A 111,821-nucleotide genomic window follows, 5' to 3' on the forward strand; every position below is an offset into this window, starting at 1 on the left:
TCTGTCATTGTGCGGACTGCCGCAAGGAGAGCGGCTCGGCTTTCGTCACGTTCGCCGTGTGGCGCCGCGAAGCATTCGACCATTCCGGTCCGGCTGCGACATATCAAGGCCGCAGCTTCTGCCCGGTATGCGGGGGGCGCCTGTTCTGCCTGACGGACGAGGAAGCAGAACTCCGGCTCGGCTCTCTCGACGACGCGCCAATGGAGATCGCGCCGCTTTACGAGATCTGGATCAAACGCCGCGAAAGCTGGCTGCATCCGCTGCAGAGGACTGACCAATATCAGGAAGACGCCGGCTAAAGCGGATTTTCATTACCAAGATTTAATTGCACATTTTCGTCATTCCATGCGAATGCGCCTCTAACGCTAATTTCCGGTTCATCTTCGCTATGACTATCTGGATGGTGAATGGAAACAGGCGCTCTCATTTTGATTTGAGGATTTTATGGACGATTCCCCATCTGGGATTGGCGCGAAGGGTGCAGCAGCCAATGCGGATCTTGCCGCAGTCCTCGCTGTATCCGGCAAGCAAGGCAAGGGCCGTCGTTGGCGCGGGCGCCTTATCGCTGCCGTCGTGTTGGTCGCCGTCGCCGGTGCAGGCGTTTATTTCTATGCCGGTCGCAGCGGCAATGCATACAGCTATACGACACAGCCGGTAAAGCGCGGCGATCTGACGGTCCTGGTAACGGCGACCGGCTCGGTGCAGCCGACGCAACAGGTTGACATATCGAGCGAACTTTCCGGCACCGTGCGCGAGGTCAATGTCGATTACAACAGCGAAGTCAAATCCGGCGAGGTGCTGGCGGTTCTCGATACGAACAAGCTGGAAGCCGATGTGAAGAGCTCGCGCGCGAAGCTCGATTCGGCCAAGGCGAACGTGTTGAAGGCCCATGCCGACCTGCTGTCGGCGCAGGTCTCGCTGGAGCGTTTGAAGAGCCTGGTCAGAGGCAGCGTCTCGACACAGCAGAGCCTTGACGATGCGACCTACAAATACGAGTCCGCCGCAGCCACGAAGCAGATCAACGAGGCGGAGGTGCTTTCGGCCGAGGCGGATCTGCGGCTCGCTGAGGTCAACCTTGCCAAGGCCAGGATCGTTTCGCCGGTCGACGGCGTCATTCTGACCCGCTCGGTGGATCCGGGCGCGACCGTCGCTGCCTCGCTTTCGGCCCCGATTCTCTTCACGATCGCCGGCGATCTCCGGAAGATGGAACTGCAGGTCGATGTGGACGAGGCCGATGTCGGCCAGATCGCCGTCGGGCAGCAGGCGACCTTCACGGTCGACGCCTATGCGAACAAGAGCTTTCCCGCCGAAATCGAGCAGATCCGCTTTGCTTCAGAGACCACCAACAATGTCGTCACGTACAAGGCCGTGCTCTCGGTCGACAATGCCGATCTCCTGCTGCGCCCCGGCATGACAGCAACGGCGGATATCACCGTGGAGGCCGTTAAGGATACGCTGATGGTACCGAACGCGGCGCTGCGCTATGCGCCGCCGGAGGCCGAATCGCGCGGCGGACGCGGCATCTTCGGTCTGTTCCGTCCGCCGCGCATGGGGCCGCGTTCGGGCGGCAACGGCGCTGAAGCGCTCACGGGCGCGAAACGCCGGGTCTGGGTGCTGCGCGAGGGCCGCCAGGTGCCGCTCGTCATCCAGGTTGGATCGTCGGACGGTCAGTTCACGCAGGTCACGACCGGTGAACTCAAGGAAGGCGATGCGCTTGTGACCGACGCGATGGCGCGGGCGCGATAGGCGGGCGGAAAGATGACCAGTCCACCGCTTCTCGAATTCAGGCAGGTGTCGAAGATCTACGGCCGCGGCGAGGCGGCGATCCGCGCGCTCGACCATGTCGATCTGCAGATCAATACCCATGAATTCGTCGCGATCATGGGGCCGTCGGGTTCTGGCAAGTCGACGGCAATGAATATCCTCGGCTGCCTCGATGTGCCGAGTGCCGGCGATTACGTCTTCCAAGGTATTTCCACGACCGGTTTCGGCCGTAACCAGCTGACGCTGCTGAGACGCCATATGCTGGGATTCGTGTTCCAGGGGTTCAATCTTCTTGCGCGGACATCGGCGGTGGAGAATGTCGAGCTGCCGCTGATCTATCGAGGTATTGCGGCGGGCGAGCGCCACAGGCGTGCCAAAGAGGCGCTGGGTTTGGTCGGGCTGGCGGGACGCGAACACCACAAGACACAGGAGCTTTCCGGCGGCCAGCAGCAGCGCGTGGCGATTGCCCGCGCGATCGTCACTGAACCGGCGCTGCTTCTCGCCGACGAGCCGACCGGCAATCTCGACACGAAAACCAGCGCCGAGATCATGGATCTGATGACGCGGCTGAACCGGGAGCAGGGGATCACCATCGTCATGGTTACGCATGAACCGGACATTGCGGCTCATGCTGAGCGCATACTTCGTTTCGTCGATGGAAAGCTCGAGGCAGAGATCGCGCATCAGGGCGAGGTGGACCATGTTCCTTGAAACGCTGAAACTCGCACTGCGCGCCATCAGCCGCAACATGCTGCGTTCATTCCTCACTGTGCTTGGCGTTGTCATAGGTGTCGCCGCGGTCATTGCATTGGTGACCATCGGCAACGGCACGACCGAGCAGGTCTCGTCCGAACTCTCGCGACTCGGAACCAACATGCTCTTCGTGCGGCCCGGCCAGTTCGGTCCGGGGCGCGCAAGCTCCGAGGCGAGGCGGTTTACCGTCAAGGATGTCGACGCGATACGGGATCAAGTAGGTGGCCTTCGCGCTGTCGCGCCGCTCAACCAGACGACGGCGACGGCGATCTATGGTGGCCAGAGCCACTCGACCACCGTCATGGGCACGACGAACGACTATTTCATCGCGCAGGACTGGGACATTGCGCTCGGCCGTACCTTCGAGGCGGCGGAAGAGCGCGGACGCGCCCGCTGCATTCTCGGCGAAACGGTGCGGTCGCAGCTTTTCGGTGCGGCCAACCCGACAGGGCAGCAGATTCGCGTGGGCAAAGTGTCCTGCAGCGTCATCGGCGTACTGGCGAAACGCGGGCAATCGGGCATGGGTACCGATCAGGACGATGTTGTGATCATGCCGGTGAAGGTCTATCAGCGCCGCATCGGCGGCCGGGCCAATGCCAATGTCCAGATGATCGTCGTTTCAGCCCGCGATGGCGTCGCGACCTCCAAGGTTCAGACCGAGACTGAGAACCTGCTGCGCGAGCGCCGCAAGATCATTCCGGGCCGCGAAGACGATTTCAACGTCAACGACATGACGCAGATCGCTGAAGCGATGACGGGTACGACGACATTGCTCACGGGCCTGCTCGGCGCCGTTGCCGCGATCAGCCTTCTGGTCGGCGGGATCGGCATCATGAACATCATGCTGGTGTCGGTCACCGAGCGCACGCGGGAGATCGGAATCCGGCTTGCGATCGGCGCGCTTGAAACCCAGGTCCTCATGCAGTTCCTCGTCGAGGCCGTCGCGCTGTCACTCTTCGGCGGCATCACCGGCATCGTGCTTGGAATGGGCATCGGCTTTACCGCTGTCACCTTGTTGAAGGTTCCTTTTGTCGTTAGCCCTCTGATGATCGCCATTGCTTTCGTCTTCTCGGCGGCGATCGGCATGATCTTCGGCTATTTCCCGGCCCGCCGCGCGGCGCAGTTGAACCCGATCGAAGCCTTGCGCCATGAATGAAAAAGGCCGGGCGATCACCCGGCCTCGTAAAGCTCAATTCTTGTCGAGCAATTAGAATTTCGGCAGTTCTGGGCGGTTTGCCAGTGCCTTTTCGATAACTGCCACGACGCGCTGGCGCTGTTCGCTTGCAAGAGGCAGACGAGGGGCGCGGACGCGGTCGTTCGACTGGATGGCGTAGACTTCCGCAAGCTTGATGTTCTGGACAAGGAAGGTCGAGACATCGAGGTCGAGGAGGGGACGGAACCAGCGGTAGATGGCGCGCGCTTCGTCGAGGCGACCCGCCTGAACGAGCTTGTAGATCGCGACCGTTTCCTTCGGGAAGGCAACGACGAGTCCGGCGACCCAGCCATGCGCGCCCATCAGCAGGCTTTCAAGCGCCAGGTTGTCGACGCCGGTGAACACGTCGAAGCGTTCGCCGAATGCGTTGAAGACGTCGGTCACGCGGCGAATATCGTCGGTCGATTCCTTCATCGCGACAACCAGGTCGTTCTTCGCCAATTCTTCGAACATCGGGATCGTGACGTCGACGCCATAGGCGACCGGATTGTTATAGACCATGACCGGCAGTCCGCCCGCCGTGGCAATTGCCTGGACATGCGCCAGCGTCTCGTCCGGAGCGGATTTGTACGGCACGCCCGGCAGGATCATGAAACCGCTGGCGCCGGTCTTTGCCGCAGCCTTGGCGGCAGCAGCGCCGCGCTTCGTCGAGCTTTCGCAGACCGTCATCAGCACCGGCTTCGAACCTGCGGTCGAGCGCGCGACCTTCAGGATCTCCAGCTTCTCTTCCGGTTCGAGCGTCATGTTTTCGCCGAGCGAGCCGCAGACGATGATGCCGTCGACACCTGCGTCGGCCTGCAGGCCGAAGCAGCGTTCCATTTCGGCAAGATCCAGCTCGCCGTTCTCAGTGAATTTCGTCGTTACTGCAGGAAATACGCCGCGCCACATGTTCGTCTCCTTAGCTCTGATATATCACAACAACTTGCCATCCGATTTGCGCCATGTCAATATCTGATATATCAGAGTGAAATATGGACCACCGAATGCAGAATTCACAGAGCCATCTGGCCTATCTCGCACTTGAACACGCCATTGTGACGCTGGTGTTGAAGCCGGGCGCGCTGGTGACCGAAAAGCAGCTGATCGATATTGCCGGTCATGGCCGCACGCCGGTGCGTGAAGCGATCCAGAAACTCGCTTGGCAGGGGCTTATCATCGTCAGGCCGCGGGTCGGGCTGCAGGTGGCGGAGATCAAGCCGGACGATCATGCCAATGTCATGCAGGTGCGCAGGGAACTGGAGCCCATTGCTGCGTCGCTGGTCGCGAAGCATGCAACGGACGAGCAACGCGCGGCGCTGATAGATTGCGCTCGCACGATGACCAGTTGCGCCGTCAATGGCGATCTTGCCGCCTTCTTCGCTGCCGACAAGGCATTCGATGAGATTATTGAGGAGGCTTGCCCGAATACGTTCATCACCGCGGCGCTCGGGCCTGTGCAGACACATTCACGCCGTCTCTGGTATTCGACTGCCACGCCGGATCGGATGGACCGCTCGATCGCGCTCCACGTCACCGTCATTCGCGCCATCCAGCAGGGCAAGGTGGAAGAGTCGCGGCAGGCAATGGCGGTCTTGATCGACTATCTCAGCTACAAGCCATAACCACTTCTCCTCAGCGGGGAGACGTGCCAAGCAAAGTGAGGCGATAAGGGGGATGAGCGTCGATAGGAGCTAACGTCTGAGCGACAAACGAAAATGGCATTTGCCGCATCGCCGCCTCATCCGACCCTTCGGGCCACCTTCTCCCGAGCGAGGAGAAGGGGTAACTCAACCCACGAAGGCGCGTTCGATGACGAACTCGGCCGGCTTGCTGTTGGCGCCTTCTTCAAAGCCTGCCTTTTCGAGCAGTTCCTTGGTGTCCTTCAGCATGGCGGAAGAACCGCAAATCATGCCGCGGTCGATTGCCAGGTCGAGCGGCGGAACGCCAAGATCGGTAAAGAGCTTGCCGGAGGCAATCAGATCGGTGATGCGGCCGCGATAGGCGAAGTCGTCGCGGGTTACGGTCGCATAATGGCGCAGCTTGCTGCCGACGATCTCGCTCAGCAGTTCGTCGTTCCGAATTTCTTCCACCAGGTCGAAGCCGTATTTCAGCTCCGCGACCTCGCGCGTCGTATGGGTGAGGATCACTTCCTCGTACTTCTCATAGGTTTCCGGATCGCGAATCAGGCTTGCGAAGGGCGCAACACCCGTTCCGGTCGAGAACATGTAGAGCCGCTTGCCCGGCGTCAGCGCATCGAGCACCAGCGTGCCGGTCGGCTTCTTGCGCATCAGAACCTGGTCGCCCGGCTTGATGGCCTGGAGATGCGAGGTGAGCGGGCCGTCCGGCACTTTGATCGAGAAGAATTCGAGTTCTTCGGCCCAGGCAGGGCTTGCGATCGAGTAGGCACGGAAAACCGGCTTGCCGTCTACCATGAGGCCGATCATCGCAAATTCACCGGAACGGAAACGGAAGCCCTGCGGCCGGGTCATCGTGAAGCGGAAGAGCCGGTCCGTATAGTGCGTGACGCGCAGCACCGTTTCGGCATACACATTTGCCGGAACGGCGGAGGAGAAATCTTCGGTCTTTGCTGGAGCGTTCATTCGGTATCGGATCCCGTATTCGTCGCATGATCGGTCTGATGCGAGGCAGATATTACAAATACGCCGAAAATTAAAGGCAATCCATTCTCTGACAGGCAGCAGCCACGAAATATGCATGTCATTCGCATGATTCAATGCCCTGCGTATACTTGTCGCTTTTGCGCTGGCGAAGCAGGGCAAAGGATGCATATTAGGCCAAAACGCCGCGAGCAGGTTTAAGTGGCGGCAGGCAGCACGGGGAAACATGAAGATTTTCAATTACAAGCGTGTTCCTTATGCAGAGATACGCGCCTTTTCCGTCCATATTTTGACGGCGTCCGGCTCCTTCCTCGCATTTCTTGGTGTGGTCGCTGCCGCCGAGCACCGATTCATCGACATGTTCTGGTGGTTGGGCCTTGCCCTGCTCGTTGACGGCATCGACGGCCCCATTGCCCGCAAGGTGCGGGTGAAGGAGGTTTTGCCCAACTGGTCGGGCGACACGCTCGACAATATCATCGACTACGTGACCTACGTGCTTCTGCCTGCTTTCGCGCTTTATCAGAGCGGCATGATCGGCGAGCCCTGGTCCTTTGCCGCGGCCGGCATGATCGTCGTGTCAAGCGCCATCTATTATGCCGACATGGGCATGAAGACCGATGAGTATTTTTTCTCCGGCTTTCCCGTCGTCTGGAATATGATCGTCTTCACGCTCTTCGTCATCGATGCGAGCGCCGTGACCGCCTTGAGTGTGGTGATCGCCTCGGTGATCCTCACCTTCCTGCCGATTAATTTCTTGCATCCGGTGCGCGTCAAACGTCTGCGGCCGATCAATCTCGGCGTTTTCTTTCTCTGGTCGGCGCTCGGCATGTATTCGCTGCTCATGCATTTCAATATGCCGCAGTGGGCGATCATTCTTTTCGTGATCAGCGGTATCTATCTCTATTGCATCGGTGCCGTGCTGCAGTTCTTCCCGGCGCTGGCGCGCGGCGAATAGGAGAAAAAGATGACAAAGACGCAGGCGATCGCTTTCAGCCGCAATGGCGGTCCTGAGGTTCTTGACTATGTCGATGTCGATCTGCCGCCGCCATCCGCCGGCGAGGTGCAGATCAGGCACGCCGCGATCGGCCTCAATTTCATCGACGTGTATTTCCGCGATGGAACCTACAAGGTGCCGCATCTGCCCTTCACCCCCGGGAAGGAAGCGGCGGGCACCGTGACGGTGGTCGGACCCGGCGTCACCGATTTCACCGTTGGCGACCGAGTTGCCTATGCCGGCGCCGACGGCGCCTACAGCGTGGAGCGGAATGTCGAAACCAAGCATCTCGTCAAGGTGCCGGACGGGATCAGCCTGGAAACGGCAGCCGCGATGATGCTGAAGGGCATGACCGCCGAATATCTGCTGAACCGGACGTTCAAGGTCGGTCCCGAGACGGTTCTACTTTTCCATGCCGCCGCAGGCGGCGTCGGGTTGATCGCAGGGCAATGGGCCAAGGCGCTGGGCGCAACGGTAATCGGCACCGCGGGCTCGGAAGACAAGGCGAAGCTCGCGCTCGAGCATGGCTACGATCACGTCATCAACTACCGGACGGAAAACTTTCGCGACCATGTCCGGGAGATCACCGGCGGCAAGGGCGTGGACGTCGTCTATGACTCGATCGGCCGCGATACCTTCCCGCAATCGCTCGATTGCCTGAAGCCGCGCGGCATGTTCGTCTCCTTCGGCCAATCCTCTGGTCCGATTGAGAATTTCACGATGGCGATGCTGGCGCAGCGGGGCTCGCTTTATGCGACGAGGCCGTCGCTCTTCACTTACATCGCCACGCGCGACGAACTGACCGCCTGTGCAAACGCGCTATTTGATATTGTGCTAAGCAGCAAAGTGCGTATCAATATCAACCAAACATATCCGTTGCGTGAGGTGGGACGGGCTCACGCGGACCTGGAAACAAGAAGAACTACGGGAACTACGCTGCTGATCCCATAAACGATCCGGAACGGACAGGTCGGCAGGGAGAAATGAGGGGAACGTGTCGTCATTGAATGCGCTGCCGTCCGGTGCGTTACTGTCGGTCCAGAAACTGACGAAGCTCTTCGGTAGCTTTACCGCCTGCAATGAAATCGATCTCGATATCGCTCCGGGCGAAATACACGCACTTCTCGGAGAGAACGGCGCGGGCAAATCCACGTTGGTGAAAATGCTGTTCGGCGTTTTGGAGCCGACGGCCGGCGATATCCGCTGGGAAGGCAAACCGGTTGCGATCGGCTCGCCGGGAGAAGCCAGAAACCTCGGCATCGGCATGGTCTTCCAGCACTTTTCGCTCTTCGAAGCGCTGACGGTCGCCGAAAACATCGCGCTTTCCCTCGATGACAAAATTCCGATCGGCCGGATCGCCGAAGAGGCGAGGGCATTGTCGCGCGCCTACGGGCTGCCGCTCGATCCGCACTCCCACGTGGCCGACCTTTCCGTCGGCGAGCGCCAGCGCATCGAAATCGTCCGCGCTTTGCTGCAAAATCCCAAGCTGATCATCCTCGACGAGCCGACCTCGGTGCTGACGCCGCAGGAGGCCGACAAGCTTTTCGAAACGCTGTTCAAGCTGAAGGCGGAGGGTCGCTCCGTCCTCTATATCAGCCATCGCCTGGAGGAAGTGCAGCGCATCTGCGACCGCGCCACCGTGCTTCGCCACGGCAGGGTTACCGGGGCCTGCGATCCGAAGCAGGAGACGCCTGGTTCCCTCGCCAGAATGATGGTCGGCTCCCATGTGCCGGGCGTAACCCATCCCGATCGCGCCAATGTGGGGGACGTTCAGCTTGCGGTGACGAGCCTTTCGGTCGCTCCCCGCACACCCTTCGCCACGCCGCTCAGGGATGTGTCGCTTGCCGTCCGCTCCGGCGAAATCCTGGCGATTGCCGGTATTGCCGGGAACGGGCAGGGCGAGCTTTTCGATGCCTTGTCCGGCGAATATCCGGTGGCGCAGGCGGAGGCGATCGTCATCCGCAGGAAGCCCGTCGGCTCGCAGGGCATCACCGCCCGCCGCCTGCTCGGCGCAGGCTTCGTCCCGGAAGAGCGCCACGGCCACGCCGCGGTTTCAGCAATGAAACTTTCGGACAATCTGGTGCTCGCGCGCAGCCAGTCGGACCGCAAGGCGTTCCTCGGCGGCGGCTTCCTCAAGGTCATCCGGCGCGGAGCGGTGAAAAGTGCGGCAAGACGCATTTCTGAAAGCATGGACGTCCGCAAGAGCGGCGAGGATCCCGCTGCGGGGGCGCTGTCGGGCGGCAATCTCCAGAAGTTCATCGTCGGCCGGGAGCTCGACCGCCAGCCGGCGGTCCTCGTCGTCAATCAGCCGACCTGGGGCGTCGATGCGGGGGCTGCAAGCCATATTCGCCAGGCGCTCGTCGATCTCGCACGCGCCGGCTCTGCCGTCGTCGTCATCAGTCAGGACCTCGACGAGATATTCGAGGTGGCGACCGACATCGCTGTCATCTCCGAAGGCCGTCTTTCGCCGCCGTTCCCGGCCGGCGAACTGACCCGCGAGCAGATCGGCCTCCTGATGGGTCGTCTGCATGAAAGCAGGCCCGCCGCGGAGGCCGCCGATGCGCATTGAACTCGAAAAGCGGCCGCAGGTCTCGAAACTGTTCGGATTCGTTTCGCCACTCCTGGCACTGGCGCTGACGCTGATTGCAGGCAGCGTCATGTTCGCCCTGCTTGGCAAGGATCCCATGGAGGCGCTGAATGCCTTCTTCGTCGAGCCCTTGCTGGAGGTCTGGTCGCTGCACGAACTGGCGATCAAGGCCGCCCCGCTGATCCTGATTGCTGTCGGCCTCTCGGTCTGCTATCGCTCGAACAACTGGAATATCGGTGCCGAGGGCCAATTCACCATCGGTGCGATCACAGGCTCCATCCTGCCGATCGTTTTTTACGACTGGCACTCGCCGCTCGTGCTGCCGCTGATGCTCATCATGGGGGCCATCGGCGGAGCGCTCTTTGCCGCCATTCCGGCACTCCTGAAGGCACATTTCAATACCAATGAAATCCTGACCTCGCTGATGCTGGTTTATATCGCCCAGCTCTTCCTCGATTGGCTGGTCCGCGGCGCCTGGCGCGATCCGAAAGGCTTCAATTTCCCGGTTTCGCGTGACTTTGCGCCGGAAGCGATCCTTCCGCCTATCTGGGAAGAGTCGGGACGCGCGCACTGGGCATTCATCTTCGCGATTCTGGCTGCGATCCTCGTCTGGTTCATGATGCGCTTTACGCTGAAGGGCTTCGAGATCGTCGTCCTTGGTCAATCGGAGCGGGCAGGGCGCTTTGCCGGCTTCTCCTCGAAGCGGATGATCTGGTTCAGCTTTCTGTTTTCCGGGGCGCTTGCCGGTCTTGCCGGGATTTCCGAAGTCTCGGGTTCGATCGGTCATCTGCAGCCGGCCATATCGCCGGGCTACGGCTTCACGGCGATCATCGTCGCTTTTCTCGGACGCCTCAATCCCCTTGGCATCATCGCCTCCGGCCTGGTGCTGGCGCTCACCTATCTCGGCGGCGAGGCGGCGCAGCTCTCGATCGGCGTCTCCGACAAGGTGACGCGCGTCTTCCAAGGCCTGCTGCTGTTCTTTGTGCTCTCCTGCGACACGCTGATCTTCTACAGGATCAGGATCGTCTGGTCGCGCGTGCAGGCAATCGCCGGAAAGGCGGCGCAATGATTTTCGAAGCCATCCTGCTGACGGTCATCACGGCCGCGACGCCTCTTGTCGTCGCAGCGCTCGGGGAACTGGTGACCGAGCGTGCCGGCGTCTTGAACCTCGGCGTCGAGGGCATGATGATCATGGGCGCCGTCGGTGCCTTCGCGGCTTCCCAGGCCACCGGTTCGCCTTATGTCGGACTGCTGGCCGGCATTGCGACCGGAGCCGTATTCTCGCTTCTCTTCGGCTTCCTGACGCTGACGCTGGTGACTAATCAGGTTGCGACCGGTCTTGCGCTGACGATCCTGGGGCTCGGCGCCTCCGGCATGCTCGGCGAGAGCCATGTCGGCGTTCCGGGCATCAAGGTGCCTCAAATCTATATTCCCTACCTTTCGGATATCCCCTTCATCGGACCGGTGCTTTTCCATCAGGACCTGGTCTTCTACCTGTCGATCGCGCTCGTCATCGGCATCAACTGGTTCCTCTTCAAAAGCCGCAGGGGCCTGAAGCTGCGGGCGATCGGTGACAATCACGGTTCGGCGCACGCGCTCGGCATCGATGTCATTCGCGCGCGCTATCTCGCCGTCATGTTCGGCGGGGCCTGTGCCGGGCTTGCCGGCGCGCAACTTTCGCTCGTCTATACGCCGCAATGGGTGGAAAACATGTCGGCGGGGCGCGGCTGGATCGCGCTCGCGCTCGTCGTCTTTGCGTCCTGGCGGCCGTGGCGCGTGCTTGCGGGAGGCTATCTCTTCGGCGCGGTCTCGATCGGGCAGCTCCACGCACAGGCCTTCGGGATCGGTATTCCGTCGCAGTTTCTTTCCATGCTGCCTTACGCCGCAACTATTGTCGTTCTTATCATCATTTCTCATAATCGGCGCACAACGTTGATCAACACGCCGGCATCGCTTGGCAAGGCTTTCGTGCCTGACCGGTGACGCACAACAACAAACGGGTTTCAAACTTGCAACCAACAGGGGCTAAAATGAAGAAACTAGCACTCGCACTTGCGGCAACCGCTGCGCTGGTCATCAGCGTCGGCTCGGCCGCACAAGCCGCAGACAAGACCAAGGTCTGCTTCATCTATGTCGGGACCCGCACCGATGGCGGCTGGACCCAGGCACATGAAAACGGCCGTCTGCAGGTCGAAAAGGAATTCGGCGACAAGGTCGAAACGCCTTATCTCGAAAGCGTTCCGGAAGGCCCGGATGCAGAGCGCGCGATCGAGCGCATGGCCCGTTCCGGCTGCTCGCTGATCTTCACCACCTCGTTCGGCTTCATGGATGCCACCGTCAAGGTTGCCCAGAAGTTCCCGAAAGTGAAATTCGAGCATGCAACCGGCTTCAAGGCTGCGGAAAACGTCGCGACCTACAATTCGCGCTTCTATGAGGGCCGTTACATTCAGGGTCAGATCGCCGCCAAAATGTCTAAGAAGGGCCTGGCCGGCTACATCGCCTCCTTCCCGATTCCGGAAGTGGTGATGGGGATCAACGCGTTCGAACTCGGCGCGAAGTCCGTCAATCCCGACTTCAAGCTGAAGGTCGTATGGGCCAACACCTGGTTCGACCCTGGCAAGGAAGCCGACGCCGCCAAGGCGCTGATCGACCAGGGCGTCGACATCCTGACACAGCACACCGACACCACCGCTCCGATGCAGGTGGCTGCCGAACGCGGCATCATGGCCTTCGGCCAGGCATCGGACATGATCAAGGCCGGTCCGAAGACGCAGCTGACGGCAATCGTCGACACATGGGGCGCATATTACACCAAGCGCACCAAGGCCCTGCTCGATGGCACCTGGAAATCTGAACAGATCTGGGACGGCCTGAAGGACGGCATTCTGACAATGGCGCCCTACACGAACATGCCGGACGATGTGAAGAAGATGGCCGAAGAGACCGAGGCGAAGATCAAGTCCGGCGAGTTGCACCCCTTCACCGGCCCGATCAACAAGCAGGACGGTACGCCCTGGCTGAAGGCTGGCGAGAAGCCTGATGATGGCACGCTGCTCGGCATGAACTTCTACATCCACGGCGTCGATGACAAGCTGCCGCAATAGCGAAACTGCGAAAGGCGCTCCATCCCCGGAGCGCTTTTTTCGCGAGCCGTTCCAAAATAGTAATTTACAAAAGTAATACTATATGATTTTTTCTCTCCTGCGCCGCGAGGAGCGGCATTTGGGAGAGACAATCATGAAATTGAAGAATGCACTTTTGAGTGCCACGATTTTGGCTGCCTGCATGTTCGGTTCCGCGTCTGCGGCTGAACTTGTCGTGGGCTTTTCGCAGATCGGCTCGGAGTCCGGCTGGCGTGCCGCCGAGACGACGGTGACGAAGCAGGAAGCCGAGAAGCGCGGCGTCGATCTGAAATTTTCGGACGCCCAGCAGAAGCAGGAAAACCAGATCAAGGCGATCCGCTCCTTCGTTGCACAGGGCGTCAACGCGATTTTCCTCGCGCCCGTCGTCGAAACCGGCTGGGACGACGTCTTGAAGGAAGCCAAGGAAGCAGAAATCCCGGTCATCCTGCTCGACCGCACCATCAAGGCTCCCGAAGACCTTTATCTGACGGCCGTAACCTCCGATCAGATACATGAAGGCAAGGTCGCGGGCGACTGGCTCGTCAAGAATGCCGGCGACAAGAAGTGCAACATCGTCGAGCTTCAGGGCACCACCGGCTCCTCGCCGGCGATTGCCCGCAAGAAGGGCTTCGAGGAGGCGCTTGCCGGTCACGACAACTTCAAGATCGTCCGCAGCCAGACTGGCGACTTCACCCGCGCCAAGGGCAAGGAAGTCATGGAAAGCTTCCTGAAGGCTGAAAACGGCGGCAAGGACATCTGCGCGCTTTATGCCCACAACGACGACATGGCCGTCGGCGGCATTCAGGCGATCAAGGAAGCGGGCCTGAAGCCCGGCAAGGATATTCTCGTCGTCTCGATCGATGCCGTTCCGGATATCTTCCAGGCGATGGCGGCAGGCGAAGCCAACGCCACGGTCGAGCTTACGCCGAACATGGCCGGTCCGGCATTCGACGTGCTCGACGCCTACCTGAAGGATAAGAAGGAGCCGCCGAAGTGGATCCAGACGGAATCGAAGCTCTACACGCCGGCTGACGATCCGATGAAGGTCTACGAAGCCAAGAAGGGCCTCGGTTACTAATTGACACTGGAGCCGCACCGGTCCGTCATGGGCTGGTGCGGCGCTGCCCGCGCGGGCGCGGACGTCATGTCCTGCAATTGCAAGGGCGTCAGGGTCAATATCAGGAAAATACCGAGCCATGATTCACGATATCGAGAACATTCTCGTCGCGTCCGGAATATCAAAATTCTTCCCCGGCGCCGTGGCGCTGGACAAGGTCGACTTCACGCTTCGCAAAGGCGAAGTCCACGCGCTGCTTGGCGAAAACGGAGCCGGCAAATCAACCCTCATCAAATGTCTGACCGGCGCCTATCGCCGCGATGAGGGAAGGCTTGCGCTTGAGGGCAGCGAGATCGATCCCGCCGATACGCTGGCTGCCCAGAAGCTCGGCATCGGAACCGTCTATCAGGAGGTGAACCTCCTGCCGAATCTTAGCGTCGCCGAAAACCTTTTCCTCGGCCGTCAGCCGCGGCGTTTCGGCATGGTCGATATGCGCGCGATGAACCGGATGGCGCGCGAGCTGCTGGCGCAATATGGCCTCGACATCGATGTGACGGCACAGCTCGACCGATTCTCGGTCGCCGTGCAGCAGGTGATCGCGATTGCCCGCGCCGTCGATCTTTCCGGCAAGGTTCTGATCCTCGACGAGCCGACCGCGAGCCTTGATACGCATGAAGTCGCGATGCTCTTCGGTGTCATCAATGACTTGAAGAGGCGTGGCTTAGGCATTGTCTTCATTACACACTTTCTTGAACAGGTTTACGAAATTAGCGACCGCATCACGGTGCTTCGCAATGGCAGGCTTGTCGGCACCCGGGAAGTGGCCGAACTGCCGCGGCAGGCGCTGATACCGATGATGCTCGGCCGCGAATTGGCGCAAACCGAGGAAGCCGCAAAGGAGCGGGCGCTCGCTGCCGGCAGCGTCAAGTACCGGTTCGAAGGATTTGGCAAGCGCGGCAAGGTGAAGCCGTTTGATCTCGACATCCGTATCGGCGAAGTCGTCGGCATTGCCGGCCTACTCGGTTCCGGACGCACGGAGACCGCTGAACTTCTCTTCGGCATAGAACATGCCGACAGCGGCAGGGCGGAGATCGATGGTAAGGCGGTGACGCTATCGAGCCCGCGCGCTGCGATCAGGCACGGCTTCGGATTCTGCCCGGAGGACCGCAAGACTGACGGGATTATCGGCGATCTGTCGATCCGCGAGAATATCGCGCTGGCGCTTCAGGCGCGCCGCGGCTGGGCACGACCGCTGTCGCGCGGAGAACAGAACGCCTTGGCGGATCAGTACATCAAGGCGCTCGACATCCGAACCACGGATCGCGAGAAGCCGATCCGGCTGCTTTCGGGCGGCAATCAGCAAAAGGCGATCCTTGCCCGTTGGCTTGCCACCAATCCTGATTTTCTGATCCTCGACGAGCCAACCCGCGGCATCGATGTCGGCGCCCATGCGGAGATCATCCGGCTGGTCGAGGAGCTTTGCGCAAAGGGCATGTCGCTGATTGTGATTTCATCGGAATTGGAAGAGCTTGTCGCCTATAGTTCACGCGTCATCGTCCTTCGCGACCGCGAGCACATTGCCGAGCTTGCTGGAGACCGCTTGACGGCATCCCACATCATCGACGCGATCGTCGCGGCCGAACAGAAAATGGAGGATGCATGAGTTCCTCGCTGAAGGCGCTTGCCATACGCCTGGCGCCGCAATTGATTGCGCTGGCCGTCATTCTTTTGTTGAATTTCATCATGTTCCCGCAGTTTTTTAATGTCGTCGTGCAGAACGACCGCCTCTACGGCAGTCTGGTCGACGTACTGAACCGCGGGGCCCCCGTTGCCTTGCTCGCCATCGGCATGACGCTGGTGATTGCGACGAAGGGCATCGATCTTTCCGTCGGCGCCGTCATTGCGATCTGCGGCGCGGCCGCCGCATCGTCGACCGTTTCCGGCAATTCGCTCGCCTATACGCTGATCGCGACACTCTCTGTCGGCCTGCTCTGCGGAGTATGGAACGGCTTTCTGGTGGCAATCCTGAATATCCAGCCGATCATCGCCACGCTTGTGCTGATGGTCGCCGGACGCGGTATCGCCCAGCTGATCACCGAAGGCGTAATCATGACCTTCAACGATCCGGGGCTGATCTTCTTCGGCAGCGGCTCCTTCGGCTTTCTGCCGATGCCCGTGGTAATCTGGCTGATTGCCGGTGCGCTGGTGATCCTGCTTGTCAGGCGGACCGCACTCGGCATGCTGATCGAAGCCGTCGGCATCAATCGACGCGCCAGCACGCTTTCGGGCGTTCGCACGCCTGTCCTCTTGATGGCGGTCTATATGCTGAGCGCGCTATGCGCGGCGATCGCGGGCATCATCGTGGCCGCCGACATCAAGGGTGCGGATGCCAACAATGCCGGTCTGTGGCTGGAGCTCGATGCAATCCTCGCGGTTGTCGTCGGCGGCAATTCGCTGCTCGGCGGACGTTTCAGCATCCTTGGTTCGCTAATCGGTGCGATGATCATCCAGGCGGTCAATACCGGCATCCTGCTCTCCGGTTTCCCCCCGGAATTCAACCTCATCATCAAGGCGGTGATCGTCCTGATCATTCTCATCATCCAGTCGCCGGCGCTGCAATCCGCCGCGGTCTTCTTCAGCCGCAAGCCGGAAGTCAGAGCGGAGCTGTCGAAATGAACTCGAAATACCTGCCGCTCCTGGCAACCATCGTCATCTTCGTCCTTTCCTATGCGGCCTGCGCGCTGCAGTACCCGAACATGCTCTCGACTCGCGTCGCCGGCAATCTGCTCACCGACAATGCGTTCCTCGGCATTGCCGCGGTCGGCATGACCTTCGTCATCATCGCGGGCGGCATCGATCTTTCGATCGGCTCGGTCATCGCCTTCACCGGCGTGTTCCTTGCCGTCGTGCTGCGGGACACTTCGACCCATCCGCTGGCGGCCTTCGCGCTGGTTCTCGCCATCACCACTGCCTTCGGCGGACTGATGGGTGCGGTGATCCACTATCTGAAGATGCCGGCCTTCATCGTGACGCTCGCCGGTATGTTCCTGGCGCGCGGCATGTCCTATGTGCTTTCGATCGACAGCATTCCCATCGACCACGACTACTATTCGATGCTGACCAGCATCTATTACCGTTTGCCGGGCGGCGGGCGCCTGACTTTGGTCGGCGGCGTCATGCTGTTGGTTTTCATCGCAGGCATTTTCATCGCCCACCGCACCCGTTTCGGAGCCAATGTCTACGCACTCGGCGGCGGCGTCCAGACGGCGGAATTGATGGGAGTGCCGGTCGGCCCGACGACCATCCGGATCTACGCGCTCTCCGGCTTTTTGGCGGGCCTATCCGGAATCGTTTTTTCGCTCTATACGTCTGCCGGATATTCCCTGGCTGCGGTTGGCGTCGAGCTTGACGCCATCGCGGCGGTGGTCATTGGGGGAACTCTTCTGACCGGGGGAGCAGGATTCGTGGCGGGAACCTTCATCGGTCTCCTGATACAGGGGCTCATTCAGACATACATCACCTTCGATGGGACGCTCTCGAGCTGGTGGACGAAAATCCTGATCGGCCTTTTGCTCTTTGCGTTTATCCTGATGCAAAAGGCCATCCTGTTCTTGTCCAGTTTGAACAAGAGGTACGCCTGACGGAGGACTTGTTGCGCAACCGATTGCTTGAGACACGAAGGACCGGCCGCAAGACCCGCACGAGCCACGCGCAGGTCGTGGACGAGCTCGGCAAGGCCATTGTCGCCGGAACCTATCCGGTCGGCTCGATTTTGCCCGGCGACGTCGAGCTTGCGCAACGCTTCAAGGTCTCCCGCACCGTCCTTCGGGAAACGATGAAGACGCTTGCGGCCAAAGGCATGGTCGTTGCCAAGGCGCGCGTCGGCACACGTGTAACGGAGAAGAACCTCTGGAACATGTTCGACAGCGAGATCATCTCCTGGCATTTCGACCATGGTGTCACCGAGGAATTCCTGCTGCAACTCTATGACATCCGACTTGCCGTGGAGCCTTTCGCCGCGGGCCTTGTGGCAGAACGGGCAAACGCCGATGACATCGCGACGCTGCGCGCATTGGCGCTCGATATGGCCGAGCCCGGCCATACGACGGAAAGCCTGGCGCTCGCCGACCTTAAATTCCATCTTGCCATTGCTGATGCATCTCACAACCCGTTCATGCGCACGCTTGGAAGTCTGATCGAGGCCGCGCTCGTCGGCATGTTCCGGCTGAGCACGCCGTCGTCGCAGAACGGCTTCTCCACCATCGCAGAGACGCATATGCGCATCGTCGACGCGATCGTTGCTGGAGACGTTGTCGGCGCCCGCAAGGCAATGGAAGACGTTATCATCGAAGGGCGGGAGCATATCCGAGAGGCCTATGCGGCGCTCGCCAAGGTTCCGGTCTGATTCAATTTCAGCTTTGTCGCCCGTTCGCCTTGCTGCTATGAGGCAGAGCTGAACAACGGATTTCCGGAGCCTGCCCATGGAACGCACCTGCCTTGCCGTCATTCTTGCCGCCGGCGACAGCACCCGAATGAAGTCCTCGAGATCGAAGGTGCTGCATCCGGTCGCCAACCGGCCGATGATCGCCCATGTCGTGGATGCCGTGGCAAAGGCCGGTATTTCGTCAGTCGCCGTCGTCGTCGGGCGCGATGCCGATGAGGTCGCGAAGGCGGCCAGGATCGGCGGAGTCGAGGTCGAGGCGCATCTGCAGAAGGAGCGCCTCGGAACAGGACATGCCGTCCTTGCGGCACGCGAAGCGATTGCTCGAGGCTACGACGATGTCCTGGTGACCTATGGCGACGTGCCGTTGCAGACCGAGGGACCGCTGAAGGCCGCGCGTCAGGGACTGGCAGATGGCAGCGACATCGTCGTCTTAGGCTTCCATACGGACAAGCCCACAGGCTACGGCCGCCTGCTCGTCAAGGACGGCGAGTTGATCGCGATCCGCGAGGAGAAGGACGCTACTGACGCCGAGCGTGCCGTCAAATGGTGCAACAGCGGCCTGATGGCGATCAACGGCCGCAAGGCGCTCGATCTTCTTGCGCGCATCGGAAACAGCAACGCCAAAGGCGAATACTACCTAACGGATCTCGTCGAGATTGCCCGCTCGCTCGGCGGCCGGGTGACGGCCGTCGATGCCCCGGAAGTGGAAATGACGGGCTGCAACAACAGGGCAGAACTCGCGGCGATCGAGCATTTCTGGCAGGAACGCCGCCGTCACGAACTGATGATTTCCGGCGTGACGATGATCGCGCCGGAAACAGTTTTCCTATCCCACGATACCGTCATCGGCCAGGATGTGCTGATCGAGCCGAATGTGGTCTTCGGTCCGGGCTCGGTCGTCGATGGCGGCGTGGTGATCCATGCTTTTTCCCACATCGAAGGCGCGCATGTTAGCGCCGGTGCGGCGGTCGGTCCCTTTGCACGCCTGCGGCCGGGCGCTGATCTCGGGGAGGGATCGAAGGTCGGCAATTTCTGCGAGGTGAAGAATGGGCAGATCGGCAAGGGCGCCAAGGTCAACCACCTGACCTATATCGGCGATGCGGTCATCGGCGCCGGAGCCAATATCGGTGCGGGTACGATCACCTGCAATTATGACGGCGTGAACAAGCACGAGACCCGCATCGGCGCCAACGCCTTCATCGGCTCCAATAGTGCACTGGTTGCTCCGGTCAGTATTGGCGACGGCGCCTATATTGCGTCGGGCAGCGTCATCACCCACAATGTCCCTGCCGAGGCGCTCGCTTTCGGCCGGGCGCGCCAGGAAGTCAAACCCGAACGCGGCAAGGCGATCCGCGAACGGGCACTGGCGATCAAGGCCGCGAGGCAAACCAAGGCTGAGTAACGACCGGAAATCGAAAGTGACTGGCTGACTTATTGAGAAATAACAGAAAATCGCTAGGACTGGCCTCGTTATTTTCAAAGCGTTGGGGGACATTTGCATGTGCGGCATTGTGGGGATCGTCGGCGGCCAGCCGGTTGCGGAACGTCTGGTCGATGCGCTGAAGCGGCTCGAATATCGAGGTTACGATTCGGCGGGAGTCGCCACCATCCACGAAGGCGTGATGAACCGCCGCCGCGCCGAGGGCAAACTCCTCAATCTCGAGAAGCGCCTCGACGCCGAGCCGCTGCCCGGTACGACCGGCATCGCTCATACGCGGTGGGCAACCCACGGCGTTCCGAACGAGACCAATGCGCACCCGCATTTCGTCGAGGGCGTGGCGGTCGTCCATAACGGCATTATCGAAAACTTCTCGGAACTGCGTGACGAGCTCAACGCCGATGGTGCCGTCTTCGAAAGCCAGACCGACACCGAAGTCGTCGCCCACCTGATGGCGAAATACCTGCGCGAAGGGTTTGAGCCCCGCGCTGCTATGCTGAGGATGCTGAACCGCGTGACCGGCGCCTATGCGCTCGTCGTCATGCTGCAGAGCGATCCGGGCACGCTGCTGGCGGCACGCTCCGGCCCGCCGCTTGCCGTTGGTTTCGGCAACGGCGAGACGTTTCTTGGTTCCGATGCGATCGCTCTTTCGCCCTTCACCAACGAAATCACCTATCTCGTCGACGGCGACTGTGCGGTCATTACCCGCGAAGGCGCTACGATCGTCGACTTCTCCGGCAACCCGGTAAACCGCCCGCGGCAGATTTCGCAGGCGACCGCCTATGTCGTCGACAAGGGCAACCATCGTCACTTCATGGAGAAGGAAATCTACGAGCAGCCGGAGGTGATCTCCCACGCGCTCAGCCATTATATGAATTTTGCCGAGAACACGATCGGCGCCAATGCGGCTGAGATTGACTTCAGGGCGGTCAGCAGCCTTGCGGTCTCGGCTTGCGGCACGGCCTATCTCGCCGGCCTGATCGGCAAATACTGGTTCGAGCGCTATGCTCGTCTGCCGGTCGAGATCGACGTCGCCTCGGAATTCCGCTATCGCGAGATGCCGCTGCAGCCGTCGCAGGCGGCGCTCTTTATCTCACAGTCCGGCGAGACCGCCGATACGCTCGCCTCGCTCCGCTATTGCAAGGAGAACGGTCTGAAGATTGGTGCGGTGGTCAACGTGCAGGAATCGACCATTGCGCGCGAATCCGATGCCGTGTTCCCGATCATGGCAGGCCCCGAAATCGGCGTGGCTTCAACGAAGGCCTTCACCTGCCAGCTGGCGGTCCTTGCGTCACTGGCAATCGGTGCCGGCAAGGCGCGCGGCACCGTCAGCGTCGATGAGGAAAAGGCGCTCGTCCGGCAACTTGCTGAAATGCCGCGCATCATGAGCCGCGTGCTGAATCTCGTGCAGCCGCAGATGGAAAGCCTGTCGCGCGAACTCTCCAAGTGCCGCGACGTGCTATATCTCGGTCGCGGCACCAGTTTCCCGCTGGCGATGGAAGGCGCACTGAAGCTCAAGGAGATTTCCTATATCCATGCGGAAGGCTATGCGGCCGGTGAATTGAAGCACGGGCCGATCGCGCTGATCGACGAGAATATGCCGGTCATTGTGATCGCGCCCTACGACCGGTTCTTCGAAAAGACAGTTTCGAACATGCAGGAAGTCGCAGCCCGTGGCGGCCGGATCATCTTCATCACCGACGAAGCAGGTGCTGCTGCCTCCAAGCTGCCGACGATGGCGACTATCGCGCTTCCGAACGTCCCTGAGATCATTGCGCCGATGATCTTTTCGCTCCCGATCCAGCTGCTTGCCTACCATACCGCTGTCTTCATGGGCACGGATGTAGACCAGCCGCGTAATCTCGCGAAATCGGTCACGGTGGAGTGAATCAGAAAGCCGCCGGAAGGCTTGTGGAAGGGGCCGAATTCTGGCAGCTTCGTTCCGGGTGCGGGGGAGCCCTGATCACGACAGCCGGTAGATTCAAGGGAGTTCATCGCGAGCGATGACGCACAAACTGCCCCGATTGCCGATAGCGACCCGCATGAGAAACAACTTCCTTGCGGGCCTTATCATCTGTGCCCCGATTGCGATCACGCTGTGGCTGACCTGGTCCGTCGTCCGGTGGGCCGACAGCTGGGTGAAGCCCTATATTCCGGCGCGCTACGATCCGGACAGCTACCTGAATTTCGCCGTACCCGGCTCCGGCCTGGTGATCGCGATGATCTTCATCACCATCATCGGTTTTCTCGGCAAGAACCTCATCGGCCAGACCATCGTGCAGTTCGGTGAGTCAGTCGTGCGCCGCGTACCGCTGGTGCGCAGCATCTACAAGAGCGTGAAGCAGATATTCGAGACGGTGTTGAAGGAGCAAAGCAACTCTTTCAAGAAGGTCGGCCTCATCGAATATCCGAGTCCCGGCCTCTGGGCGCTGGTGTTCATCGCGACCGATGCAAAGGGCGAGATCGCTTCGAAGTTCAACGCCATGGGCCAGGATATGGTGAGCGTGTTCCTGCCGCCGACGCCAATACCGACCGCGGGCTTTCTGATCTTCGTGCCGCGCGAAAAGATCGTCGTGCTCGACATGAGCGCAGAAGACGGCGCCAAGCTGCTGGTTTCCGGCGGCCTCGTGGCGCCAGACTTTCCGGCCAAGCCGTCCAATGAACCGGTTCCGGGAAAGCCGAGACTGCTAGCCCGCGCGAAGAAAGCGGATCGCTTCGTCGCGCCTGAATAGATAGAGCAGGGTGCGGACGGCCGTGCCGCGTTCGCTCGTCAGTTCCGGGTCGCGCTCGATCAGGTAGGCAGCATCTCTGCGGGCGATCTCCAGAAGGTCGGCATGGGCTTCCAGGCTCGCGATCCGGAAGCCGGGTGTGCCGGATTGGCGGGTGCCGAGCAATTCGCCTTCGCCGCGCAGCTTCAAATCCTCCTCGGCAATCCTGAAACCGTCCTCCGTTTCCCGCAAGATCGAAAGCCGCGCATGGCCGGTTTCGCCGAGCGGGCCTTTGTACAGCAGGATGCAGGTCGAGGCTTCATCGCCGCGGCCGACGCGGCCGCGAAGCTGATGGAGCTGCGAGAGGCCGAAGCGTTCTGCATGCTCGATCACCATGATCGTCGCGTCCGGCACGTCGACGCCGACTTCGACGACGGTGGTCGCCACCAGCAGTCTGAGTTCACCGTTCTTGAACGCCAGCATCACGGCATCTTTCTCCGGCCCGCTCATGCGGCCATGGATGAGGCCGATGCCTGGACCGAGGGCGGAGACCAATGTCGCGTGCCGCTCTTCGGCAGACATAAGGTCGAGTTCTTCGGATTCTTCGACCAGCGGGCAAATCCAATAGGCTTTCTTGCCCTCGGCAAGCGCGCTCTGTAGCCGATCGACGATCTCGCTGGTGCGTTCGCTGGGGATGGTGATCGTCTGGATCGGTTTGCGTCCAGCGGGTTTTTCGGTGAGCTTTGAGACATCCATGTCGCCGAAGGCGGCAAGCACCAGCGTGCGTGGAATGGGGGTCGCCGTCATCACCAGCATATGCGGCGAGATGCCCTTCGCGGTCAGCCGCAGACGCTGGTGCACGCCAAAGCGATGCTGCTCATCGACGACCGCCAGCATCAGGTTCTTGTAGTTGACGCTCTCCTGGAAGAGCGCATGCGTGCCGATGATGATCTGGGCCTCGCCTGAGGCGATGCGCTCCAGGATATCGTCGCGCTCGCGTCCCTTGGTGCGGCCGGTTAGCACCTTGATACCGAGACCGGCAGAAGCGGCGAATTTGGAGATCGTCGCGTAGTGCTGCCGCGCAAGGATTTCGGTGGGAGCCATCAGAACGGCCTGTCCGCTGCTCTCGATCACCGCTGCCATGGCCATTAGCGCCACCAGCGTCTTGCCGGACCCGACGTCGCCCTGGAGCAGCCGCAGCATGCGTTCTTCGCCAGCCATGTCCTTCACGACGTCGGCAATTGCCTCGGTTTGGCTGCGCGTGGGCAAAAAGGGCAGTTCCTGCAGGATCTTGCCGCTGATTTTGCCGGTGGCATGGACCGGATGCCCGGCGACCTTGCGAAGCCGCTGGCGCACCAGCGCGAGTGATAGCTGACCGGCAAGGAATTCGTCATAGGCGAGCCTGCGCCGGGCAGGGGCCTGCGGACCGATGTCCGCCGGATCACGCGGTTCGTGCAGCATATGGAAGCTGTCGGAAATCGACGGCAATCCCTGTGCCTGCGCCAGCGAAAGATCGATCCATTCCGGCAGCTCCGGCATGCGAAGTACCGCGGCCTCGATGATCTTGCGTAGCGTCTTCGGCGAGAGCCCGGCCGTCAGTGGATAGACCGGCTCGACGAGCGGCAGGTTCTCCGTATCGCCGGCCTTTACGATGTAGTCCGGGTGCACCATCGTCGCCCGGCCATTGAACCAGTCGATCTTGCCGCTGACGATAACCTCTTCGTCGATCGGAAGCTGCTTGTCGAGCCACGCCGCCTGCCCGCGGAAGAAGACGAGGCTGAGTTCGCCTGTCTCGTCATGCAGGAAGACGCGGTAGGGGATATTGCTCTTGCCTCGTGGTGGCGGCTGATGCCGGTCGACCCGCGCCGTGATCGTCACGATCGCTCCTTGCGGCGCGCGCGCAACTCCCGGCTGGTTGCGCCGGTCGATCAGCGAATGCGGCGCATGGAAAAGCAGGTCAATGATCCGCGTATCTTCAGGGTTCTCGCGTCCTAGCAGCTTCACCAGCAGCTCGGCAATCTTCGGCCCGACGCCCGGAAGAGCCGAAACGGGAGAAAACAGCGGATCGAGGATGGTCGGGCGCATGCTGCAAGATGCGATGAACAATAGGGTATTGGCAAGGCTGACAAGCCGCTTTTGAGGGGCTATAGAGGCGCATCAACAGGAAGGTAATGCCATGACAGGTGTGACACTCTCGAGTGCCGGTCTCGACCCGCGCCGCCGCCGCATATTGTTCCGCTGTTGGCATCGCGGGTTGCGCGAGATGGATCTTGTATTCGGTCAGTTCGCCGAAGCCGAGATCGCAACTTTGTCCGAGGCGGAGCTCGACGAGCTCGAAACCATCATGGGCGAGGAAGACAACGACCTTCTGCGCTGGGTTATGGGCACATGGCCGGTGCCGGAGCGCTTTCAAACCCCTATGTTCCAGCGGCTCACCGCCTTCAAGCCGGATTTCGAATACCCGGCCGATACCGCACCCAGGAAGCCGGAATGATCTCAGGATTTGACGCAAGCAAGCTCGCAGCCGCCGCCGAGCCGCTGACGATCGGCAACGTGCCGACCGGCCTGGAGCCGCTTCTGCTGGCCGAACTGGCGCGTGCAGGCGGACCGGTCGCCTATGTGCTTTCCGACGGGCAGCGCATGGCCGATCTGGAGCAGATGCTCGGCTTTGTCGCGCCCGACATTCCGGTCCTGACGCTGCCCGCATGGGACTGCCTGCCTTACGACCGTGTTTCCCCGAGCGCCGATACCTCGGCCCGCCGTTTGGCGGCGCTGAGCGGCCTGATTGCCCATCGCAAGAAGCCGCATGCGGCAATCGTGCTCGTTACCGTCAACGCCATGCTGCAGAAGGTGGCGCCGCAGGATGTGATCGAGGGCCTGGCATTCTCGGCGCGTCCCGGCAACCAGGTGCGCATGGACGACCTCGCCGGCCGTCTGGAGCGGAACGGGTTCGAGCGCGTCGCGACCGTGCGTGAAGTCGGCGAATATGCGGTGCGCGGCGGTATCCTCGACGTTTTCGTGCCGGGTTCGGAAGAGCCGGTCCGCCTCGATTTCTTCGGCGATACGCTGGAAAGCATCCGCAGCTTCGATCCGGCAGGCCAGCGCACGACCGGGCAGGTACGCTCGCTCGACCTCAACCCGATGAGCGAAGTGACGCTGACGCCGGATACCATCAGCCGCTTCCGCAAGAATTATCTCTCCGCTTTCGGCGCTGCGACGCGCGACGATGCGCTCTATCTGGCTGTCTCCGAAGGCCGCCGCTATCCCGGCATGGAGCACTGGCTGCCGCTCTTCTACGAGAAGCTGGAGACGACGTTCGATTACCTTAAGGGTTTCCGGCTGGTCACCGACCATACCGTGCGCGAGGCCGCCGAGGAGCGCTCGAAGCTCGTTCTCGACTACTTCGATGCCCGCTTGAACTCAGGCCACCAGGTCAAGGGCCAGATGGCCCAGGGGACACCTTATAAGCCTGTGACGCCCGGCCAGCTTTATCTCGACAGCGAGATCTTTGCGAAGACGCTGGATGCGTTCAACGCCATGCGGACTTCACCCTTCAACGAGCATGAAGGCGAAGCAAGACGTGTGGTCAACGTCGATGCGCGTCAGGGCGAGCGCTGGGCGCGCTCGAATTTCGAAGGTGGTGATGCCGAGCGCGTCAACATCTTCGATCTGGTCGTCAAGTATATAGCTGACAAGCGGGCCGGCGGCGCGAAGGTAATCATTACGGCCTGGACGGAAGGTTCGCTCGAACGCCTGCTGCAGGTGCTGAACGAGCACGGCCTGGAGCGCGTCAAACCGGTCGAAGCGTTGAAGGCCGTCGATTCTCTGGATAGGGGCGAGGCGGCGGCGGCCGTGCTCAGCCTCGAATCCGGCTTCGAGACAGGCAACCTCATTGTCATCGGCGAGCAGGACATTCTCGGCGACCGGATGGTTCGCCGCACGAAGCGTCGCAAGCGCGCTGCCGACTTCATTTCGGAGGTTGCGGGTCTCGACGAAGGTTCGATCGTCGTTCACGCCGAACACGGCATCGGCCGGTTCGTCGGCCTGAAGACAATCGAGGCGGCCGGCGCCCCGCACGCATGCCTCGAGCTGCAATATGCCGATGACGCCAAGCTCTTCCTGCCGGTCGAAAACATCGACCTACTGTCCCGCTATGGCGGCGAGGGAACCGAAGCTCATCTGGACAAACTCGGTGGCGGCGCCTGGCAGATGCGCAAGGCGAAGCTCAAGAAGCGCCTCCTCGACATGGCGGACGCGCTAATCCGGATTGCGGCCGAGCGTTTGACCCGTCACGCGCCGATGCTGACGACGCCGGACGGCCTTTATGACGAATTCGCCGCCCGCTTCCCCTATGACGAGACGGAAGACCAGGACAACGCGATCGAGGCCGTGCGCGGCGATCTCGCTGCCGGGCGTCCGATGGATCGCCTCGTCTGCGGCGACGTCGGGTTCGGCAAGACGGAAGTGGCGCTGCGCGCCGCCTTCGTCGCCGCGATGAACGGTATTCAGGTGGCCGTCGTCGTGCCGACGACGCTCCTTGCCCGGCAGCACTTCAAGACTTTTATCGAGCGCTTCCGCGGCCTGCCTGTGCGTATCCAGCAGGCCTCGCGCCTTGTCGGTTCGAAGGAGCTCGCTCTCACGAAAAAGGAAGTGGCCGAGGGCAAGACCGATATCGTCGTCGGCACGCACGCACTGCTCGGCGCCGGCATCAAATTCGCCAATCTCGGCCTGCTGATTATCGACGAGGAGCAGCATTTTGGCGTGAAGCACAAGGAGCGCCTGAAGGAGATGAAGAGCGACGTGCACGTCTTGACGCTCTCGGCAACGCCGATCCCGCGCACACTGCAGCTGGCGATGACCGGCGTCCGCGAGTTGTCGCTGATCACCACGCCGCCGGTCGACCGTATGGCGGTGCGCACCTTCATTTCGCCCTTCGACAGCCTGGTCATCCGCGAGACGCTGATGCGCGAGCATTATCGCGGTGGCCAGAGTTTTTACGTCTGCCCGCGTCTTGCTGATCTCGAAGACGTGCACGCCTTCCTGCAGTCCGAGGTACCCGAGCTGAAGGTGGCCGTCGCCCATGGCCAGATGCCGGCGGGCGAACTCGAAGACGTCATGAATGCCTTCTACGAGGGCCGCTACGACGTGCTGCTTTCGACGACCATCGTCGAATCCGGCCTCGATGTTCCGACCGCCAACACGCTGATCGTTCATCGCGCCGACATGTTCGGTCTGGCGCAGCTCTATCAGCTCCGCGGCCGCGTCGGCCGCTCGAAGGTCCGCGCTTTCGCCCTCTTCACGCTGCCGGTCAACAAGGTGCTGACAGCAACCGCCGAGCGCCGCCTCAAGGTGCTGCAGTCGTTGGATACGCTCGGCGCCGGTTTCCAGCTCGCCAGCCACGACCTCGATATCCGCGGTGCAGGCAACCTGCTCGGCGAGGAACAGTCCGGCCATATCAAGGAAGTCGGCTTCGAGCTTTACCAGCAGATGCTGGAAGAGGCGGTTGCCGAGGTGAAGGGTGTCGATGAAATCCTGGACACAGGTTGGTCGCCGCAGATTTCGGTCGGCACGCCGGTGATGATCCCGGACGGCTATGTACCGGACCTGCATCTGCGCATGGCCCTCTATCGTCGCCTCGGCGAGATCACCGAACTAAAGGAGATCGATGCTTTCGGCGCCGAGATGATCGACCGCTTCGGTCCGATGCCGATCGAGGTGCAGCATCTTTTGAAGATCGTCTACATCAAATCGCTTTGCCGCATCGCCAATGTCGAGAAGCTGGACGCCGGGCCGAAGGGCGTGGTCGTCCAATTCCGCAACAAGGAATTCCCGAACCCGGCAAACCTGGTCGGCTATATTGCCAAGCAGGGCACGATGGCGAAGATCCGTCCGGACCACAGCGTGTTTTTGACCCGCGACCTGCCGACGCCGGAAAAGCGGTTGCAAGGCGCGGCCGTCGTCATGACGCAGCTGGCCGAAATGGCGAAGCCGTAAGTCGGGTCAGTTCATTCCGGCGCGCGCTTCGGCCTTCGCCTTGGCGATGTCGCGAAGTGCGCCTGCCAGAACGTCCGGCGTCTGCGCGCCGCTGGCGGCATACTGCTGGTCGAAGATGAAGAACGGGACGCCGGTGACGCCCATTTTCTGGGCCGCCTCGATCTCTGCAATCACCAGATCGCGGTCGGCATCCGAAGCAAGCAGGGAGGCGATGACAGCGCGGTCGAGGCCGGCTTGCTCGGCGATGTCGAGCAATACGGCGTGGTTCCCGAGATTGCGGCCTTCCTCGAAATTCGCCTTGAAGAGTGCATTGACGACGCGGTCCTGCTTTTCGCGATCCTCGACCATGGCCCAATGGATGAGGCGGTGCGCATCGAGCGTATTCGGGCCGACTTTGATCGCCTCGAAGTCGAAATTGATGCCGACGTCGCGGCCGAAATCGGTCAGCATCTTGTGGGCCTGTGCGACCCGTTCGGCGCCGCCGAGCTTCTGCTCCAGAGCCTTCTTCTGATCGACGCCTTCGGGCGGATAGTCGGGATTGAGGCGGTAGGGCCGCCAGTTGATGTCGACGCCGACTTCGTCCTGCACTTCGGCGATCGCAAGCTCCAGCCGCGCCTTGCCGAGATAGCACCAAGGGCAGACGACATCCGATACGACGTCGATGGTTATGCGTTCCATGGTGTTTCCTTTCATCGGTCCGAGGTTTCCACGCCATCTATGCCCTGACGCGTCCGACTTCAACCAGGCAGGAAAAAGGAACCAGCGTCGGCAGGACTTACTGCACGCTCTGATCCCACCAGGCCGGAAGCTGGTAGCCGTAAAGCGGCACGATGTCCGGATGTCCGAGCCGCTTGCTGCGTGCGACCCATTGCTGGTCGATATGGTAGAGGGGCAATACGTAGTGCCCGGAAAGCAGCAATCGGTCGTATGACCGGACGGCGGCAGTGAAATCCTCGTCAGAGCGCGCCGTGAGGATATGCTTGATCAGCGTATCGACGTTTGGGTCGGCAACGCCGGCGAAACTCGAACTGCCCTCGCGGTCGCGCGCAGCCGAGGACCAATAGGAAAGCTGCTCATTGCCGGGTGAGAGCGACGATACATAAGACTTTAGGATAACATCATAGTCGAAACTATTGGTTCGGCTCTGATATTGTGAATCATCCACCGTGCGGATCGAAGCAGCAATGCCCACCGTCTGTAGCGAACGCTGGAAGGCGATCGCGAGTTTTTCCTGATCAGGATTCTGCGTCATGATCTCGAAGGCAAGCGGCTTTCCGCTGGAATCCACCATCTTGCCGCCCTGGATCGAATAGCCGCCTTCCTTCAGCACCTGCACCGCCTTTTTCAACACATTGCGGTCGCGTCCGGACCCATCGGTCACAGGCAGCTTGTAAGTGCCATCGAGGATGGCCGGGTCGATCTTGTCTTTGATTGGGCCTAGCATCTCAAGTTCGCGGGCGTCGGCGGGAACGCCGAAGCTCGAAAGCTTCGAATTCTGCCAGAAGCTCTGCGTGCGCTTGTAGGTACCGGAATAGAGCGTTTTGTTCGCCCATTCGAAATCGAAGATCAGGGAGAGCCCTTCGCGCACCTTGGTGTTTGCGAATAGCGGCCGCCGGGTATTGAAGACGAAGCCGAACATGCCGCTCGGCAGCTTCGGCTGGAAGGTATCCTTGATCACGGCACCGGTGGAAACCGCTGGAAAATTATAGGCCGTCGCCCAGTGGCCGGGGCTGCCGTCGGGATAGACGTCGATATCGCCCTTTTTGAAGGCCTCGAAGAGCGTTGTGTCCTGCAGAAAATATTGAACGGTGATCTGGTCGTAATTGTCCATGCCGACCTTGGAAGGGATATCCTTGCCCCAGTAGTTCGGGTTGCGTTCATAGGTGATGCTCTCGCCGGGCTTCACAGCCTTGATCTTATAGGGGCCGGAGCCGAGCGGCGGCACGAGAGAGGTCCGGTCGAAGGTTTCGGGATCTATGGCGTGCTTTGGCAGGACCGGCATAAGCCCGAAAATCATCGGCGTTTCGCGGTCTGCTTTGTCGTTGAAGGTGAAGCGCACGCTGCGCTCGCCGACCTTCTCCATCTTGGAGACAAGGCTGAGACGATTCGCAAAGGGCACGCGTCCCTTGTCGCGCAGCAGCTCGAAGGAAAACATGACGTCCTCGGGCGTCACCGGCTGGCCGTCGGACCATTTGGCCTTCGGGTTGAGATTGAACTGGATGAACGTGCGGTCCTCGTCCCATTCGACGGTTTCCGCAAGCAGTCCATAAAGCGTGAAAGGTTCGGCCCGGGAGCGCTGCAGCAGCGATTCGTAGACGAGGTTGCCATAGTCCGGGTCCCACATGCCGCGCGCTGTCGTGCGCATGCTTTTCAGGATGAAGGGGTTGAGGTTGTCGAAGGTGCCGACGACGCCGTAGCTGATCTTGCCGCCCTTTTTCACGCCCGGATTGACATAGGAGAAATGCTTGTAGTCCGGGGGCAGGGCGGGTTCGCCGTGCATTGCGATCCCATGCAGTGGGCTGGCAGCAACGGCGCCGCAGAACAGCGTAAAGGCGAGAGGGAGGATGACCCGGAGCATGCTCAAATCCTTTCCGGCAAAGGCACGATTCGGCCGAAGACTATCATGCTGGGCAGGAAATCGAACATCGAGACGCCGAAATCTTTCGGACCATCCAGAAATCGCCAAAGAAATACTGGATATCTGCAGCGCCTCAATGTAACAGGTGGTCCGGGTTTTTGGGGGCCATGCATTTGCCTTAATGTTTTAAGAGGTGGAATGCACAGTGGCCCGGTTGGAGAGGACGGCAGATCGCGGTCCCGAATGGGTATCAGGAGACGGAATCCGTTATGATGTTCAAGTCTGATAAGAAATTGCGGGCAGCTCTGTCCGTTCTGGCAGTAGCTTTCGGCGCCGCTTCGGCTCCTGTATCCTCCTTTGCACAGGATGCCGCTGCAAACGCGCCCGCACAGGCTGCGGGCGCGCCGCGCCTTGGCTGGTACAAGACCTGCAGCAAGCAGGAAGACAACGATATCTGCGTCGTTCAGAACCTGATCCTCGCCAATGGCGGCCAGCTCGTCACGGCCGTCGGCCTCATCAACATATCCGGCAAGGTCAATCGCAAGATCCTGCAGGTATCGGTGCCGACCGCCCGCCTGATTCCGCCGGGCATCATGATGCAGGTCGATAACAACAAGGGCCAGAAGCTCGATTACGCCGTCTGCCTGCCGGACAAGTGCACCGCCGAAATCCCCCTGACGGATGCGATGATCGCCGGCCTCAAGAAGGGCAGCGACGTGATCTTCACGTCGATCAATTTCCGCCGCGCACCGAACCCGATCAAAATCTCGCTCGAAGGCTTTACCGGCGCCTATGATGGCGAAGCCGTTTCGCCGAACAAGCTCGCCGAAAGCCAGAAGAGCCTGCAGGACAGCATGCAGAAGAAGGCCGAGGAAGCCCGCAAAAAGCTCGAAGACGCGCAGAACGCCGCCAAGGCGCAGTAATCTGCCAACGTAAGCGCAATGAACAGAAAACCCGGCCATGGTGCCGGGTTTTCTGTTTTTACGGCAAAGAAAAACCCCGCCGGAGCGGGGTTTGAAATCATAATCGATTGCGCGTCTTAGTGGGCGAAGCTCATCTTGGGCTTGAGCTGGCCGGACGGCGCCTGATCGAAAATCTGGTAAACCTGCTGATTGCGAAGCGGAATGCCGCTTTCGTCATTCACCAGGTTCTGCTCGGAGACGTAAGCGACATATTCGTTTTCGTCGTTTTCCGCGAGCAGATGGTAGAAGGGCTGGTCCTTGTCAGGGCGGACTTCGGGGGGAATAGAGTTCCACCATTCTTCCGTATTCGCGAATTCCGGATCGACATCGAAGATGACGCCGCGAAACGGAAAGACCTTGTGCCGGACCACTTCACCGATACTGAACTTTGCTACTCTTTCTTTCATGGTACGACTTCCTTTCATCACCAGATTTGGTGATTGGGCCCGCTCAAATCAAGATTTTTGCGGGTTTTCGTCACATGAGTGTCATGTCGCCATCAGCCTCAGTGACAAGGAAGGAAGGCTCCGGCGGAACCGGAGCCTTCCGCTCAGCGATCAAGCCGAATAGTACATATCGTATTCGACCGGATGTGGGGTCATCTCGAAGCGCATCACCTCTGCCATCTTCAGTTCGATGAAGGCGTCGATCTGATCGTCGTCGAAGACACCGCCAGCTGTCAGGAACTTGCGATCCTTGTCGAGGCTTTCGAGCGCCTCCCGCAGCGAGCCGCAGACCGTTGGGATCTTCTTCAATTCCTTGGGCGGCAGGTCGTACAGATCCTTATCCATGGCCTTGCCCGGATGGATCTTGTTCTTGATGCCGTCGAGGCCCGCCATCAGCATGGCCGCGAAAGCCAGGTACGGGTTGGCGGTCGGATCCGGGAAGCGGACCTCGACGCGCTTTGCCTTCGGGTTGGAGCCGAACGGAATGCGGCAGGAGGCCGAGCGATTGCGGGCCGAATAGGCCAGCAGCACCGGCGCTTCGTAACCCGGAACGAGACGCTTATAGGAATTGGTCGACGGGTTGGTGAAGGCGTTGATCGCCTTGGCATGCTTGATGATGCCGCCGATGTAGTAGAGGCAGGTTTCGGAGAGGCCCGCATATTCGTCGCCGGCGAAGGTCGGCTTGCCGCCCTTCCAGATCGATTGATGCACATGCATGCCTGAGCCGTTGTCACCGAAGATCGGCTTCGGCATGAAGGTTGCCGTCTTGCCATAGGCATTGGCGACCTGGTGCACGACGTACTTGTAGATCTGCATCTTGTCGGCGTTGCGCACCAGCGTGTCGAACTTAATACCGAGTTCGTGCTGGGCTGCGGCCACTTCATGGTGGTGCTTCTCGACGACGACGCCCATTTCTGCAAGCACTGTCAGCATTTCCGAGCGCATGTCCTGCGCGCTGTCGACCGGTGGAACCGGGAAGTAACCGCCCTTGACGCGCGGACGGTGACCGAGGTTGCCGGTCTCATAATCGGTGTCGTCGTTCGAGGGCAGTTCGCTGCTGTCGAGCTTGAAGCCGGTATTGTAAGGATCGGCCTTGTACTTGACGTCGTCGAAGACGAAGAATTCTGCTTCCGGGCCGACGAAGACTGTATCGCCGATGCCGGAGGCCTTGAGATAGGCTTCAGCCTTTTTGGCGGTGCCGCGCGGGTCACGGTTATAGGCTTCGCCTGAAACAGGGTCCAGGATGTCGCAGATGATAACCATGGTCGACTGCGCGAAGAACGGGTCCATGTGCACCGTTTCCGGATCCGGCATCAGCACCATGTCGGACTCGTTGATGGCCTTCCAGCCGCCGATCGACGAGCCGTCGAACATCACGCCATCAGCGAACATGTCCTCATCGACGCAGACGACGTCCATCGTGACATGCTGCAGCTTGCCCTTGGGGTCGGTAAAGCGCAGATCGACGAACTTGACGTCGTTTTCCTTGATCTGCTTAAGAATTTCGTTCGCGGTCGCCATGAAATCTCCCTTTCATTTGCAATGACGATGGATAAATTCGCCGCATTGGGCGAGCCGCCTTAAATAGCGTCAACACCGGTCTCGCCGGTACGGATTCGAATGACTTCTTCGATATTGGATACAAAGATTTTTCCATCTCCGATTCGGCCGGTCTGCGCGGCCTTGCGGATCGCGTCGATGACGGCTTCCGCATTTTCGTCGGCGAGTACGACCTCGACCTTCACCTTCGGCAGAAAGTCGACGACATATTCAGCGCCACGGTAAAGTTCCGTATGGCCTTTCTGGCGACCGAAGCCCTTTGCTTCCGTGACAGTGATGCCCTGCAGGCCGACTTCCTGAAGAGCTTCCTTCACTTCGTCGAGCTTGAAAGGCTTAATGATCGCTTCGATCTTTTTCATGAGAAAATGACTCTCCGCTTCTCCCGTTAAAGCGGGCAAATTGCCGCTCGCGAAACATGATGCAGGTATCGTGCCAGTTCGCAACGCCGGAGAGCGAAAAAATATGTCGATTCCCCGCGAATTAGCGGCGTCGCGGCGCTTTTTGAGGCATTTTTTCCAGCAGAATCGGTTGGGATCGCTATCGAAAATTCAAAAATGGTGCAAAAGCAGGAAAAATGCCGCGCCGCTTGTATTGGACATGTTGTTACTTGAGCGCTCAGAAAATAGGCAAATGACGTAATTTTAAGCTGCAGAAGAAATCATGAAACAGGTTGTTTTTTAGGCGCTTTTTGAATTGAATGGCGCATGGCAGAAAAACTGGGTGACCTACTCCTGACACCTGCAGAAATGGCGGCCGTCGATGCCGCCGCGTCCGATTCGGGCATCGCCTCTTTCGGGCTGATGTGGAGCGCGGGTGCGGCCGTCGCTGGTGCCGCACTTCGGCTGTTTCCCGGCGCACTGCGCTTTGCCGTTCTCTGCGGCCCCGGGAACAACGGCGGCGACGGCTACGTTGCGGCCCGCCTTCTTGCGGAAAGCGGCGCCGAGGTTTCCGTCTTCCATCTCGGCGACCTTGCCAAGCTTCGCGGCGATGCCGCGCGGGCAAAGGCCGAATGCGCGCTCGTCTCGCAGCCGGTCGATGTCTACATCCCGACGCCGGGAGACGTCGTCATCGACGCGATCTTTGGGGCGCGGGCCTCGGACGGGATGTGCCTCCGCAGGTGCGTTCCGTGATCGAACAGGTGACGGGTGCTATGGTTCCCGTCATTGCCGTCGACCTGCCATCCGGCCTCGACGGCCGCAGCGGCGAGGTGCTGGGGACGGCGTTCAGGGCTGCCCATACGGTCACGTTCATGACGCGCAAACCCGGCCACCTGCTGATGCCGGGCCGGGAGCTTTGCGGCAGCGTCGAGGTTGCCGACATCGGCATTCCCGCACGCATCGTCAAGGCGCGTTCGTCCGGCAGGATTGCCGAAAATACCCCGATCCAATGGGCGCACCTGCTGCCTTCGGCGAAACTGGGGACGCACAAATACAAACGCGGGCACCTTGTCGTTTTCTCGGGCGAAGCCGGAAAGACAGGTGCGGCGCGGATGTCCGCCGCGGCCGGGCTGAAAGCCGGGGCTGGTCTCGTAACCATCGCCACGCCCAGGGATGCGATGGCTGAAAACAGCGCCCATTTGACAGCCGTCATGCTGTGCGCCGTCGATGACGCGACGGCTTTGCGCGACTGGCTGGCCGACGAGCGCCTGCAGACTTTCGTCCTCGGACCGGGCTTTGGGACCGGCGTAAAAACAAGAGACTTCGCCGCAGCACTCAGTGGTCGCCATCTCGTGCTCGACGCCGACGGCATCACGTCGTTCAAAGACGATCCGCGGGAGCTTTTCGGTCTCTTCGCGGAGGGCGAGCCGCATCTCGTGCTGACGCCGCACGAAGGCGAATTCGCACGCCTGTTTCCAGATATCGCGGCGGACAAGACACTCAGTAAGGTCGACAGAGCGCAAGTGGCCGCCAAACGCGCCAACGCGGCGATCGTCTACAAGGGCGCCGATACCGTTATCGCATCGCCGGACGGCCGGGCGCTGATCAATACGAACGCGCCGGTCTGGCTTGCGACCGCCGGCTCAGGCGACGTCCTTGCCGGCATCATCGGCGCGTATCTGGCGCAGGGTCTGCCGGCATTCGAGGCTGCCGCTGCCGGCGTCTACCTCCATGGCGAAGCCGGGCAGCGCGCCGGCCAGGGCCTGACGGCCGAAGATCTCGTCGCCCACGTGCTGCCGTTCTAGGCCGACTGCTATTTTCCGACCTCTTCCTGAAGCGCGATCGCGCCGAAAGGCGCATTGACCTTGCCTTCGTGGATCATGAAGGCAAAAACGTCGCGCGGCTCGCTCTTGACCTTCCGCTCCTTGTCGATCAGCGGCAGATCATCCGGTACCTTGCCTTCGGCCCATGTCTCAAGGCGCTTCGCCCAGGCCTTCAGGTCCTTGGAGGCGTAGCAGGTCTTGATGTCGTCCGAACCCTTCTGCAGCCGGGCATAGACGAAATCCGCCGTCACATCGGCGATCATCGGATAGTCGAAATGTTCAGCGCAGACTGGCGCCACGCCGTATTTCGCCAGCAGCGCGATGAATTCGGGCACCTTGAAGGAATCGTGGCGCACCTCGACGACATGCCGCAATGGCAGGCCGTCTTGGTTGTTCGGCAAGAGCTTTAGGAAGGCCTCGAAATCCTCGTCATCAAACTTCTTGGTCGGAGCGAACTGCCAGAGGATTGGTCCGAGCTTGCCGCCGAGCTCGGTTAGCCCCTGCGTCAGGAAGCGTTCCATGGATTCTCCCGCCTCGGCAAGCACGCGCCTGTTGGTCACGAAGCGGCTGGCCTTCAGCGAGAAGATGAAGCCATCCGGCACGTCGGCAGCCCATTTCGCAAAGGTCTCGGGCTTCTGCGAGCTGTAATAGGTGCCATTGATTTCGATGACCTTCAACTGCCGGCTGGCGTAGTGCAGCTCGTCCTTCTGCTTGAGGTCGCCCGGATAGAAGTGATTCCGCCAGGGCTCGAAAGTCCAGCCGCCGACACCGACGCGGATGCTGCCGGATTTGCTCATGTGATCCTCCCGTTGTTCCGCCTTCACGCCATTGCTTTTGTCATGTCGACGATGGTCGATCCTGGCCTGTAGGGACTCGGCCGGCGACCCCGTTTCGTGAAATCCAAAATCCTTATAAATTGCGATATTCCGCGTCATGCGGGCGTTGGTGTAGAGCCGCAACTCAGGCAGTTGCCATTCCTGTGCTTTAGCCTCCACCCAGCGAAGGATGGTGCTGCCGTGCCCGCGGCCCTGATGAGCAGGCGACACGGCGATGCTAAAGAGCATTGCGTGATTCCTATGACGCTCCAGCACCGCCAAACCGGCGCAAACGCCGTTGATCTCAAACAACCAGATCTCACCCCTCGCGATCCGTGGAGCATAATCTTCGGTCACTGGTATGGGCTCTGCTCCCAGCAACGCAATGTAAGGTGCATAGGCTTCGCCTGTTAGCGACTTCACTATCTCGATATCCGCAGTGGAGCCCAGGCGCGGCATGGCTATTCCGCTGCCGCGAATGTCTTTTTCACCGGCCGGCGCTCCAGCAGTTCCTTCAGGAAATGGCCGGTATAGGAGCGCGGCTCCTTGACGATCGCTTCGGGCGTGCCGGCCGCGACGATCTCGCCACCGCCGTCGCCGCCTTCAGGGCCGAAATCGAGCACCCAGTCGGCTGTTTTGATGACTTCGAGATTGTGCTCGATCACCACGACGGAATTACCCTGGCTGACCAACTCGTGCAACATTTCGAGCAGCTTGGCGACGTCGTGGAAGTGCAAGCCGGTGGTCGGTTCGTCGAGGATGTAGAGCGTGCGGCCTGTCGAGCGCTTGGAAAGTTCCTTGGCGAGTTTGACGCGCTGGGCTTCGCCACCTGAAAGCGTATTTGCCTGCTGGCCGACCTTGATGTAACCGAGGCCGACATCGAACAGCGACTGCAGCTTGTCGCGTACCGCCGGTACGGCGCTGAAGAACTCCACGCCTTCCTCGACCGTCATGTCGAGCACGTCCGAAATCGACTTGCCCTTGAAAGTCACGTCCAGCGTTTCGCGATTGTAGCGCTTGCCGTGGCAGACATCGCAGGTGACGTAGACATCCGGCAGGAAGTGCATCTCGATCTTGATGACCCCGTCGCCCTGGCAGGCTTCGCAGCGCCCACCCTTGACGTTGAAGGAGAATCGTCCCGGCTGATAGCCGCGCGCCTTCGCCTCCGGCAGACCGGCGAACCAGTCGCGGATCGGCGTAAACGCACCGGTATAGGTTGCCGGGTTTGAACGCGGCGTGCGGCCGATCGGCGATTGGTCGATATCGATCACCTTGTCGATGTGCTCGAAGCCGTCGATGCGGTCATGATCGGCCGGAATTTCGCGGGCGCCCATCACGCGGCGTGCGGCCGATTTGTAGAGCGTCTCCACCAGGAAAGTGGATTTGCCGCCACCCGAAACGCCCGTCACTGCAGTGAAGACACCGAGCGGGATGGAGGCCGTGATGTTCTTCAGATTATTGCCACGCGCGCCGACCACCTTGATCTCGCGGCCTTTCTTCGGCTTGCGCCGTTCGTCGGGAACCGGAACGCCGAGTTCGCCGGAGAGATACTTGCCGGTCAGCGACCTCGGGTTCGCCATGATGTCCTGCGGCGTTCCGTGGGCCACGATGTGGCCGCCATGCACGCCGGCCGCCGGGCCGATGTCGACCACGTCGTCCGCCGTCAGGATCGCATCCTCGTCATGCTCGACGACGATCACCGTATTGCCGATATCGCGCAGGTGCTTCAGCGTGTCGAGCAGCCGCGCATTGTCGCGCTGGTGCAGGCCGATCGACGGCTCGTCGAGAACGTAGAGCACGCCCGTCAGGCCCGAGCCGATCTGGGAGGCAAGGCGGATGCGCTGGCTTTCGCCGCCCGACAGAGTGCCGGAATTCCGCGACAGGCTGAGATATTCAAGACCGACATCGTTCAGGAAGCGCAGGCGGTCGCGGATTTCCTTCAGGATGCGCACTGCGATCTCATTCTGCTTGGCCGAGAAAGTCGCTGGAAGTGACTCGAACCAGTCGCGCGCCACGCGGATCGACATGTCGGTCACCTGGCCGATATGCAGCTTGTTGATTTTCACTGCCAGCGTTTCCGGCTTCAGGCGGAAACCGTTGCAGGCCGGGCAGGGGGCTGCGGACATGAAGCGCTCGATCTCTTCGCGCGCCCAGGCGGAATCGGTTTCCTTCCAGCGGCGTTCGAGATTGGTGATGATGCCTTCGAAGCTCTTATGCGTCGTATAGGAGCGTGCGCCGTCGGCATAGTGGAACTCGATCTTCTCGTCCGTGCCGTTCAGGATGACGTCCTGTGCCTTTTCCGAGAGATCGCTCCAGCGGTTGCCGAGCTTGAAACCGTAATGCTTGCCGAGCGCTTCCAGCGTCTGGTTGTAGTAGGGCGAACTCGACTTCGCCCAAGGCGCGATGGCGCCGTCGCGCAGTGTCCGCTCCGTTTCGGGGATAATCAGCGCCCGGTCGATTTTCTGCTGGGCGCCAAGCCCGTCGCAGGTCGGGCAGGCGCCGGCCGGATTGTTGAACGAGAAGAGCCGCGGCTCGATCTCCGGAATAGTGAAGCCGGAAACGGGGCAGGCGAATTTCTCCGAGAACAGCATGCGCTCATGCGTGTCGTTGAGCGATTTGTTGGCGGAGCCGCCCGCAGACGTTTCCCCCGGCGGCAGCGGCTTGTCGGCAAACTCGGCGATCGCAAGCCCATCTGCGAGCTTCAGCGAGGTCTCGAAGCTGTCGGCAAGCCGGGACGCCATGTCGGGGCGCACGACGATGCGGTCCACGACAACATCGATGTCGTGCTTGTATTTCTTATCGAGCGCCGGAGCATCGGCGATCTCGTAGAACTGGCCGTCCACCTTGACGCGCTGGAAGCCCTTTTTCATGAGGTCCGCCAGTTCCTTCTTGTATTCGCCCTTACGGCCGCGCACGATCGGCGCCAGAATATAAAGACGCGTGCCTTCCTCGAATTCGAGCACGCGGTCGACCATCTGACTGACAGTCTGGCTCTCGATCGGCAGGCCCGTCGCCGGCGAGTAAGGAACACCGACACGCGCAAAGAGCAGGCGCATGTAGTCGTAGATCTCTGTGACTGTGCCGACCGTCGAGCGCGGATTGCGCGAAGTCGTCTTCTGTTCGATGGATATGGCCGGCGACAGGCCGTCGATCTGGTCGACGTCCGGCTTCTGCATCATCTCGAGGAACTGGCGGGCATAGGCGGAAAGGCTTTCGACATAGCGGCGCTGGCCCTCCGCATAGATCGTGTCGAACGCAAGCGACGACTTGCCGGACCCGGAAAGGCCAGTCATGACGATGAGTTTGTTGCGCGGCAGGTCGAGGTCGATGCCCTTGAGGTTGTGCTCGCGCGCGCCGCGGATGGAAATCGTTTTAAGTTCACTCATCGTAATTTTGCTTCTGTGCTGGAGTAAGCCCCTTATTTAGTGATGCCGCCGGGCGAGTCGAGGCTGAATATCCATCTGTTGCGAGGTTTTCGATTCTGTTGACAGGATCATAACCATAAACTAGAACAAATAAAGAACAAAATTCCCTTGTGGATGAACCGGCGATGGACACGCATGGCCGGGGTTCTATAGTTTAAGGTACACTGATTGTTTCAAGCGCCGCCGGGCAGGGCGGCAGTAAGGTGAGAAGTATGGCTGGCAGCGTGAACAAGGTAATTCTGATCGGAAACGTGGGCGCAGACCCCGAAATCCGCAGGACACAGGATGGCCGCCCGATCGCCAATCTTCGCATCGCGACCTCCGAGACGTGGCGGGACCGCAATTCCGGCGAGCGCCGCGAAAAGACCGAATGGCACACCGTCGTCGTCTTCAACGAAGGTCTCTGCAAGGTTGTCGAGCAATATGTGAAGAAGGGCGCCAAGCTCTACATCGAAGGCCAGCTCCAAACCCGCAAATGGCAGGACCAGCAGGGCCAGGACCGTTACTCAACGGAAGTCGTGCTGCAGGGCTTCAATTCGACGCTGACCATGCTCGACGGCCGCGGCGAAGGCGGCGGCGCGAGTTCCAGCGGCGGACGCGGCAGCAGCAGCGATTTCGGTGGCGGCAGCAATTCCGGAGACGACTACGGCGCCCCGTCGCAGCCGTCCGGCCGCAGCAGCGGTGGCGGCGGGAATTTCTCACGCGATCTCGATGACGATATTCCGTTCTGAGACGAGCGAAATCACCATAAAAACCGCTGCCTGTCAGCGGTTTTTTATTAGCGTTTCTCGGCAGAGGCATTCGGCGCGAACAAAATTCCGGTGCTCACGGCGCCGTGGTGCCCGAGCCTGCCAGAATGGTCCACATGACGCCGATTGCGGCGCAAATGGCCAGTGTCGAGATCACCGAAAGCTTCAGGCGAAAAATAGCCAGGGCGGCAAACGCCGTCAGCGCGAGCGATGGCCAGAGGACCGAGGCTGGAACCGGGACATCGATCGAAACCGGTCCCCATAAGGCAGGACGCACCTCGGCAAAGAGCACGTGGATCCCGAACCAGATCGCAAGATTGAGGATCACACCGACGACGGCTGCCGTGATGGCCGACATCGCTCCGGTCAGCTCGGCATTGCCGCGCAGCTTCTCGATGAACGGTGCTCCGAGAAAAATCCAGAGGAAGCTCGGAATGAAGGTCACCCATGTCGTCAGGACCGCGGCGAGCGTGGCGGCGAGCATCGGATCGAGCGGCCCGGGGTTCCTGTAGGCGGCCATGAAGCCGACGAACTGGACGACGATGATCAACGGACCTGGTGTCGTCTCGGCCATGCCGAGGCCATCCAGCATCTCGCCCGGTTTTAGCCATCCGAAATGCTGGACCGCTTCCTGCGCGACATAGGCAAGCACCGCGTATGCGCCGCCGAATGTCACGACAGCCATCTGGCTGAAGAAGAGACCGACCTGCGAGAAGACATTGCCGGATCCCGTTGTCGCTAAAAGCAGCGCGACAGGCAGAAGCCAGACGATTGCAAGGCCGCCGGATACCCGCAGCGACCATGCAAGGTTTGGCCGGGCGTGGGGCGGCGTCTCCTCCCCAAGCAGGGAGTCCCGGTCTTCGAGGATCACGGCCGAACCGCTTTTGTGTCCACCGCCAACCTTGAACAACGGCGAGCCCGCGCGGCCGCCGAAGAAGCCCAGAATGCCGGCCGCGATGATGATCAGCGGGAACTGGACGTGGAGAAAGAAGATCGCAACAAAGGCGGCGGCGGCAATGCCGATCATCACATTGTTTTTGAGTGCCCTGCTTCCGATCCGGAACACAGCCTGCAGCACGACCGCCAGCACCGCGGCCTTCAGACCGAAGAACAGGCCGGCGATATAGCTCACGTTTCCATAGGCTGCATAGATGTAGCTCAGCCCGAGGATGGCGATGAAGCCCGGGAGCACGAACAGCGCTCCGGCGATCAGGCCGCCGATCGTCCTGTTGAGCAGCCAGCCGATGTAGATCGCTAACTGATGGGCTTCCGGCCCGGGAAGCAGCATGCAGTAGTTGAGCGCGTGCAGGAAGCGATGTTCGCCGATCCACCGCTTCTCATCGACGACGACGCGATGCATGAGGGCAATTTGTCCCGCCGGTCCGCCGAAGCTGAGCGCCGCAACCCTTGCCCACACCTTCACCGCCTCGCCGAGAGGCACGATATCCCGGCCCGCTGGGGCGTCTCGCTCCGTGTCCCCGACGTCAGCCATCTCACTGCGCCCGCTTCGGGTTGGGCCAGTTGTGTGTCTCGTCGGTCGCGTCGCGGCACCAGCGGTAAAACGCGTCATAGAGCGTCAGGCCGGCGTCGAGCTGCTGTAGGTCGTCAGTGAACATGCGCGAAAGCCCGAGCGAAGCGGCGAGCAGACCGGCGGCTTCCGGCGCGAGATCGGGCCTAGCAGTATCGGCGCCGCGAATAATGGTGGCGAGATGCAGCAGTGGTTCGGAAGTGAGATTGAATTCCTCGATCATCACGTCGAAGGTGCAGCGTTCGCCGCGGTGGCTCCAGAAGACGTCCTCTATATCGAACGGCGTCGCGCCAAAACGATCAGCAACTGCTGGCACGTCCGATGCCGGAACGAACAGGAAGACGGCATTGGGATCGACAAAACGCCTGATCAGCCAGGGGCAGGCGATCCGGTCGATCTTCGGACGTGCCCGCGTCACCCATACGGTCCGGCCATGCGGGTCGCGCGCCGGCACCTTGCCCTCCGGCACGACTTGGCCACCGGCCCGCAGCCACGCCTCGAATCCTCCTTCGAGAACCTCTGCTTCCGTTCCGGCATGCCGGAGATAGGCGGCTACTCCGTGACTCAGCTTTTGACCCCTCTGGCATACGATGATCGCCGGACCGGCAACTTCGCAGCTCCACTCGTCGACATTGGTATGACTACGCCGGACCGAGGCTGGGACGAACCTAGGGTCGGCGGCAAAATCTTCGGCTGTGCGGACGTCGACAATGACGGGCGCATTCGGCGTTCCGATGATGCGGTTGAGCTTGTCGGATGAAATCTCCAGAAATGACGGCATGACGCGTCCTCCGTTTTGCGGGTTATCGGACGCGATACTTCAGCTGTCGCCTCGTGGGGTGATCGCAACCCCAGAGCCAATCATGTGCAGCAGGCCTGCGGGAAGTCAAGCCCTGCTGGGTTTGCCTTGCGATGGCGTCCTTTTAACTGACAGCCATCGCGGCCTTAACGCCGTCTACGACGAACTGCGCGGCAAGCGCCGCCAGGATGACGCCGAGCAAGCGGGTGAGGATCGCTCGGCCGGTGACCCCGAGGAGGCGGTCGAGACGATCGGCGATCAGCAGCGACACAAGCATCAGGAGAAGATTTCCTGCAATGACGATGAGAAGTTGCGCCCGTTCGACGGAGGTCGGCAGCGAGCCCGCAAGCAGGATCGTCGCCGAGATCGCGCCCGGGCCGGCAATCAGCGGAAGGGCGAGCGGAAAGACCGCGATATTCTGGATGTGATCCTTGGTAATCGCGACTTCGCTGGTCTTTTCCTTGCGGTCCTGCCGCTTCTCGAACACCATTTCGAAGGCGATCCAGAAGAGCAGCAGTCCGCCGGCGATGCGGAAGGCGCCGATGGAAATGCCGAGCACCCCAAGCACACTTGCGCCGAACAGTGCAAAGACGGCGAGGATGATGAAAGCGATGACGGAGCCGCGCAGCGCCACCTGCTTGCGCTGGCTGCGGCTCATGCCGCTGGTCAGGCCGAGGAAGATCGGCGCAAGTCCGGGAGGATCGATCGTGACGAGCAGCGTCGTGAAAGCGTTGATCAGTTGGTCGGCGCTTGCCATCGTCTCTCCGGAACACCATATGAAGGCTTGATTTTTCGCGATTGTGAAGCGAGGTTTTCCATTTGGCAAATGACGGGTGGCGGACCGGCGCTGAAAGCGGTCCGAAATCGCCTGAATTGCCGCCCTTCCGCCGCAAAGTCTGTTCAAAACCCTCGCTCAAATTGGCGTGCGGCCAGCCTTTCCGCTATAAATCCTCCAGTGATTCTACAAAGAGATCGTGATCTGTTTTGACTGAACAAACACCCCCAGGCGGCGGGAAGCTCCCGCCAGGCATCGAGCCCATCTCCATCATGGAGGAAATGCAGCGGTCGTATCTCGATTACGCGATGAGCGTCATCGTCAGCCGTGCGCTTCCGGACGTCCGCGACGGCCTCAAGCCTGTGCACCGGCGCATCCTCTATGGCATGTCCGAGCTCGGCATCGACTGGAACAAGAAATACGTCAAATGCGCCCGCGTCACCGGTGACGTGATGGGTAAATATCACCCGCACGGCAATGCTGCGATCTACGATGCGCTCGCCCGCATGGCGCAGGGTTGGTCGCTCCGTCTGCCGCTGATCGACGGTCAGGGCAATTTCGGTTCCGTCGACGGCGACCCGCCGGCGGCCGAACGCTACACGGAATGCCGTCTGCAAAGGGCGGCGCATTCGCTGCTCGACGACCTCGACAAGGAAACGGTCGACTTCCGCGACAACTACGACGGCACGCTCTCCGAGCCCGTCGTGGTGCCCGCGAAATTCCCGAACCTGCTCGTCAACGGAGCGGGCGGCATTGCCGTCGGCATGGCCACCAATATTCCGCCGCACAATCTGACCGAAGTCATCAACGGCTGCATCGCGTTGATCGATGATCCGGCGATCGAACTGCCAGATCTGATGCACATCATTCCCGGTCCGGATTTCCCGACAGGTGCGAAAATCCTTGGCCGTGCCGGCATCCGCTCGGCTTATGAGACCGGCCGCGGTTCCGTGATCATGCGCGGCGTTGCTGCGATCGAGCCGATGCGCGGCGACCGCGAGCAGATCATCATCACCGAGATCCCTTACCAGGTGAACAAGGCGACGATGATCGAGAAGATGGCCGAGCTGGTGCGCGAGAAGCGCATCGAAGGCATCTCCGATCTCCGCGACGAATCCGACCGCCAGGGCTATCGCGTCGTCATCGAGCTGAAGCGTGATGCCAATGCCGAAGTCATCCTGAACCAGCTTTATCGCTATACGCCGCTGCAGACCTCCTTTGGCTGCAACATGGTGGCGCTGAACGGCGGCAAGCCGGAACAGATGAACCTGCTCGATATGCTTCGCGCTTTCGTCTCCTTTCGCGAGGAGGTCGTTAGCCGGAGAACGAAATTCCTTCTTCGCAAGGCACGCGAACGTGCTCATGTCTTGGTAGGTCTCGCGATTGCGGTCGCCAATATCGATGAAGTGATCCGCGTCATCCGCCAGGCGCCGGATCCACAGTCGGCGCGCGAAGAGCTGATGACGCGCCGCTGGCCGGCCGAAGACGTCGAGAGCCTGATCCGCCTCATTGACGACCCGCGCCACCGCATCAATGAGGATATGACCTATAACCTCTCGGAAGAGCAGGCCCGCGCCATCCTCGAGCTCCGTCTGGCCCGTCTAACAGCGCTCGGCCGCGATGAAATCGGCGATGAGCTCAACAAGATCGGCGACGAGATCAAGGATTATCTCGACATCCTGTCGTCCCGCGTCCGCATCCAGACGATCGTCAAGGATGAGTTGACATCGGTTCGCGACGAATTTGGAACGCCACGCCGCACCGAGATCATCGACAGCGGCCTTGAAATGGATGACGAGGACCTCATCGCCCGCGAAGACATGGTCGTTACCGTCTCGCATCTCGGCTACATCAAGCGCGTGCCGTTGACAACCTATCGCGCTCAGCGCCGTGGCGGCAAGGGCCGCTCCGGCATGACGACGCGCGATGAAGATTTCGTTAGCCGGCTATTTGTGGTCAATACGCATACGCCGGTCCTGTTCTTCTCCTCCCGCGGCATCGTCTACAAGGAAAAGGTCTGGCGTTTGCCGATCGGCACCCCGACGTCGCGCGGCAAGGCGCTGATCAACATGCTGCCGCTGGCGCCCGGCGAGCGCATCACCACGATCCTGCCGCTGCCCGAGGACGAGGAGAGCTGGGAAAGCCTCGACGTCATGTTCTCGACGACGCGCGGCACGGTTCGCCGCAACAAGCTGTCGGATTTCGTCCAGGTGAACCGCAATGGCAAGATCGCCATGAAACTCGAGGAGGAGGGCGATGAAATCCTCTCCGTCGAGACCTGCACCGAACATGACGACGTCCTGCTGACGACGGCGCTCGGCCAATGCATCCGCTTCCAGGTCGATGATGTCCGTGTCTTTGCGGGCCGCAATTCGATCGGCGTTCGCGGCATCAACCTCGGCAACGGCGACCGCATCATCTCGATGACCATCGTCGGTCATGTCGATGCCGAACCGTGGGAGCGAGCCGCCTACCTCAAGCGTTCCGCTGCGGAACGCCGCGCCACGGGCATCGACGAAGAGGACATCGCCCTGGTGGGCGAAGAAGTCACCGAAGAGGGACAGCTGACGGACGAGCGCTACGAGGAACTGAAGGCACGCGAACAATTCGTGCTGACGGTGTCGCAGAAGGGCTTCGGCAAGCGGTCGTCTTCCTACGACTTCCGCATCTCCGGCCGCGGCGGCAAGGGCATCCGGGCCACCGATACCTCCAAGACGAGCGAGATCGGCGAACTCGTCGCCGCCTTCCCGGTCGACGAGGGCGACCAGATCATGCTGGTCTCGGACGGCGGTCAGCTGATCCGCGTCCCGGTCGGCGGCATCCGCATCGCCAGCCGCGCCACCAAGGGCGTCACGATCTTCTCGACCGCCAGGGACGAAAAGGTCGTCTCCGTCGAGCGCATCAGCGAGCCGGAAGATGACGGCGAAGATGTCGGCGAAATCGTCAACGAAACGCCGATCGAAAGCGGCGAGGCGCCACCTGCAACGGAAGAGTAATGTAAACTAGGCTTTGGTTGAGAACCGGGCGGCCCCCTGCCGCCCGGTTTTTTTATGCACAGAGATTGCTGCTCGTCCGGTTGAGGGTGCAGTGCGCATGAAAAAGCCGGACGCGGGGACCGCGTCCGGCTTTGAATGACCCGAGCGCTGGAGGGGAGTGCGCTCAAGGGGCGGGGAAATCGTGTCTTAGAAAGTGCTGTGCTTCTTCTTGTCGAACGCCTTCACTTCTTCGCTTTCGCGGCGAAGGGCGGAAACGGTTGACGCCACGGACACGATAAACATGACGCTGATGAGAGCGGTAAGAACAGTCAAGATCGTGAACATGGCGCAATCCTTTCCGAAGTTGCGTTCACGTCCCTCAGTACTGGCTTATGATGGCCGTCCGGGCCGAAGCATAAGGACCATATACCTTGGACGTATCGGTCTGCTGGTCATAGAGCGCGACAGTTGCAGTAAGCATTCCCGTGATCATTGCCATCCAGAAAACATTGATGATGGTAACCTTATCGGGCATCTGTTTTTCCCTTCGTACCGCGTATCGCATCTACGCTTCGGTTGATGAACGTATCCGTCCGTAAATGGTTCCGGCGGATGTTGATGGGTCGTTTACCAAGCCCGGTCTGAAGCCACCTTGAATGTCTCGTTCATCTGGCGTTCAGATTCGAGAGCTGGTCTCAACGCGCTCTGCCGAGCTTGCGCATGATGGCGCGATGCTCGCTGACTTCCGCCCGCACCCAGCGTATCGCATAGCGGTCCTGCAGGTAGCCATGTGCCAGCTCCGCAAGCAGGGAGAGAACGACGGCAAGGGAAAGCAGCAGGATCAGCATGTCGGTGTCTTTCGGGTGCGCCCGGTGCCGGATGGCATCGGCTGCGTTGATGTTTCCGATTATGCGGATCGCATCTGAAACGGCGTTGAACGCAGCATTCATCCGCCGTTCAGCCGGGCGGCAAATGACTTGCGGGACGCAGGCATCCATGACAAAAGGCATCGGAACGAAACGGCCGGGTCCTATGACGACTGCATTTTATCCGGGGTCCTTCGACCCGCTCACCAACGGACATCTGGACGTGCTCGTCCAGGCTCTGAACATCGCCGAAAGGGTAATCGTTGCAATCGGCATCCATCCGGGCAAGGAGCCGCTGTTTTCCTTCGAGGAGAGGGCGGAACTGATCCGCAACGCGCTTGCCGAGGCGATGCCGCAGAAAAGCGGCAGCATCTCCGTCGTTGCTTTCGACAATCTTGTCGTTGATGCAGCGCGTATGCATGGTGCGGCGCTGCTCATCCGCGGGCTTCGCGACGGCACCGACCTCGACTATGAAATGCAGATGGCGGGCATGAACCGGCAGATGGCACCGGATGTGCAGACCGTCTTTCTGCCGGCAGGCACAGCCTCGCGGCCCATTACTGCCACATTGGTCCGTCAAATCGCGGCCATGGGTGGCGACGTCAGCGCCTTTGTGCCGGCCGCCGTTTTGAAGGCTCTTCAATCCAAGCGCAAATCTTGAGGCGTTTTTCGCCGCAACGGAGCTCATATGAAACTCTTCTATATTGCATTTGCCGGCGTGCTTTACCTGGCCTCCTTCGTTGGCGATGCGTTTGCCCAGGCCGATCATACGCTGACGATTCAGCTTAAGGATGGCCCCGTCGTAATCCAGCTGATGCCGGATGTGGCTCCCAAGCACGTTGCGCAGATCGAGGCGCTGGCGAAGAAGGGGGCCTATGACAATGTAGCCTTCCACCGCGTCATCGACGGCTTCATGGCGCAGACCGGCGATGTGCAGTACGGCAATATGTCGAAGGGCTATGATCCAAGCCTTGCCGGCACCGGTGGCTCCGATCTGCCGAACATTCCGGCCGAGTTCTCCAAGACGCCCTTCGTACGCGGGACGATCGGCATGGCGCGCGCCCAGGATCCGGATTCGGCTAACTCGCAGTTCTTCATCATGTTCGCGGACGGCTCCTTCCTGAACGGCCAGTACACCGTGGTCGGCAAGGTCGTCTCCGGCATGGAAAATGTTGACAAGATCAAGCGCGGCGAAGGGCAGAACGGCGAAGTGAGCGACCCCGACCGCATGGTCAAGGTCACCGCCGGCAAGTAGTTTCGAAAAACGAGGAGAATGAAAATGGCCGAGATCAAGGATCCGGAAAACACCGTCATCCTGGAAACCACGAAGGGCAAGGTGGTCATCCAGCTGCTGCCGCAGGTAGCCCCAGAGCATGTCGCCCGCGTCAAGGAGCTTTCCCGCGAGAAGGCCTACGACGGCGTCGTCTTCCACCGCGTCATTCCCGACTTCATGGCGCAGACGGGCGACGTCCAGTTCGGCAAGAAGGGCGGCGAGAACTTCAACCCGGGCCGCGCCGGCATGGGCGGGTCGCCGAAGCCGGACCTGAAAGCCGAATTCTCTGCCACGCCCCATGTCCGCGGCACCTGCTCGATGGCGCGTTCGCAGAGCCCGAACTCGGCAAACAGCCAGTTCTTCATCTGCTTCACTGATGCGCCTTGGCTGAACAAGCAGTATTCCGTCTGGGGCCAGGTTATCGAAGGCATGGATGTTGTCGACACGATCAAGAAGGGCGAGCCAGTCAGCGACCCGGACTCGATCGTCTCGATGCGGGTTGCTGCTGACGTCTGATTGTGATTTCTGCTGAACCCGCCCTTGTGCGAAAGCGCGGGGCGGGTTTTGCTTTGCTGAAAGTGCCCGATGCGCGTTGACCTTTTCGATTTCGACCTGCCAGATGAACGGATCGCCCTGCGGCCCGCCGAGCCGCGCGATAGCGCGCGCCTGCTCGTCGTCGATCCGCATGCCGAAACGGTCCTCAGCGATCACTCAGTCAGCGAGCTGCCGTCGTTCCTGCGGCAAGGGGATGCGCTGGTCTTCAACGATACCAAGGTCATTCCCGCGCAGCTCGAAGGCATCCGCCATCGCGAAGGGGCGGGCGGCCAGCAGGTCTCGGCGACATTGCACATGCGCGTCGGCGCCAGTCGCTGGAAAGCTTTCGCCAAGCCCGGCAAAAGGATCAAGATCGGTGATCGCATCGCCTTCGGCCACGGCGGGGAAAGCTGCTTCCTTGGCCAGCTCGATTGCACCGTCGAGGAGAAGGGCGAGGGCGGTGAAGTCACGCTTGCGTTTGATCTTTCCGGCCCGGGGCTCGACGAGGCGATCGCCTCCGTCGGCCATATTCCGCTGCCGCCCTATATCGCCGCCAAGCGTCCTGACGACGAGCGCGATCGCACTGACTACCAGACGATCTACGCCCGCGACGAAGGCGCCGTTGCAGCGCCCACCGCCGGCCTGCATTTCACGCCACGGCTTTTCGAAGCTCTGGACAAGGCCGGTGTCGAACGCCATTTCGTGACGCTGCATGTCGGCGCCGGCACCTTCCTGCCGGTCAAGGCCGACGACACCGCCGATCACAAGATGCATCTTGAAAGCGGCTATGTTAGCGCGGAGACGGCTGCAAAGCTGAACGCCGTCAAGGCGAGGGGCGGGCGCATCATTTGCGTCGGTACGACGTCGCTGCGGCTGATCGAAAGCGCGGCTGCCGACGATGGAGAAATCCGTGCCTGGGCAGACGCCACCGGCGTATTCATCACGCCTGGCTACCGTTTCAAGGCGGTCGATGTCCTGATGACCAATTTCCACTTGCCGCGCTCGACACTCTTCATGCTGGTTTCAGCATTCTGCGGCTTCGAGACCATGCAGGCGGCATACAAACACGCCATTTCAAAAGGCTACCGCTTCTACTCCTACGGTGACGCGAGCCTTCTTTTCCGGAAAGACAAATGACCGAGAATTTCCAGTTCGCCCTCAAGAAGACCGATGCAGGCGCTCGCCTCGGCGAAATCTCCATGCCGCGCGGCACGATCCGTACGCCGGCTTTCATGCCGGTCGGCACCGTCGGCTCGGTCAAGGCGATGTACCTCGACCAGGTTCGCGAAACCGGCGCCGACATCATTCTCGGCAACACCTACCACCTGATGCTGCGGCCGACGGCTGAGCGTGTCGCGCGCCTTGGCGGCCTGCACAGCCTCATCCGTTGGGAACATCCGATTCTGACCGATTCCGGTGGCTTCCAGGTCATGTCGCTTTCCGCTCTGCGCAAACTTAACGAGCAGGGCGTCACCTTCAAGTCGCATGTCGACGGCAGCCTGCACCACATGTCGCCGGAGCGCTCGATCGAAATCCAGGGCCTGCTCGGCTCCGACATCCAGATGCAGCTTGACGAATGCGTGGCGCTTCCGTCCGAACCGCGTGAGATCGAACGCGCGATGGAGCTTTCACTGCGCTGGGCCGAGCGCTGCAAGGTGGCCTTTGGCAACCAGCCGGGCAAGGCGATGTTCGGCATCGTGCAGGGTGGCGACATTCCCGCACTCCGCATCCGCTCGGCCGAAGAACTGGCACAGCTTGACCTCAAGGGCTATGCGGTGGGAGGTCTTGCCGTCGGCGAACCGCAGGACGTTATGCTGAAGATGCTCGAGGAAACGCTGTCGGTGCTGCCGAGCGAAAAGCCGCGCTATCTCATGGGCGTCGGCACGCCGGACGATATCCTGAAATCGGTTGCCCGCGGCATTGACATGTTTGACTGCGTGATGCCGACCCGCTCCGGCCGCCATGGCCTGGCCTTTACCCGCCGCGGCAAGGTCAATATCCGCAATGCCCGCCATGCTGAGGATATGCGCCCGCTCGACGACCAGTCGAATTGCCCAGCCTCGCGCGATTATTCGCGCGCCTATCTGCACCATCTCGTCCGGGCCAATGAGGCGCTCGGCGGCATGCTGCTCTCCTGGCACAATCTCAACTACTATCAGGAGCTGATGCAGGGCATCCGCGCGGCAATTTCCGAGGGCCGCTTCGCCGATTTCATGGCGGAAACGCAGGAGGAATGGGCAAAGGGCGATCTCGAGCGCGCCTGAGGTTCAGATGCCTTTGCTCTCGGTATTCGGCACGATCTGCACGCCGTTGATCTTGTAGCCGCCGTCTGGCTGCCGCATCATCTGGTAGATCGCCGTCCAGTCCTTGCCGTCGCGGCCGGATATCAGAACCTCGTGATAAATCATCGTGCCGTCATCGATCGAACGGCTGCGGCCGAAGGCGTAGTTCCCGGGATGATAGACAGGCTCGTAGCTCTTCTTCACCATCGCAAAGAACATGTTCTTGTCCGGATACATCGCCTTGATGCCAGGCGCAGCAAAGGAATAGGCCGCTTCCGCATCGTCCTTCAGGAAAGCCGTGATCTGATCCTCGATGATATGCCGCGTCGCATCGATCGGATCTTCGGCACGCATCGGCAAGGAGAAGAGGACCAATGCAGCACACAGAGCAAGCACAGCATATAAGGCGCGCATGGATTCATCTCCGGCGATATCAATCGGAGTGTAGGGCATTTTGCGGATTAGAAAAGTAGGCCCGCGTCAGGGGAGACACTAGCTTTCGACGCTCTGTTCAAGCGTAGACATCCTTGATTGCGTCCAGAGGGCCTTTCAGCGCGGTCCGTGGATGGATCAACTCCGGCTGGATGAGGTGAATCTTGTTGACGGGGCGATGCTCTTCGATGAGCTCAAATGCCTTTGCAAGCATGCTCTCGGTGTTCTGCCTGATCATGATGACCGGGAAGGGCAGGAATGAGCCGAAGGGATCATAGTCGTAGCAGCCGACGACGATGTCGGTGAAGGTCTCGTGGGGGTGCTGCGCCATGAAGCGGAGCAGACCCTCGAAGTTGATCGAGGAATTGATGAAGAGCCCGCGCGGCAGCTTGCCTTCGCGCTCATAGAAGGCTTCGAAGGCCTTCTGTGTCATATTGGGTGAATAGCCGGTCGGCTGAATGCATGCATCCTTGCTCGTGCCGAGCAGCGCCTTTTTGATATCGCGGAAGCCTCTTATGCGTTCCCGGCTGGCATGGTCGTTACGTCCGCCAAACAGGAATAGCTCGTCGGGCTTCAGCGGATGGGCGGGATCGAAACGCTGAATGATCGCTTCGGTCAGCATCCGCGCGCCCTGATAGTTGTCGCTGATGACCGATGGCGCCTTCGTCCCCGGCAGGTCGATATTGATGTGCCGGATGCCCGCGGCTTCGCACAAGGTGTGAACGCTGTCGGGATCGGTTGCACCGGCGATGAACAGTTCATCGATCGAATAGGAGATCAGCGTTTCGACCGTTGCAAGCTCTTCCTGAGGATCGCGGGAAGCGCTGACGACGACCGGACATTTGCCGTGGCTGCGCACCTGTGCCTCGAAGGTCTGTGCCATCGACGAGAAATAGCGGTTGTCATGTACCGGCAGAAGCAGCCCGACAAGCCCCGAGCGGGAATTGCGTAAGCCGCGGGCCTGGAGGTTGGCGGTATATTGGTGCTGTTCGGCGAGGTTCTGAATAAGTTCGGCCGTGCTTTCCCGAATGCGCCGTTTACGCCAGGTGCCGTTCAGGACGGCGCTGACGGTCGAGGCGGAGCATCCCGACAGGATCGAAAGATCATAGATCGTCGCTTTCTTTTTGCCCTGTTGCTTCATGTAATCCTCCAGCAGTTCCTTAGTGCCGATTTCCTCTTGACGAAAGCTTAAATCCAAAAGATATTATTTGCACCATCGATTGTGCAAGGAAGAAATATCGATTGTGCATTTGAGGTCCGCTTGAGGAGGCGGCGAGTTGGAGGATGCGATTTCCGCGTCGACCGAAACCAACTGACAGGTACCGCCAGCCGGCGGCCCGTGAGTGTTTCCCTGCGTGAAAACGTTTGGAGGAGGAAGAGATATGAAAAAGCTTATGATCGCAGTGCTTGCTGCATCGCTGTCGCTTGGCGTTTCGTTCGCAGCGCTGGCCGCAGATAAGGTCGGCGTCGTCGTCAAGATCGGTGGCATCCCATGGTTTAATGCAATGGAAGCCGGGATAAAGGAGCAGGGGGGCAAGCTCGGTCTCGATGCCTTCATGGTCGGCCCGACGAGCGCCGATCCAGCGCTTCAGGTGCGCGCAATCGAGGACCTGATTGCCCAGAACGTCAAAGTGATCGGCGTCGTTCCGAACGACGCGAAAGTGCTGGAACCCGTTCTGGCCAAGGCGAAGGCGGCGGGCATTATCGTGATCACCCATGAATCGCCCGGCCAGAAAGGCGCCGACTGGAATTTCGAATTGGCCTCGTCGACCGGCTTCGGCGAAGCGCATGCCAAGCTCCTGGCGGAGAAAATGGGCGGCAAGGGCGAATATGCCGTGTTCGTCGGCTCGCTCACGGTTCCGTTGCACAATGCCTGGGCGGATGCAGCGATCGCTTACATCAAGGCGAATTATCCCGATATGAAGCTAGTCGGCGAGCGCTACGGCGTGGCGGAGGATGTCGACAAGAGCCGCTCGACGGCACTCGATCTCATCTCCGCGCATCCGGATCTCAAGGGTTTCCTTGCTTTCGGCAGCCAGGGGCCTATCGGTGCGGGCCGCGCCGTCGAGGAGCGCCGCAAGACTGGGGAAATCTTCGTTCTTGGGCCTTTTTCGCCCGGCCAAGGCCGGAAGCTCATCAAGGCGGACGCGATTTCCGGAGGCTTCATGTGGAATCCGAAGCAGGCCGGCGAAGTCTTCGTCACCATGGCCGATCGCCTGATCAAGGGTGAGAGCGTCAAGGACGGCGACAACATTCCCGGTCTTGGTGTGATCAAGCCGGTCGGCAACGACATCATCGTCGATCAACTGCTGCCGATCAACAAGGACACCGTGGACGAGCTTGCGGGCATGGGCCTGTAAGTTCGCCAGGACGCGTTCTCCCGGCCTGCCGGGCTGGCTTCGGCCGGCTCGGTGGCGCCCGGAAATTCCATAGGTTGATATGATGACCGCACCTGAAAGCCCAGAAGACGGCCCAAAGCCGCTGTTGTCGCTGCGCAACATCAACATGACCTTCGGCGGCGTCAAAGCGTTGAAGAACGTCAGCTTCGACGTTCTTCCAGGCGAGGTGCATTGCCTGGCGGGTGAAAACGGCTCCGGCAAGAGCACGTTGATCAAGATCATCACCGGCGTTTATCGTCCCCAGTCCGGTGCCGTCATCGAATATGACGGCCAGACCTATTCGCACATGTCGCCGGTAACGGCCCAAGCCGCGGGCATCCAGGTCATCTGGCAGGATCTCGCCTTGTTTCCGGAAATGACGGTTGCCGAGAACATCGCCTTCCAGACGGTGCTTGGCCGCTGGCCGCGGCCTGTCAACTATAACGGCATGCGGGAGACCGCGGTAAGGGCGCTTGCGCGGCTTGGCGTTGCTCTCGATGTGGATCTGCCACTGAAGGATTATGCGATCGCCCAGCGCCAAATCGTGGCAATCGCGCGAGCGCTCATCGGTGACGCTAAGCTGGTCTTCATGGACGAGCCAACCGCCTCGCTCACGCAATCTGAAACCGACCGTCTTATCGGCATTGTCCGGACACTCTCGGCTTCCGGCGTGGCCGTTGTGTTCGTCAGCCACCGGCTCGCCGAGGTGCTCGAGATATCGAGCCGGCTGACGGTCCTGAGAGACGGCGCGCTTGTCGGCGTCTATCCGGCAACAGGCATGACCCAGTCGCGCATCACCGAGCTGATGACCGGAAAGACTTTCGACCAGGCGCTCCGCGTCCGCGACGTTAGCCGCAATCCGGTGGTGCTGGAGGTCGATGGGCTCTCGCGGCCGGGGCAGTTCGAGGATATTTCCCTTAGCGTGCGGTGCGGGGAGACATTGGGTATTACCGGCCTGCTCGGCGCCGGCCGCACCGAGCTTGCGCTCTCCTTGTTCGGCATGCTCAAACCGAAAGCCGGAACGATCCGGCTTGAAGGCAAGCCGGTGCGTTTCTCCTCCAATCGCGAGGCCATCGCAGCCGGTATCGCCTATCTCTCCGAGGACCGGCTATCGCTCGGCCTCATTCAGCCTCAGTCGATCGCCGACAACCTGGTGATCGCGTCGCTTGACAGGATCATCTCCCGCGGGCTGTTGTCCGATTCCCGCAAGTGGGATCTCGTTGCCCGGTGGATCGCCGATCTCGGCATCAGGATCGGCAAGCAGGGCGATGCCGTTTCGACGCTTTCGGGCGGCAACCAGCAGCGCGTGGCCATCGCCAAGTGGCTGGCGACAAACCCGAAACTGCTCATTCTCGACGCCCCGACCGTCGGCGTCGATGTCGGTGCCCGCGCCGGCATCTTCGATATTGTCGCCAAGCTCGCCGACAGCGGCCTCGCGATCATCCTGATCTCCGACGAGGTCCCGGAGGTCTATTTCCACGCGGATCGCGTTCTGCATATGGCCAAGGGCCGTATCGTCAACAGGTTTACGCCGCGCGATTGCGCACTTCAGGACATTGAGGCTGCCGTCTATGCGTAACGCCGTTCAGTCCCATGCGACGGAATTTGCCCTGCTTGCGGTTATCGCAATCATCTGCCTCTTCCTGTCGATCGTCACCGACCGCTTCTTTTCGCTGGGAAACGCGTTCGACCTGCTCAACACCAGTTCCGTCAACATCATCTTCGCCGTTGGCTTGCTGGTCGTGCTGATTGCCGGTGGCATCGATATCTCCTTCGCGGTCGCCGCCTCCGTCGTTCAATACATCACCGCAATCTTGCTCGGCTGGGTAGGCGGCGGCAGTTGGGTGAGCGGACTGCTGATCGCCGGCGGGCTCGGAATCCTGCTCGGAGCCGTCAATGCCTTCCTGATCCACAAATTCCGGATCATTTCGATCGTTGTGACCATCGCCACCTTCAACATCTATTTTGGCCTGTTGATGTTCTTCACGCGCGGAGTATCGATCTACGATCTGCCGGACTGGCTGACCACGCGCATTATCCTGTTCGAGCACGAGATGGCCGACGGAAGCTGGATCGAGATCACGCTGCCGGTGCTAGTCATGCTCATCTGCGTCGCCGCCACCTGGCTGCTCATCACACGAACGACGACAGGACGGCAGCTCTATGCTTTCGGCGACAATCCGGAAGGCGCGCGCCGTTTCGGCATCAATATCGGCGCAATGCAATTCATCGCCTATGGCTGGCTTGGCCTGATGGCTGGTATCGGCGGCCTGATCCAGGCGCATTACGCGCAGGAAGTCGTCCCGAACGCGCTATACGGCCGCGAGCTCGACGTACTTGCCGCTGTGGTACTGGGCGGCGCCCGGCTCGGCGGCGGGAAGGGGTCGGTGCTCGGTTGCGTGCTGGGCGTGCTGCTCATCTCGATCACGCAGAATGGTCTCAATCTCGCAGGCGTCTCGCCCTATGCCTTCAAGATGATCGTCGGCGCCATTATTCTGGTTGCCATCACGCTGTCGAATGCACGCATTGAAAAGCTGCTGCCGTTCATGCGCCAGAATGGAGGCAGCAAATGACCGCAATCATCAGGCGCAGCAGGGCCGTCCTGGGGCCGGAAATGGCCGGGCCGGGATTTGCGCTCTTTGCGGTGGTGCTCTTCTTCGGCCTGGCGTCGCCTCAGTTCCTGAGTCGTGCCACCTTCGGCTCAGTCGCCTTCCAGCTGCCGGAGCTCGGGCTTCTCACGCTCGCCATGCTGCTGCCGGTGCTCACCGGCGGGCTCAATCTTGCCATCACCTTCACCGCCAACATTGCCGGATTGACGCTCGCCTGGGTGTTGCAAGTGAACGGCGGCGTGGATGCGGGACCCTTCGCCTTCTTCCTCGGCAGCCTGCTCGCTATCGGCGCGGGCGCGGCAAGCGGTGTCGTGATGGGGCTGGTGATCGCCTATACGCGCGCCCACCCGATCCTGGTGTCGCTGTCGATGATGATCTTCCTACGCGGGCTCGGCGAGTTCTTGACGCGCGGCGGCGATGTTTCCGGCTTCCCGGCCTACCTTGCTCCGCTCGGTCATGGCAGCGTGCTTGGTTTTCCGGTGCCGCTCCTCGTCTTCATCGGCTGTGTGGCGATCTGGCATCTGTTGCTGACGCGGATGAAGCTAGGCTTCAACACCTACATGATCGGCTCGAATATCGAGGCGACGCGATATTCGGGCGTCAGTACGCGCAAGGTCCTGGTGCTGGTTTATATGCTGTCTGGCGCCATGTGCGCGGTCGCCGGCATCATCATGCTCGCCCGGTTCAACTCGGTGCGCGTCGGTCACGGCGAATCCTACCTGTTGATCACCGTGCTTGCCTGCTTTCTCGGCGGCGTCAATCCGTTCGGCGGCTTCGGCCGGGTCATCCCCGTTTTCGTGGCGCTCGTCGTTCTGCAACTGCTCGCGTCCGGTCTCAACCTGATGGGCGCCAACCAGCATTTGGCGACGGCCGTCTGGGGCATCCTGCTCATCGCCGTGATGATCCTGCGCTACGCCGCGGGGCATCTAAAACTTCTCAACCGGAAAAAAGGATAAGGCCCATGGAAGGTTTTGGTGTTCATACCAGCATGTGGACCATGAACTGGGATCGCGCCGGCGCGGAAAAGGCGATTGCCGCCGCCGTTAAGTATGAGATGGACTTCATCGAGATCGCGCTCCTCAATGCCCCGGCCGTCGATGCGCCGCATACCAGGACTTTGCTGGAAAAACACAAGCTGCGCGCTGTCTGCTCGCTGGGCTTGCCGGAGAACGCCTGGGCGTCGGTTCGTCCCGACGCGGCGATCGACCATTTGAAGGTCGCCATCGATAAAACGGCGGAAATGGGCGCGGAAGCGCTTTCCGGTGTGATTTTCGGCGGCATCGGCGAGCGCACTGGCGTACCGCCGACGCAAGGCGAATACGACAATATCGCGCGCGCTCTGCAGGCAGCGGCCAAACATGCCAAGTCGAAGGGTATCGAATTGGGCGTCGAGGCGGTGAACCGTTACGAGAACCATCTGATCAACACCGCCCGCCAGGCGGTGGACATGATCGAGCGGGTCGGGGCCGACAATGTTTTCGTTCATCTCGACACCTATCACATGAACATCGAGGAGAAGGGTGCCGCCAACGGCATTCTCGTTGCCCGCGATCATCTGAAGTACATCCATCTTTCGGAAAGCGACCGCGGCACGCCAGGCTACGGCAATGTTCCCTGGAACGAGGTATACGCGGCGCTCGCCGCCATCGGCTTCAAGGGCGGGCTCGCGATGGAGAGTTTCATCAACATGCCGCCGCAGGTCGCTTACGGCCTAGCGGTCTGGCGGCCGGTGGCAAAAGACGAGGCGGAGGTGATGGGCAACGGTCTGCCGTTCCTGCGCAATAAGGCACGGCAATACGGCCTGATCTGACGCTGAGGCTATTTGCGCAGCTTGGCGCGCCGCTCGCGTGCGATCTCGTTCGCTGTTGCGCAATAATAGCCGTTGAGATTTTGTTTAATCCTCGAACGCGTTGCGGCGCAACTCGGGGAAAATCATCGAGCGATGCCGTCCGAGTTTCTCGGCAATCACATGACACTGATACCAGCCGTTCGCCAGCAGATAATCTCCCACGTCCTCAAAACGCGGGGAGAGTGACATTCCAACTTTGCAGAATCAGGACACTTTAACTTTGCGGCTACAAGCCAAAGTTGGATAATCTATCTTATGGAACCAAACCGCACTACCTTGCTTGAGCCTCGGGCCATAGCAACGATGTTGGCAGCAAACAGGCATTGTCCCGTCTGGCGAAGACAATCTACCGGAGACGATTGGTTGGATTCGTCCAATCAAACGACTACCCATGATTGGCGACAGGATTATTAGGACGATGATTCAGAGGACTCGTTCAGAGATCCAGCAAAGACTTCAGCTCGGTGTTTGATCAAAGGCTCCAATCACCTTGTCGAAAACATGGTCTAGCGCTCGCCCATACGGCAACCGTAAATCGGGCCGTGCCTCTCAGCAACTCGTGTTGAGTCCATGGACTGGCAGCACAGACGGCAATCTCGCGTTGCTTCGGCTCGGCATGGCTGCCCTGGTCCCAGTTCGGCGACGATGTTGGCGGCCCAACCGCGCTCGAGCTCGCGCTTTAGGGCTTTAGGTCGACCAGCGCCCGTCCGCTCCCATCCATGGCGAAGGGAACGGAGGCATGCTGGTGGGCCACCAACCAGCGCCCGTCGCGCTTCACGAGGCCGAGGGTCTGGCGAAACCAGAGATCCACCTCGGCGCCATCGGTCTTCGTTCCCGTGATATGCAGCAAGCCGCTCCAGAAAGCGACGTCTCCGCCGACCGTTAGCTTGGCATCGTGCACGTCGCTGCCGATCGGTCCTTCCCATGTATCGAACCAGTCCTGAAGGCCCGCCTCGTCCTTGCCGTGGTAGACGAGCGGTGGCGCCAGCGAAAATTCGACGGAATCCTCGGTCTCGTAGGTGAGCGCGTCCTTGGCATTCTTATCGCCGAGCGCGGAGGCACGTATCATCAGCATGGCGATAATCGTTTCCTCCTCAACGTTGGGATTGGTCTCTTCGGTCATTTGTGATCCTCCTGTTCGTGAACCAAGGACGATCGGAGGAATGACAATCCGACATCGTCATCCACGAAAGCTCGGGATCGAAGCTATAATATTGGTCTCGCCGGCGGCGGATTGTCGATCGCTGGCGAAATTGGCTCGATCACCTTCTCAATTCGGCAGGCAGAGAGCCATTTGTAAGGCGGGACGCCCGTAGTCTCCTTGACCTCAGGAAATATCCTGGCGACAGGCCACACTCTGCGGCAATCAGTGTAAGCGACACGGTTGCGAGTTCGTTCTCGGAGATTGTATGGGTGGACGCGACGGGCACCATGTCGACCAGTCATAGTCCCATTCTCAAGCCGTATTCACCGCACCTCTCACAAAAAGGCATCGGCGCTGGCGCAAATTGATGCTTTTCGCGCGCTGCACGATTTCCTACTCAGTGTCTAAGAGTGCAAGGAAGGAATGCGGAATGGCGACGCCATTTTATTGGAACGAGCTCAATACCTATGATTTCGCCGCGTTACCTCCCGATACGACCATAGCCATTCTGCCGATCGCGTCGACGGAGCAGCACGGCCCGCATCTCCCGATTGCCACCGATGTCGCCATCGCTAACGGCATGCTCTCGGAGCTGAAAAGGGAGCGGCCGGAAGACCTCGACATATTGGTGCTGGCGACGCAGGAGATTGGCAAGGCGAACGAACATATCTATGGCCCGGGCACGCTCTCGCTTGGGGCTGAGCTTTTGATCCCCGTCTGGACCGCGATCGGTGCGAAGGTCGCCGCAGCCGGGATCCGCAAGATGGTGATCGTCAATTCGCACGGCGGCAATCTCGACGTCATGAGCATCGTCGCCCGGGAACTGCGCGTACGTTACCAGATGGCCGTTTTGTCGACGCAATGGGGCCGATTCGGCCATCCGGACGGCATGATCAGCGAACATGAAACGAAGTACGGCATTCACGGCGGCGAGGTGGAGACCTCCCTGATGCTGCACTTCCGGCCGGACCTGGTGCGCATGGACAAGGCGCAGAATTTTATCTCGAAGGCGGAATGGATGCGGGAACAGTCGAACTATATTCAACCCCTGCCCCCGCACTCTCTTGCCTGGATCGCCCATGATCTCAATCCATACGGCGTCGTCGGCGACGCCTCGCGCGGTACCGCGGAAAAAGGCGCGGCCATCTGCAGCCATCAGGTGAAAGGCTTCATCGAGATGCTCTATGATCTGAAGCGCTATCCGCTTTCAAATCTTTACGCGATGTAGGATCAATTCGCGGCCGACTTCTCCGACGCGATATGGCCTTTGACCTGAAGCTCCTGCACAAGTCCTGCGAGCTCGGCCAGCAGGTATTCGACGAAGAGGCTCGTTGCCGCATCCAGCGGCGCGCGGGCGCGCGCGAACAGCTTCATCGGCTGCTGGCGCGCATGCGGCTCGGCGATCGGCCGGAAGACGAGGTCGCCGTTTCTGCACTCGGTGATGACGTCGAGCGGGTTCAGCATCGTCAGCCCTGCCCCGGATTTCACCAGTTTCTTGAGCATCTCCGAAGCGTTGGTTTCGAGAACCGGCTCGACGTGGACGTCGAGCCGGGCAAAAGCCAGATTGATCACGTCACGAAGACTGGTGCCCTGTTGTGCCAGCACCAGCCGCTCCTGCACCACCTCCGCCAGATTGATCGGGCCGGGGGCGATCAAACGATGCCCCGGCGGCAGGACGACGCCGATCGGGATATCGAAATTCCCGAGCGTGCGAATACCGGGTGTCGGGGGAATATTGAAGCCAAGGCCGATATCCACCTCGCCCGACAGCACAGGATTGACGGTCATCGTGCCGGCATCGTTCCTGATTTGGAAGAAGACGCGCGGATGCTCCGATTGAAAGCGGCTGATGATTTCCGCGAGCGGCCCGGCGGCAAGCCCGACCGTCGTTACCAGCCGCACCTTGCCCGCCTGCTGCATCCTGAGACTGCGAATGCGGCCCTCCAGGCGATCGTAGTTCTTCAGAACTTCGCGAATGTGTTCGATGCACAGTTCGCCGGCCGCTGTCAGCCTCAGGCCGCGCGGCAGGCGCTCGAAGAGCGGAGCACCCATTTCCTCCTCCAGCGCCAGGATCTGCCGGTTGATGGCGGACGAAGCGACGTTCAGCCGCGCCGCCGCCTTGCGGATGGAGCCCGACCGGGCGATTTCGTTGATGTAGAGAAGTTTTCTGGAATGCAGCATCGCGCCCTCGGTGCATCAATTTTAGGCACGCAGCACAAATTAGGCGCGCGCGCTGTTTGAGATGCCAAAAAGGCATCGTTGCGCACGAATTTTGATGCTTTTCAAAGAGCATTGCAATCGCTCAAATGAAGAAAATGGGACGCTGATTGCGGCGATCCCTGGCACCAAAGGGGAATGTCGAACATGTCCAATGCACTGAAAAATATTGCATTCACCGTACTCCTTGGTCTAGGTGCTGCAATTGCCGCGGCCTCATCAGGCTACGCGCTCGACAAGGTGACTTATGGCACCAATTGGCTGGCGCAGGCCGAGCATGGCGGCTTCTATCAGGCGATTGCTGACGGCACTTACGAGAAGTATGGTCTTGATGTCAGCATCATTCAGGGCGGCCCGAACGCGGCAAACAGTGCGCTGCTGATCTCCGGCAAGATCGACTTCTACATGGGCGGCTCGCAGGGCGAAATCACGGCCGTGGAGCAAGGCATTCCGTTGGTGGATGTCGCGGCCATCTTTCAGAAGGACCCGCAGGTGTTGATCGCGCATCCGGACGCCGGCGTCGAGACGTTCGAAGACCTTGCCAAGCTGAAGACGCTCTTCCTCGGCAAGGACGGTTACCTGACCTACTTCGAGTGGATGAAGGCAAACTACAAGGGCTTCAAGGACGAACAGTACAAGCCGTACAACTTCAACCCCGCGCCGTTCATTGCCGACAAAGAGTCTGCACAGCAAGGTTACCTGACGTCCGAACCCTACGAAATCCAGAAGCAGACGGGCTGGGAGCCGAAGGTGTTTCTGCTCGCGGACAACGGTTACACGCCATATTCCACGATGATCACAACGACGCAGACGATGATCGACAAGAAGCCGGACGTCGTCCAGCGCTTCGTCGATGCGTCGATCGAGGGCTGGTACAGTTATCTCTACGGCGACAACAGCAAGGCGAATGAACTGATCAAGAAGGACAATCCGGAAATGACGGATGGCCAGATCGCCTATTCTATCGCCAAGATGAAGGAATTCGGCATCGTCGAATCCGGCGAGGCTCTGGACAAGGGCATCGGCTGTATCACCGACGCCCATTATAAGAAATTCTTCGAGGGAATGGTTGGGATCAAGATCTTCAAGGCGGACACCGACTACACGAAGGCCTTTACGACGAAATTCGTGTGCAAGGGCAGCGGCATGGCGCTGAAGAAGTAAGCCTGCGCTCGCTTTGTGATGGCCTGCCGCGTCCAAGCGTCAGGCTGCACCGTCTTCGAACGAAGAGAACCCGCAATGCCCCTAGCCGAAATCCAGACGGCGCCGCTCAAGGAAAAACGCAAACGGCCGCTGGTTGCCATGCAATCCGTTTCGAAGGTCTTCTCCAGCGGAACGGTCGCGCTTTCCGGCATGTCGCTCACCGTCGAGAACGGCGAGTTCATCAGCCTGCTCGGCCCTTCGGGTTGCGGCAAGTCGACGGCGCTTCGCATCATCGCTGGCCTTGGCGACATCACGTCCGGAACGATCGACTGGCCGAGTTCGCGCATCAACGCTAAAGGATTGCCGGAGGGCGATATCGGCTTCGTTTTCCAGGAACCGACGCTGATGCCGTGGAAAAGCGTCTTCGGCAATGTCTATCTGCCGCTGAAGCTGCGCGGCGTCTCGAAGACGGCGGCCCGCGATCAGATCATGAGCGCGCTCGCGACCGTTGGCCTGCGGGACTTCGCCGAAGCCTACCCACGTGAGCTCTCCGGCGGCATGAAGATGCGCGTCTCGATCGCCCGTGCTCTGGTAACCAAGCCGAAGCTGCTCCTGATGGACGAGCCTTTCGCGGCGCTCGACGAGATCAGCCGCCAGAAGCTAAACGACGACGTGCTGCAGCTCTGGAAGATGACCGGCATCACTGTGATCTTCGTCACGCATTCGGTGTTCGAGTCCGCCTATCTTTCCAGCCGCATCGTCGTCATGAAAGCGCGCCCTGGCCGGGTCCATGCGGACCTCCCGCTTGTGACAAACCGGGAACGCGACGCCCATTATCGCACCTCGGAGGAATACCGGCGGGCCTGCGAAACAGTCTCTTACTCGCTGATCGGAGCAATCAACGCGGCAAAGGAAGATTGATGAGCACGGACACAGCCGAGGCCCTCGCGCCGTCGATCTCCAATACAGTCAATGCCAAGCGGCGTGATCTGGTTCTCAGGATCGCGGTTCCCTTCATCGCCATCGTCGTTCTGGTCGTCATTTGGGGGCTTTACGTCACACTCTCTGGTGTTCCGCCCTATATTCTGCCCGGGCCGCTCGCCGTTGCCAACGCCTTTGTCGCGGATTGGGGAACATTGGCCCCTGCCCTTTGGGTCACGACCAAGGTTACCTTCATGTCGCTGATGCTGGCGCTGGTCGGCGGCGTCGGCTTTGCGATCTTCCTTGTGCAATCCCGCTGGATCGAGATCGCCTTCTATCCGCTCGCGGTGATCCTGCAGGTGACGCCGATCGTGGCGATCTCGCCGCTCATCCTGATCTACGCACCATCGACGCAAGTTGCACTGTTGATCTGTGCCTTCCTCGTCGCCTTCTTCCCGATCCTCTCCAACATGGTTCAGGGCCTGAAGAGCGTCGATCACAATCTGATCAACCTCTTCGAACTCTATGGCGCCTCGCGTTGGCAGACGCTGCTTTATCTGAAACTGCCCGCAGCTCAGCCTTATTTCATGACCGGCCTCAGGATCGGCGGCGGACTTGCGCTGATTGCCGCCGTGGTGGCGGAATTTGCAGCAGGCTCGGCAGGTGCCGGTTCCGGCCTTGCCTTCCGCCTGCTCGAGGCCCAGTACCGCTTGAACATACCCCGGCTCTTTGCGGCGCTGCTGATGCTGTCGATGCTCGGCGTCGCAATCTTCGCCGTCACGTCCTTCATCTCGTGGCTTAGCCTGCATCGCTGGCATGAAAGCAGCCTGAGGCGCGAAAACTGATGACCTATTCCTTCATCTCGCCTCCCAATGCCGGCCGCTTCGTGCTGAGCAATGCGACGCTTCCGGCAGCCGCTGTTGGCGGTTATGACGCGCCGGCCGAAGAGGGACTGGTCAGAGCCGATATCGTCGTCGCCGACGGTCTGGTTTCCGCCGTTCTGCCGCCAGGCGAAGCACCGGCAGACTATGCAAAGTCTGACCTCAAGGGCGGCATGGTTTGGCCGTGCTTCGCAGACATTCATACGCATCTCGACAAAGGACATATCTGGTCGCGCAATGCCAATCCCGACGGCACCTTCATGGGGGCGTTGGAAGCCGTGCGCTCCGACCGCGAGGCATACTGGTCCGCCGCCGACGTCAGGAAGCGCATGGAATTCTCGCTGCGGTCCGCCTATGCCCACGGCACTAGCCTCATCCGTACCCATCTCGATTCCATCGCGCCGCAACACCGAATTTCGTTCGATGTCTTCGATGAGCTACGGGAGGCCTGGAGGGACAGGATTACGTTGCAGGCCGTCGCACTCTTCCCGATGGAATTCATGGTGGATGCCGCCTACTTTGCCGATCTCGTGACGGTGGTTCGCGAAAAAGGCGGGCTGCTTGGCGGGGTCACGAGGACTGGGCCTGACCTCGTCTGGCAACTCGATACGCTGTTTCGAACCGCGGCGGACAATGGACTCGATGTCGACCTCCATGTCGACGAGACCGACGATCCGGGCGCGGAAACGCTGAAGGCAATCGCCGAGGCGGTGATCCGCAACGGCTTTCAAGGCAATGTCACAGCCGGCCACTGCTGCTCGCTCGCCCGGCAGGATGACGGTCTCGCCCGGAGGACTGTTGACTTGGTCGCCAAAGCTGGCCTCTCGATCATCTCGCTTCCGATGTGCAACCTGTATCTGCAGGACCGCTATCCTGGGAGGACACCGCGCTGGCGCGGAGTGACGCTCTTCAAGGAGCTTGCCGCAGCCGGCGTCAAGACCGCCGTCGCCTCCGACAATACCCGCGATCCCTTCTATGCCTACGGCGACCTTGATCCGGTCGAAGTGTTCCGCGAGGCGGTGCGCATCCTGCATCTCGATCATCCGCTGGATACCGCCGCCCGCGTCATCACCACCTCGCCGGCGTCGATCGTCGGCCGCCCGGATACCGGCCGCATCGCTGCGGGAAGCCCCGCCGATCTCGTCCTCTTCAGCGCCCGGCGCTGGAGCGAATTCCTTTCCCGTCCGCAGTCTGACCGCGTCGTGCTTCGACGCGGCAAGGTGATCGACCGCAGCCTGCCGGATTACCGTGAACTCGATAGCATCGTTGGAGCCTGACATGCCGGACTACGAGAAGATCAAAAAGGAACTTGCAGGCATCGCCGTTGAGGACAATCCGGCGCTCGTGCGCCAGAAGAGCCGCGATTTCTATTGGTACTCGCCTATCCTGAAGGCGCAGCTCGACAGTGTGACCGCCGATCTCGTCGTCACCCCGAAGAGCGAGGAGGAGGTCATCCAGACGCTGAAGGTCGCCTTCGCGCATGGCGTCCCGGTGACGCCGCGCGGCGCCGGCACAGGCAATTACGGCCAGGCCATGCCGCTTTCCGGAGGCATCGTGCTCAACCTTGCGGCCATGGACAAGATCAAGGAAATCCATCCGGGACGCGTCATCTGCGAGCCCGGCATCGTCATCGCCCAGTTGGACAAGCAGACGAAGGCCCATTCCGGTCAGGAACTGCGCTTCCATCCGTCGACGGCGCAGACGGCGACGATCGGCGGCTTCATTGCCGGCGGCTCCGGTGGCGTTGGCTCGATCACCTGGGGCGGACTGCGCGACCTCGGCAATATCCTGCGGCTGCGCGTCGTCACCATGGAAGCCGAGCCACGGGTGCTCGACCTGACGGGGTGGGACTTGCAGAAAGTGAGCCATGCCTACGGCACCAACGGTATCATCACCGAGATCGAAATGCCGCTCGCGCCGGCCTACGACTGGGCGGATGTGCTGGTCGGCTATGACGACTTCATGGCGGCCGTCCGCTTCTCCGATGCGCTCGCACGGTGCAACGGCATCCTCGTCAAGGAGATCGCGCCGATTGCCGCTCCGATCCCGCAAGACTATTTCACCCGCCACAGACCCTACATTCGCCAGGACCAGTCGGTCGTCGTCCTGATGATCGCGCCGCATTCCATGGATGCATTCCTCGCCTTTGCTGCATCACAGAAGGGTGAGATCATCTTTCGCTCCGACAAGGTAGAGAGCATGCGGGGCATTCCGCACGCCTACGAGCTTGCCTGGAACCATACGACGCTGCGCGCGCTGAAGATCGATCCGACTTTCACCTATCTGCAGGTGCAGTATCCGGGACCGGATCATGTCGAGAAGGTTCAGAAGATGGTCGAAATCTTTGGCGACGAAGTGCCTGGGCATCTCGAATTCATCAGGTTCGATGGCCAGATTCAGTGCTCGGGCTTGCCGCTGGTGCGTTACACGACGGAAGAGCGCCTCGAAGAAATCATCCACATACATCAGGATCACGGCTGCCCGATCTTCAACCCGCACCGCTATACGCTGGAGGAAGGCGGCATGAAGCGCACCGACAAGATTCAGCTTGCCTTCAAGCATGAGACCGACCCGAAGGGACTGCTCAATCCAGGCAAGATGATCGCCTGGGAGAATCCCGATTTCGACTTCTCGGCAGGCAAGAATTATTTGTTCCCGGGTCTTTCCAGCGTCATGGAGCCCTCGTGAGGGTTCTTGTCCTTCATTCGCATCCGGTTGAGGAAAGCTACGGCGCCGCCCTTTACCGGCAGGCAGTCGAAAGCCTCACGAAGGCCGGACACGAAGTTGACGGCTGCGATCTCTATGCGGAGAGTTTTGATCCGGTGCTCTCACGCCATGATCGCCTCGCCTATCACGACTATCCGGACAATATTGCTTTGGTGAAACCCTATGTCGATCGGCTCAAGCAGGCGGAAGGACTTGTCATCGTCACACCGGTTTGGAATTTCGGATTTCCGGCAATCCTGAAAGGATATTTCGATCGCGTGTGGCTGCCGGGCGTATCTTTCGAACTGGTTGATGGCAAGGTCGAATCCCGGCTCCGCCATATCGGCAAACTTGGAGCCGTCCTGACTTACGGCGCCACGCCCTTCCGTGCCTTTGTGGCAGGCAACCCGCCAAAGAAGATCGTCAAGCGCGTGCTGCGCGCCCAGATAAACCCGCTGAAGCCAGTCACCTTCCTTGCCCACTATGACATGAACAACTGCACGGCGGAGACCCGCGCAAATTTCCTCGAAAGGGTGAAGACCGCCATGGAGGGGTTCTAAAAGACCTTGGCGGCCGTTACCTCCACTTCCACCAAGAATTCCGGCCGGGTGAACCCGCCGACGATGATGAGCGTCGACGTCGGCTTTGGGTCGGCTGTATAGCGGTCCCGCACGGCCATATAGGCCGGAAAGTCCTCGCGCCGCGTCAGGAAGCCAGAAATGCGGATGACATCAGCAAAGCTCATATCCGCGTCTTCAAGGATGGCCTTGATCGCCTCGAAGCACAGTTCCGCCTGCGCCGTCACACCCTTGGGCACATTGTCGTCGAGACCGATCCCGAGTTGGCCGGATGTCACCAGCAGCGAAGCACCAGGCGGCATCATCAGGCCGTGATTATAGTTTCCGAAGGGTCGGCGAACCGACGGCGGATTGAAAATCTTCGTCATGGAAGAGCCTTTTTTCAAACCCAATCCGTTATAAAGGAAATCGTCGCTATTCCAAGTGCTTGAAGGCCTCGATCGACGTTCCGGAAGGCCTGGAAGCCCCTCCTCTAAATCGCGCGAAACTCGTCCAGTTCGATCTCGAACTGCATCTGATCATAGGCAGGCACAACATGATCCGGCGTCTCGGCCATCAAGGTGTCGTAGTCGAGTGGCGTATGCATATGTGTCAGGATTGCCCGCTTCGGCCTCAGCCGCCCGATCCAGTCTAGCGATTGCTCAAGCGACAGATGGCTCGGATGGTAGCGATACTGCAGGGCGTCGATGATGAGGGTGTCGAGACCTTGAAGTTTTTCTATAGTCTCCGGCGGAAAGTCACTGATATCGCTGCAATAAGCGACATCGCCTATTCTGAAGCCGAGCGAGTGGATATCGCCGTGCTGCTGCAGATGCGGCCTGAACGGAATCGTGCCGCCGGCGCCGCTGATGGCGATCGGTGTCTCGATATCCTCGATCAGGATCGGTTCGACGATTGGCGGATAGTTGCTGCCGGGCGGCGTTTCGATGCAGTAGCTGAAGCCCTGGCGAATGCGGTCCATCGTGAATGGATTGGCATAGATTGGCACGCGCTGCTGGGCGTTGTGAAAATAGCCGCGCAGATCGTCGATGCCGTGAATATGGTCGGCATGCGGATGCGTATAGAGCACGGCGTCGATGTGCTCCACCTTGGCGGCGATCATCTGTTCGCGAAAGTCCGATCCGGTATCGATGACGACGGTCGTGACCCCGCCGTTGTCGTCGTATTGCTGTACCATGAAGGCTGCGCGCGTGCGGCGGTTCTTCGGGTTGGCCGGATCGCAGGCGCCCCAATCGCCCGTGATGCGCGGCACGCCGGGCGACGACGCGCAGCCGAGAATGGTGAAGCGCCGCCGGTAACGCACGCGGCTAGACCTTCGGCATCTTCGAGAAGAGCCGCAGAGCGTTCTCGGTGGTGATCCGCGCCATCTCGGCGTCGCTGACGCCGAGCGTTTCAGCCAGAATCTCGGCGGTATTCACCACATACGACGGCTCGTTGCGCTTGCCGCGCCAGCGCTTAGGCGCAAGGTAAGGCGCGTCGGTTTCGACCAGCAGCCGGTCGTGCGGAACCGTTTTGGCGATCGCGCGCAACTCCTCGGATTTCGGAAAGGTGAGGATGCCCGAGAAGGAAATGTAGCCGCCGAGTTCGACGCCGGTTCGGGCAAGCCCGGGGCCGGCCGAGAAGCAATGGAGAATGAAGGGGAACGCCCCCTTCCCGGTCTCCTCTGTCAGGATCGCCGCCATGTCCTCGTCGGCGCTACGGCTATGGATCACCAGCGGCAACTGCGTTTCGCGGGCGGCAGCGATGTGGCGCAAAAAGCCGGTCTTTTGGTCCTCCGGCTTCTGGGTGTCGTAGAAGTAATCGAGCCCAGCCTCGCCGATCGCGACGATCTTCTCATGGGCATTGGCGAGGCGCACGAGATCTTCGGTCTGAATCTCGAGCTCCTCATCCGCATTGTTCGGATGCGTGCCGACGGAGCAGAAGACCGAGGGATATTTCTCGGTGATCGCGAGCAGCTTTTCGAGCTTCCGCACCCGCGTCGAGATCGTCACCATCTGCTTCACGCCGGCCTGATGCGCGCGCGACACGATGTCATCGCGCTCCTCCTCGAAATCGGCGAAATCCAGATGGCAATGCGTATCGATCAGCATGGCAGACCCTCAGGCTTCCGGCGCCACATAACGCGGGAAGACAGGCTTCGGAGCCTCCAGCGGCGTTCCGGGAACAAGGCGTCCGGCTTCGCCCAGTGCCGCGAAATCGCGCCTATCCGCAGGTGCGGCGACGAGGTCGAGCAGCTTGCCCGCCGATTCCGGCATGAACGGCTGCAGCAGGATCGCAATCTGGCGGACGACCTCAGCCGCCACATAAAGCACGGTGCCCATCCGCGTCGGATCGGTTTTCTTCAGCGCCCACGGTTCCTGGCCTGCAAAATAGCGGTCGGTTTCCGAAACAACAGCGATGATGGAAGCGAGCGCCCTGTGGATCATCTGCTTGTCCATATCGTTGCGCGTGGAGGCAAGCAGCGCGTCGGCCTGAGCCAGCATCGCCTTGTCCTCGTCCATCAGCTGCCCGCATTCCGGAATCTGGCCGTCGCAGTTCTTGACGATCATCGACAGCGAGCGGCTCGCGAGATTGCCGATGCCGTTCGCAAGATCGGAGTTGATCCGCGTGCCGATCGCCTCTTCGCTATAGCTGCCGTCCTGACCGAAGGAAACCTCGCGCAGGAAGAAATAGCGCACCTGATCGAGACCGAAATGGTTCACCAGATTGACGGGATCGACGACATTGCCGACCGACTTCGACATCTTCTCGCCCTTGTTGAGCAGGAAGCCATGCGCAAAGACCCGCTTCGGCAGTGGCAGCTTTGCGGACATCAGGAAGGCTGGCCAATAGACCGCGTGGAAGCGGATGATGTCCTTGCCGATGACGTGAACGCTGGCCGGCCAGTATTTCGCCCTCGGGCCGTTCGGATCCTGGAGATAGCCGGTCGCTGTGATGTAATTGGTCAGCGCATCGACCCAGACATACATGACGTGCGCCGGATCGTTGGGCACCCTGATGCCCCAATCGAAGGTCGTGCGCGAAATCGAAAGGTCTTTCAAGCCGGACTTGACGAAGGAAATCACTTCGTTGCGCCGCTCGGCCGGGCCGATAAAATCGGGATTATCCTCATAGTGCTTGAGGAGCTTGTCCTGGTATTCAGAAAGCTTGAAGAAGTAGCTTTCCTCCTGCACCCATTCGACTGGCGTGCCCTGCGGCCCGTAGCGCACGCCGTCGGCGCGAAGCTCCGTTTCGTTTTCCTGGTAATAGGCCTCGTCGCGCACCGAGTACCAGCCGGCGTAGGAATCCTTGTAGACATCGCCGTTTTCCGCCATCAGGTTCCAAATGTCCTTGGAGGCCTCGTGGTGGCGAGCTTCCGTGGTGCGGATGAAATCGTCGTTCGAGGCGTTCAGCAGCTTGGCCATCGCCTGGAACTCACCGGAGTTGCGGTCGGCAAGCTCCTGGGCGGTGATGCCCTCCGCGCGTGCCGTCTGCTGCATCTTCTGGCCGTGCTCGTCGGTGCCCGTCAGAAAGAAGACATCGCGGCCATTAAGGCGCTGAAAGCGTGCCATGGCGTCCGTCGCGATCAGCTCGTAGGCATGGCCGATATGCGGCTTGCCGTTCGGATAGGAAATCGCGGTGGTGATGTAGAAAGGCGTCTTGTCTGTCATGGCGGCCATCGTGTCCGGCTTGCTCTCTCGAAATATCAGCCGCTCTTAGCGCATGTCATGGAGAAGAGAAACACTAAGTTTCGAAAGCGACGGTGATTTAGCCGTTTGCCGGAGTGCTGAACTTGACTCGCTTTCTGCCACATTCTAGGCCTTGCGAAACTAAAGAACGGGGCGCAATCGACGTGAGATTTCCAGCAGCGGACAAAAGCCGTCTCTCTGTCCGTCAGAGGCCCGTCGCTTGACGTTTCTCGAAAATTTTCAGCCGCTCTATTCGCTTTCCGGCTTTTTCGTCGGCGCGCTTGTCGGCATCACCGGCGTCGGCGGCGGCTCACTGATGACGCCGCTGCTCGTCCTGATTTTCGGCGTCCATCCGGCAACCGCGGTCGGCACCGATCTGCTTTATGCCGCCGTCACCAAGACGGCGGGCACGGCGGTTCATGGCATGCATGGCCGCATCAACTGGCGTGTTGTCGGTGCGCTGGGCGCGGGCAGCGTTCCGGCAGCGCTTCTGATGCTCTGGCTGATGGCAGGCGTCGACCGCAAGAGCGTCGAGGTTGCCCATACGATTACCGTTGCACTTGGCTGGCTGCTCGTCATGACAGCGGTGATGCTTGTCTTCCGGGCGCAGATCCTCGCATTCGCCCGCCGGGTCACCGGCGAGCGCGCCCCGCCCCGCCCGGCGACGATTGTCATTCTCACCGCCGTCCTCGGACTGGCGCTCGGCATCCTCGTCACGCTGACATCGGTCGGCGCCGGTGCACTGGGCGTGACGATCCTACTTGTCCTTTATCCGCGGCTCGATGTCCGCGAAATCGTCGGCTCCGATATCGTCCATGCGGTGCCGCTGACGCTGATCGGCGGCATGGGCTACTGGATCATCGGAGAGATCGACTGGCCACTGCTGATTGCGCTGCTGATCGGTTCGATTCCGGGCATCATCGCCGGCAGTCTCCTGGCGCCGAAGCTGCATGAACGCACGATCCGCATCGTTCTTGCGCTCACGCTTGTAATCGTCGCGTGGAAGCTGCTCACAGGCTGATCAGGGCCCCGGCTGCTTGATATCGCTGAGAATACTGAGGATCGTCTGCTTGCGGTCGAGATTGTAAGCGTCGGAAACGGCAAGCCGCTCGTTGATATCGGATTGCAGCCGTGCCAGCCGTTCGGCGGCGGAAAGCTGCCCTACGCGCGCCGCTTGGCGCGCCCGGCTCATCAGATCGTCGCCGACATGGCTCGTGAAGAACTCGAAGATCGTGTCGCTATCCTTGCCGGACAAGGCATCGGCCAGGCGATGCATCGCCTTTCGAGCCGTCGGACCTTGAGCCGACAGGACCTCGTTGTAAGCCGCGATGATCTCGCCGCCGCCGTAATTCAGAAGCTTCAATGCCTCCCCGACGCTTCCCTTCGCCGCCGATAGCATCGAGGTATCGCTGCCGGTTACGCCGAGAGTGGCGAGCGCCGCGCCCAAAGCGCTATTATCCAGCGGCGAAAGCCTGAGCGGGAGACAGCGGGAACGGATCGTCGGCAGAAGTTTGCCCGGTGCATGCGACAGCACGAGGAAAAGCGCCCGTTTCGGCGGCTCCTCGAGAATTTTCAGGATGGCGTTCGCCGCGTTGCGGTTCATGTCGTCTGCCGGATCGATGATGACGATGCGCCAGTTGCCTGTTCCGGAAGTCTGCGAGAAGAAGCGTCCAGCGCGCCGCACCTCGTCCACCGTGATCGCCGACTTCACCTTGCCTGTCTTCTCGTCGACGGGACGGGAAAGATAGAGCAGGTTATGCGACGCCCCTGATGCGATCTGGCGGCTGACGGAAGAGGCTGGGTCGGGATCGCCGATCGCTGTAGGCGCCATTGCCGGATCGGGATTCGACAGAACGTGGTTCGCAAAGCGAAAAGCCAGCGTTGCCTTTCCGATCCCCTCCGGCCCCTCGATCAGGACCGCGTGATGGCCTTTGCCGGAGCGGTAGGATTGCGAAAGAAAGGTTTGTGCGCCGTCATGCCCGAAGAGTTTCGTGTTTTCGGCCGGCCAGATGGCGCCGTCCAGAAGTCCCGGTCGCTCGTCACTCATGCGCGGCCTCCGGCATCTTCGCGGCGGCAACGGGTGCAAGAAGCTGGTTGACGATCGCGAGAATTTCCGCGGCAATCGCCTCTTCATCCTGCGTCGCGTTGACGACGTGGCACCGTTCCGGTTCGCGCGCGGCTATGTCGAGATAGGCTTCGCGGCGTTTTTCGTGGGTTTCGAGTTCGTCCTTTTCGAAGCGGTCCGGTCCGCTGGCCGTTGCCGCACTGCGCTTCTTTACTCGCTCCAGACCAAGCCTTGCTGGAATGTCGAGGATCAGCGTGCAATCCGGCACGACGCCGTTGACGGCAATCCGCTGCAGCGTCTCGATGAAATCCGCCTCGAGATTGCCCGTCACGCCCTGATAGACGCGCGAGGAATCCATGAAGCGGTCGCACAGCACGATCTTGCCCTGAAGAAGCGCTGGGTGAATCACCGCCTCGACGTGATCGTTGCGGGCCGCGGCAAAGAGAATGGCTTCCATGCGCGTGCCGAAGGCTTCCGCGGCGCCGGACAGCAACACATGGCGCACGGCTTCGGCACCGGGCGAGCCGCCGGGTTCCCGCGTCAGCAGAACCTCGTGGCCGCGCGCCCTCAGCGCTTCCGCCAGCCGGCGGATCTGCGTGGACTTCCCAGCCCCTTCCCCGCCTTCAAACGTAACGAACAATCCCGTACCGGATGACAATGACACATTCCCGCATTCTTCAGCGCCCGCGCCACTGGGCTTTCTTCCTATCTATCCGAAGACAAGCTCAAGCGAAACCGTCAGGCTGGACACCTTCCGTTCCTTCCCCGGCAATTTAGGCAATGAATATGGCGATCAGGTGGGTTCGGCCGTGTCCCAGAGCCATGAGAAGAGCAGCGATTCGCCGAGCTCCAGAAGCGCATCGACCGCCCGGCTCGTCAGCGAACCCTGCTCGACGCCTTGTGCGGTATAAAGCGGCACTTCGCGCAATATGCGGCCGCCCGCCGAGATGACCAGCGTGCCCGCTTCGGCATCGGCAGCAACGGGCGCCGTCAGCGGCCAGCGATAGACGATCCTCGCTGAGAGCCTGTCAGGATTGCTTACCGGAATGTAGACACTGACGGGCCCCTTCGCGACGAGGTCCACTTTTCCGGTCTGGCCGCCATAGACGCTGGCCGCGCCGACGATTTCCTTGTCCGCGAACAACTGACGATCCTCGAAAGCCGTCTGCCCCCATTCCAAGATGCGCTTTGCCTCCTCGGTCCGTTCCTTGTCGGAAGCAATGCCACCGAGCGCCAGGAAGAGCCGCTTTCCGTCGCGCTCCGCCGAGGCGACGATCGAATATCCCTCGCCCTCGGCAAAGCCGGTTGCCAGCCCGTCGGCGCCAAGCCCTAAGCCGAGCAAGGGATTGCGGTTGCGCTGGAAAATCTTGTTCCACTCGAAATCTGGCTGCGCGAAATAATGATAATATTCGGGGTAGGATTGCTGCAGATCGACCGCGAGCGTTACCAGGTCACGCGCGGACACCTTGCTTTTGCCGTCTGGCAGGCCGGTGGAGTTAGTAAAGATCGATTTCTGCATGTCGAGCGTCTGCGCCCGTCGCGTCATTGCGGCAGCGAAATTGCCCTCGGTGCCGCTCATCCCCTCCGCAAGGATGATGCACCCGTCGTTCGCGCCCTGGACGGCAACGCCCTTGATCAAGTCCTCGACGCGAATATGGGATTTCAGCGCTGCGAACATCGTTGCCGTCCGCGATGGTGCGCCTCCCGTGCGCCAGGCATATTCGGAAACCGGATATTCGGTATCGAGCGTGATCTCGCCCTTCTTCAGTGAACCGAAGACCAGATCCATCGTCATCAGCTTTGCCAGCGAGGCAGGTGAGAAGCTCTGCTCCTCATTCTTCGCAAGCAGCACCGTTCCGGTCGATGCCTCGATCATATAGGCCTGTGCGGCCTTGGTCACAAAGCCGGCGGGCGCGGTTTCGGCAGCGTTGGATGGCGAAGCGAAGGGCAGAAGGCACGCACACAGACGAAGCAGACGCTTCAACATCGAGGCTCCATGAGATCGAAGGTTCGACTCTGGACGTTAGAGGCAGCGCGCGGCGCGCGCAATCGCTTCCAATCAGGGTGCGATCTGTTTTGCCTGCTGGCGCTTGAAAGAGGCGAGGATCGAATCCTGCGTCAGACCGTCATTGCGGACCATGACGGCGTCGAAGGCGAGCTCGACGGTCACCGTCTTCTCGTCCTCGCCCTGGTAGCCCATGGCAAGCGAACCGCCCTGCCCGTAGCCGTAAGGGCGCTCATAGGGAATGGGTCCAATCTGCGGCAGCACGACCATCTGCTCGAACGCCCGTCCTGAATTGCCGAAGGTCGGAGATGGTATGGGCACGGGTGCCGCATTGTAGCGCGCGCTTGGCGTCGAGCCGCCGTAGGCCGTCGCGGACATAGGCACCGGCACCTTAGACTGATCGACGGTCAACGTGCCAAGGCTCTGCAGTTGATCGCCGGTGATCTTCTTGCTGTTCGACGCGACCATCACGCCGGTTGCGATCTGCCCTCCCGGATTGACGGCCGGAACCCGGCTTCCCTTCGGCACGTAGGATGCCATCAGGTAAGGCATGTCGTGCCCATCCATGCGCGCCTTGCCGACATATTGCACGCGCACCTTGCCGGTGCCGCTGTGCTGCAGGTCGAGCATGTTCGCCGTCTTGTTGGAAAGGTCGATGATGCGGCCTTCGTGATAGGGGCCGCGGTCGTTGACGCGCACGACCACCGACGAGCCGTTTTCGAGATTGGTGACACGCGCATAGCTCGGCAGCGGGAAGGTCGGATGCGCGGCGGAAAGGTGCATCTGGTCGTAGACCTCGCCGTTTGCCGTCAGCCGGCCGTGAAATGCGGAGCCATACCACGATGCGACGCCCACCGTGCTATAGGCGAAGTCTTCCTTGGGATAATACCACTTGCCTTTGACCTCGTAAGGGTTACCGACGATGTAGCGCCCGCCGCCCTTCGGTATGTTGGCGCCGCTGGCAACGCGCGGGCTTGCTTTGACGCCATATTCCTTTTCGGAGAAATATTCCTTGCCGTGAGCGCGCTTCTTCGGCGCCTGCGAAGCCGTACCGCAAGCCGTGACGGTGGCGCACATCAGCGCCAGCGCGAGCCACCGCGTACCCACTGCGAAAGAGGCCGCCCCGTATTCCAGTCTCATATGTCCCACGCCGCCCAAGATCGTATGGTTAAGCAACTGCCCGATGACGGGCCAATATTGCCTACGCCCACTCACCTAACGAGACTTTAACTCGGCGGCCGTCATGGCGAATTTGCGAAATGATTTCGCGGCGATAGCAACAATTTTAATGATTATGGTTTACAGAACGCTAACGGCGCTTCGCTCAACCGTTAACCGGCCGGTCTTCCGGCCGCAGATTTTTCCGCCCCACCCTTGCATTGGCCATGCCCTTTGCGCCATAAGGCGCACAAGGAAGAGTGTCCGAGTGGTTTAAGGAACCGGTCTTGAAAACCGGCGTGCGGGAAACCGTACCGTGGGTTCGAATCCCACCTCTTCCGCCATCCAGAACATGGTCCATACCCGAGACATCGGTAACAGATCGTACCTAAGACATGGGTGACAACCTCGTGCCGAACGGGTTGTCGATGGTTTGCAAAGTCCTCTGCTCCAGGTCGATATATCCCAGATCACAATGCATGAAGCTGGCGAACCATATGTGGTCTTCGACCTGTTTGATTCCGACGGTCTGGCCGGCGAAGACCTGGCTCAAGTTGATCTTCGCCGGCGTTTGCACGTCCGGCTCGGGATTATAAGCTGGTTCAGCGCAATAGCGGCAGCTGCCGTAGCGTACTTCTTCCTCTGCCGCCAGATTCGCCGGCAGCACGCTGAAAACACCATGAGTGTCTTTCACCGACCCGAGGAATAAACGAGATGAGCGACGCCACTTTCGGCGGCCAGGTCCGCGATCGAGGTGTGCCAGCGTCGGAGATAAGCTGACAGCCGGTCGCCCGATAACTTACGCACGCCTTCCGGATGACGTTTTCGCAGCCAATGCGGACCTCGCACACATGGCTAAGAGCTTGGAAGATGGCCCGCTGGCAGAACGTGTCGATCTAAACGCCATGCGGGAGATCAATCCAGAAATCCTCTCTTTCCGATCTTGGCTTGCCGGGAGCGGACGCCAGGCGCTCGTTCACGCCTTGGGGACAAGTGCTGCCCACCAGCCGATGTAGCAGTGTTTTGGTGGCTTCGGCTCAGTAAGTACAAAGGCAAGCAAGTTTGCGTGACCGTCGAGATTTTAGCGATCGCTGCCGCCGCTTCGGCATGCGAGCGATCGCAGAAGCAAAGGCGCAAAGGCGGGCGAAAACGCCTGCCAATAAGGTGTTCATGGACAGAATGTGACTGCTTAGTTGCGCAACCACGCAGGTCCGCGTTCCAGCGAGCAACGCCAGAAGCGGACTGGGGGCTTCCCACCGGTTTAAGCAATTTTGCTCGCAGCTCTATTTAGGAGGGTCATGGAGGGCCATAGCGTAGACGTAGTTCTTCGTTTCGCCGTTCTCGGCTCCCCAGTCCTATATGATTTTGTTGCATAATTTATGATTTTCCCGAAAATCATGTGGTTATCATAATCCCCGCATCCCTATATCTTACGATATCCGGACTCATTGGCGCCCTATATGGGTTGTATGTCCTTGAGCGCCTGTCGGGCGCTCGGATTTGGAGCGGGTCGTAGCGTCGGCGGGGGCGCAAGCTTCGACCCGCTCTTTCTTCTCGCAACGGAGTGCGCCTATGTTTTGGGACTTCATTACGATCGCAGCGATTTTCGCCGCCCTCTTTCTTGTGCGAGAGGCGCAAATCGTGCTCGTCAAGGCCCGCCTGTCGAACTGGCGCAGCTTCACCTTCCGCTGAGCGGACACACTTTTATCGATCGGCGACAACGCGGACATCCCCGAGCGCTGCGGCGCCTTTCGGCCGTCCATGCGGAAGAAAGCTGCCTACAATCGAAATTCCACGCCTAACTGCCTGTTAATATTTGGCTTGCTCCGCAAGGCGAATGATTTATCTTTTCGACTCACGGGGTTGAGTAGAAGCGTGAGACAAGAGTTTGAGCGTGAAGCCGGGTCGCAGTGCTTGCGCGCTCCGGCCTGATTTTTCAGTTGGTTAGCTTACGTGCTTCATATGCCGGTAACATTGCTACCCTGACCCGGCAAGGAACGTTTCTGCAGTTTTGCGTTCATTTTATTGCTTCTCTAGGAGGGAGATCACAATGGAAGGCGAAGGCGTAGGTTGGATTGCGGCCATCATCATCGGCGGTATCGCTGGCTGGTTCGCGGAAAAATTCATGCGCAGCAATATGGGCGTGCTCATGAACATCGTTCTCGGCATCGTCGGCGCGATCGTTGCCAATTTCATTCTCGGCGTTTTGAATATCCAGCCGCTCGTAGGCTGGCTCGGATACCTGATCACCGGCTTCATTGGCGCCTGCATTCTTATTGCGCTCGGACGCCTCGTACGACGCTGATTTCAATCGCGCAAAAGCCGGGACCACAGCTCCCGGCTTTTTTGTTGCACGTTTGCATATTGCCGCGCTGTTTCAGCGGCGGCTCATCAGGCCGAAGACGTAGGCAATGCCGGCGGTTACGGCGAGTGCGAAGATTGGCTCTTCACGCACTTTCTCGCGCACGCGCTCGGTCATGACAGAAGCCTCGTCGGCAACGGCGGTCTTTGCGCCCTGCCCCAAGGCGACGACGCTCTCGGACAGCCGTGCCAAATCATCACGCAATGCAGCGACCTGAGCGGAAAGATCGTCTGCTGCGATTTCCGCCTTCACGCGTGCGCCCGTCGTTTGTCCGGAGGCGGTCTTGAGTTCGGCCATTGTCTGCTCCTCTTTTTGCGGATGCGGCTTCAACGAAGTGAGGGCCGAAAGGTTCCCTGCACCGCTTCATTTCTTAAACGCGATCGCCTTCCAGTACTCTCTCCAGCACCTGCCATGTTTTCGCGCGCGGGCGCTTCATTTCCTGACGCGTTTGTTCTAAGGAACGTCAAAAGCTTTGCCCGTGAAACGGCGAAAATAATGCGAGGTTTGCGTTTCGATGTTCCATTTCCTGAGAAGAGCCGCCCGGACCTGGGTCGCCAAGCTCCTGATGCTTCTCCTGGTCGCTTCATTCGGCATCTGGGGCATCTCCAGTTCGCTGCTCACCGGCAGCAGCAGCACGGCTGTGGTCACCGTCGGCGACCAGCAGGTGGACGCCACCGAATTCCGCCTTGCCTACCAGCGGCAGGTCGCAAGTCTCAGCCAGCAGTTCGGCATGCGTCTGACGCCCGAGCAGGCCAAGGCCTTCGGCGTCGAGCAGCAGGTGATCGCCCAGCTCGTCGCGGGCGCTTCGCTCGACCAGCTTGCTGCCGACATGAATCTCGGCCTTTCCGAAGATCGCCTGGCCCAGCTGATCGCTGACGATCCGGCATTCAAGGCCGTCAACGGCCAGTTCGACCGCACGCTCTTTACGTCGCGCCTGCGCAACGCCGGCATCCGCGAGGCGGACTATATCAGCGAGCGCAGCAAGGTCGCCGTGCGCAGCCAGATCGTCGATGCGGTTTCGAACGGGTTCACGCCTCCGAAGACGCTCGTCGACGCGCTCAAGCTCTACCGCCAGGAGAGCCGCGACATCGACTACCTGCTGCTGACGAACGCGAATATCGAGCCCATCAAGGCACCGGCCGAGGATATGCTTTCGAAGTGGTTCGAGGGCGTCAAGAGTCGCTACCGCGCACCGCAATACCGGAAGATCGCCTATCTGAAGCTCGAGCCTGCCGACATCGCGGATGCCGCGACCGTCACGGACGACCAGATCCGCGAAGACTTCGACAAGCGCAAGGATAACTACCGGACGCCGGAAACGCGCACGATCGAGCAGCTGACCTTTGCCAGCAAGGATCTGGCGACGGCTGCCGAAACGGCGCTGAAGAGCGGTACCAGCTTCGACCAGCTCGTGACCGACCAGGGCAAGACGGCAAGCGACGTGCTGCTCGGCGATTTCACCAAGGACAAGGTTCCGGACCAGACCGTCGCCGATGCTGCTTTCGCAGTCGCCAAGGACGGCGGCACGACGCCTGTCGTCGAAGGTTCCTTCGGCCCGGTCATCCTGCGCATCACCAACATCAAGCCGGAGAGTGTCAAGAGCTTCGACGCGGTGAAGGAAGACATCCGCAAGCAGCTTGCGCTAGTCAATGCGTCGCAGGAGGTTATCAACGTGCACGACCGTATCGAGGATCTGCGTGGCTCCGGCCAGACGCTCGAGCAGATTGCCGAACAGCTGAAGCTGAAGGCCGTCGTGATCGACGCCGTCGATCCTAGCGGGTTGGACAAGGACGGCAACGAGGTCAAGGACATTCCCGCGAAGCCGCAACTGATCGGCGAAGCCTTCAAAACCGAATCCGGCGTTCAGGCGCCGGCTCTGCCGCTCGGCAATGACGGTTATGCCTGGTTCGACGTGCGCGAGATCACGCCGGAACGCGATCGCCCGCTCGCCGAAGTGCGCGACAAGGTCGTTCAGGATTGGACCGCCGAACAGCAGAAGCTCGAACTTGCCAAGAAGGCCGACGAGCTCAAGCAGGAAGCCCAGAAGGGCAAGACGCTTGCCGACATCGCGGCTCCACTCGGCATCGCGGTCGAAAGCAAGAGCGGCATCACGCGCGGCACCGACGATGCCGTTCTCGGCCGTGCCGGCGTGACCGCTGCCTTCACCGGCCCCGTTGATACCGTTGCAAGCGCCGTCGGCGGCGATCCCGGCACACAGATCCTGCTCAAGGTCACCAGCGTCAACACGGAACCGACCGGCGATGTGCTGAACAATCAGGATGCGCAGATCACGGCCATGGCCAACGCTGCCGGCGACGATATTCTCGACCAGATGGTGAACCTGCTGCAAACGCACTACGGTGCGTCGATCAACCAGACGCTCGCCGATCAGGCAGCCGTTCGCTAGGGAGCTGTAGCGCATGACCGATCTGAAGCCGCTTCTGGCCAAGGCTGCGAGCCGCGAGCCGCTGACCCGTGACGAGGCCCGCGAGGCCTTCGAAATTCTCATGTCCGGTCAGGCGACTCCCTCGCAGATCGGCGGCTTCCTGATGGCGCTGCGCGTCCGCGGCGAGACGGTCGACGAAATCGTCGGAGCCGCGACGACGATGCGATCGAAGATGCTGCGGGTGGAAGCGCCTGCCGATGCGATCGATATCGTCGGCACCGGCGGTGACGGCAGCGGCACCTACAATATCTCGACGCTGGCGGCGCTGATCGTCGCCGGCGCCGGTGTTCCGGTCGCCAAGCACGGCAACCGCGCCCTGAGTTCGAAATCCGGCGCCTCCGACAGCCTTGCCGCACTCGGAGTCAAACTCGAGATCGCACCTGAAGTGATCACCCGCTGCATCAGCGAGGCAGGCGTCGGCTTCATGTTTGCCCAGCAGCACCATTCGGCGATGCGCCATGTCGGCCCGTCGCGCGTCGAGCTCGGCACCCGGACGATCTTCAACCTGCTCGGCCCGCTGACGAATCCGGCCGGGGTGCGACGCCAATTGCTCGGCGTCTTTGCGCCGCAATGGGTCGTGCCGATTGCCGAAGTGATGCGCGATCTGGGATCGGAGAGCGTCTGGGTCGTGCATGGCGATGGTCTCGACGAGATCACCACGACCGGCAAGACCAGTGTCGCCGCGCTCGAAAACGGCAAAATCCGCACCTTTGAGCTTTCGCCGGCCGATTTCGGCGTATCGTCTTGTGCGCTTGCCGCGATCAAAGGCGGCGATGGCGTCGCCAATGCCGCGGCCCTTCGCGAAGTGCTGAGCGGCGCGAGGAACGCCTATCGGGATATCGCCCTTGCCAACGCGGCTGCCTCGCTCGTCATTGCCGGTAAGGCGGAGACGATCGCCGAGGGCATGAAACTCGCGACCGAATCGCTGGACAGCGGCGCGACCGCTGCAGCACTCGATAAACTGATCGCCGTTTCGAACGATATCGACTAGGATTGGCTGATGACCGATATCCTGCGAAAGATCGAGGCATACAAGCGCGAGGAAATCGCCGCCGCCAAGGCGAAGGTTTCGCTTGCGGACCTGAAGGCGATGCAGGCTGGGCAAACCGCGCCGCGCGGCTTCCACAAGGCTCTCACCGCCAAGCGCGCTGCCGGACTGTTCGGCCTGATCGCCGAGATCAAGAAGGCAAGCCCCTCCAAGGGCCTTATTCGCCCGGATTTCGATCCGCCGGTGCTCGCCAAAGCCTATGAAGTCGGTGGTGCCGCCTGCTTGTCGGTCTTGACCGACACGCCAAGCTTTCAAGGCGCGCCGAAGTTCCTGACGGCGGCCCGCGACGCCTGCGCCCTTCCGGCGCTGCGCAAGGATTTCATGTTCGAGACATATCAGGTGCACGAAGCGCGCGCCTGGGGCGCGGATTGCATTTTGCTGATCATGGCCTCGCTTTCCGATGACGAGGCAGAGCGGCTGCAGGATGAAGCCTTTGCGCTCGGCATGGATGTGCTGGTCGAAGTGCACGATGCGCCGGAAATGGAGCGGGCGCTGAAACTCTCCTCGCCGCTCGTCGGCATCAACAATCGCAGCCTCCGCACCTTTGAAGTCAGCCTGACCGTCAGCGAGGAGCTTTCGGCGATGGTTCCGGATGACCGGCTGCTGGTCGGCGAAAGCGGAATCTTTACCCATGCCGACTGCAAGCGGCTGCAGGCGGCCGGCATCGACACCTTCCTCGTCGGCGAAAGCCTGATGCGCAAGGACGACGTGACGGCTGCGACCCGCGCTCTGCTCTTTGGCGAAGCGGCAATCGCGGCGGAATGACATGAGCGGCGAAAAGCCAGGCCTGACCCATATAGCTGCCTCGGGCGAGGCCCACATGGTCGATGTCGGTAACAAAGCCGATACGGTTCGCGTTGCGACCGCGGAGGGCCATGTGAAAATGGCGGCAGCAACGTTGCGATTGATCCGTGACGGGAATGCGAAGAAGGGCGACGTCATCGGCACTGCGCGGCTTGCCGGCATCATGGCGGCCAAGCAGACGTCCAGCCTTATTCCGCTCTGTCACCCTTTGATGCTGACGAAGGTGAGCGTCGAGATTGATGAGGACGCCGCCCTGCCCGGCCTGCGCGTCACCGCGACCGCCAAGCTCACCGGCAAGACCGGTGTCGAGATGGAGGCATTGACGGCCGTGTCCGTCGCCTGCCTGACGATCTACGACATGGCGAAGGCCGCCGACAAAGCGATGGAGATCGGCGGCATCAGGCTGCTCGAAAAATCCGGCGGCAAATCGGGCGACTTCCGCCATCCGGAGGCTCGCCGATGAGCCTGCTTCCGGTCGCAGAGGCGCAAGGCAGGCTGCTTGGCAGCGCCAATCCGATTTCCGATGTCGAGACCGTTTCGCTTGCCGACGGCGATGGACGCGTCCTCGCGAACGGCTTGACGGCGCGGCTGACGCAGCCGCCCTTCAACGCGTCTGCGATGGACGGCTATGCGTTGCGCCGCGAGGATGCACCGGAACCCGGCGCTCAGCTCAAGCTTATCGGCACATCCGCTGCCGGACACGCTTTCGACGGCACGGTGGGCAAAGGCGAGATAGTTCGTATCTTTACCGGCGCACCGGTTCCCTTAGGCGCCGACAGCATCTTGCTGCAGGAGGACGCGGAGAAGATCGACGGCGGCATCCGCACGAAATTTCCCGTTCGCCAAGGCCAGCATATCCGTCCCCGTGGTCAGGACTTTGCCGAGGGCGAGGCGGTGCTCGCGGCCGGCACCGTCATGGATTTCACGCGGCTGACGGTGGTGGCCGCGATGAACCATGCCTCGCTCGACGTGCTGCGCAGGCCGCTTGTGGCAATCCTTGCGACCGGCGACGAACTGCTGGCGCCCGGAAGTGATCTTGGTCCTTCGCAGATCATTGCGTCGAATACGTTCGGTATCGCGGCACTGGTGCGCAAGGCCGGCGGCGACGTGCTGGACCTCGGCATTGTAGCTGACGACAAGGCGGCGATCACTTCAGCGGTCCGCAGGGCGCAGGCTGCCGGGGCCGATGTTGTCGTGACGCTCGGTGGCGCCTCCGTCGGCGACCATGACCTCGTGCAAGCCACACTGGTTGCAGCGGGCATGACGCTCGATTTCTGGAAGATCGCCATGCGGCCGGGCAAGCCGCTGATGGTTGGCAGCCTCGGAAGCACGCATGTGCTCGGCCTGCCGGGCAATCCCGTGTCGAGCCTCGTTTGCGCCTTGCTGTTCCTCGAGCCGCTGATCCGCAAGCTTGCCTCCCTGCCGCCTGTGAAGCGCGACTCAACGGTCGAGGCGGCGGTCACCCTTGCCGCCAACGATCAGCGCCAGGACTATGTGCGGGCGAAGCTCGCCAAATCCTCCTCCGGCAACTGGTTGGTAGAGCCGTTCGGCAAGCAGGATTCGTCGATGATGAAGGTCTTCGCCCATGCCGACTGCCTGATCGTCCGCCCGCCCCATGCACCGCAGCTTCCGGCAGGAACCCCCTGCCCGGTAATGCTGCTCCGGCCGGAGCTTCTCGGCTGACGTTTAGTGCGATCCGTCGCACCTCCGCCGTATTAAAGCGAATAAACCCCACTGACCTTGTCCGCACCTGCATCTCCAAAATCTGTGACAGCATGTGTTGCGACGAGGCGGCACTGCTCGCGCGGGAAAGATGCCCTGCCGGGATCGCCGATCAGGATATCGATGCTTGCGGCGCGGCAGCGGGCGAGGAATGGCAGAACGCGGCTTGCAAGCCCTGCATCGTAGAACACGTCACCTGCCAGGATGACGTCACAAATGGGCGGCAACGCGTTGAGGATATCGGCTTGCAGGGTTTCGATCGTAACGCCGTTGGCAGCGGCGTTGAGGTCTGTTGCGGCGATGGCACGGGCATCGACATCCACGGCGGTGACATGCACAGCACCTGCCTTCACAGCGGCAATAGCGACAAGGCCCGAGCCTGAGCCGAGATCAAGGACATGGCGGCCGTTAACGGTCTGAGGCTGCGAGAGGATATGGCGGGCGAGCACGGTTCCACCAGCCCAATGATAGGCCCAGTAGGGTGCCGTGCCATCCAGACTTATCAATCGCCCAAGCCCGCTTCCCGAATGCGCGAGATGGAGCATTATCTCCGGAATTGCCGGCACCCGCTGTAGGCGGAGGTTTTCGCGAATGAAATCTGCTGCCGCAAGATATTCCGGGCGGTCTTTACCTGTCATCGGCGCGCCTATATCCATCGCGCCCACGGAATCAGTAGTTCTTCATGGCGAGGTGCGGCATGCCCCCGTCGAGAAATTTGTCACCGAACGCAGTGAAGCCGAACTTCTCATAGAGCGCGATCTTGTCGCTTTGAGCCGTCAGGTAAAAGCGATTGCCGCGTGCCGTGCGATGCGCCTCCATCGCAAAGCGGATCATCGCGCTTGCGATGCCATGGCCGCGCCATTGCGCTCCGAGGGCCACGCGGCCGATCTTCACGTGATCGTCGAGATAGACGACGCGAAGCGTGCCCGCGACTTCGCCGGCATGGACGGCGACGATGTGCTCGGCGCTGAGATCGGCTTCATCGAATTCCTCGTCGGCGGGCACATTCTGCTCGCCGATGAAGACGGCGCGACGCAGCTTGAAAGCTTCGTTGCACAAGGTGCTGAAGAGCGGAACGGATAAAATCGCTGTCTCTGTCACGGTTGCCTCTCAAGGGCATATACGGAAGGCACCAATTGTCAGTTCGTCTCTCCTCAGCCTTGCTTCTTCTTAGCGAATTTGCCCTTCGGCGCGAAGCCGCCCTTGCCCTCGAATTTTGGCTTACCGGCTGCCGTGCCCCAGGGCTTTTCGTTGCGCTCGCCATTCGCCGGAGTGGCTTTGCCTTTGAAATCCTTCTTGAACTTCCCCTTAGGGCGCTCATCATGGGACGTCTCGTCCCGGCGCTCGCCGAACGGCTTCTTGCCACCGTAAGGCTTCGCGGCGGCCGGGCGGCCGAAATCCGGCGTGCCGTTCAGACGTGTCACGCGGATGCCGCGCTCCATCGTCTTGTTCGGCCCGACCGCTTGCAGAAAGGCTTCGGCGCTATCGGCAGAGATTTCCACATAGGTTTCTTCCGGCTGCATCTTGATCGCGCCGATTTCGCGTTTCGTCAGATTACCGTTGCGGCAGAGCATCGGGATCAGCCAGCGCGGTTCGGCATTCTGCTTGCGGCCGACGGAAACCGAGAACCAGACGCTCGGTCCGAAATCGTCACGCGGGCCTTTCTGGCTCGGTTCGCGCGGCTCGAAGGCATCATCGCGGCGCTGACGCTTGCGGTCGCCCTCGATCGAGATTTCGATCAGATCCTCCGGCGCCGACTGATTGGAGCGATACAGGCGCACGAAGGCCGCAGCGAGCTTTTCCGCGCCGTGATTTGCAATGAGCCGGCTGACCAGCACTTGATCCTCTTCGCGCCCGGCCTCGCTGAGGATTGGGTCGGCAAGCAGGCGCTCGTCGTCGCGGCGCATCACGTCTTCGGCCGACGGCGGCAGAGCCCAGGCGGCGGCGATCCCGGCGGCATCGAGAATGCGCTCGGCCTTGCGGCGGGCATTGAGCGGCACGATCAGCGCGCTTACGCCCTTGCGCCCTGCCCGGCCAGTACGGCCGCTGCGATGCAGCAGCGTTTCCGGATTGGTCGGCAGGTCGGCATGGATGACGAGATCGAGGCCCGGAAGGTCGATGCCGCGCGCAGCGACATCCGTTGCGATGCAGACGCGGGCGCGGCCGTCGCGCATCGCCTGCAGCGCGTGCGTCCGCTCGTTCTGCGTCAGTTCGCCGGAGAGCGCCACGACCGAGAAATTGCGGTTGTTGAAGCGGGCCGTCAGATGATTGACCGCAGCGCGGGTCGAGCAGAAGACGATGGCATTGGTTGCCTCGTAGTAGCGCAGCACGTTGATGATCGCGTTTTCGCGATCGGCGGGCGCAACCGCGAGCGCGCGGTATTCGATATCGACATGCTGCTTCTCTTCGGTCTGAGTCGAAATGCGCACCGCGTCGCGCTGGTAGCTCTTGGCGAGCTTGGCGATGGCGGACGAAACCGTTGCCGAGAACATCAGCGTCCTGCGGTCGCCGGGGGCGGCATCGAGGATGAACTCCAGATCCTCGCGGAAGCCGAGGTCCAGCATCTCGTCCGCCTCGTCGAGCACGACAGCCTTCAATGCTGACATATCGAGCGCCTTGCGGCGGATATGGTCGCAGAGACGGCCGGGCGTGCCGACAACGATATGGGCGCCCCGTTCCAGCGAACGGCGCTCGCTGCGGATATCCATACCGCCGACGCAACTGACGATCAGCGCACCGGTCATCTCGTAGAGCCATTCGAGCTCGCGCTTCACCTGCAGGGCAAGCTCGCGTGTCGGCGCGATTACCAGCGCGAGCGGTTCGGCGGCGGGCGCAAAGCGCTCTTCGCCTTCGAGCAGCGTCGGCGCAAGCGCAAGCCCGAAGGCGACGGTCTTGCCCGAGCCGGTTTGCGCCGAAACCAGCGCATCCGAGGCGGCAAGCGCCGGATCCAGCATGGCCTTCTGAACGGGGGTCAGCGCTGCATAGCCGCGCTTCGCCAACGCCTTGGCGATCGCCGGAACGACGCTGTTGAGATCTGTCATCTGTCTGTCTTTCGGAATATCGGGCGCAGAAGCGCCGTGGCCGGAACCTGCCGGCAGAACGGTTGGCGCGTTCCTACCCGCTAAGACGGCAAATGTCAAAGCGGCAAATCAGGTGGCTGGGCGCCAGAGCCAGACGTCGATGCTGCCGGAACGGCCGCGGATATGCGTCTCGAGCGGACCCTCCAGCGGACCGGCGGGCAACGGGCCGGCGTCGCTGGACGCGACGCGGACGAGAGCTGCGCTGAAGGCGACCTCTGCGCCGCGGCTTGCCGCGACTTCCATCAGGCGGCTGGCGACATTGACGGTGTCGCCGGTCGCGGTGATCTGCTGGCGGTCACCGGTACCGAGGCGCGAGGCGACGACCGGGCCGCAATGGGCGCCGATCTTGAAGCCGATCCTGCGCTCCCCTTGGAGGTCCGCGTGAGAATTGAGCCAGGTGCGCATCCGGTCTGCGAGCGCCAGCGCGCAGGCGGCGGCACGTGAGGCATCGTCATCTGCCGGATGCGGCAGTCCGAACAGGATCATCGCGCCGTCGCCCATGAAGCTGGTGATCGCGCCGCCATGCGCCCTCGCCTCCTCATCGACGATCTCGAAGAAGCCGCTCAGGATCTCGCGCACGGTCACCGCGCCGACCGCCTCACTGAGACCCGTAAAACCCGACAGATCGATGAACACCACCGCCGCGTTCTGCCTTACCGGTACGGCGAGGAAGGACGGGTCTCGGGCAAGCCACTCGCCGAGGCCCGGGGCTTCGACCCGTTGCAGGAGCTCGCTCTGGGCGGCGAAAAGACGGGCCTGACGGCGGCCGAGAAGGAGCTGCGCTGCACCGACAGCGAGAACGGGAGGCAGAGCTGCAGCGATCGGCAGCGATGCGCTGAGCCAATAGCCCGCCCTGAACATGGCGAGATTGACGGTTGCCCAGGTAACGAGAACCAACACGATCAGGGCAAAACCGATGATGCTGCGCCGCCAGGCAATCAGGCCGACAAGCGCCAGCGGCAGAAGCACCGCGACAGTGGCATCCAGCCGGCGGATATTGTGATCGCGCACGATGCTGTCGCCTGCGATCAGATGCGCTATGGCAGTCGAAATGACCTCGACTCCGGGTAACACCGGATCGAAAGGCGTCGGAAAAACGTCGCCGCCGGCCGTGACCGTCGAACCGAAAATGACGACGCGGTTCTCAATTGCGTCTGGAGGCACCTTGCCGTCGAGCGCGTCTGCCAGGCTGAATGTCGGGATGGTGCCGCGCGGGCCATAGAAGGTGAGCGGCAGACGCTGACCGGTATCGGTCGGAATATGCCGGTCGGCAAAGGAGATGCTGCCCGGCTGGAATGCAGGATCGCGATCGAGCGCCAGCGATGCGGTCCGCAACGCGAATGACGGATCGACGCGTCCGTCGCTGCGCGAGATCAGGGGCATGAAACGGGGGACGCCTGTCTCGTCGGTTGCGACATTGACGACGCCGGTGGCGGCGACATCGGAAAAACGCTTGAGCGGCAGGAGCAGGCTGTCGGCGAAGGGGATCCCTGCAAGCGGGTCGTTCGGGTCGGTTGCCACCGTCTGGGTACTTTGCGGAAAGACGGCCGCGGCGGCAATAACGGACGGCACGAGCCGGAGCGCGGATACGAGCGCCGAATCACCTTGCTCGGTGCTCGGGTCGATGAAGAGCAGATCGAGAGCGATCGTCTTCGGCTTTAGGGCGGCAACCGTAGTGACCGCGCGGGCAAGTGTTGCCCGGTCGACAGGATAGCCGTGTGATGCGGCTGTGCGGTCGTCGATCGCAACGATCGCGACCGTTTGCGGCGGCGTCTTGCGGCCGATCAGCACGCTCCGGAAATCCGTCAGCGAAGCTTCCATCCGGTCGAGGAACCCGGCGCTGCCCGTGAGATGCAGGGAGCCAAGAAAGCCTCCCCAAAGTGCAGACAGGAGAAGGGCAGCAGTGATCGAAAATCTCTTGTCGGGCATGAGCTCTACTGGCCGAGGCGGGCAAGCAACGCGGCGGCACGGGCGGCCGGCCAGCGGCGCACTTCAAGCACGCCTGCGCCGCTTGTGACGTCGACTCCCTCGCCGGGACCGAGTACGACCGGATTACCCGCAGGACGGCGCACGGCAACGGAGCCTTGCACCACGAGCACGGACGTCCGGCCGCCTGCGACGTCGACTGCCCATTGCGTGCCGCGCACGGCAGCGATCGCCTGAGGCGTCACCACCTGAAAGCTGCCTGTGTGGCGAGCGTCGTCGACATCGACGAGGATTGCCTTGCCGCGCAGCGACACAACATCGGGGCTGCCGTCGCGGTTGCGGTCATTCAGCCTAAAGGAAGCACCGGCCTCCGCCGTCACCGTTACGCCGTTCGGGCAGCGGAGGATTTCACGCCCGCCCGCTGCATTCTCGACGGTGCACCCGCCCGTTTGAGCAAGTGCGGCGCCCGCCGGCAGGAGAAGTGCCGCAAGGGCGGCTGCGGCAAAACCGCGAAGGAATGCTGAGATTATGCTCATGATCCGCCCCCACATCGCACAAACGTCATGATCCGGCATGGTATTCGCCATGCGGTCACCTGCTTGCCCCGGCCCTATCATCATAAAACAAAACCGGATTTTCGTATGCAGAAAAGCGCAAGCTGGCAAGGTTGACGAGTGTTACCCACCAGAAGTTTCAACCATGGGGCCTGTGTAGCGTGCTCTTGGACGGATAAGATGGCCACCTTCGACCTGCTCCATGGCATGCGCGAGCCAGCCACAGGTGCGGGCAAGAGCGAAGATGATAAGCGGCGCATCTTCGGGAAGCTTGAAGGTGGCTGTCAGGGCGGCGATCGCGAAGTCGACATTGACTGGCTCGCCGAGCAATTCCTCGCCTGCTTCCGCCAGAGAACCAAAAAGCCGTGGCGCTTCGAAGCTTGCCATCAGCGCCTTCGCGCGAGGATCGCCCTGCGGGTAAAGCCGATGGCCGAAAGCCCGCACAACTCCTTCGGACGATAGCGCTCCACGGATTGCCTCTCGCACCCCAACGGAAGCGGCCTGTTCGGTAAGCAGGGTGACACTCAGCCACGCCCCGCCGTGGCGCGGGCCTGTGAGCGCCGCTAGGCCCGAGAGCGTCGCCGCTGAAAGGGCCGCACCGGAAGATGCGGTGACGCGCGCCGCAAAAGCCGAGACGTTGAGTTCATGTTCGGCGGCGAGCACCAGAGCCCGGCGGATCGGATCGGCCGCCTCGGGTCGCTGCCAGCCACGCGCAAGACGTTGATGCAGAGGCATTGGCTCGCCATGCCAGGGGGCGAGTCCGCCGGCCACGGTTAATAGCACGTCCGCTGCCTCTGCTCGAAGAACTGCCGGTTTCCGACCGAGGGCCGGCAGGTCGGTGGTGACGCGCGCTGCAAGAAGCGTGAAGGCATTCGCCATGCGGGATGCGTCGCCCTCACCGCCTTCGCCCGTTTCGAACGCAATATTTCCGCTGCCCCACAAGAGTGCCGCGACCTCTTCCAGCGTCGCATGCTCGGAAAGAGCGACCGCCTCACGGCCGCGATAGAACAGCCTTCCATCGGAAATCGTCGAGATCGCCGTCGGCAAAACGGGATCACCCCAGCGGATCGCTTCCGCTGCCACCACTGCCGATTGCCGTCGGCCTGCGTGGCGCTCCGCCAGTCGCCCGACATCGTCGGCCTGATAGAGGCTGCGACGCGGGTCGGCGGGATCCGGTTTGGCGCGGATCCGTCCGCGGCTAACATTGGCGTAAAGCGTCTGTGGCTTTGTACCGAGGCGGGCAAGCGCCTCCTCGGTGGTGATCCAGAGCGTGTTCATATTGATCGATTGCATCAAGATTGACGTCAATAAGACTAGGCCCGATCATTCTCCTCGTAAAGGAGAAGCACCCATGAAGAACGGACTTGAAGACGTCATTGCCGCAGAAACCCGATTATCGGATGTGGATGGAGAACTCGGCCGCCTGATTATTCGTGGGGTGTCGCTGGATCGCCTCGTGGAGCGCGCGACCTATGAGGATACCGCAGCCCTGTTGCTCGATGAGCTGCTGGACGTCCCCGCTGCCGCCGGCGACTTGAAAACCCGCCTCGGCCGTATGCGTACGGAAGTTTTCACGCATGTCTGGGCCATGGATGAAGCGCTTTTGAAGCTGCCGCCGGTCGATGCGATGCGGGCGCTGATTGCTCGTTTGCCAGACGGCGAGGATTTCGAAACGGTATTGAGGCTCCTCGCGGCACCCGCCGTGTTCCTGCCGGCGGTGTTGCGCATGCAACGCGAAGAGAAGCCCGTTCCGCCGGACGCCTCGGTTTCGCAAGCCGCGGACATTCTGCACATGATGACGGGCAGGATGCCAAGCGCCGAACAGACGGCTGCGCTGGACGGCTATCTGGTGACGATTTCCGATCACGGGTTGAACGCCTCGACTTTCGCATCGCGCGTAATCGCCTCGACGCATGCCGGCCTCACCTCTTCGGTGCTTGCGGCGCTCAGCGCACTCAAGGGACCGTTGCATGGCGGCGCGCCGGGACCGGTCCTCGATATGCTGGATGCGATCGGAACGAAGAACCATGCGAAAACATGGCTCGCCACTGCCCTTGATCGCGGCGAGCGGCTGATGGGTTTCGGCCATCGCATCTATCGCGTCCGCGACCCGCGTGCCGACGCCTTGAAAAATGCGCTGAAGCCGCTTGTTGCAACCGGCCAGGTCGACCGGAAACGGATAGCGCTGGCGGAGGCGATCGAAAAGGCGGCGCTCGCCATCCTCAAGGAACGCAAGCCGGATCGCCCGCTGGACGTCAATGTCGAATTCTATACGGCGTTGCTTCTGGAATCGCTCGGCTTCCCGCGCGAGGCCTTCACCGGCGTCTTTGCGATCGGCCGCACCGTCGGCTGGATTGCGCATGCGCGCGAACAGCTGCTCGAAGGCCGGTTGATCAGGCCGAAATCGGTCTATGTCGGGCTCTTGCCGCTCGCTGCATGAACAGGGTTTCCGGCGGTAGGTTCACGCCTGCCGCCGGGCCCAGCTTCTCCGGCCCAGCCGCGGACATAGGCGGCAAGCTGCTCCAGCGTCTGAAGGCAGCCGGTTTCGTTATCCTCCAGGCGAATTCCTTCCGGAATATCCTCGGTTACCATCGTGACTTGGGTGCCACCCGCCGCAGGGACGAGATGGGTGCGGACCGTCATCTCTCCGGCGAAGGCCGGATCCAGTGAATCGAACACCGTCTTCCAGACGACAAGGGCATCCGGAATGAGCTTGGCGGTCCGTCCGCGGAAGGTATCGGTCTTTTCCGAGGTCTTGCCGGTCATCTCCGTCTCGTCATCCGGATAGACCAGCGACATGTTGAAGGCACCGCCTTCCCTGCCCTCGAATTCATGGACGATGCCGCGCATATCACCAGGTGGAAGCCAGGTGGCAAGCGCTTCCGGATCGAGGAAGGCAGCATATATCGCACGGCGGCGCGTGGATGATGCGGGAGACGGTAGTGCTGCGGTTTGCGCTCATGCGGCGCAAGATAGCAGAGGGGCACCTGTTTTAAAGGCCGCTCCCGCAAATGTCGCGAAGCGGCCTTTTGTTGCTCAGACCAACCGGCTCTGCTCGGTGGCGGCTTCAATGAAGCTTGCGAAGAGCGGATGCGGGTCGAGCGGCCGGGACTTCAGTTCCGGGTGATACTGGACACCGATGAACCACGGATGATCCGGATACTCGATCGTTTCCGGAAGCACGCCGTCCGGCGACATGCCGGAGAAGACGAGGCCGCAGTTTTCCAGGCGGTCCTTGTAATCCACGTTGACTTCGTAGCGGTGGCGATGGCGCTCGGAAATATCGGTCGATCCGTAGATTTCGGAGATCTTCGTGCCTTTCTTCAGCGCCGCCTTGTAGGCGCCGAGGCGCATGGTGCCGCCGAGGTCGCCGGCTGCTGTACGCTTCTCCAGCGCATTGCCCTTGATCCACTCTGTCATCAGGCCGACGACCGGTTCCTTGGTAGGGCCGAATTCGGTGGAGGAGGCATTCTCGACGTTAGCGAGATTGCGTGCTGCTTCGATGACCGCCATCTGCATGCCGAAGCAGATGCCGAAATACGGCACCTTGCGCTCGCGGGCAAACCGGGCCGCATGAATTTTGCCTTCCGAACCGCGTTCGCCGAAGCCGCCAGGAACGAGAATGCCGTGGACCTTTTCGAGGTACGGCGCGGGATCTTCCTTTTCGAATATCTCCGACTCGATCCATTCGAGATTGACCTTGACGCGGTTGGCGATGCCGCCGTGATGCAGGGCTTCGATCAGCGACTTGTAGGCGTCCTTAAGACCGGTGTACTTGCCAACGATCGCGATCGTGACTTCGCCTTCCGGCGTGCGGATGCGATTGCAGACCTCTTCCCACGGCTCAAGGCGCGGCTTCGGCGCCGGCTCGATGCCGAAGGCGGCAAGCACTTCTCCGTCGAGGCCCTCTTTGTGATAGGCCATCGGCACGTCGTAGATGTTGGCGACGTCGAGCGCCTGGATGACGGCGGACGGACGGACGTTGCAGAAGAGCGAGAGCTTGCGGCGCTCGGCTTCCGGAATTTCGCGGTCGGCGCGCACCAGCAGGATATCGGGATGAATGCCGAGCGCCTGCAGTTCCTTGACGGAATGCTGCGTCGGCTTGGTCTTCAGCTCGCCGGCGGCCGGAATGTAGGGCATCAGCGTCAGGTGGACGTAGATCGCGGTGCCGCGCGGCAGGTCGTTGCCAAGCTGGCGGATCGCTTCCATGAAGGGCATCGCCTCGATATCGCCGACCGTGCCGCCGATCTCGCAGATGACGAAATCGTAATCGTCATTTCCCTCGACTACGAAATCCTTGATCTCGTTGGTGACGTGCGGAATGACCTGGACGGTGGCGCCGAGATAGTCGCCGCGGCGTTCCTTGTCGATGATGTTCTTGTAGATGCGGCCGGTGGTGATGTTGTCGGTCTTGGTTGCCGAACGCCCGGTGAAGCGCTCGTAGTGGCCAAGATCGAGGTCGGTTTCCGCGCCGTCGTCGGTGACGAAGACTTCGCCGTGCTGGGTCGGGCTCATGGTGCCCGGATCCACGTTCAAATAGGGGTCGAGTTTGCGAAGCCGCACCCGATAACCACGGGCCTGCAACAACGCTCCGAGAGCCGCAGCCGCAATTCCTTTACCGAGAGAGGAAACCACGCCGCCAGTGATGAATACGTATCGCGCCATGGGAGTCACCGGATACCTTTTCAAAAACGATTCCACCAGCCCAAAAATTCTTTTCCAGAACTTTTGGCGCCGGCATGGAATCTGAACAAAAGAAAACCGGCAGACCCTGGGGCCTGCCGGCGGTTTATTTCGTCGACCGGCTTACTGCCCGGTCGGGACGCCGCCCGGTTGGGCCGGAGCAGCCGGTGCCGCCGGTGCGGTCTGCGTCGCAGGAGCGTTGGCAGCCGGTGCCTGTCCGGCAGGAGCTGCTGTGCCGCCATTCGGAACGCCATTGCCGGCAGGCTGGTTCGCGGGCTGCTGCGGAGTGCCGCCGCCGAGCGAATCGAGAATGCCATTGCCCTGCCCGCTCGTTGCCGGGATGCGGTCGAGAATGTCGGTCGGGCTGCCCTGATAACGTGTCAGGATGCCGAGGCCGAGCGAAGTGACGAAGAACAGCGCGGCAAGGATGGCGGTGGTACGTGTCAGCGCATTAGCCGTGCCGCGCGCCGACATGAAGCCGGAGCCGCCGCCAATGCCGAGGCCGCCGCCTTCCGAACGCTGGATGAGCACGACGCCGACAAGCGCCAGCACGATCATGAGGTGGATGACAATCAATACTGTCTGCATGGGTCCAGTCCTGCCCGCATGCGGCGGGCATCGAATAAAATCTGGCGCTGTTTACATGAGGTGATCCGCTATTCCAAGCCCTTAGGCCCAGAATATACACGTCATCACGCGAGCAGCGCTTCGTATGCGCCGTAGATGGCGAGGAAATCGGATGCTTTCAAGCTCGCGCCGCCAATCAACGCGCCGTCGACATTGGCAACGCCCATCAGTTCCCCGGCATTGCCGGGCTTGACGGAGCCGCCATAGAGGATGCGGATTTTACCGCCATTCGCGCCAAAGCGGGCGACAAGTTCCGAACGCATGAAGGCGTGCGCCTTCTCGACGTCCTGCACCGTCGGCGTGAGGCCGGTGCCGATCGCCCAGACGGGTTCGTAGGCGATCACGGTGTTTTCGGGTGTCGCGCTATCCGGTACAGAGGCCGAAAGCTGCCGCTTGAGAATGTCGAGGGTCTGCCCTGCCTTGCGCTGGTCGGCCGTCTCGCCGATGCAGATGATGGCGGTGAGATCGGCGGCAAAGGCAGCCTCGGCCTTGGCGCGGACGAGATGGTCGGTCTCGGCGTGGTCCGTCCGGCGCTCCGAATGGCCAACGATCACGTAGGTTCCGAAGCAATCGGCGATCATCTCGGCTGAGATATCGCCGGTATGAGCACCCGACGGGTTTTGATGGCAATCCTGCGCGCCGATCGCCAGCGGGCTGTCGGTGCAAAGCGCGGTCGCGACATAGAGCAGCGTCGCGGGCGGGCAGATGAGCGCCTCGACGTTCTTGGCGAGCGGCGAATTCACGCCTTCCGCAATCGCCTTGATCTGATCGAGAGAGGCGCGCATGCCGTTCATTTTCCAGTTTCCCGCCACGAGCGGGCGCACGTCAGGTGTCATGCCAGCCTTCCAACTTTTCTCGTAAGCCTGCGCCTTAGCAAAAGCATCACGGAAAGGAAAGCGATCCGCCGCTTACGTAAGGGAAATAAGAAGATTTGACGCGCAAAATGCGTAAAATCTGCTCGACGCTTTGCCTAGGAGGCGAGGAACCAGTTCAAAACTCTTCGCCAATCGATCATCCGGATCGGCGTGCCGTGGTTGCCGTTTTGAAAGAGCGTGAAATGGGCAGGGTATTTCGTCTCATGAAGCCTTTTGAAGAACGCCTGCTGGCCGGCAGCCGCATAGACCGGATCGCGGCTGCCATGGACGAACCAAAGCGGTAGCCTCGCCTTATAGAACGCGCTCCTTGCGAAATCCGGATCCGTGACGCCGCTCAGGACGATCATGCCTTTCAGCCGCTTGACGCTGCCTGGGTCGCGCGCAATACCCCAGCAAATCTGGCTGCCCATGGAGGCGCACGAAAGGATCACGGGGCGGTGGCCGGATTTCTCGCTCGCATCACGGATCAGTTCGGCGATGTCTGCTACGCCCTCGCCGTCGAACGTGTGCACGGTCGGTGAATAATAGACGCCGCCATTGGCTACCGCGAGGTTCTTGAGGCGATTGAAATTACCGCCGAAGCTGTAGTCGTTGGCGCCGAGCCGACGGTCACCGTTACGCCCGTGGATGAAGATGACGGTGAACGCCGCATTGTCTCCCGGTCCCACCCTGGTGACATCCACCCTGCGGCCATTGAGTGACAATGTTTCGTCCTGCTGCTGCTTGCGCACGCCGAGCGACACGTATTTCTGCTGCGCGCGCTTTTCCGGGATCTGGTCGCGGCCGTTGATGTCGCGCATCTCGTCGTATTCGATGGCTTCGAAGGCGCCGTCGTCGGTAGTCTGCAGCACGTTCTGTCTGGAGAAAAGTTCGTCCTTGTAGGGCGGTAAAGCATCGGCTGCGGCGGTGCCGATACCGGCGGACAGGAAAAAGGCCGCAATTGCGGCGATAATCGTGCAATGACTTGTGGACATTCTCATGCGGGCGGTTTCCTAACACATCAGGCCGCTTGCCATTCCGGGCCCGGCAACGCAAACCAATTCCACAGAATTCCGCCAAATCGGGCGGCGTCGCGTAACGAGGCGCTTTCTGGCAGAATCTGCCTGATTCGCTAACGTGACATCAAACGCGGTGATTTTGGGTCGTGTCCTCACTCGGAGGTTCCAGCCCAAAACAGGATTGAAGATCTGAACGACTCCATGGATGACAGCAACGACCTCTTCTCCGGAATGCCCCTGACGCCCAAGCAGGAGGCGGCTGCAAAGCCCGCCGCACCCCCCGAAAGGCCTGCGGCCTCTGCTCCGCGCCCTGCCCCGTCGGCTGCGGGCTCGGACGACTACGGCGCATCCTCCATCCGCGTTCTGGAGGGGCTGGAACCGGTGCGCATGCGCCCTGGCATGTATATCGGCGGCACGGACGAAAAGGCGCTGCACCATCTCTTTGCCGAAGTCATCGACAACTCAATGGACGAGGCGGTCGCCGGCCATGCGAACTTCATCGAGGTGCATCTCGATATCCAGGGCTACCTGACGGTCAGCGATAATGGCCGCGGCATCCCGGTCGAGAACCATCCACAGGTTCCCGGCAAATCGACGCTCGAAGTCATCATGACCAAGCTTCATGCCGGCGGCAAGTTCGACGGCAAGGCGTACGAGACCTCCGGCGGTCTGCACGGCGTCGGCGTTTCGGTCGTTAACGCGCTGTCCGACGATCTCGAGGTCGAAGTGGCGCGCAACCGCAAGCTTTACCGCCAGCGCTTCTCGCGCGGCCTGCCACAAGGTGGCCTCGAGGAGCTCGGCGATGTGCATAACCGCCGCGGCACCCGCGTGCGCTTCCATCCCGATCCGCAGATTTTCGGCGACCATGCGAAGTTCGATGCCGGGCGCGTCTTCCGCATGGCGCGGTCGAAGGCTTATCTTTTTGGCGGCGTCGAAATCCGCTGGAGCTGCGACGAAGGCGTCCTGCCGGAAGGCTCCGAAATCCCGGACAAGGCAGTCTTCCACTTCCCCGGCGGCCTGAAGGACTACCTGCAGGCTACGATGGGCAAGGAATTCACCGTCACCCGCGAAATCTTCGCCGGCAAGACGGAGAAGGCGAGTGGCCACGGCTCGCTCGAATGGGCCATCACCTGGTACGGCGGCGACCAGCAGATCCATTCCTACTGCAACACCATTCCGACGCCCGAGGGCGGCACGCATGAAGCGGGTCTGCGCATCGCGTTGACCAAGGGCCTGAAGGCCTATGCCGACCTGACGCAGAACAAGCGCGCCGCGCAGATCACCACCGATGACGTGATGATTTCCGCAGTCGGCATGCTCTCGGTTTTCATCCGCGAGCCGGAATTCGTCGGCCAGACCAAGGATAGGCTCGCGACCGTCGAGGCGCAGCGCATTGTCGAAAACGCGCTTCGCGATCCGTTCGATCACTATCTGGCGGACAATCCCAACGAGGCCGAAAAGCTACTCGACTGGGTCATCGAGCGCGCCGAAGAGCGTCTGCGCCGCCGCAAGGAAAAGGAAGTCAACCGCAAGACGGCCGTGCGCAAATTGCGCCTGCCCGGCAAACTGGCCGATTGCTCACAGAACACGGCGCAGGGTGCCGAACTCTTCATCGTCGAAGGTGACTCGGCAGGCGGCTCCGCCAAGCAGGCGCGCAACCGCGCCAATCAGGCGATCCTGCCTCTGCGCGGCAAGATCCTGAACGTAGCGAGCGCCGGCCGCGAAAAGCTCGGCGCCAACCAGCAATTGGCGGATCTCGTACAGGCGCTCGGCTGCGGCACACGTTCCAAATATCGAGAGGAAGACCTGCGTTACGAGCGCATCGTCGTGATGACTGATGCCGACGTCGACGGCGCTCACATCGCGTCGTTGCTGATCACCTTCTTCTACCAGGAGATGCCCGAGCTTGTGCGCGGCGGCCACCTGTTCCTGGCCGTGCCGCCGCTCTACAAGATCACCCAGGGTGCCAAGTCCGCCTACGCGCGCGACGACGCCCACAGGCAGGAGCTGATGGAAACGGAATTCAGGGGCAAGGGGAAGATCGAGGTCAGCCGCTTCAAGGGTCTCGGCGAAATGCTTCCGGCGCAGCTCAAGGAAACCACAATGGACCCCAGCAAGCGGACTCTGCTGCGCGTGGTGATAGACGAAGTTGATTTCGAGGGAACGCGCACGGCGGTGGACGACCTGATGGGCACTAAGCCGGACGCGCGCTTCCGCTTCATTCAGGAGCGTGCCGCCTTTGCCGAAAACCTCGATATTTGAACTCTAGTCGAGACGGACGTCTATCTTCGTCTTCACCGAGTTGGCGAGGAAGCAGAGATCATGGGCCTCGTGATGGAGCTTTTTTTCCATCTCGCGGCTCGGCGCTTCGCCAGCATAGACCACCGCCGGCTTCAGCTCGACGCGGCTGACGAGCATTTTTCCGTCGATCTTCTCCATGATCCCGGTCGCCGCATCGACATAGCTGTCGACGACCATGCCCTTCTTGGAGGCGAGCCACAGATAAAACAGCATATGGCAGCTGGAGAGCGCCGCAACATAGGCCTCCTCGGGATCGACGTTCTCGGCGACCGCGTATGGAAGCGGCACGTTGTGCGGCGATGCCGAGGCAGGCACCGAAAGGCCGCCGTCGAATTTCCACACATGGCCGCGGCTGTACTTGCCGTCCGTGAAACTGCCCTTGCCGCGCTGCCATGATACTTCTGCTGAAAATGTCGTCATCGTTCGAACGATCCCTATGAATCCTGATGCCCAACCTGCCGCCATTTTCACCGGCTATCAAGGTTCAGAGGAAATTCCGTCACATTCCGTATAGAGGTTTAAGATATGTCGCTGCCTGACGGCTTGGCGCACCTTTCGATTGGACGAGACCGGCCCTTAGACGATCGATATGCTTGCGTCCGGCCCCCGTATGGCGCATATCCGTGATTGAGAAGAAGGAATAAAAAGCGACGTGAGCCTCTCGAACAACAAGAAACTGCCTGGCGAGCCGCGGTGGCTTGGGCCTTCCGCGTCTACACGTACGCCGCTCATTCCCTCGATTTCTGCTGCCCGCTGGCTGCTGATCCTCATCGTCGCGGCAGGCGTCTATTTCTTCTACGGCTTCGTCGTTCCGGTGCTGGCCGCACTCGTCATTGGTTTCGCGAGCTGGCCGCTCTATCGCAGGCTTCTCGCGCGCGTCGGCGGCAATACGACGATCGCTGCCACGATCGCGATCCTTCTGATCGTCACTTTCCTCGTTATTCCGATCGGACTTGCGATCACCTATACGACAGGTGAGGTGCGCGAATGGGTCGCCTGGATCATTCACGCCAACCGGCAAGGCGCGCCGACGCCGCAGTGGATCCTCGCTTTGCCCTTTGCAGGGCCCTATCTCGACGATCTGTGGGCGAAATATATCGGCAGTCCCGGCTCCGTCGGCGAGGTCATACAGGCCGTCAGCGGCGCCAACATCGGCAATATCTACCGCGCGGTTCTCGCAGCCGGCGGCGCGTCGTTCCACCTGCTTTTGACGCTGCTCTTCATGCTGATCGCGCTGTTCTTCGTCTACCGCGACGGCGCGTCCTTCTCGCGTCAGATCGACATGCTTGGCGAGCGCATCCTGCCCAATCGCTGGGAGCGGATTTCGCGCGTCGTTCCGGCAACAATCAGCTCGACTGTCATGGGTATGACGCTGATCGCGATCGGCGAAGGTATCGTGCTCGGCGTCGCCTACTGGATCGCAGGCGTCCCCTCGCCCGTGACACTCGGCGTCCTCACCGGCATCATGGCCCTGATCCCGGGCGGCGCGCCGCTCTCTTTCACCTTGGTCTCGATTTATCTCGTTGCCAGCGGATCGCATGTTGCCGGCGTTGCGCTCTTCACCTGGGGCACGGTCGAGCTCTTCATCGTCGACAAGACGCTGCGTCCGAAGCTCGTTGGCGGCCCGATCAAGCTTCCCTTCCTGCCGACTTTCTTCGGCCTCGTTGGCGGCGTGAAGACCATGGGCTTCCTCGGCCTCTTCATCGGCCCGGTCCTGATGGCGCTGCTCGTCGCGATCTGGCGCGAATGGATGCATGAAGTGAAGACCAGCGACCAGACCGCGGGCCTTGGCCCCGAGGTCATGATCGACGAGCACGCACCGCCGGTGCAGCGCGCTGCAGACGGCTGATCATTTCAGCCGCTTCTCCATGAAGAGGCTGAGCGGGTCCGGCAGGTAAGAGCCGAAGGGCCCGATGTCGGCATAGCCGTATTTGCGGTAAAGGCCGATCGCCTCCGGCTGGTAGATGCCGGTCTCGAGCCGGAGCGCATCGAGGTCGAGTTCCCGGGCACGTTCCTCGAGCCGGTCCATCAGGCGGCTTGCGACTTTCAGTCCCCTCGCCTCCAGATCGACGAACATGCGCTTGATCTCCGCCGTGCCGTCGCCTGCTTCCACGAGTGCCGCACAGCCGACGATTGCTCCTGCATTCCGCGCAACGAAGAAACTTACGGCAGGCTTCTCCAGGGTCGAGAGACCGACGAGGTGATTGCTTTCAGCAGGATAGAGCGACTGCGCATAGGCATCCGAAAGGTCGAGAAGGCGGATGATTTCCGGTTGGCGCGGCGATTCAAGAGCGACGGTGACAGACATGGTGTTCTCAGTTTCTGCGGCGGCGGCGGCGCATGACGAAAGGTTAATGTGGCCGCCATCTTTCGGTTGGAATTGCCTCGTCTAAGGCAAGGAATTTCAATAATCAAAGGGTTCGATTATGCAAGCGGTCTTCGTCGCCATGACCATCCTCGGCTGCAATGACTCGGTCACGCAATGTAATTATGTCGCAACGATCGATAAGCGCTGGGAAACGGTGGCGATGTGCGACGCCGAGTCGGAAAAGCGGCTCAAATCCTTTGCCAATGCCAACTACCCGACCGTGATCGCTGTTTGCGAAGCACCGAAGCCCGCTGTCGCGGCGGAGCCGCCCAAAATTGCCAACGCCACCCCTGCCCCGGTGCCGACGGTTCAGGACATCGAAAAGACCGGCATCCGCGCTTTCGCTCTCCGCTTTGCCGATGGAGTGCGCACACGCCTGCCCACCGGCGAAAGCGTCAAGCATACGCTGGAGAAGCCGGTACACTTTGTTTCGGATGGCTATTCCTGGGCCGTTCAGCGTTTCAAGAATTAAGACTAGGCGGCGGCGAGCGCCGTCAGCGAAGCGTAGCTGCGCGCCGATTGGCGTTGCTCGGTGATGTGAAGCTTCTCGACCAGATCGAGCAGCTCGCCGACGGCGTTATGGGTGTCGTCGTGGTGACGGAAGCGTTCGAGCAGCCTGCCGCACACATTGGCAAGCATGGTGCCTCCGGTCTTTTTGGACGCTTCGCGCCAGAGAAGCGTCGCTTCGACGAACACTGTGCTGATCTCGCGGTTGAGCCCGGCCGCCTCGTAGAGGGCACGTACCGCATGCATGCGGCCGGTGGCGAGGATCGAGCGAACGCGTTTTTCGGTGCAGCCGGTAAGATTGACGATGGCGCCCGCGAAGAAATCCACCTTGCCGGAGCAGAGGGCATGCATGAGAAAGCACGGCGTCAGATGACCAGTAAGACGCAGGTGCTCGGCGAGATCGGCGATCTCGCGCGGCTGGATGTCGCCTGCGAGCGATACGACAGCCGCCTGGGTCGCCTCGCGGCTGATGCGCTGCAGACGATTTAGACCGATAACCGCCCGCGCCAGCGGCAGGGCGACCAAGGCATTGCTGACATGCTGCGTCAGCAGTTGACGGGCATCGGCTGGAAGATCGGCGCGATCAAGCAGCAGATTGCGGATATCGCAGCAGTCGCCCAGCCGTTCCGCAATGCGCTTCAGGGATGCCGGAGCAATCGCGGCACCCTCGTTTTCGAGAAGGCAGAGGATGTCCTCTTCATCACCGACTTCCGCCAGAGCGGCCGAAACGGCGCGGGATATCGACGCACGTGCGGCAATCAGGATGCGGGTCACACTGCCGCCGCGGGCTGCGAGATCGACCAGATCGGCGTCTGAGAGCAGCGGAGAGCACGTCACGGCGTGGCAGGCGATCTCGGGCTGGTCTTCGGCCAAGGCAAGAATGATACCGCGGGGCGCGTCGCTCGACCAGGCGATCACCTCCGCCAGCGCCAGGCGCACGCCCGGCGACGGATCGTCGAGCAGGAAGGTCATTGCCATTTCGGCGGCACGGCGCTCCTCGGGAAGCATTTCGGATTGCAGATAGGCCCGGCCGAGTGCGCTTGCGGCGCGGGCCCTGTCTCCAGCCTTGGCAGTCTCAACCCAGCGCAGAAAAGCTTCTACGATCACATTACGCCCCAACCTTCGAACGCGATTCCTTCGCGCTCTACCTTTGGAACGAGGCTATCGGCAAATGGTTTATGATTGGTTCACCATATTCATTAACCCTTGCCCGCCGCGATCAGATCGTTCGGCACTTGCGGGCGCAGCAGCTCGAAGACGTCGCTGCCTTCGCTGTAATCCATATACCCCATGCGCGCGACAGGCCGGGCGATCGACATGTCCAGGCGTCCCTCGCGGATGATCGATTCATCGATATGGATGCCGACAACTTCACCGAAAACCATGACGCTCTCCGAAGGTTCGCCGGAAAGGGTCTTGGGTTCGATCAGCTCGGTCACCTTGCATTCGAGCACCGCGAAGGCTTCGGCTACATAGGGCGCATCGACAAGCTCGCCCTGCTTTGCCGTAAGTCCCGCTAGTTCGAATTCGTTGACGCCGTAAGGCATGGTTGCCGACGAGAGGTTCATCTGCTCGACAAGATTGCGGCTTACGAAATTGCAGGTGAAGACCCCGGTTTCCGCAGCGTTGCGCTGGCTGTGCTTACGGCCGCTGGAGGAAAACATCACCAGCTTCGGCCGGTCGGAAACGGCGTTGAAGAAGGAATAGGGGCCAAGGTTCAGCGAGCCGTCCCTGCCCTTTGTGCCGATCCAGCCGATCGGCCGCGGCGTGACGATCGCCTTGAACGGATCGTGCGAGAGGCCGTGCATGTTGCTGTCGGTCGGATAGAACATCAATCTTCCCCGCCGACCCAGGTGACCGTCTCGGTGAGTTCCGGGCGGGGGCGTTCAACCGCGGGAAACTCTGTCGAGCCGATATGGATGAAGCCGGCAACCTTTTCGCCGGGCTGGACCCCAAGCAGCGGATATGCACGGTCGTCGTAAGCGAACCATTCGGTCAGCCAGTTTGCGACCCAGCCATGGGCATTCGCCGAGAAAATGATGTTGAGGCAAACGGCACCGGCCGACATGATTTGTTCCCATTCCGGGATCTTGAGATGCGGCCCGGCCTTGCTGACCACGGCAACGACGACCGGAGCGCGCGTGAAGCGCGCGCGCTCGACCTCTATCATTTCCTCGGAAAGATCGGGCTTGGCTTCGAGTGCTAGCTTCAGAAGCTCTTTGCCGATGCGAACACGCTCTTCACCGCGATAGACAATGAAGCGCCAGGGTGCGAGCTTGCCGTGGTCGGGAACGCGAGATGCCAGACGGAGGATTTCCTCGATCTCCGCCTTCTCCGGTCCGGGTTCGCACATCTGGAAGGCAGGGATGGAACGGCGCACGGTGAGGTAATCGATCAACTTGATATCGGATTTCATGCGGGGGAAACTTTCATTTTCATGACAGCGGTAGGGATGGGTCTTGAATTTGCCATCGCGTTGGTCTTGAAGTGGCCTCTGTGATTTCAGAAGTCAATCTGTTCAGGAAAGACATGCTCGGCATTTTGCCTTTTGCGCGTATGGCCCTTGCACTTGTTCTGGCGGCTTCGCTGCCTTTCGGCGCAGGCGCGCAGGACGCGTTCAAGGAATTTAAGCAGCTCGATACGACGGCAAAAATGCCGAAGCTCAACGCGTTCATCGCCCCCGGCAGCGCGCCTCAAGGAGTCGCGTTGCAGGAGGTCGAGATCGATGCGAAGCTGACGGCCGACGGCGAGCCGCTGGAAGATGGCCTCTCCTGGTACGTGTTCAGCCCGATCGCCGGCGCCGACGGCAAGCTGCCGCTGGTGGCGAGCGCGCGCGGCGGGTCGGCGGCTTTCCAGCTGGCGCCGGGCGACTATCTGGTGAACGTCTCCTTCGGCCGCGCCGGCGTCACACGCAAGGTGAATGTTCCCGACAGCGGCAAGCTTGACAAGCAAGTGATGGTGCTCGATGCGGGTGGTCTGCTGCTCAACGCGATTTCCGGCTCCGACGTTCGCATCCGCCCGGATCAGCTGCGCTTCTCCATCTACTCGTCGGAAGTCCGTGATGACGGCGAACGCGGATTGGTGACGGCAGACGTCTCGCCGAACACCGTCGTCAGGCTGAATGCCGGCACCTATCACATCGTTTCCGAATATGGCGACGTCAACGCCGTCATCCGCGCCGATATCCAGGTGGAAGCCGGAGGGCTCACGGAAGCGACCATCCAGCACCGCGCGGCGCAGATCACCTTCAAGCTGGTTTCCGAAGCCGGTGGCGAAGCGATCGCCGATACGGCCTGGTCGATCCTGACGGCCGCGGGCGACAGCGTCGGCGAAAGCGTCAGCGCTTTTCCGACGATGGTTCTGGCCGAAGGCGAATATTCCGCCGTCGCGCGCAACAAGGACAAGATCTATCAACGCGACTTCAAGGTCGAGGCCGGCAAGAATACCGATGTCGAAGTGCTGATGAAGAACGAGCAGCCGCAGGAGCCGGCAAGCGCCGCGACGACGCTGCAGCAGGAACCGCAGCCATCAGCCGCCGGCGAGCCGCAGAATTCCGCACCGGCGCCGTTGCCTTCCTACGAGCAACTGCTGCCGGGCAACGGCACGGCAGGCGCCGACGCCGATTGAATTCAGACGCGCTTTCGTTTGGTGCCGAAATCCAACGAAAAGACCGCATCGTAAAGCGCCGCCAGCAGATCCTTGCGGTCGTTCCTTCGCAGTTTTTCATAAGGCAGTACCTGGCCCGCACGCGCGACAATCGTCTTGCCCGATAGCCGGCGGAATTCGCGGATCAGCAGTGAGAGGCGGAGCGTCGGCGAGAAGCGGCTGACGATATGAAAGAGCCGCCCGTTCTGGCCTTCGAAATAGATTGGCAGAACGCTGGCACCGGCCGCCTGGACGAGCTTGGCAGGAAACATCTTCCAGGGCAGATCTTCGGCCCGGCCGAAGCCGTTTTTTGCGGTGGCGACGCCGCCGCCCGGGAAGATGATGACGGCAACGCCCTCCTTCAGAAGCCGGACCGCCGCCCGGCGCGTCTCCATGTTGAGGGCGACGGCCTCTTTCGTCTCATCGAAGGATATCGGAAGCGAATAGGCCGCCATTTCCGGAACCTTGAGCAATTCGTTGTGGATGAGAACGCGAAATGGTCGTCCAAGCTGTTCGGCAAGAGCCAGCACGGCAATGCCGTCTCCAATACCGAACGGATGGTTGGCGACGATGACGAGCGGCCGGTCTGCGGTCGATTCCGGCGGCCACGCGCCATTGATGTCAAGGCGGACGTCAAGGAGATCGAGCAGTTTGCCGAAGACGCGCTCGCGCGTCGGAACGATATCGCGGCGCCAGATAGCGTAGAGCCGCACGTAACGGTCGCGCCCGGAGAGCCCCTCGATCGAGCGGATCAGCCAGCGCTTGAGACGCGGATCGCTTTCACTCGCATAAGATAGCTGTTTGAATCGCAAAGCCGCCCAGCCTCTCGTAAAAGACCGGACGGCTATATTTCAAAGCGATGACAGCCGTCTGACAGAAATCAGGCAGCCATCGCCTTCTTGGCTTCGATCTTGCGGCGGATATCCGGCGGCGTCGCTTCCCAAGCAAGGCTCTCGATCGCCTCGGCAAGCGGCATCGAGGTCTGCTCCTGGCTACCGAGGCGGCGGATGTTGACGGTGCGCTCTTCGGCTTCCTTCCTGCCGCAGACGATGATCACGGGAACTTTCGTAACGGAATGTTCGCGGATCTTGTAGTTGATCTTCTCGTTACGGAAGTCGGTCTCGACGTTGAGCCCTGCCTCACGCAGCGCTTCGGCAACTTCCGCGCCATAGCCGTCCGCTTCCGAGGTGATCGTCGCGACCACGACCTGCAGCGGCGAAACCCAAAGCGGCAGATGGCCCGCGAAATTCTCGATCAGGATGCCGAGGAAGCGTTCCATAGAACCGCAGATGGCGCGGTGGATCATCACCGGCTGCGTCTTCTCCGAATTGCTGTCGATATAGAAGGCCCCGAAGCGTTCCGGCAGGTTGAAGTCGACCTGCGTGGTGCCGCACTGCCATTCGCGGCCGATCGCGTCCTTCAGCGTATATTCGAACTTCGGGCCGTAGAACGCGCCCTCACCCGGCAGAATGCCGGTCTTGATGTCGTTCGACTGCTGCTGGATCGTGGTGAGCACGTCCATCATGACGCTCTCGGCGCGATCCCAGAGTTCATCCGAACCGACGCGCTTGTCCGGGCGCGTGGAGAGTTTGATGGTGATCTCGTCGAAGCCAAAATCCTTGTAGACCGAGAGGATCAGGTCGTTGATCTTCAGGCACTCAGCGGCCATCTGCTCGTCGGTGCAGAAGATGTGCGCGTCGTCCTGCGTGAAGCCGCGCACGCGCATGAGGCCGTGCAGCGCACCGGACGGCTCGTAGCGATGCACCGTGCCGAATTCCGCAAGACGGATCGGCAGTTCGCGATAGGACTTCAGGCCATGCTTGAAGATCAGCACATGACCCGGGCAGTTCATCGGCTTCAGGGCGAAGATGCGGGTGTCGGCTTCCTTGTCATCCGGATGCGTCAGCGAATGCGCCGATTTCACCGCGAACATGTTCTCCTGGTACCAACCCCAGTGCCCAGAGGTCTCCCAGAGCGAGGTATCGAGAACCTGCGGCGCGTTGACTTCCTGATAGTCAGCGGCCAGACGCCGGCGCATATAGGCCACCAGCGCCTGGAAGATGCGCCAGCCCTTGCCATGCCAGAAAACGACGCCCGGGCCCTCTTCCTGGAAATGGAACAGGTCCATTTCGCGGCCGAGGCGGCGATGGTCGCGCTTCTCGGCTTCGGCAAGCATGTGAAGGTAGTTGTCGAGTTCGGACTGCTCGGCAAAGGCCGTGCCGTAGATACGGGAGAGCATCGGATTGTTGCTGTCACCGCGCCAATAGGCGCCTGCAACCTTCAACAGCTTGAAAGCCGAGCCGATCTGACCGGTCGATGCCATGTGCGGGCCGCGGCAAAGGTCGAACCAGTCGCCCTGATAGTAGATCTTCAGATCCTGGCCTTCCGGAATCGCATCGACGAGTTCGACCTTGTACTGCTCGCCCTTGGCGGCAAACACTTCCTTCGCCTTCTCGCGCGACCAGACTTGCTTGGTGAAGGGCGCGTTGCGAGCGATGATCTCCTTCATCTTCTTTTCGATCTTCGGCAGATCGTCCAGCGTGAAGGGTTCGTTCTTGGCGAAGTCGTAGTAGAAGCCGTTCTCGATCACCGGGCCGATTGTCACCTGCGTACCGGGCCAAAGCTCCTGCACGGCTTCCGCCATGACGTGTGCTGCGTCGTGGCGGATGAGTTCCAGCGCGCGCGTGTCGTTACGGGTGATGATCTCGATCTTGCCCGTCGTCACGGGATCGGAAAGGTCGCGCACGGTGCCATCGATCGCAATGGCGACGGCCTTCTTGGCAAGCGACTTGGAAATGGATTCGGCAACGTCGCGGCCGGTCGTGCCGGTGTCGAAGTTGCGTTGATTGCCATCGGGGAAAGTCAGGGAAACGGATTGGGACATATCGATATTCTCCTTGTCCAGTCCCGCCTACGAATGCGGGTGGTTGCAATGAAGCGCTTCGTCCGCACGAACGCGCTGCCGCCTGATACCGAGATTTGGCGTTTGAGTAAAGGCAGACCCTGTTCAGCCGATCATTTCGGCAAGGCCACGCACCGTGTTCCAATTGCGCAGAGTGCCGGCGCCCATGCGCTTGGTGGTGAGCGCCGACAGCAGCTTCCATTCGCTGGGTTTGCCGGCGAAATCGATCCACAGATCGCCATCGGTAAGCGCCAAACGCTGGTTGGCCTCGACGTATTTCTGAAGCGCGTCGAGAGCGGTCCGTTCGAGCGGCTTGCGCATGACGCGGACGATCACTTGGCTGCCATCGCCATCCGGAAATGGATTGGAGTTCGCCAGCCTCAACCAGTCCTCGCCCTTGCGGACGATGATATCGACGGGCTTGCCGAACTTCGATTTGAAGGCAGTTTCAAGCTTCGCCTCGATGTCACCGAGTGGTGCATTGTCTGCTTCAAAGACGATATTGCCGGTCGAAACCAGCGTGCGCGGGTTGCGGTAGCCGAGAGCCGCCGCCATGTCGCGAAGATCGGACATCACCACCCGGCGTCCGGGCGCGAGCACAATGCTGTGAAGGAGCGCGACATAGGCGATCTTATGTGGCATCGGCGTGCCGTCAGCCCATTTTCCGTCCGAGCGCGAAATAGCGCCACGGCGTCCACCAATGAAGGCGCTGCTCCAGCCTTTCAGGTACGGGATCAAGACCGCTCGTTCCGCCCGGCCCGCAGCGCCCGACGCGGAAGAC

102 protein-coding genes, 1 tRNA gene and 5 pseudogenes (2 of these 108 cut by a window edge) are annotated in these 111,821 nt (G+C 61.0%); 56 read left to right on the forward strand and 52 right to left on the reverse strand.

Translation table 11 applies throughout. The features are described from left to right. The 4 genes from ACZ9BX_RS04685 to ACZ9BX_RS04700 all read left to right on the forward strand — a co-directional run. Positions 1-299 carry the 3' portion of a GFA family protein gene (locus ACZ9BX_RS04685; protein WP_132566163.1) on the forward strand. Its footprint begins 76 nt before the window's first position, so the window shows 299 of its 375 coding nt (coding positions 77-375); its start codon lies beyond the left edge, outside the window; the stop codon is at positions 297-299. A 145-nt stretch (positions 300-444) separates the two neighbouring features. Continuing rightward, complete coding sequence (locus ACZ9BX_RS04690; RefSeq protein ID WP_476216031.1) at positions 445-1,746, forward strand: efflux RND transporter periplasmic adaptor subunit; 1,302 nt, start codon at positions 445-447, stop codon at positions 1,744-1,746. A 12-nt stretch (positions 1,747-1,758) separates the two neighbouring features. Next, positions 1,759-2,475: an ABC transporter ATP-binding protein gene (locus tag ACZ9BX_RS04695; protein ID WP_027509457.1), complete on the forward strand. Its 717-nt coding sequence runs from the start codon at positions 1,759-1,761 to the stop codon at positions 2,473-2,475. After that, a complete protein-coding gene (locus ACZ9BX_RS04700; RefSeq protein WP_027509458.1) occupies positions 2,465-3,673 on the forward strand; it encodes an ABC transporter permease in 1,209 nt (402 codons plus the stop codon). The genes ACZ9BX_RS04695 and ACZ9BX_RS04700 overlap by 11 nt, the downstream gene beginning before the upstream one ends. A gap of 51 nt (positions 3,674-3,724) precedes the next feature. Here ACZ9BX_RS04700 and ACZ9BX_RS04705 read toward each other — a convergent pair whose 3' ends face one another. Further along, entirely contained in the window at positions 3,725-4,618 is an 894-nt protein-coding gene (locus tag ACZ9BX_RS04705) for a dihydrodipicolinate synthase family protein (protein WP_476216033.1), read from the reverse strand. A gap of 95 nt (positions 4,619-4,713) precedes the next feature. Here ACZ9BX_RS04705 and ACZ9BX_RS04710 point away from each other — a divergent pair, with 95 nt between their 5' ends. Further along, positions 4,714-5,331 (forward strand): GntR family transcriptional regulator, encoded by a 618-nt coding sequence (locus ACZ9BX_RS04710; RefSeq protein ID WP_476216034.1) that lies wholly within the window; start codon positions 4,714-4,716, stop codon positions 5,329-5,331. Positions 5,332-5,496: 165 nt separating this feature from the next. Here ACZ9BX_RS04710 and ACZ9BX_RS04715 read toward each other — a convergent pair whose 3' ends face one another. Next, entirely contained in the window at positions 5,497-6,309 is an 813-nt protein-coding gene (locus tag ACZ9BX_RS04715) for a ferredoxin--NADP reductase (protein ID WP_476216036.1), read from the reverse strand. Between the two features lie 244 nt (positions 6,310-6,553). Between ACZ9BX_RS04715 and pcsA the strand changes: the two genes are divergently transcribed. The 14 genes from pcsA to ACZ9BX_RS04785 all read left to right on the forward strand — a co-directional run bounded on the left by pcsA (position 6,554) and on the right by ACZ9BX_RS04785 (position 22,701). Beyond that, on the forward strand, positions 6,554-7,282 hold the full coding sequence (gene pcsA / locus ACZ9BX_RS04720; protein WP_476216038.1) for a phosphatidylcholine synthase: 729 nt from the start codon (positions 6,554-6,556) through the stop codon (positions 7,280-7,282). 9 nt (positions 7,283-7,291) lie between these two features. Next, positions 7,292-8,272: a quinone oxidoreductase family protein gene (locus ACZ9BX_RS04725; protein WP_476216040.1), complete on the forward strand. Its 981-nt coding sequence runs from the start codon at positions 7,292-7,294 to the stop codon at positions 8,270-8,272. Positions 8,273-8,324: 52 nt separating this feature from the next. After that, a complete protein-coding gene (locus tag ACZ9BX_RS04730) occupies positions 8,325-9,890 on the forward strand; it encodes an ABC transporter ATP-binding protein (RefSeq protein WP_476219897.1) in 1,566 nt (521 codons plus the stop codon). Then, complete coding sequence (locus tag ACZ9BX_RS04735; protein ID WP_027509464.1) at positions 9,880-10,977, forward strand: ABC transporter permease; 1,098 nt, start codon at positions 9,880-9,882, stop codon at positions 10,975-10,977. Before ACZ9BX_RS04730 ends, ACZ9BX_RS04735 begins: the two co-directional genes overlap by 11 nt. After that, entirely contained in the window at positions 10,974-11,891 is a 918-nt protein-coding gene (locus ACZ9BX_RS04740) for an ABC transporter permease (RefSeq protein WP_476216043.1), read from the forward strand. Before ACZ9BX_RS04735 ends, ACZ9BX_RS04740 begins: the two co-directional genes overlap by 4 nt. Positions 11,892-11,938: 47 nt before the next feature. Beyond that, positions 11,939-13,012: a BMP family ABC transporter substrate-binding protein gene (locus tag ACZ9BX_RS04745; RefSeq protein WP_476216045.1), complete on the forward strand. Its 1,074-nt coding sequence runs from the start codon at positions 11,939-11,941 to the stop codon at positions 13,010-13,012. A 133-nt stretch (positions 13,013-13,145) separates the two neighbouring features. Then, entirely contained in the window at positions 13,146-14,108 is a 963-nt protein-coding gene (gene ytfQ / locus ACZ9BX_RS04750; protein ID WP_132566130.1) for a galactofuranose ABC transporter, galactofuranose-binding protein YtfQ, read from the forward strand. 118 nt (positions 14,109-14,226) lie between these two features. Further along, the gene (gene ytfR / locus ACZ9BX_RS04755; protein ID WP_476216048.1) at positions 14,227-15,750 is read left to right on the forward strand and encodes a galactofuranose ABC transporter, ATP-binding protein YtfR; all 1,524 of its coding nucleotides are present in this window, start codon (positions 14,227-14,229) and stop codon (positions 15,748-15,750) included. Further along, positions 15,747-16,763 (forward strand): ABC transporter permease, encoded by a 1,017-nt coding sequence (locus tag ACZ9BX_RS04760; protein WP_132566124.1) that lies wholly within the window; start codon positions 15,747-15,749, stop codon positions 16,761-16,763. Before ytfR ends, ACZ9BX_RS04760 begins: the two co-directional genes overlap by 4 nt. After that, a complete protein-coding gene (yjfF, locus tag ACZ9BX_RS04765) occupies positions 16,760-17,728 on the forward strand; it encodes a galactofuranose ABC transporter, permease protein YjfF (RefSeq protein WP_476216051.1) in 969 nt (322 codons plus the stop codon). Before ACZ9BX_RS04760 ends, yjfF begins: the two co-directional genes overlap by 4 nt. 11 nt (positions 17,729-17,739) lie before the next feature. Beyond that, a complete protein-coding gene (locus ACZ9BX_RS04770; protein WP_476216053.1) occupies positions 17,740-18,492 on the forward strand; it encodes a FadR/GntR family transcriptional regulator in 753 nt (250 codons plus the stop codon). Positions 18,493-18,568: 76 nt separating this feature from the next. Further along, complete coding sequence (glmU, locus tag ACZ9BX_RS04775) at positions 18,569-19,933, forward strand: bifunctional UDP-N-acetylglucosamine diphosphorylase/glucosamine-1-phosphate N-acetyltransferase GlmU (protein WP_476216055.1); 1,365 nt, start codon at positions 18,569-18,571, stop codon at positions 19,931-19,933. Between the two features lie 97 nt (positions 19,934-20,030). Next, complete coding sequence (gene glmS / locus ACZ9BX_RS04780) at positions 20,031-21,857, forward strand: glutamine--fructose-6-phosphate transaminase (isomerizing) (RefSeq protein ID WP_476216057.1); 1,827 nt, start codon at positions 20,031-20,033, stop codon at positions 21,855-21,857. A gap of 115 nt (positions 21,858-21,972) precedes the next feature. Then, positions 21,973-22,701, forward strand: coding sequence for a DUF502 domain-containing protein (locus tag ACZ9BX_RS04785; protein ID WP_027509474.1), 729 nt, complete (start codon positions 21,973-21,975; stop codon positions 22,699-22,701). On the opposite strand, the gene recG is transcribed toward ACZ9BX_RS04785, so the two are convergent. Next, positions 22,657-24,762, reverse strand: a complete 2,106-nt coding sequence (recG, locus tag ACZ9BX_RS04790; RefSeq protein WP_476216059.1) for an ATP-dependent DNA helicase RecG — start codon at positions 24,760-24,762, stop codon at positions 22,657-22,659. The genes ACZ9BX_RS04785 and recG overlap by 45 nt on opposite strands. Before the next feature lie 91 nt (positions 24,763-24,853). Here recG and ACZ9BX_RS04795 point away from each other — a divergent pair, with 91 nt between their 5' ends. Together ACZ9BX_RS04795 and mfd are read left to right on the forward strand one after the other, a co-directional pair. Next, positions 24,854-25,171, forward strand: a complete 318-nt coding sequence (locus tag ACZ9BX_RS04795; protein WP_476216061.1) for an FAD assembly factor SdhE — start codon at positions 24,854-24,856, stop codon at positions 25,169-25,171. Beyond that, the gene (gene mfd / locus ACZ9BX_RS04800) at positions 25,168-28,671 is read left to right on the forward strand and encodes a transcription-repair coupling factor (RefSeq protein ID WP_476216063.1); all 3,504 of its coding nucleotides are present in this window, start codon (positions 25,168-25,170) and stop codon (positions 28,669-28,671) included. Before ACZ9BX_RS04795 ends, mfd begins: the two co-directional genes overlap by 4 nt. 6 nt (positions 28,672-28,677) lie before the next feature. Here mfd and ACZ9BX_RS04805 read toward each other — a convergent pair whose 3' ends face one another. Both ACZ9BX_RS04805 and ACZ9BX_RS04810 read right to left on the reverse strand, forming a co-directional pair. Continuing rightward, on the reverse strand, positions 28,678-29,349 hold the full coding sequence (locus ACZ9BX_RS04805) for a DsbA family oxidoreductase (RefSeq protein WP_132566097.1): 672 nt from the start codon (positions 29,347-29,349) through the stop codon (positions 28,678-28,680). 97 nt (positions 29,350-29,446) lie between these two features. Beyond that, on the reverse strand, positions 29,447-31,249 hold the full coding sequence (locus ACZ9BX_RS04810) for an extracellular solute-binding protein (RefSeq protein WP_476216066.1): 1,803 nt from the start codon (positions 31,247-31,249) through the stop codon (positions 29,447-29,449). A 269-nt stretch (positions 31,250-31,518) separates the two neighbouring features. Between ACZ9BX_RS04810 and ACZ9BX_RS04815 the strand changes: the two genes are divergently transcribed. Further along, positions 31,519-32,172, forward strand: coding sequence for an invasion associated locus B family protein (locus ACZ9BX_RS04815; protein ID WP_027509480.1), 654 nt, complete (start codon positions 31,519-31,521; stop codon positions 32,170-32,172). A gap of 116 nt (positions 32,173-32,288) precedes the next feature. Here ACZ9BX_RS04815 and hspQ read toward each other — a convergent pair whose 3' ends face one another. The 3 genes from hspQ to ACZ9BX_RS04830 all read right to left on the reverse strand — a co-directional run bounded on the left by hspQ (position 32,289) and on the right by ACZ9BX_RS04830 (position 34,576). Then, entirely contained in the window at positions 32,289-32,618 is a 330-nt protein-coding gene (hspQ, locus tag ACZ9BX_RS04820) for a heat shock protein HspQ (protein ID WP_132566091.1), read from the reverse strand. Positions 32,619-32,768: 150 nt separating this feature from the next. Continuing rightward, positions 32,769-34,178, reverse strand: coding sequence for a type I glutamate--ammonia ligase (gene glnA, locus ACZ9BX_RS04825; protein ID WP_027509482.1), 1,410 nt, complete (start codon positions 34,176-34,178; stop codon positions 32,769-32,771). A 59-nt stretch (positions 34,179-34,237) separates the two neighbouring features. After that, the gene (locus ACZ9BX_RS04830) at positions 34,238-34,576 is read right to left on the reverse strand and encodes a P-II family nitrogen regulator (protein ID WP_018900556.1); all 339 of its coding nucleotides are present in this window, start codon (positions 34,574-34,576) and stop codon (positions 34,238-34,240) included. A gap of 345 nt (positions 34,577-34,921) precedes the next feature. Between ACZ9BX_RS04830 and ACZ9BX_RS04835 the strand changes: the two are divergent. After that, a pseudogene (locus tag ACZ9BX_RS04835) lies at positions 34,922-36,399 on the forward strand (NAD(P)H-hydrate dehydratase). Between the two features lie 8 nt (positions 36,400-36,407). On the opposite strand, the gene ACZ9BX_RS04840 reads toward ACZ9BX_RS04835, so the two are convergent. From ACZ9BX_RS04840 to uvrA, 3 genes and pseudogenes are all read right to left on the reverse strand, one after another. Next, on the reverse strand, positions 36,408-37,214 hold the full coding sequence (locus ACZ9BX_RS04840) for a DUF72 domain-containing protein (RefSeq protein WP_476216071.1): 807 nt from the start codon (positions 37,212-37,214) through the stop codon (positions 36,408-36,410). A gap of 23 nt (positions 37,215-37,237) precedes the next feature. Continuing rightward, positions 37,238-37,691 (reverse strand): annotated as a pseudogene (locus ACZ9BX_RS04845) (GNAT family N-acetyltransferase). 2 nt (positions 37,692-37,693) lie between these two features. After that, on the reverse strand, positions 37,694-40,618 hold the full coding sequence (uvrA, locus tag ACZ9BX_RS04850; protein ID WP_476216073.1) for an excinuclease ABC subunit UvrA: 2,925 nt from the start codon (positions 40,616-40,618) through the stop codon (positions 37,694-37,696). A 251-nt stretch (positions 40,619-40,869) separates the two neighbouring features. Between uvrA and ACZ9BX_RS04855 the strand changes: the two genes are divergently transcribed. Continuing rightward, positions 40,870-41,388, forward strand: coding sequence for a single-stranded DNA-binding protein (locus tag ACZ9BX_RS04855; RefSeq protein WP_132566079.1), 519 nt, complete (start codon positions 40,870-40,872; stop codon positions 41,386-41,388). Positions 41,389-41,482: 94 nt separating this feature from the next. Here ACZ9BX_RS04855 and chrA read toward each other — a convergent pair whose 3' ends face one another. The 3 genes from chrA to ACZ9BX_RS04870 form a co-directional block, all read right to left on the reverse strand. Continuing rightward, a complete protein-coding gene (gene chrA, locus ACZ9BX_RS04860; RefSeq protein WP_476216074.1) occupies positions 41,483-42,898 on the reverse strand; it encodes a chromate efflux transporter in 1,416 nt (471 codons plus the stop codon). A gap of 1 nt (position 42,899) precedes the next feature. Continuing rightward, entirely contained in the window at positions 42,900-43,715 is an 816-nt protein-coding gene (locus ACZ9BX_RS04865; RefSeq protein ID WP_476216076.1) for a chromate resistance protein ChrB domain-containing protein, read from the reverse strand. A 142-nt stretch (positions 43,716-43,857) separates the two neighbouring features. Next, complete coding sequence (locus ACZ9BX_RS04870) at positions 43,858-44,490, reverse strand: MarC family protein (protein WP_476216078.1); 633 nt, start codon at positions 44,488-44,490, stop codon at positions 43,858-43,860. Positions 44,491-44,717: 227 nt separating this feature from the next. On the opposite strand from ACZ9BX_RS04870, the gene gyrA reads away from it, so the two are divergent. Further along, the gene (gene gyrA, locus ACZ9BX_RS04875) at positions 44,718-47,504 is read left to right on the forward strand and encodes a DNA gyrase subunit A (RefSeq protein ID WP_476216080.1); all 2,787 of its coding nucleotides are present in this window, start codon (positions 44,718-44,720) and stop codon (positions 47,502-47,504) included. A gap of 186 nt (positions 47,505-47,690) precedes the next feature. On the opposite strand, the gene ACZ9BX_RS04880 is transcribed toward gyrA, so the two are convergent. The 3 genes from ACZ9BX_RS04880 to ACZ9BX_RS04890 form a co-directional block, all read right to left on the reverse strand. After that, positions 47,691-47,828, reverse strand: a complete 138-nt coding sequence (locus ACZ9BX_RS04880; protein ID WP_165928268.1) for a hypothetical protein — start codon at positions 47,826-47,828, stop codon at positions 47,691-47,693. A gap of 34 nt (positions 47,829-47,862) precedes the next feature. Then, on the reverse strand, positions 47,863-48,018 hold the full coding sequence (locus ACZ9BX_RS04885) for a hypothetical protein (protein ID WP_165928267.1): 156 nt from the start codon (positions 48,016-48,018) through the stop codon (positions 47,863-47,865). A gap of 160 nt (positions 48,019-48,178) precedes the next feature. After that, positions 48,179-48,433 (reverse strand): hypothetical protein, encoded by a 255-nt coding sequence (locus ACZ9BX_RS04890; RefSeq protein WP_476216083.1) that lies wholly within the window; start codon positions 48,431-48,433, stop codon positions 48,179-48,181. 82 nt (positions 48,434-48,515) lie between these two features. Here ACZ9BX_RS04890 and coaD point away from each other — a divergent pair, with 82 nt between their 5' ends. The 5 genes from coaD to tgt all read left to right on the forward strand — a co-directional run bounded on the left by coaD (position 48,516) and on the right by tgt (position 52,420). Then, positions 48,516-49,010: a pantetheine-phosphate adenylyltransferase gene (coaD, locus tag ACZ9BX_RS04895; RefSeq protein ID WP_476216085.1), complete on the forward strand. Its 495-nt coding sequence runs from the start codon at positions 48,516-48,518 to the stop codon at positions 49,008-49,010. A 27-nt stretch (positions 49,011-49,037) separates the two neighbouring features. After that, positions 49,038-49,604 (forward strand): peptidylprolyl isomerase, encoded by a 567-nt coding sequence (locus ACZ9BX_RS04900; RefSeq protein WP_476216087.1) that lies wholly within the window; start codon positions 49,038-49,040, stop codon positions 49,602-49,604. A 24-nt stretch (positions 49,605-49,628) separates the two neighbouring features. Continuing rightward, positions 49,629-50,138, forward strand: coding sequence for a peptidylprolyl isomerase (locus ACZ9BX_RS04905; protein WP_027509494.1), 510 nt, complete (start codon positions 49,629-49,631; stop codon positions 50,136-50,138). 69 nt (positions 50,139-50,207) lie between these two features. After that, positions 50,208-51,293 carry a tRNA preQ1(34) S-adenosylmethionine ribosyltransferase-isomerase QueA gene (gene queA / locus ACZ9BX_RS04910; protein WP_476216090.1) on the forward strand — a complete coding sequence of 362 codons (1,086 nt, stop codon included), beginning with the start codon at positions 50,208-50,210 and terminating at the stop codon, positions 51,291-51,293. Next, complete coding sequence (gene tgt / locus ACZ9BX_RS04915; RefSeq protein WP_476216092.1) at positions 51,290-52,420, forward strand: tRNA guanosine(34) transglycosylase Tgt; 1,131 nt, start codon at positions 51,290-51,292, stop codon at positions 52,418-52,420. Before queA ends, tgt begins: the two co-directional genes overlap by 4 nt. A gap of 3 nt (positions 52,421-52,423) precedes the next feature. On the opposite strand, the gene ACZ9BX_RS04920 is transcribed toward tgt, so the two are convergent. Both ACZ9BX_RS04920 and ACZ9BX_RS04925 read right to left on the reverse strand, forming a co-directional pair. After that, complete coding sequence (locus tag ACZ9BX_RS04920; protein ID WP_476216094.1) at positions 52,424-52,852, reverse strand: DUF4864 domain-containing protein; 429 nt, start codon at positions 52,850-52,852, stop codon at positions 52,424-52,426. A gap of 97 nt (positions 52,853-52,949) precedes the next feature. Beyond that, entirely contained in the window at positions 52,950-54,011 is a 1,062-nt protein-coding gene (locus tag ACZ9BX_RS04925) for a LacI family DNA-binding transcriptional regulator (RefSeq protein ID WP_476216096.1), read from the reverse strand. 241 nt (positions 54,012-54,252) lie between these two features. Between ACZ9BX_RS04925 and ACZ9BX_RS04930 the strand changes: the two genes are divergently transcribed. The 5 genes from ACZ9BX_RS04930 to ACZ9BX_RS04950 all read left to right on the forward strand — a co-directional run bounded on the left by ACZ9BX_RS04930 (position 54,253) and on the right by ACZ9BX_RS04950 (position 59,667). Beyond that, entirely contained in the window at positions 54,253-55,230 is a 978-nt protein-coding gene (locus ACZ9BX_RS04930) for a substrate-binding domain-containing protein (RefSeq protein ID WP_476216098.1), read from the forward strand. A gap of 82 nt (positions 55,231-55,312) precedes the next feature. Further along, positions 55,313-56,827 (forward strand): sugar ABC transporter ATP-binding protein, encoded by a 1,515-nt coding sequence (locus ACZ9BX_RS04935; RefSeq protein ID WP_476219899.1) that lies wholly within the window; start codon positions 55,313-55,315, stop codon positions 56,825-56,827. Further along, positions 56,820-57,821, forward strand: coding sequence for an ABC transporter permease (locus tag ACZ9BX_RS04940; protein ID WP_476216100.1), 1,002 nt, complete (start codon positions 56,820-56,822; stop codon positions 57,819-57,821). Before ACZ9BX_RS04935 ends, ACZ9BX_RS04940 begins: the two co-directional genes overlap by 8 nt. Then, complete coding sequence (locus ACZ9BX_RS04945; RefSeq protein ID WP_476216102.1) at positions 57,818-58,813, forward strand: ABC transporter permease; 996 nt, start codon at positions 57,818-57,820, stop codon at positions 58,811-58,813. The genes ACZ9BX_RS04940 and ACZ9BX_RS04945 overlap by 4 nt, the downstream gene beginning before the upstream one ends. A 5-nt stretch (positions 58,814-58,818) precedes the next feature. Further along, positions 58,819-59,667: a sugar phosphate isomerase/epimerase family protein gene (locus ACZ9BX_RS04950; protein WP_476216104.1), complete on the forward strand. Its 849-nt coding sequence runs from the start codon at positions 58,819-58,821 to the stop codon at positions 59,665-59,667. Between the two features lie 11 nt (positions 59,668-59,678). Here ACZ9BX_RS04950 and ACZ9BX_RS04955 read toward each other — a convergent pair. Then, positions 59,679-59,900, reverse strand: a pseudogene (locus ACZ9BX_RS04955) (hypothetical protein); the annotation flags it as partial. A gap of 485 nt (positions 59,901-60,385) precedes the next feature. Then, positions 60,386-60,829 carry a YybH family protein gene (locus ACZ9BX_RS04960; RefSeq protein ID WP_476216106.1) on the reverse strand — a complete coding sequence of 148 codons (444 nt, stop codon included), beginning with the start codon at positions 60,827-60,829 and terminating at the stop codon, positions 60,386-60,388. A 451-nt stretch (positions 60,830-61,280) separates the two neighbouring features. Between ACZ9BX_RS04960 and ACZ9BX_RS04965 the strand changes: the two genes are divergently transcribed. Further along, positions 61,281-62,078 (forward strand): creatininase family protein, encoded by a 798-nt coding sequence (locus tag ACZ9BX_RS04965; RefSeq protein WP_476216108.1) that lies wholly within the window; start codon positions 61,281-61,283, stop codon positions 62,076-62,078. A 2-nt stretch (positions 62,079-62,080) separates the two neighbouring features. On the opposite strand, the gene ACZ9BX_RS04970 is transcribed toward ACZ9BX_RS04965, so the two are convergent. Next, positions 62,081-63,031: a LysR family transcriptional regulator gene (locus ACZ9BX_RS04970; protein ID WP_476216110.1), complete on the reverse strand. Its 951-nt coding sequence runs from the start codon at positions 63,029-63,031 to the stop codon at positions 62,081-62,083. A 183-nt stretch (positions 63,032-63,214) separates the two neighbouring features. Here ACZ9BX_RS04970 and ACZ9BX_RS04975 point away from each other — a divergent pair, with 183 nt between their 5' ends. The 6 genes from ACZ9BX_RS04975 to ACZ9BX_RS05000 all read left to right on the forward strand — a co-directional run bounded on the left by ACZ9BX_RS04975 (position 63,215) and on the right by ACZ9BX_RS05000 (position 69,278). Continuing rightward, complete coding sequence (locus tag ACZ9BX_RS04975) at positions 63,215-64,231, forward strand: ABC transporter substrate-binding protein (RefSeq protein ID WP_476216111.1); 1,017 nt, start codon at positions 63,215-63,217, stop codon at positions 64,229-64,231. Positions 64,232-64,306: 75 nt separating this feature from the next. After that, positions 64,307-65,131: an ABC transporter ATP-binding protein gene (locus ACZ9BX_RS04980; protein ID WP_476216113.1), complete on the forward strand. Its 825-nt coding sequence runs from the start codon at positions 64,307-64,309 to the stop codon at positions 65,129-65,131. Beyond that, positions 65,131-65,976, forward strand: coding sequence for an ABC transporter permease (locus ACZ9BX_RS04985; protein WP_476216115.1), 846 nt, complete (start codon positions 65,131-65,133; stop codon positions 65,974-65,976). Before ACZ9BX_RS04980 ends, ACZ9BX_RS04985 begins: the two co-directional genes overlap by 1 nt. Continuing rightward, the gene (locus ACZ9BX_RS04990) at positions 65,976-67,289 is read left to right on the forward strand and encodes a cytosine deaminase (RefSeq protein ID WP_476216117.1); all 1,314 of its coding nucleotides are present in this window, start codon (positions 65,976-65,978) and stop codon (positions 67,287-67,289) included. The genes ACZ9BX_RS04985 and ACZ9BX_RS04990 overlap by 1 nt, the downstream gene beginning before the upstream one ends. Before the next feature lies 1 nt (position 67,290). Next, positions 67,291-68,700 carry an FAD-binding oxidoreductase gene (locus ACZ9BX_RS04995; protein WP_476216119.1) on the forward strand — a complete coding sequence of 470 codons (1,410 nt, stop codon included), beginning with the start codon at positions 67,291-67,293 and terminating at the stop codon, positions 68,698-68,700. Then, positions 68,697-69,278, forward strand: coding sequence for an NAD(P)H-dependent oxidoreductase (locus ACZ9BX_RS05000; RefSeq protein WP_476216121.1), 582 nt, complete (start codon positions 68,697-68,699; stop codon positions 69,276-69,278). Before ACZ9BX_RS04995 ends, ACZ9BX_RS05000 begins: the two co-directional genes overlap by 4 nt. Here ACZ9BX_RS05000 and ACZ9BX_RS05005 read toward each other — a convergent pair. The 4 genes from ACZ9BX_RS05005 to metG form a co-directional block, all read right to left on the reverse strand. Beyond that, positions 69,275-69,664: a RidA family protein gene (locus ACZ9BX_RS05005; protein WP_132568245.1), complete on the reverse strand. Its 390-nt coding sequence runs from the start codon at positions 69,662-69,664 to the stop codon at positions 69,275-69,277. The two genes, ACZ9BX_RS05000 and ACZ9BX_RS05005, sit on opposite strands and share 4 nt — an antisense overlap. Positions 69,665-69,768: 104 nt before the next feature. Further along, positions 69,769-70,599, reverse strand: coding sequence for an MBL fold metallo-hydrolase (locus ACZ9BX_RS05010; RefSeq protein ID WP_476216123.1), 831 nt, complete (start codon positions 70,597-70,599; stop codon positions 69,769-69,771). 4 nt (positions 70,600-70,603) lie between these two features. Next, positions 70,604-71,386 carry a TatD family hydrolase gene (locus ACZ9BX_RS05015; protein ID WP_476216125.1) on the reverse strand — a complete coding sequence of 261 codons (783 nt, stop codon included), beginning with the start codon at positions 71,384-71,386 and terminating at the stop codon, positions 70,604-70,606. 9 nt (positions 71,387-71,395) lie between these two features. Continuing rightward, a complete protein-coding gene (gene metG, locus ACZ9BX_RS05020) occupies positions 71,396-72,946 on the reverse strand; it encodes a methionine--tRNA ligase (protein WP_476216127.1) in 1,551 nt (516 codons plus the stop codon). Between the two features lie 238 nt (positions 72,947-73,184). On the opposite strand from metG, the gene ACZ9BX_RS05025 reads away from it, so the two are divergent. Then, positions 73,185-73,985, forward strand: coding sequence for a sulfite exporter TauE/SafE family protein (locus tag ACZ9BX_RS05025; protein ID WP_132568252.1), 801 nt, complete (start codon positions 73,185-73,187; stop codon positions 73,983-73,985). Here the strand turns inward: ACZ9BX_RS05025 and ACZ9BX_RS05030 are convergent, their stop codons facing one another. The 4 genes from ACZ9BX_RS05030 to ACZ9BX_RS05045 all read right to left on the reverse strand — a co-directional run bounded on the left by ACZ9BX_RS05030 (position 73,986) and on the right by ACZ9BX_RS05045 (position 78,174). Further along, entirely contained in the window at positions 73,986-75,011 is a 1,026-nt protein-coding gene (locus ACZ9BX_RS05030) for a DNA polymerase III subunit delta' (RefSeq protein WP_476216130.1), read from the reverse strand. After that, complete coding sequence (gene tmk, locus ACZ9BX_RS05035) at positions 75,004-75,687, reverse strand: dTMP kinase (RefSeq protein ID WP_476216132.1); 684 nt, start codon at positions 75,685-75,687, stop codon at positions 75,004-75,006. The genes ACZ9BX_RS05030 and tmk overlap by 8 nt, the downstream gene beginning before the upstream one ends. A gap of 135 nt (positions 75,688-75,822) precedes the next feature. Next, the gene (locus tag ACZ9BX_RS05040; protein ID WP_476216134.1) at positions 75,823-77,016 is read right to left on the reverse strand and encodes a D-alanyl-D-alanine carboxypeptidase family protein; all 1,194 of its coding nucleotides are present in this window, start codon (positions 77,014-77,016) and stop codon (positions 75,823-75,825) included. 72 nt (positions 77,017-77,088) lie between these two features. Beyond that, the gene (locus ACZ9BX_RS05045; RefSeq protein ID WP_476216136.1) at positions 77,089-78,174 is read right to left on the reverse strand and encodes a septal ring lytic transglycosylase RlpA family protein; all 1,086 of its coding nucleotides are present in this window, start codon (positions 78,172-78,174) and stop codon (positions 77,089-77,091) included. A 272-nt stretch (positions 78,175-78,446) separates the two neighbouring features. Between ACZ9BX_RS05045 and ACZ9BX_RS05050 the strand changes: the two genes are divergently transcribed. After that, positions 78,447-78,536, forward strand: a tRNA-Ser gene (locus ACZ9BX_RS05050). Between the two features lie 44 nt (positions 78,537-78,580). Here ACZ9BX_RS05050 and ACZ9BX_RS05055 read toward each other — a convergent pair. Further along, positions 78,581-78,754: pseudogene (locus ACZ9BX_RS05055) on the reverse strand (transposase); the annotation flags it as partial. Between the two features lie 289 nt (positions 78,755-79,043). On the opposite strand from ACZ9BX_RS05055, the gene ACZ9BX_RS05060 reads away from it, so the two are divergent. After that, positions 79,044-79,208: a hypothetical protein gene (locus tag ACZ9BX_RS05060; protein ID WP_476216138.1), complete on the forward strand. Its 165-nt coding sequence runs from the start codon at positions 79,044-79,046 to the stop codon at positions 79,206-79,208. Positions 79,209-80,242: 1,034 nt separating this feature from the next. Further along, positions 80,243-80,497: a GlsB/YeaQ/YmgE family stress response membrane protein gene (locus ACZ9BX_RS05065; protein WP_476216140.1), complete on the forward strand. Its 255-nt coding sequence runs from the start codon at positions 80,243-80,245 to the stop codon at positions 80,495-80,497. 72 nt (positions 80,498-80,569) lie between these two features. On the opposite strand, the gene ACZ9BX_RS05070 is transcribed toward ACZ9BX_RS05065, so the two are convergent. Next, entirely contained in the window at positions 80,570-80,851 is a 282-nt protein-coding gene (locus tag ACZ9BX_RS05070; RefSeq protein ID WP_476216142.1) for a hypothetical protein, read from the reverse strand. A 217-nt stretch (positions 80,852-81,068) separates the two neighbouring features. On the opposite strand from ACZ9BX_RS05070, the gene ACZ9BX_RS05075 reads away from it, so the two are divergent. The 5 genes from ACZ9BX_RS05075 to ACZ9BX_RS05095 are packed head-to-tail and all read left to right on the forward strand — an operon-like array spanning position 81,069 to position 86,535. Beyond that, on the forward strand, positions 81,069-82,961 hold the full coding sequence (locus tag ACZ9BX_RS05075) for a peptidylprolyl isomerase (RefSeq protein ID WP_476216143.1): 1,893 nt from the start codon (positions 81,069-81,071) through the stop codon (positions 82,959-82,961). Between the two features lie 13 nt (positions 82,962-82,974). Next, positions 82,975-83,991: an anthranilate phosphoribosyltransferase gene (gene trpD / locus ACZ9BX_RS05080; protein ID WP_132568266.1), complete on the forward strand. Its 1,017-nt coding sequence runs from the start codon at positions 82,975-82,977 to the stop codon at positions 83,989-83,991. Between the two features lie 9 nt (positions 83,992-84,000). Further along, positions 84,001-84,813 carry an indole-3-glycerol phosphate synthase TrpC gene (gene trpC / locus ACZ9BX_RS05085; protein WP_476216146.1) on the forward strand — a complete coding sequence of 271 codons (813 nt, stop codon included), beginning with the start codon at positions 84,001-84,003 and terminating at the stop codon, positions 84,811-84,813. A 1-nt stretch (position 84,814) separates the two neighbouring features. After that, positions 84,815-85,315, forward strand: coding sequence for a cyclic pyranopterin monophosphate synthase MoaC (gene moaC, locus ACZ9BX_RS05090; protein ID WP_476216147.1), 501 nt, complete (start codon positions 84,815-84,817; stop codon positions 85,313-85,315). Next, on the forward strand, positions 85,312-86,535 hold the full coding sequence (locus tag ACZ9BX_RS05095; RefSeq protein ID WP_476216149.1) for a molybdopterin molybdotransferase MoeA: 1,224 nt from the start codon (positions 85,312-85,314) through the stop codon (positions 86,533-86,535). Before moaC ends, ACZ9BX_RS05095 begins: the two co-directional genes overlap by 4 nt. Before the next feature lie 32 nt (positions 86,536-86,567). Here the strand turns inward: ACZ9BX_RS05095 and ACZ9BX_RS05100 are convergent, their stop codons facing one another. The 6 genes from ACZ9BX_RS05100 to ACZ9BX_RS05125 all read right to left on the reverse strand — a co-directional run bounded on the left by ACZ9BX_RS05100 (position 86,568) and on the right by ACZ9BX_RS05125 (position 93,427). Further along, entirely contained in the window at positions 86,568-87,212 is a 645-nt protein-coding gene (locus tag ACZ9BX_RS05100; protein WP_476216151.1) for a class I SAM-dependent methyltransferase, read from the reverse strand. A gap of 31 nt (positions 87,213-87,243) precedes the next feature. After that, a complete protein-coding gene (locus tag ACZ9BX_RS05105; RefSeq protein ID WP_476216153.1) occupies positions 87,244-87,675 on the reverse strand; it encodes a GNAT family N-acetyltransferase in 432 nt (143 codons plus the stop codon). Between the two features lie 53 nt (positions 87,676-87,728). Continuing rightward, the gene (locus ACZ9BX_RS05110) at positions 87,729-89,615 is read right to left on the reverse strand and encodes a DEAD/DEAH box helicase (RefSeq protein WP_476216154.1); all 1,887 of its coding nucleotides are present in this window, start codon (positions 89,613-89,615) and stop codon (positions 87,729-87,731) included. Positions 89,616-89,723: 108 nt separating this feature from the next. Continuing rightward, a complete protein-coding gene (locus ACZ9BX_RS05115) occupies positions 89,724-91,583 on the reverse strand; it encodes a CHASE2 domain-containing protein (RefSeq protein ID WP_476216156.1) in 1,860 nt (619 codons plus the stop codon). A gap of 5 nt (positions 91,584-91,588) precedes the next feature. Then, positions 91,589-92,116 (reverse strand): FecR domain-containing protein, encoded by a 528-nt coding sequence (locus ACZ9BX_RS05120; protein ID WP_476216158.1) that lies wholly within the window; start codon positions 92,114-92,116, stop codon positions 91,589-91,591. A gap of 141 nt (positions 92,117-92,257) precedes the next feature. Beyond that, positions 92,258-93,427, reverse strand: coding sequence for a citrate synthase (locus tag ACZ9BX_RS05125; RefSeq protein ID WP_476216160.1), 1,170 nt, complete (start codon positions 93,425-93,427; stop codon positions 92,258-92,260). Positions 93,428-93,485: 58 nt separating this feature from the next. Between ACZ9BX_RS05125 and ACZ9BX_RS05130 the strand changes: the two genes are divergently transcribed. Further along, a complete protein-coding gene (locus tag ACZ9BX_RS05130) occupies positions 93,486-94,574 on the forward strand; it encodes a citrate synthase/methylcitrate synthase (RefSeq protein WP_476216162.1) in 1,089 nt (362 codons plus the stop codon). A gap of 56 nt (positions 94,575-94,630) precedes the next feature. On the opposite strand, the pseudogene ACZ9BX_RS05135 reads toward ACZ9BX_RS05130, so the two are convergent. From ACZ9BX_RS05135 to ACZ9BX_RS05155, 5 genes and pseudogenes are all read right to left on the reverse strand, one after another. Further along, positions 94,631-95,096: pseudogene (locus ACZ9BX_RS05135) on the reverse strand (SRPBCC family protein); the annotation flags it as partial. Positions 95,097-95,170: 74 nt separating this feature from the next. Continuing rightward, entirely contained in the window at positions 95,171-96,799 is a 1,629-nt protein-coding gene (locus tag ACZ9BX_RS05140; RefSeq protein ID WP_476216164.1) for a CTP synthase, read from the reverse strand. 141 nt (positions 96,800-96,940) lie between these two features. Beyond that, positions 96,941-97,405 (reverse strand): preprotein translocase subunit SecG, encoded by a 465-nt coding sequence (gene secG / locus ACZ9BX_RS05145; RefSeq protein ID WP_027513150.1) that lies wholly within the window; start codon positions 97,403-97,405, stop codon positions 96,941-96,943. A gap of 104 nt (positions 97,406-97,509) precedes the next feature. Next, entirely contained in the window at positions 97,510-98,280 is a 771-nt protein-coding gene (gene tpiA / locus ACZ9BX_RS05150; protein WP_132568285.1) for a triose-phosphate isomerase, read from the reverse strand. Positions 98,281-98,414: 134 nt separating this feature from the next. Beyond that, positions 98,415-99,299, reverse strand: coding sequence for an alpha/beta hydrolase (locus tag ACZ9BX_RS05155; protein ID WP_476216166.1), 885 nt, complete (start codon positions 99,297-99,299; stop codon positions 98,415-98,417). A 219-nt stretch (positions 99,300-99,518) separates the two neighbouring features. Here ACZ9BX_RS05155 and parE point away from each other — a divergent pair, with 219 nt between their 5' ends. Continuing rightward, positions 99,519-101,579, forward strand: coding sequence for a DNA topoisomerase IV subunit B (parE, locus tag ACZ9BX_RS05160; protein ID WP_476216168.1), 2,061 nt, complete (start codon positions 99,519-99,521; stop codon positions 101,577-101,579). 3 nt (positions 101,580-101,582) lie between these two features. Here parE and ACZ9BX_RS05165 read toward each other — a convergent pair whose 3' ends face one another. Then, entirely contained in the window at positions 101,583-102,038 is a 456-nt protein-coding gene (locus tag ACZ9BX_RS05165; protein WP_476216169.1) for an OsmC family protein, read from the reverse strand. Positions 102,039-102,270: 232 nt separating this feature from the next. On the opposite strand from ACZ9BX_RS05165, the gene ACZ9BX_RS05170 reads away from it, so the two are divergent. Continuing rightward, positions 102,271-103,467, forward strand: coding sequence for an AI-2E family transporter (locus tag ACZ9BX_RS05170; RefSeq protein ID WP_132568289.1), 1,197 nt, complete (start codon positions 102,271-102,273; stop codon positions 103,465-103,467). On the opposite strand, the gene ACZ9BX_RS05175 is transcribed toward ACZ9BX_RS05170, so the two are convergent. Then, the gene (locus ACZ9BX_RS05175) at positions 103,468-103,926 is read right to left on the reverse strand and encodes a GNAT family N-acetyltransferase (RefSeq protein WP_476216170.1); all 459 of its coding nucleotides are present in this window, start codon (positions 103,924-103,926) and stop codon (positions 103,468-103,470) included. A gap of 118 nt (positions 103,927-104,044) precedes the next feature. On the opposite strand from ACZ9BX_RS05175, the gene ACZ9BX_RS05180 reads away from it, so the two are divergent. Further along, positions 104,045-104,458 carry a hypothetical protein gene (locus ACZ9BX_RS05180; protein ID WP_476216171.1) on the forward strand — a complete coding sequence of 138 codons (414 nt, stop codon included), beginning with the start codon at positions 104,045-104,047 and terminating at the stop codon, positions 104,456-104,458. A gap of 2 nt (positions 104,459-104,460) precedes the next feature. Here the strand turns inward: ACZ9BX_RS05180 and ACZ9BX_RS05185 are convergent, their stop codons facing one another. From ACZ9BX_RS05185 to ACZ9BX_RS05195, 3 genes are all read right to left on the reverse strand, one after another. Further along, positions 104,461-105,600 carry a DUF2336 domain-containing protein gene (locus ACZ9BX_RS05185; protein WP_476216172.1) on the reverse strand — a complete coding sequence of 380 codons (1,140 nt, stop codon included), beginning with the start codon at positions 105,598-105,600 and terminating at the stop codon, positions 104,461-104,463. A gap of 92 nt (positions 105,601-105,692) precedes the next feature. Beyond that, a complete protein-coding gene (locus tag ACZ9BX_RS05190; protein ID WP_027513159.1) occupies positions 105,693-106,325 on the reverse strand; it encodes a flavin reductase family protein in 633 nt (210 codons plus the stop codon). Beyond that, positions 106,325-106,909: a nitroreductase family protein gene (locus ACZ9BX_RS05195; protein ID WP_476216175.1), complete on the reverse strand. Its 585-nt coding sequence runs from the start codon at positions 106,907-106,909 to the stop codon at positions 106,325-106,327. The genes ACZ9BX_RS05190 and ACZ9BX_RS05195 overlap by 1 nt, the downstream gene beginning before the upstream one ends. A gap of 113 nt (positions 106,910-107,022) precedes the next feature. On the opposite strand from ACZ9BX_RS05195, the gene ACZ9BX_RS05200 reads away from it, so the two are divergent. Next, complete coding sequence (locus ACZ9BX_RS05200; RefSeq protein WP_476216177.1) at positions 107,023-108,120, forward strand: hypothetical protein; 1,098 nt, start codon at positions 107,023-107,025, stop codon at positions 108,118-108,120. 2 nt (positions 108,121-108,122) lie between these two features. Here ACZ9BX_RS05200 and ACZ9BX_RS05205 read toward each other — a convergent pair whose 3' ends face one another. The 4 genes from ACZ9BX_RS05205 to yidD form a co-directional block, all read right to left on the reverse strand. Next, a complete protein-coding gene (locus tag ACZ9BX_RS05205; RefSeq protein WP_476216179.1) occupies positions 108,123-108,950 on the reverse strand; it encodes a lysophospholipid acyltransferase family protein in 828 nt (275 codons plus the stop codon). A gap of 68 nt (positions 108,951-109,018) precedes the next feature. Further along, entirely contained in the window at positions 109,019-111,022 is a 2,004-nt protein-coding gene (gene thrS, locus ACZ9BX_RS05210) for a threonine--tRNA ligase (RefSeq protein WP_476216181.1), read from the reverse strand. A gap of 123 nt (positions 111,023-111,145) precedes the next feature. Further along, positions 111,146-111,682, reverse strand: coding sequence for a DUF1697 domain-containing protein (locus ACZ9BX_RS05215; protein WP_476216183.1), 537 nt, complete (start codon positions 111,680-111,682; stop codon positions 111,146-111,148). Between the two features lie 10 nt (positions 111,683-111,692). After that, positions 111,693-111,821 carry the 3' portion of a membrane protein insertion efficiency factor YidD gene (yidD, locus tag ACZ9BX_RS05220; protein WP_087001407.1) on the reverse strand. The gene runs 264 nt beyond the window's last position, so the window shows 129 of its 393 coding nt (coding positions 265-393); its start codon lies beyond the right edge, outside the window; the stop codon is at positions 111,693-111,695.

Source organism: Rhizobium sp. USDA 3886, from assembly GCF_056279785.1.

What these genes read in the sequence shown, in the direction of transcription:
- ACZ9BX_RS04690 (WP_476216031.1), top strand. Translation starts at nt 445, where the DNA reads ATGGACGATTCCCCATCTGGGATTGGCGCGAAGGGTGCAGCAGCCAAT.
- ACZ9BX_RS04695 (WP_027509457.1), top strand. Translation starts at nt 1,759, where the DNA reads ATGACCAGTCCACCGCTTCTCGAATTCAGGCAGGTGTCGAAGATCTAC.
- ACZ9BX_RS04700 (WP_027509458.1), top strand. Translation starts at nt 2,465, where the DNA reads ATGTTCCTTGAAACGCTGAAACTCGCACTGCGCGCCATCAGCCGCAAC.
- ACZ9BX_RS04705 (WP_476216033.1), bottom strand. Translation starts at nt 4,618, where the DNA reads ATGTGGCGCGGCGTATTTCCTGCAGTAACGACGAAATTCACTGAGAAC.
- ACZ9BX_RS04710 (WP_476216034.1), top strand. Translation starts at nt 4,714, where the DNA reads ATGCAGAATTCACAGAGCCATCTGGCCTATCTCGCACTTGAACACGCC.
- ACZ9BX_RS04715 (WP_476216036.1), bottom strand. Translation starts at nt 6,309, where the DNA reads ATGAACGCTCCAGCAAAGACCGAAGATTTCTCCTCCGCCGTTCCGGCA.
- pcsA (WP_476216038.1), top strand. Translation starts at nt 6,554, where the DNA reads ATGAAGATTTTCAATTACAAGCGTGTTCCTTATGCAGAGATACGCGCC.
- ACZ9BX_RS04725 (WP_476216040.1), top strand. Translation starts at nt 7,292, where the DNA reads ATGACAAAGACGCAGGCGATCGCTTTCAGCCGCAATGGCGGTCCTGAG.
- ACZ9BX_RS04735 (WP_027509464.1), top strand. Translation starts at nt 9,880, where the DNA reads ATGCGCATTGAACTCGAAAAGCGGCCGCAGGTCTCGAAACTGTTCGGA.
- ACZ9BX_RS04740 (WP_476216043.1), top strand. Translation starts at nt 10,974, where the DNA reads ATGATTTTCGAAGCCATCCTGCTGACGGTCATCACGGCCGCGACGCCT.
- ACZ9BX_RS04745 (WP_476216045.1), top strand. Translation starts at nt 11,939, where the DNA reads ATGAAGAAACTAGCACTCGCACTTGCGGCAACCGCTGCGCTGGTCATC.
- ytfQ (WP_132566130.1), top strand. Translation starts at nt 13,146, where the DNA reads ATGAAATTGAAGAATGCACTTTTGAGTGCCACGATTTTGGCTGCCTGC.
- ytfR (WP_476216048.1), top strand. Translation starts at nt 14,227, where the DNA reads ATGATTCACGATATCGAGAACATTCTCGTCGCGTCCGGAATATCAAAA.
- ACZ9BX_RS04760 (WP_132566124.1), top strand. Translation starts at nt 15,747, where the DNA reads ATGAGTTCCTCGCTGAAGGCGCTTGCCATACGCCTGGCGCCGCAATTG.
- yjfF (WP_476216051.1), top strand. Translation starts at nt 16,760, where the DNA reads ATGAACTCGAAATACCTGCCGCTCCTGGCAACCATCGTCATCTTCGTC.
- glmU (WP_476216055.1), top strand. Translation starts at nt 18,569, where the DNA reads ATGGAACGCACCTGCCTTGCCGTCATTCTTGCCGCCGGCGACAGCACC.
- glmS (WP_476216057.1), top strand. Translation starts at nt 20,031, where the DNA reads ATGTGCGGCATTGTGGGGATCGTCGGCGGCCAGCCGGTTGCGGAACGT.
- ACZ9BX_RS04785 (WP_027509474.1), top strand. Translation starts at nt 21,973, where the DNA reads ATGACGCACAAACTGCCCCGATTGCCGATAGCGACCCGCATGAGAAAC.
- recG (WP_476216059.1), bottom strand. Translation starts at nt 24,762, where the DNA reads ATGCGCCCGACCATCCTCGATCCGCTGTTTTCTCCCGTTTCGGCTCTT.
- ACZ9BX_RS04795 (WP_476216061.1), top strand. Translation starts at nt 24,854, where the DNA reads ATGACAGGTGTGACACTCTCGAGTGCCGGTCTCGACCCGCGCCGCCGC.
- mfd (WP_476216063.1), top strand. Translation starts at nt 25,168, where the DNA reads ATGATCTCAGGATTTGACGCAAGCAAGCTCGCAGCCGCCGCCGAGCCG.
- ACZ9BX_RS04805 (WP_132566097.1), bottom strand. Translation starts at nt 29,349, where the DNA reads ATGGAACGCATAACCATCGACGTCGTATCGGATGTCGTCTGCCCTTGG.
- ACZ9BX_RS04810 (WP_476216066.1), bottom strand. Translation starts at nt 31,249, where the DNA reads ATGCTCCGGGTCATCCTCCCTCTCGCCTTTACGCTGTTCTGCGGCGCC.
- ACZ9BX_RS04815 (WP_027509480.1), top strand. Translation starts at nt 31,519, where the DNA reads ATGATGTTCAAGTCTGATAAGAAATTGCGGGCAGCTCTGTCCGTTCTG.
- hspQ (WP_132566091.1), bottom strand. Translation starts at nt 32,618, where the DNA reads ATGAAAGAAAGAGTAGCAAAGTTCAGTATCGGTGAAGTGGTCCGGCAC.
- glnA (WP_027509482.1), bottom strand. Translation starts at nt 34,178, where the DNA reads ATGGCGACCGCGAACGAAATTCTTAAGCAGATCAAGGAAAACGACGTC.
- ACZ9BX_RS04830 (WP_018900556.1), bottom strand. Translation starts at nt 34,576, where the DNA reads ATGAAAAAGATCGAAGCGATCATTAAGCCTTTCAAGCTCGACGAAGTG.
- ACZ9BX_RS04840 (WP_476216071.1), bottom strand. Translation starts at nt 37,214, where the DNA reads ATGAGCAAATCCGGCAGCATCCGCGTCGGTGTCGGCGGCTGGACTTTC.
- uvrA (WP_476216073.1), bottom strand. Translation starts at nt 40,618, where the DNA reads ATGAGTGAACTTAAAACGATTTCCATCCGCGGCGCGCGCGAGCACAAC.
- ACZ9BX_RS04855 (WP_132566079.1), top strand. Translation starts at nt 40,870, where the DNA reads ATGGCTGGCAGCGTGAACAAGGTAATTCTGATCGGAAACGTGGGCGCA.
- chrA (WP_476216074.1), bottom strand. Translation starts at nt 42,898, where the DNA reads ATGGCTGACGTCGGGGACACGGAGCGAGACGCCCCAGCGGGCCGGGAT.
- ACZ9BX_RS04865 (WP_476216076.1), bottom strand. Translation starts at nt 43,715, where the DNA reads ATGCCGTCATTTCTGGAGATTTCATCCGACAAGCTCAACCGCATCATC.
- ACZ9BX_RS04870 (WP_476216078.1), bottom strand. Translation starts at nt 44,490, where the DNA reads ATGGCAAGCGCCGACCAACTGATCAACGCTTTCACGACGCTGCTCGTC.
- ACZ9BX_RS04880 (WP_165928268.1), bottom strand. Translation starts at nt 47,828, where the DNA reads ATGTTCACGATCTTGACTGTTCTTACCGCTCTCATCAGCGTCATGTTT.
- ACZ9BX_RS04885 (WP_165928267.1), bottom strand. Translation starts at nt 48,018, where the DNA reads ATGCCCGATAAGGTTACCATCATCAATGTTTTCTGGATGGCAATGATC.
- ACZ9BX_RS04890 (WP_476216083.1), bottom strand. Translation starts at nt 48,433, where the DNA reads ATGAATGCTGCGTTCAACGCCGTTTCAGATGCGATCCGCATAATCGGA.
- coaD (WP_476216085.1), top strand. Translation starts at nt 48,516, where the DNA reads ATGACGACTGCATTTTATCCGGGGTCCTTCGACCCGCTCACCAACGGA.
- ACZ9BX_RS04900 (WP_476216087.1), top strand. Translation starts at nt 49,038, where the DNA reads ATGAAACTCTTCTATATTGCATTTGCCGGCGTGCTTTACCTGGCCTCC.
- ACZ9BX_RS04905 (WP_027509494.1), top strand. Translation starts at nt 49,629, where the DNA reads ATGGCCGAGATCAAGGATCCGGAAAACACCGTCATCCTGGAAACCACG.
- queA (WP_476216090.1), top strand. Translation starts at nt 50,208, where the DNA reads ATGCGCGTTGACCTTTTCGATTTCGACCTGCCAGATGAACGGATCGCC.
- tgt (WP_476216092.1), top strand. Translation starts at nt 51,290, where the DNA reads ATGACCGAGAATTTCCAGTTCGCCCTCAAGAAGACCGATGCAGGCGCT.
- ACZ9BX_RS04920 (WP_476216094.1), bottom strand. Translation starts at nt 52,852, where the DNA reads ATGCGCGCCTTATATGCTGTGCTTGCTCTGTGTGCTGCATTGGTCCTC.
- ACZ9BX_RS04925 (WP_476216096.1), bottom strand. Translation starts at nt 54,011, where the DNA reads ATGAAGCAACAGGGCAAAAAGAAAGCGACGATCTATGATCTTTCGATC.
- ACZ9BX_RS04930 (WP_476216098.1), top strand. Translation starts at nt 54,253, where the DNA reads ATGAAAAAGCTTATGATCGCAGTGCTTGCTGCATCGCTGTCGCTTGGC.
- ACZ9BX_RS04935 (WP_476219899.1), top strand. Translation starts at nt 55,313, where the DNA reads ATGACCGCACCTGAAAGCCCAGAAGACGGCCCAAAGCCGCTGTTGTCG.
- ACZ9BX_RS04940 (WP_476216100.1), top strand. Translation starts at nt 56,820, where the DNA reads ATGCGTAACGCCGTTCAGTCCCATGCGACGGAATTTGCCCTGCTTGCG.
- ACZ9BX_RS04945 (WP_476216102.1), top strand. Translation starts at nt 57,818, where the DNA reads ATGACCGCAATCATCAGGCGCAGCAGGGCCGTCCTGGGGCCGGAAATG.
- ACZ9BX_RS04950 (WP_476216104.1), top strand. Translation starts at nt 58,819, where the DNA reads ATGGAAGGTTTTGGTGTTCATACCAGCATGTGGACCATGAACTGGGAT.
- ACZ9BX_RS04960 (WP_476216106.1), bottom strand. Translation starts at nt 60,829, where the DNA reads ATGACCGAAGAGACCAATCCCAACGTTGAGGAGGAAACGATTATCGCC.
- ACZ9BX_RS04965 (WP_476216108.1), top strand. Translation starts at nt 61,281, where the DNA reads ATGGCGACGCCATTTTATTGGAACGAGCTCAATACCTATGATTTCGCC.
- ACZ9BX_RS04970 (WP_476216110.1), bottom strand. Translation starts at nt 63,031, where the DNA reads ATGCTGCATTCCAGAAAACTTCTCTACATCAACGAAATCGCCCGGTCG.
- ACZ9BX_RS04975 (WP_476216111.1), top strand. Translation starts at nt 63,215, where the DNA reads ATGTCCAATGCACTGAAAAATATTGCATTCACCGTACTCCTTGGTCTA.
- ACZ9BX_RS04980 (WP_476216113.1), top strand. Translation starts at nt 64,307, where the DNA reads ATGCCCCTAGCCGAAATCCAGACGGCGCCGCTCAAGGAAAAACGCAAA.
- ACZ9BX_RS04985 (WP_476216115.1), top strand. Translation starts at nt 65,131, where the DNA reads ATGAGCACGGACACAGCCGAGGCCCTCGCGCCGTCGATCTCCAATACA.
- ACZ9BX_RS04990 (WP_476216117.1), top strand. Translation starts at nt 65,976, where the DNA reads ATGACCTATTCCTTCATCTCGCCTCCCAATGCCGGCCGCTTCGTGCTG.
- ACZ9BX_RS04995 (WP_476216119.1), top strand. Translation starts at nt 67,291, where the DNA reads ATGCCGGACTACGAGAAGATCAAAAAGGAACTTGCAGGCATCGCCGTT.
- ACZ9BX_RS05005 (WP_132568245.1), bottom strand. Translation starts at nt 69,664, where the DNA reads ATGACGAAGATTTTCAATCCGCCGTCGGTTCGCCGACCCTTCGGAAAC.
- ACZ9BX_RS05015 (WP_476216125.1), bottom strand. Translation starts at nt 71,386, where the DNA reads ATGCTGATCGATACGCATTGCCATCTGGATTTCGCCGATTTCGAGGAG.
- metG (WP_476216127.1), bottom strand. Translation starts at nt 72,946, where the DNA reads ATGACAGACAAGACGCCTTTCTACATCACCACCGCGATTTCCTATCCG.
- ACZ9BX_RS05030 (WP_476216130.1), bottom strand. Translation starts at nt 75,011, where the DNA reads ATGAGTGACGAGCGACCGGGACTTCTGGACGGCGCCATCTGGCCGGCC.
- ACZ9BX_RS05040 (WP_476216134.1), bottom strand. Translation starts at nt 77,016, where the DNA reads ATGTTGAAGCGTCTGCTTCGTCTGTGTGCGTGCCTTCTGCCCTTCGCT.
- ACZ9BX_RS05045 (WP_476216136.1), bottom strand. Translation starts at nt 78,174, where the DNA reads ATGAGACTGGAATACGGGGCGGCCTCTTTCGCAGTGGGTACGCGGTGG.
- ACZ9BX_RS05060 (WP_476216138.1), top strand. Translation starts at nt 79,044, where the DNA reads ATGGCTAAGAGCTTGGAAGATGGCCCGCTGGCAGAACGTGTCGATCTA.
- ACZ9BX_RS05065 (WP_476216140.1), top strand. Translation starts at nt 80,243, where the DNA reads ATGGAAGGCGAAGGCGTAGGTTGGATTGCGGCCATCATCATCGGCGGT.
- ACZ9BX_RS05070 (WP_476216142.1), bottom strand. Translation starts at nt 80,851, where the DNA reads ATGGCCGAACTCAAGACCGCCTCCGGACAAACGACGGGCGCACGCGTG.
- ACZ9BX_RS05075 (WP_476216143.1), top strand. Translation starts at nt 81,069, where the DNA reads ATGTTCCATTTCCTGAGAAGAGCCGCCCGGACCTGGGTCGCCAAGCTC.
- trpD (WP_132568266.1), top strand. Translation starts at nt 82,975, where the DNA reads ATGACCGATCTGAAGCCGCTTCTGGCCAAGGCTGCGAGCCGCGAGCCG.
- trpC (WP_476216146.1), top strand. Translation starts at nt 84,001, where the DNA reads ATGACCGATATCCTGCGAAAGATCGAGGCATACAAGCGCGAGGAAATC.
- moaC (WP_476216147.1), top strand. Translation starts at nt 84,815, where the DNA reads ATGAGCGGCGAAAAGCCAGGCCTGACCCATATAGCTGCCTCGGGCGAG.
- ACZ9BX_RS05095 (WP_476216149.1), top strand. Translation starts at nt 85,312, where the DNA reads ATGAGCCTGCTTCCGGTCGCAGAGGCGCAAGGCAGGCTGCTTGGCAGC.
- ACZ9BX_RS05100 (WP_476216151.1), bottom strand. Translation starts at nt 87,212, where the DNA reads ATGACAGGTAAAGACCGCCCGGAATATCTTGCGGCAGCAGATTTCATT.
- ACZ9BX_RS05110 (WP_476216154.1), bottom strand. Translation starts at nt 89,615, where the DNA reads ATGACAGATCTCAACAGCGTCGTTCCGGCGATCGCCAAGGCGTTGGCG.
- ACZ9BX_RS05115 (WP_476216156.1), bottom strand. Translation starts at nt 91,583, where the DNA reads ATGCCCGACAAGAGATTTTCGATCACTGCTGCCCTTCTCCTGTCTGCA.
- ACZ9BX_RS05120 (WP_476216158.1), bottom strand. Translation starts at nt 92,116, where the DNA reads ATGAGCATAATCTCAGCATTCCTTCGCGGTTTTGCCGCAGCCGCCCTT.
- ACZ9BX_RS05125 (WP_476216160.1), bottom strand. Translation starts at nt 93,427, where the DNA reads ATGCAATCGATCAATATGAACACGCTCTGGATCACCACCGAGGAGGCG.
- ACZ9BX_RS05130 (WP_476216162.1), top strand. Translation starts at nt 93,486, where the DNA reads ATGAAGAACGGACTTGAAGACGTCATTGCCGCAGAAACCCGATTATCG.
- ACZ9BX_RS05140 (WP_476216164.1), bottom strand. Translation starts at nt 96,799, where the DNA reads ATGGCGCGATACGTATTCATCACTGGCGGCGTGGTTTCCTCTCTCGGT.
- secG (WP_027513150.1), bottom strand. Translation starts at nt 97,405, where the DNA reads ATGCAGACAGTATTGATTGTCATCCACCTCATGATCGTGCTGGCGCTT.
- tpiA (WP_132568285.1), bottom strand. Translation starts at nt 98,280, where the DNA reads ATGACACCTGACGTGCGCCCGCTCGTGGCGGGAAACTGGAAAATGAAC.
- ACZ9BX_RS05155 (WP_476216166.1), bottom strand. Translation starts at nt 99,299, where the DNA reads ATGAGAATGTCCACAAGTCATTGCACGATTATCGCCGCAATTGCGGCC.
- parE (WP_476216168.1), top strand. Translation starts at nt 99,519, where the DNA reads ATGGATGACAGCAACGACCTCTTCTCCGGAATGCCCCTGACGCCCAAG.
- ACZ9BX_RS05165 (WP_476216169.1), bottom strand. Translation starts at nt 102,038, where the DNA reads ATGACGACATTTTCAGCAGAAGTATCATGGCAGCGCGGCAAGGGCAGT.
- ACZ9BX_RS05175 (WP_476216170.1), bottom strand. Translation starts at nt 103,926, where the DNA reads ATGTCTGTCACCGTCGCTCTTGAATCGCCGCGCCAACCGGAAATCATC.
- ACZ9BX_RS05180 (WP_476216171.1), top strand. Translation starts at nt 104,045, where the DNA reads ATGCAAGCGGTCTTCGTCGCCATGACCATCCTCGGCTGCAATGACTCG.
- ACZ9BX_RS05190 (WP_027513159.1), bottom strand. Translation starts at nt 106,325, where the DNA reads ATGTTCTATCCGACCGACAGCAACATGCACGGCCTCTCGCACGATCCG.
- ACZ9BX_RS05195 (WP_476216175.1), bottom strand. Translation starts at nt 106,909, where the DNA reads ATGAAATCCGATATCAAGTTGATCGATTACCTCACCGTGCGCCGTTCC.
- ACZ9BX_RS05200 (WP_476216177.1), top strand. Translation starts at nt 107,023, where the DNA reads ATGCTCGGCATTTTGCCTTTTGCGCGTATGGCCCTTGCACTTGTTCTG.
- thrS (WP_476216181.1), bottom strand. Translation starts at nt 111,022, where the DNA reads ATGTCCCAATCCGTTTCCCTGACTTTCCCCGATGGCAATCAACGCAAC.
- ACZ9BX_RS05215 (WP_476216183.1), bottom strand. Translation starts at nt 111,682, where the DNA reads ATGCCACATAAGATCGCCTATGTCGCGCTCCTTCACAGCATTGTGCTC.